At 72.5% G+C, this 114,990-nt stretch carries 94 protein-coding genes, 4 pseudogenes and 1 riboswitch (1 of these 99 cut by a window edge); of the genes and pseudogenes, 25 read left to right on the plus strand and 73 right to left on the minus strand.

Annotated features, from left to right (window positions below; all coding sequences use genetic code 11):
• A protein-coding gene (gene dxr / locus ACVV2G_RS19480; RefSeq protein ID WP_453844007.1) for a 1-deoxy-D-xylulose-5-phosphate reductoisomerase crosses the window boundary here: on the minus strand, positions 1-277 show its beginning. The gene continues 980 nt to the left of window position 1, outside the view; 277 of the gene's 1,257 nt are visible here — the first part of the coding sequence; the start codon lies at positions 275-277; its stop codon lies off the left edge, out of view.
• A 375-nt stretch (positions 278-652) separates the two neighbouring features.
• A complete protein-coding gene (locus ACVV2G_RS19485) occupies positions 653-2,599 on the minus strand; it encodes an acyl-CoA dehydrogenase family protein (RefSeq protein WP_453844132.1) in 1,947 nt (648 codons plus the stop codon).
• Between the two features lie 332 nt (positions 2,600-2,931).
• Between ACVV2G_RS19485 and ACVV2G_RS19490 the strand changes: the two genes are divergently transcribed.
• Positions 2,932-3,945, plus strand: a complete 1,014-nt coding sequence (locus tag ACVV2G_RS19490) for a LacI family DNA-binding transcriptional regulator (RefSeq protein WP_453844008.1) — start codon at positions 2,932-2,934, stop codon at positions 3,943-3,945.
• Positions 3,946-4,123: 178 nt separating this feature from the next.
• Positions 4,124-6,172, plus strand: a complete 2,049-nt coding sequence (locus ACVV2G_RS19495; RefSeq protein WP_453844009.1) for a glycoside hydrolase family 31 protein — start codon at positions 4,124-4,126, stop codon at positions 6,170-6,172.
• Positions 6,173-6,226: 54 nt separating this feature from the next.
• Here the strand turns inward: ACVV2G_RS19495 and ACVV2G_RS19500 are convergent, their stop codons facing one another.
• The 6 genes from ACVV2G_RS19500 to ACVV2G_RS19525 are packed head-to-tail and all read right to left on the minus strand — an operon-like array spanning position 6,227 to position 14,896.
• Positions 6,227-6,943: a glycoside hydrolase family 12 protein gene (locus tag ACVV2G_RS19500; RefSeq protein WP_453844010.1), complete on the minus strand. Its 717-nt coding sequence runs from the start codon at positions 6,941-6,943 to the stop codon at positions 6,227-6,229.
• A 34-nt stretch (positions 6,944-6,977) separates the two neighbouring features.
• The gene (locus ACVV2G_RS19505) at positions 6,978-9,206 is read right to left on the minus strand and encodes a glycosyl hydrolase family 95 catalytic domain-containing protein (RefSeq protein WP_453844011.1); all 2,229 of its coding nucleotides are present in this window, start codon (positions 9,204-9,206) and stop codon (positions 6,978-6,980) included.
• Entirely contained in the window at positions 9,203-11,179 is a 1,977-nt protein-coding gene (locus tag ACVV2G_RS19510; protein ID WP_453844012.1) for a beta-galactosidase, read from the minus strand. Before ACVV2G_RS19510 ends, ACVV2G_RS19505 begins: the two co-directional genes overlap by 4 nt.
• Positions 11,179-12,150, minus strand: a complete 972-nt coding sequence (locus ACVV2G_RS19515) for a carbohydrate ABC transporter permease (protein ID WP_453844013.1) — start codon at positions 12,148-12,150, stop codon at positions 11,179-11,181. Before ACVV2G_RS19515 ends, ACVV2G_RS19510 begins: the two co-directional genes overlap by 1 nt.
• Positions 12,147-13,184, minus strand: coding sequence for an ABC transporter permease (locus ACVV2G_RS19520; protein ID WP_453844014.1), 1,038 nt, complete (start codon positions 13,182-13,184; stop codon positions 12,147-12,149). Before ACVV2G_RS19520 ends, ACVV2G_RS19515 begins: the two co-directional genes overlap by 4 nt.
• A 26-nt stretch (positions 13,185-13,210) precedes the next feature.
• Positions 13,211-14,896, minus strand: coding sequence for an extracellular solute-binding protein (locus ACVV2G_RS19525; protein WP_453844015.1), 1,686 nt, complete (start codon positions 14,894-14,896; stop codon positions 13,211-13,213).
• A 390-nt stretch (positions 14,897-15,286) separates the two neighbouring features.
• On the opposite strand from ACVV2G_RS19525, the gene ACVV2G_RS19530 reads away from it, so the two are divergent.
• Complete coding sequence (locus tag ACVV2G_RS19530) at positions 15,287-18,151, plus strand: glycoside hydrolase family 3 C-terminal domain-containing protein (protein WP_453844017.1); 2,865 nt, start codon at positions 15,287-15,289, stop codon at positions 18,149-18,151.
• Positions 18,152-18,683: 532 nt separating this feature from the next.
• On the opposite strand, the gene ACVV2G_RS19535 is transcribed toward ACVV2G_RS19530, so the two are convergent.
• From ACVV2G_RS19535 to ACVV2G_RS19545, 3 genes are all read right to left on the minus strand, one after another.
• A complete protein-coding gene (locus tag ACVV2G_RS19535) occupies positions 18,684-20,129 on the minus strand; it encodes an aldehyde dehydrogenase family protein (RefSeq protein WP_453844018.1) in 1,446 nt (481 codons plus the stop codon).
• A gap of 536 nt (positions 20,130-20,665) precedes the next feature.
• Complete coding sequence (locus ACVV2G_RS19540) at positions 20,666-22,351, minus strand: PucR family transcriptional regulator (RefSeq protein WP_453844019.1); 1,686 nt, start codon at positions 22,349-22,351, stop codon at positions 20,666-20,668.
• A 139-nt stretch (positions 22,352-22,490) separates the two neighbouring features.
• Complete coding sequence (locus ACVV2G_RS19545) at positions 22,491-24,614, minus strand: ATP-binding protein (RefSeq protein WP_453844020.1); 2,124 nt, start codon at positions 24,612-24,614, stop codon at positions 22,491-22,493.
• Positions 24,615-24,870: 256 nt separating this feature from the next.
• On the opposite strand from ACVV2G_RS19545, the gene gabT reads away from it, so the two are divergent.
• Positions 24,871-26,205, plus strand: a complete 1,335-nt coding sequence (gabT, locus tag ACVV2G_RS19550) for a 4-aminobutyrate--2-oxoglutarate transaminase (protein ID WP_453844021.1) — start codon at positions 24,871-24,873, stop codon at positions 26,203-26,205.
• A gap of 558 nt (positions 26,206-26,763) precedes the next feature.
• Positions 26,764-27,432, plus strand: a complete 669-nt coding sequence (locus tag ACVV2G_RS19555; RefSeq protein ID WP_453844022.1) for a phosphatase PAP2 family protein — start codon at positions 26,764-26,766, stop codon at positions 27,430-27,432.
• Here the strand turns inward: ACVV2G_RS19555 and ACVV2G_RS19560 are convergent.
• The 7 genes from ACVV2G_RS19560 to ACVV2G_RS19590 form a co-directional block, all read right to left on the minus strand.
• Positions 27,401-27,859, minus strand: coding sequence for a hypothetical protein (locus ACVV2G_RS19560; protein ID WP_453844023.1), 459 nt, complete (start codon positions 27,857-27,859; stop codon positions 27,401-27,403). The two genes, ACVV2G_RS19555 and ACVV2G_RS19560, sit on opposite strands and share 32 nt — an antisense overlap.
• 140 nt (positions 27,860-27,999) lie before the next feature.
• A complete protein-coding gene (locus ACVV2G_RS19565) occupies positions 28,000-29,427 on the minus strand; it encodes an NAD(P)/FAD-dependent oxidoreductase (protein ID WP_453844024.1) in 1,428 nt (475 codons plus the stop codon).
• A gap of 35 nt (positions 29,428-29,462) precedes the next feature.
• Positions 29,463-30,263 (minus strand): ABC transporter permease, encoded by an 801-nt coding sequence (locus ACVV2G_RS19570; protein ID WP_453844025.1) that lies wholly within the window; start codon positions 30,261-30,263, stop codon positions 29,463-29,465.
• On the minus strand, positions 30,264-31,193 hold the full coding sequence (locus ACVV2G_RS19575) for an ABC transporter permease (RefSeq protein ID WP_453844026.1): 930 nt from the start codon (positions 31,191-31,193) through the stop codon (positions 30,264-30,266).
• Positions 31,193-32,362, minus strand: coding sequence for an ABC transporter ATP-binding protein (locus ACVV2G_RS19580; protein WP_453844133.1), 1,170 nt, complete (start codon positions 32,360-32,362; stop codon positions 31,193-31,195). Before ACVV2G_RS19580 ends, ACVV2G_RS19575 begins: the two co-directional genes overlap by 1 nt.
• A 5-nt stretch (positions 32,363-32,367) precedes the next feature.
• Complete coding sequence (locus ACVV2G_RS19585) at positions 32,368-33,615, minus strand: polyamine ABC transporter substrate-binding protein (protein WP_453844027.1); 1,248 nt, start codon at positions 33,613-33,615, stop codon at positions 32,368-32,370.
• Positions 33,616-33,670: 55 nt separating this feature from the next.
• Positions 33,671-35,209 (minus strand): gamma-aminobutyraldehyde dehydrogenase, encoded by a 1,539-nt coding sequence (locus tag ACVV2G_RS19590; RefSeq protein ID WP_453844028.1) that lies wholly within the window; start codon positions 35,207-35,209, stop codon positions 33,671-33,673.
• A gap of 203 nt (positions 35,210-35,412) precedes the next feature.
• On the opposite strand from ACVV2G_RS19590, the gene ybiA reads away from it, so the two are divergent.
• Entirely contained in the window at positions 35,413-36,009 is a 597-nt protein-coding gene (ybiA, locus tag ACVV2G_RS19595; RefSeq protein WP_453844029.1) for a riboflavin biosynthesis intermediates N-glycosidase, read from the plus strand.
• A gap of 284 nt (positions 36,010-36,293) precedes the next feature.
• Here the strand turns inward: ybiA and ACVV2G_RS19600 are convergent, their stop codons facing one another.
• Complete coding sequence (locus ACVV2G_RS19600) at positions 36,294-36,737, minus strand: DUF4190 domain-containing protein (RefSeq protein WP_453844030.1); 444 nt, start codon at positions 36,735-36,737, stop codon at positions 36,294-36,296.
• A 135-nt stretch (positions 36,738-36,872) separates the two neighbouring features.
• On the minus strand, positions 36,873-37,538 hold the full coding sequence (locus ACVV2G_RS19605) for a DUF4190 domain-containing protein (RefSeq protein ID WP_453844031.1): 666 nt from the start codon (positions 37,536-37,538) through the stop codon (positions 36,873-36,875).
• 157 nt (positions 37,539-37,695) lie between these two features.
• On the opposite strand from ACVV2G_RS19605, the gene ACVV2G_RS19610 reads away from it, so the two are divergent.
• Complete coding sequence (locus ACVV2G_RS19610) at positions 37,696-38,757, plus strand: adenosine deaminase (RefSeq protein WP_453844032.1); 1,062 nt, start codon at positions 37,696-37,698, stop codon at positions 38,755-38,757.
• A 14-nt stretch (positions 38,758-38,771) separates the two neighbouring features.
• The gene (locus tag ACVV2G_RS19615; protein WP_453844033.1) at positions 38,772-39,512 is read left to right on the plus strand and encodes a glycerophosphodiester phosphodiesterase; all 741 of its coding nucleotides are present in this window, start codon (positions 38,772-38,774) and stop codon (positions 39,510-39,512) included.
• A gap of 306 nt (positions 39,513-39,818) precedes the next feature.
• On the opposite strand, the gene ACVV2G_RS19620 is transcribed toward ACVV2G_RS19615, so the two are convergent.
• Positions 39,819-41,258, minus strand: a complete 1,440-nt coding sequence (locus ACVV2G_RS19620) for a gamma-aminobutyraldehyde dehydrogenase (protein WP_453844034.1) — start codon at positions 41,256-41,258, stop codon at positions 39,819-39,821.
• A 201-nt stretch (positions 41,259-41,459) separates the two neighbouring features.
• On the opposite strand from ACVV2G_RS19620, the gene ACVV2G_RS19625 reads away from it, so the two are divergent.
• The 7 genes from ACVV2G_RS19625 (at position 41,460) to ACVV2G_RS19655 (ending at position 48,367) form a co-directional block, all read left to right on the plus strand.
• Positions 41,460-41,975, plus strand: coding sequence for an Lrp/AsnC family transcriptional regulator (locus ACVV2G_RS19625; RefSeq protein WP_453844035.1), 516 nt, complete (start codon positions 41,460-41,462; stop codon positions 41,973-41,975).
• A gap of 2 nt (positions 41,976-41,977) precedes the next feature.
• The gene (locus ACVV2G_RS19630) at positions 41,978-43,345 is read left to right on the plus strand and encodes an aspartate aminotransferase family protein (protein WP_453844036.1); all 1,368 of its coding nucleotides are present in this window, start codon (positions 41,978-41,980) and stop codon (positions 43,343-43,345) included.
• A gap of 209 nt (positions 43,346-43,554) precedes the next feature.
• On the plus strand, positions 43,555-44,361 hold the full coding sequence (locus ACVV2G_RS19635; RefSeq protein WP_453844038.1) for an ABC transporter ATP-binding protein: 807 nt from the start codon (positions 43,555-43,557) through the stop codon (positions 44,359-44,361).
• Positions 44,343-45,767, plus strand: a complete 1,425-nt coding sequence (locus ACVV2G_RS19640; RefSeq protein ID WP_453844039.1) for a hypothetical protein — start codon at positions 44,343-44,345, stop codon at positions 45,765-45,767. Before ACVV2G_RS19635 ends, ACVV2G_RS19640 begins: the two co-directional genes overlap by 19 nt.
• A 126-nt stretch (positions 45,768-45,893) precedes the next feature.
• Positions 45,894-46,301, plus strand: a complete 408-nt coding sequence (locus ACVV2G_RS19645; RefSeq protein ID WP_453844040.1) for a VOC family protein — start codon at positions 45,894-45,896, stop codon at positions 46,299-46,301.
• A gap of 26 nt (positions 46,302-46,327) precedes the next feature.
• Entirely contained in the window at positions 46,328-47,485 is a 1,158-nt protein-coding gene (locus ACVV2G_RS19650) for an LOG family protein (RefSeq protein WP_453844041.1), read from the plus strand.
• 156 nt (positions 47,486-47,641) lie between these two features.
• Complete coding sequence (locus ACVV2G_RS19655; RefSeq protein WP_453844042.1) at positions 47,642-48,367, plus strand: LAETG motif-containing sortase-dependent surface protein; 726 nt, start codon at positions 47,642-47,644, stop codon at positions 48,365-48,367.
• A gap of 81 nt (positions 48,368-48,448) precedes the next feature.
• On the opposite strand, the pseudogene ACVV2G_RS19660 reads toward ACVV2G_RS19655, so the two are convergent.
• The 10 genes and pseudogenes from ACVV2G_RS19660 to rpsB all read right to left on the minus strand — a co-directional run.
• Positions 48,449-48,775, minus strand: a pseudogene (locus tag ACVV2G_RS19660) (hypothetical protein); the annotation flags it as partial.
• A gap of 5 nt (positions 48,776-48,780) precedes the next feature.
• Entirely contained in the window at positions 48,781-49,815 is a 1,035-nt protein-coding gene (locus tag ACVV2G_RS19665) for an ABC transporter ATP-binding protein (protein ID WP_453844043.1), read from the minus strand.
• A gap of 2 nt (positions 49,816-49,817) precedes the next feature.
• Entirely contained in the window at positions 49,818-51,419 is a 1,602-nt protein-coding gene (locus tag ACVV2G_RS19670; RefSeq protein WP_453844044.1) for an ABC transporter permease, read from the minus strand.
• A 56-nt stretch (positions 51,420-51,475) separates the two neighbouring features.
• On the minus strand, positions 51,476-52,561 hold the full coding sequence (locus ACVV2G_RS19675) for a thiamine ABC transporter substrate-binding protein (RefSeq protein WP_453844046.1): 1,086 nt from the start codon (positions 52,559-52,561) through the stop codon (positions 51,476-51,478).
• 79 nt (positions 52,562-52,640) lie between these two features.
• A riboswitch (TPP riboswitch) is annotated at positions 52,641-52,747 on the minus strand.
• A 54-nt stretch (positions 52,748-52,801) separates the two neighbouring features.
• Complete coding sequence (gene rlmN, locus ACVV2G_RS19680; RefSeq protein ID WP_453844047.1) at positions 52,802-53,908, minus strand: dual-specificity RNA methyltransferase RlmN; 1,107 nt, start codon at positions 53,906-53,908, stop codon at positions 52,802-52,804.
• A gap of 310 nt (positions 53,909-54,218) precedes the next feature.
• Entirely contained in the window at positions 54,219-55,391 is a 1,173-nt protein-coding gene (locus ACVV2G_RS19685; RefSeq protein WP_453844048.1) for a phosphatidate cytidylyltransferase, read from the minus strand.
• The gene (gene frr / locus ACVV2G_RS19690) at positions 55,391-55,948 is read right to left on the minus strand and encodes a ribosome recycling factor (RefSeq protein ID WP_055421729.1); all 558 of its coding nucleotides are present in this window, start codon (positions 55,946-55,948) and stop codon (positions 55,391-55,393) included. Before frr ends, ACVV2G_RS19685 begins: the two co-directional genes overlap by 1 nt.
• A gap of 181 nt (positions 55,949-56,129) precedes the next feature.
• Entirely contained in the window at positions 56,130-56,888 is a 759-nt protein-coding gene (gene pyrH / locus ACVV2G_RS19695; protein ID WP_453844049.1) for a UMP kinase, read from the minus strand.
• Between the two features lie 206 nt (positions 56,889-57,094).
• Positions 57,095-57,931, minus strand: coding sequence for a translation elongation factor Ts (gene tsf, locus ACVV2G_RS19700; RefSeq protein WP_453844050.1), 837 nt, complete (start codon positions 57,929-57,931; stop codon positions 57,095-57,097).
• A 98-nt stretch (positions 57,932-58,029) separates the two neighbouring features.
• The gene (rpsB, locus tag ACVV2G_RS19705) at positions 58,030-58,956 is read right to left on the minus strand and encodes a 30S ribosomal protein S2 (RefSeq protein ID WP_453844051.1); all 927 of its coding nucleotides are present in this window, start codon (positions 58,954-58,956) and stop codon (positions 58,030-58,032) included.
• Between the two features lie 273 nt (positions 58,957-59,229).
• On the opposite strand from rpsB, the pseudogene ACVV2G_RS19710 reads away from it, so the two are divergent.
• Positions 59,230-59,919, plus strand: a pseudogene (locus tag ACVV2G_RS19710) (peptidoglycan DD-metalloendopeptidase family protein); the annotation flags it as partial.
• A gap of 418 nt (positions 59,920-60,337) precedes the next feature.
• On the opposite strand, the gene ACVV2G_RS19715 reads toward ACVV2G_RS19710, so the two are convergent.
• The 17 genes and pseudogenes from ACVV2G_RS19715 to ACVV2G_RS19795 all read right to left on the minus strand — a co-directional run bounded on the left by ACVV2G_RS19715 (position 60,338) and on the right by ACVV2G_RS19795 (position 74,336).
• On the minus strand, positions 60,338-60,895 hold the full coding sequence (locus ACVV2G_RS19715; RefSeq protein ID WP_453844134.1) for a TetR/AcrR family transcriptional regulator: 558 nt from the start codon (positions 60,893-60,895) through the stop codon (positions 60,338-60,340).
• 127 nt (positions 60,896-61,022) lie between these two features.
• Positions 61,023-61,865, minus strand: coding sequence for an RNA polymerase sigma factor WhiG (gene whiG / locus ACVV2G_RS19720; RefSeq protein WP_453844052.1), 843 nt, complete (start codon positions 61,863-61,865; stop codon positions 61,023-61,025).
• Between the two features lie 287 nt (positions 61,866-62,152).
• Complete coding sequence (gene dprA, locus ACVV2G_RS19725; protein ID WP_453844135.1) at positions 62,153-63,283, minus strand: DNA-processing protein DprA; 1,131 nt, start codon at positions 63,281-63,283, stop codon at positions 62,153-62,155.
• A gap of 509 nt (positions 63,284-63,792) precedes the next feature.
• Entirely contained in the window at positions 63,793-65,412 is a 1,620-nt protein-coding gene (locus ACVV2G_RS19730; protein WP_453844053.1) for a YifB family Mg chelatase-like AAA ATPase, read from the minus strand.
• Positions 65,412-65,774 carry a YraN family protein gene (locus ACVV2G_RS19735; RefSeq protein WP_453844054.1) on the minus strand — a complete coding sequence of 121 codons (363 nt, stop codon included), beginning with the start codon at positions 65,772-65,774 and terminating at the stop codon, positions 65,412-65,414. The genes ACVV2G_RS19730 and ACVV2G_RS19735 overlap by 1 nt, the downstream gene beginning before the upstream one ends.
• A gap of 128 nt (positions 65,775-65,902) precedes the next feature.
• Positions 65,903-66,211 (minus strand): DUF2469 domain-containing protein, encoded by a 309-nt coding sequence (locus ACVV2G_RS19740; RefSeq protein WP_003993268.1) that lies wholly within the window; start codon positions 66,209-66,211, stop codon positions 65,903-65,905.
• A 56-nt stretch (positions 66,212-66,267) separates the two neighbouring features.
• Entirely contained in the window at positions 66,268-66,792 is a 525-nt protein-coding gene (locus ACVV2G_RS19745; protein WP_453844055.1) for an NUDIX hydrolase, read from the minus strand.
• Positions 66,782-67,558, minus strand: a complete 777-nt coding sequence (gene lepB, locus ACVV2G_RS19750) for a signal peptidase I (RefSeq protein WP_453844056.1) — start codon at positions 67,556-67,558, stop codon at positions 66,782-66,784. The genes ACVV2G_RS19745 and lepB (ACVV2G_RS19750) overlap by 11 nt, the downstream gene beginning before the upstream one ends.
• Positions 67,559-68,004: 446 nt before the next feature.
• Positions 68,005-68,994: a signal peptidase I gene (gene lepB / locus ACVV2G_RS19755; RefSeq protein WP_453844057.1), complete on the minus strand. Its 990-nt coding sequence runs from the start codon at positions 68,992-68,994 to the stop codon at positions 68,005-68,007.
• Positions 68,888-69,967: pseudogene (lepB, locus tag ACVV2G_RS19760) on the minus strand (signal peptidase I); the annotation flags it as partial. The pseudogene lepB (ACVV2G_RS19760) and the gene lepB (ACVV2G_RS19755), both read right to left, overlap by 107 nt.
• Positions 69,968-70,154: 187 nt before the next feature.
• Positions 70,155-70,856, minus strand: a pseudogene (gene lepB / locus ACVV2G_RS19765) (signal peptidase I); the annotation flags it as partial.
• Positions 70,857-70,901: 45 nt separating this feature from the next.
• Positions 70,902-71,252, minus strand: a complete 351-nt coding sequence (rplS, locus tag ACVV2G_RS19770) for a 50S ribosomal protein L19 (protein ID WP_351925473.1) — start codon at positions 71,250-71,252, stop codon at positions 70,902-70,904.
• A gap of 136 nt (positions 71,253-71,388) precedes the next feature.
• Complete coding sequence (gene trmD / locus ACVV2G_RS19775) at positions 71,389-72,222, minus strand: tRNA (guanosine(37)-N1)-methyltransferase TrmD (protein WP_453844058.1); 834 nt, start codon at positions 72,220-72,222, stop codon at positions 71,389-71,391.
• Complete coding sequence (gene rimM, locus ACVV2G_RS19780) at positions 72,222-72,785, minus strand: ribosome maturation factor RimM (protein ID WP_453844059.1); 564 nt, start codon at positions 72,783-72,785, stop codon at positions 72,222-72,224. Before rimM ends, trmD begins: the two co-directional genes overlap by 1 nt.
• 83 nt (positions 72,786-72,868) lie before the next feature.
• Positions 72,869-73,108, minus strand: a complete 240-nt coding sequence (locus ACVV2G_RS19785; RefSeq protein WP_003973401.1) for an RNA-binding protein — start codon at positions 73,106-73,108, stop codon at positions 72,869-72,871.
• Between the two features lie 2 nt (positions 73,109-73,110).
• Positions 73,111-73,530 (minus strand): 30S ribosomal protein S16, encoded by a 420-nt coding sequence (gene rpsP / locus ACVV2G_RS19790; RefSeq protein ID WP_453844060.1) that lies wholly within the window; start codon positions 73,528-73,530, stop codon positions 73,111-73,113.
• A gap of 209 nt (positions 73,531-73,739) precedes the next feature.
• Positions 73,740-74,336, minus strand: coding sequence for a hypothetical protein (locus tag ACVV2G_RS19795; protein ID WP_395574961.1), 597 nt, complete (start codon positions 74,334-74,336; stop codon positions 73,740-73,742).
• A 671-nt stretch (positions 74,337-75,007) separates the two neighbouring features.
• On the opposite strand from ACVV2G_RS19795, the gene ACVV2G_RS19800 reads away from it, so the two are divergent.
• Positions 75,008-75,877 (plus strand): SAM-dependent methyltransferase, encoded by an 870-nt coding sequence (locus tag ACVV2G_RS19800; protein ID WP_453844061.1) that lies wholly within the window; start codon positions 75,008-75,010, stop codon positions 75,875-75,877.
• A gap of 241 nt (positions 75,878-76,118) precedes the next feature.
• Here the strand turns inward: ACVV2G_RS19800 and ffh are convergent, their stop codons facing one another.
• From ffh to nsdA, 5 genes are all read right to left on the minus strand, one after another.
• Positions 76,119-77,669 (minus strand): signal recognition particle protein, encoded by a 1,551-nt coding sequence (ffh, locus tag ACVV2G_RS19805; protein ID WP_453844062.1) that lies wholly within the window; start codon positions 77,667-77,669, stop codon positions 76,119-76,121.
• A gap of 243 nt (positions 77,670-77,912) precedes the next feature.
• The gene (locus tag ACVV2G_RS19810; protein WP_453844063.1) at positions 77,913-80,363 is read right to left on the minus strand and encodes a [protein-PII] uridylyltransferase; all 2,451 of its coding nucleotides are present in this window, start codon (positions 80,361-80,363) and stop codon (positions 77,913-77,915) included.
• Between the two features lie 40 nt (positions 80,364-80,403).
• On the minus strand, positions 80,404-80,742 hold the full coding sequence (locus ACVV2G_RS19815; protein WP_019328769.1) for a P-II family nitrogen regulator: 339 nt from the start codon (positions 80,740-80,742) through the stop codon (positions 80,404-80,406).
• A complete protein-coding gene (locus ACVV2G_RS19820; protein ID WP_453844064.1) occupies positions 80,739-82,085 on the minus strand; it encodes an ammonium transporter in 1,347 nt (448 codons plus the stop codon). The genes ACVV2G_RS19815 and ACVV2G_RS19820 overlap by 4 nt, the downstream gene beginning before the upstream one ends.
• A 387-nt stretch (positions 82,086-82,472) precedes the next feature.
• Positions 82,473-83,966: a transcriptional repressor NsdA gene (gene nsdA / locus ACVV2G_RS19825; protein ID WP_453844065.1), complete on the minus strand. Its 1,494-nt coding sequence runs from the start codon at positions 83,964-83,966 to the stop codon at positions 82,473-82,475.
• Between the two features lie 445 nt (positions 83,967-84,411).
• On the opposite strand from nsdA, the gene ACVV2G_RS19830 reads away from it, so the two are divergent.
• Positions 84,412-85,083, plus strand: coding sequence for a bifunctional DNA primase/polymerase (locus tag ACVV2G_RS19830; RefSeq protein WP_453844066.1), 672 nt, complete (start codon positions 84,412-84,414; stop codon positions 85,081-85,083).
• 464 nt (positions 85,084-85,547) lie between these two features.
• Here ACVV2G_RS19830 and ftsY read toward each other — a convergent pair whose 3' ends face one another.
• Positions 85,548-86,756, minus strand: a complete 1,209-nt coding sequence (ftsY, locus tag ACVV2G_RS19835; protein ID WP_453844067.1) for a signal recognition particle-docking protein FtsY — start codon at positions 86,754-86,756, stop codon at positions 85,548-85,550.
• Between the two features lie 174 nt (positions 86,757-86,930).
• Here ftsY and ACVV2G_RS19840 point away from each other — a divergent pair, with 174 nt between their 5' ends.
• Positions 86,931-88,382, plus strand: coding sequence for a cytosine permease (locus tag ACVV2G_RS19840; protein ID WP_453844068.1), 1,452 nt, complete (start codon positions 86,931-86,933; stop codon positions 88,380-88,382).
• 772 nt (positions 88,383-89,154) lie between these two features.
• Here ACVV2G_RS19840 and ACVV2G_RS19845 read toward each other — a convergent pair.
• The 4 genes from ACVV2G_RS19845 to ACVV2G_RS19860 all read right to left on the minus strand — a co-directional run bounded on the left by ACVV2G_RS19845 (position 89,155) and on the right by ACVV2G_RS19860 (position 95,479).
• The gene (locus tag ACVV2G_RS19845) at positions 89,155-90,573 is read right to left on the minus strand and encodes a sugar porter family MFS transporter (protein WP_453844069.1); all 1,419 of its coding nucleotides are present in this window, start codon (positions 90,571-90,573) and stop codon (positions 89,155-89,157) included.
• Between the two features lie 193 nt (positions 90,574-90,766).
• Positions 90,767-94,321 carry a chromosome segregation protein SMC gene (gene smc, locus ACVV2G_RS19850; RefSeq protein WP_453844070.1) on the minus strand — a complete coding sequence of 1,185 codons (3,555 nt, stop codon included), beginning with the start codon at positions 94,319-94,321 and terminating at the stop codon, positions 90,767-90,769.
• A gap of 284 nt (positions 94,322-94,605) precedes the next feature.
• A complete protein-coding gene (locus tag ACVV2G_RS19855) occupies positions 94,606-94,818 on the minus strand; it encodes a hypothetical protein (RefSeq protein WP_003973418.1) in 213 nt (70 codons plus the stop codon).
• A gap of 379 nt (positions 94,819-95,197) precedes the next feature.
• Positions 95,198-95,479 carry an acylphosphatase gene (locus tag ACVV2G_RS19860; RefSeq protein ID WP_453844071.1) on the minus strand — a complete coding sequence of 94 codons (282 nt, stop codon included), beginning with the start codon at positions 95,477-95,479 and terminating at the stop codon, positions 95,198-95,200.
• Positions 95,480-95,718: 239 nt separating this feature from the next.
• Between ACVV2G_RS19860 and ACVV2G_RS19865 the strand changes: the two genes are divergently transcribed.
• Both ACVV2G_RS19865 and ACVV2G_RS19870 read left to right on the plus strand, forming a co-directional pair.
• Positions 95,719-96,900, plus strand: a complete 1,182-nt coding sequence (locus tag ACVV2G_RS19865; RefSeq protein ID WP_453844072.1) for a CAP domain-containing protein — start codon at positions 95,719-95,721, stop codon at positions 96,898-96,900.
• A gap of 74 nt (positions 96,901-96,974) precedes the next feature.
• Positions 96,975-97,379: a winged helix-turn-helix transcriptional regulator gene (locus ACVV2G_RS19870; RefSeq protein WP_453844073.1), complete on the plus strand. Its 405-nt coding sequence runs from the start codon at positions 96,975-96,977 to the stop codon at positions 97,377-97,379.
• Here ACVV2G_RS19870 and mutM read toward each other — a convergent pair.
• The 9 genes from mutM to ACVV2G_RS19915 all read right to left on the minus strand — a co-directional run bounded on the left by mutM (position 97,369) and on the right by ACVV2G_RS19915 (position 106,632).
• On the minus strand, positions 97,369-98,229 hold the full coding sequence (mutM, locus tag ACVV2G_RS19875; protein ID WP_453844074.1) for a bifunctional DNA-formamidopyrimidine glycosylase/DNA-(apurinic or apyrimidinic site) lyase: 861 nt from the start codon (positions 98,227-98,229) through the stop codon (positions 97,369-97,371). The genes ACVV2G_RS19870 and mutM overlap by 11 nt on opposite strands.
• Positions 98,230-98,326: 97 nt before the next feature.
• A complete protein-coding gene (gene rnc / locus ACVV2G_RS19880; protein WP_453844075.1) occupies positions 98,327-99,175 on the minus strand; it encodes a ribonuclease III in 849 nt (282 codons plus the stop codon).
• Between the two features lie 7 nt (positions 99,176-99,182).
• A complete protein-coding gene (rpmF, locus tag ACVV2G_RS19885) occupies positions 99,183-99,356 on the minus strand; it encodes a 50S ribosomal protein L32 (RefSeq protein ID WP_003951102.1) in 174 nt (57 codons plus the stop codon).
• Between the two features lie 2 nt (positions 99,357-99,358).
• Positions 99,359-100,003, minus strand: coding sequence for a YceD family protein (locus tag ACVV2G_RS19890; RefSeq protein ID WP_453844076.1), 645 nt, complete (start codon positions 100,001-100,003; stop codon positions 99,359-99,361).
• A 145-nt stretch (positions 100,004-100,148) separates the two neighbouring features.
• Positions 100,149-101,294: a F0F1 ATP synthase subunit B gene (locus ACVV2G_RS19895; protein ID WP_453844077.1), complete on the minus strand. Its 1,146-nt coding sequence runs from the start codon at positions 101,292-101,294 to the stop codon at positions 100,149-100,151.
• Between the two features lie 121 nt (positions 101,295-101,415).
• Positions 101,416-101,895, minus strand: coding sequence for a pantetheine-phosphate adenylyltransferase (gene coaD, locus ACVV2G_RS19900; RefSeq protein WP_384702966.1), 480 nt, complete (start codon positions 101,893-101,895; stop codon positions 101,416-101,418).
• A 26-nt stretch (positions 101,896-101,921) separates the two neighbouring features.
• Complete coding sequence (rsmD, locus tag ACVV2G_RS19905) at positions 101,922-102,509, minus strand: 16S rRNA (guanine(966)-N(2))-methyltransferase RsmD (protein ID WP_453844078.1); 588 nt, start codon at positions 102,507-102,509, stop codon at positions 101,922-101,924.
• 130 nt (positions 102,510-102,639) lie between these two features.
• Positions 102,640-104,853 carry an ATP-dependent DNA helicase RecG gene (gene recG, locus ACVV2G_RS19910; protein ID WP_453844079.1) on the minus strand — a complete coding sequence of 738 codons (2,214 nt, stop codon included), beginning with the start codon at positions 104,851-104,853 and terminating at the stop codon, positions 102,640-102,642.
• Between the two features lie 60 nt (positions 104,854-104,913).
• Positions 104,914-106,632, minus strand: coding sequence for a DAK2 domain-containing protein (locus tag ACVV2G_RS19915; protein ID WP_453844080.1), 1,719 nt, complete (start codon positions 106,630-106,632; stop codon positions 104,914-104,916).
• Positions 106,633-106,897: 265 nt separating this feature from the next.
• Here ACVV2G_RS19915 and rpmB point away from each other — a divergent pair, with 265 nt between their 5' ends.
• Positions 106,898-107,083 (plus strand): 50S ribosomal protein L28, encoded by a 186-nt coding sequence (gene rpmB / locus ACVV2G_RS19920; RefSeq protein WP_003993230.1) that lies wholly within the window; start codon positions 106,898-106,900, stop codon positions 107,081-107,083.
• A gap of 346 nt (positions 107,084-107,429) precedes the next feature.
• Here rpmB and thiD read toward each other — a convergent pair whose 3' ends face one another.
• Positions 107,430-108,227: a bifunctional hydroxymethylpyrimidine kinase/phosphomethylpyrimidine kinase gene (thiD, locus tag ACVV2G_RS19925; protein WP_453844081.1), complete on the minus strand. Its 798-nt coding sequence runs from the start codon at positions 108,225-108,227 to the stop codon at positions 107,430-107,432.
• A complete protein-coding gene (locus tag ACVV2G_RS19930; RefSeq protein WP_453844082.1) occupies positions 108,224-109,192 on the minus strand; it encodes a thiamine-phosphate kinase in 969 nt (322 codons plus the stop codon). The genes thiD and ACVV2G_RS19930 overlap by 4 nt, the downstream gene beginning before the upstream one ends.
• A gap of 227 nt (positions 109,193-109,419) precedes the next feature.
• Between ACVV2G_RS19930 and ACVV2G_RS19935 the strand changes: the two genes are divergently transcribed.
• Complete coding sequence (locus tag ACVV2G_RS19935) at positions 109,420-109,653, plus strand: Lrp/AsnC family transcriptional regulator (RefSeq protein WP_324788849.1); 234 nt, start codon at positions 109,420-109,422, stop codon at positions 109,651-109,653.
• A gap of 307 nt (positions 109,654-109,960) precedes the next feature.
• On the opposite strand, the gene ACVV2G_RS19940 is transcribed toward ACVV2G_RS19935, so the two are convergent.
• The 3 genes from ACVV2G_RS19940 to ACVV2G_RS19950 all read right to left on the minus strand — a co-directional run bounded on the left by ACVV2G_RS19940 (position 109,961) and on the right by ACVV2G_RS19950 (position 113,109).
• The gene (locus ACVV2G_RS19940; RefSeq protein WP_453844083.1) at positions 109,961-111,118 is read right to left on the minus strand and encodes a D-alanine--D-alanine ligase family protein; all 1,158 of its coding nucleotides are present in this window, start codon (positions 111,116-111,118) and stop codon (positions 109,961-109,963) included.
• Positions 111,119-111,277: 159 nt separating this feature from the next.
• Positions 111,278-112,288: an NAD(P)H-dependent glycerol-3-phosphate dehydrogenase gene (locus ACVV2G_RS19945; RefSeq protein ID WP_453844084.1), complete on the minus strand. Its 1,011-nt coding sequence runs from the start codon at positions 112,286-112,288 to the stop codon at positions 111,278-111,280.
• Entirely contained in the window at positions 112,285-113,109 is an 825-nt protein-coding gene (locus ACVV2G_RS19950; RefSeq protein WP_453844085.1) for a lysophospholipid acyltransferase family protein, read from the minus strand. Before ACVV2G_RS19950 ends, ACVV2G_RS19945 begins: the two co-directional genes overlap by 4 nt.
• A 143-nt stretch (positions 113,110-113,252) precedes the next feature.
• Here ACVV2G_RS19950 and cofC point away from each other — a divergent pair, with 143 nt between their 5' ends.
• Together cofC and ACVV2G_RS19960 are read left to right on the plus strand one after the other, a co-directional pair.
• Positions 113,253-113,891, plus strand: a complete 639-nt coding sequence (gene cofC / locus ACVV2G_RS19955; RefSeq protein ID WP_453844086.1) for a 2-phospho-L-lactate guanylyltransferase — start codon at positions 113,253-113,255, stop codon at positions 113,889-113,891.
• Between the two features lie 9 nt (positions 113,892-113,900).
• Positions 113,901-114,104 carry a hypothetical protein gene (locus tag ACVV2G_RS19960; protein WP_453844087.1) on the plus strand — a complete coding sequence of 68 codons (204 nt, stop codon included), beginning with the start codon at positions 113,901-113,903 and terminating at the stop codon, positions 114,102-114,104.
• Positions 114,105-114,256: 152 nt separating this feature from the next.
• Here ACVV2G_RS19960 and ACVV2G_RS19965 read toward each other — a convergent pair whose 3' ends face one another.
• The gene (locus ACVV2G_RS19965) at positions 114,257-114,910 is read right to left on the minus strand and encodes an HU family DNA-binding protein (RefSeq protein WP_453844089.1); all 654 of its coding nucleotides are present in this window, start codon (positions 114,908-114,910) and stop codon (positions 114,257-114,259) included.
• Positions 114,911-114,990 lie beyond the last annotated feature (80 nt).

Genomic DNA, 114,990 nt, shown 5'->3' on the forward strand with positions numbered 1-114,990 from the left:
TCAGCGCCTCCCGCAGCGCGGGGACGACGTCCTCGCGGGCGACGGCGACGGTCCGCACCCTCAGCCGGTACGCCTGCTCGGCCAGGAGGGCGACCCGGCCGCCGTTGGCGGACAGGCCGGTGACCCGGAAGCGGTCCGGGTTGCGCAGCACGAGGTCGATGGCCTGGGTTCCGATCGAGCCGGTGGACCCGAGGATCACCACGTCCTTCGGGCCGTCGCCCGCCACCGGGTCGTACACGAGGTGGGGGTCGGCGAGGGGGGCTGGACTGTCGGTCATCCCCCCATTGTTGCCGCAAGCGCCCTGCGGGGGGACAGCGCGTCCCTCGCACGGGTGGCGCGAGGTCCGGCGGAGGCGGCGTGCGGGACCGTCTCCCCTCGGACGACGGTCGTTCCCCGCCCGGGTGCGAGGCGTCCTCCACCGGGTCGTCCCGGCTGCGCCCGCGCGGGTGCGGGGGCGTCACCCGCCCGGACTCGGCGTTCCCGGCCGGGTGCCAAAGCGCCCCCGCCCGGACACACCAGCGACCCCGGCCGAGTGCCAAGGCGCCCCCGCCCGGACACACCTACGCCCCCGCCCCCCTGGGGCCGGTGTCCGGTCGGGAGGGGCGCCCACGGCCCCGGGCGGGACCTCGCCGTGCAGCCGGGGCCGGCGGGGTCACCTGATGGGGCGGTGCACGTTCTCCCGCCGGGAGGCGCCGGGCGACGCGTCCGCGATCCACGGACCGTCTCCGGACGGGTCGACGACGCCCTGTTCCAGCCACGCGTAGGTGCCGCCCAGCACGCCCTGGACGACCTTGCGGTCGAGGTCGTCGGTGTTGGTCCACAGGCGGCCGAAGAGTTCCTCGACGCGGATGCGGGCCTGGCGGCAGAAGGCGTCCGCGAGCTGGTAGGCCTCGCGGCCGTGGTCGTCCCCGGCCCGCAGGTGCTCGGCGCGGACGCAGGCGGCGCTCATCGCGAACAGTTCCGCGCCGATGTCGACGATCCGGCCCAGGAACCCCTGCTTGGTCTCCATCCGGCCCTGCCAGCGGGACATGGCGTAGAAGGTGGAGCGGGCGAGCTTGCGGGCGGTGCGTTCGACGTAGCGCAGGTGTCCGGACAGGTCCCGGTGGCCGGACGGGTGGAAGTCGGAGTACGCGTGCGGGAGCCGGCCCGGCCCGGCGACCAGCTTCGGCAGCCACTTGGCGTAGAAGACGCCCGCCTGCGCGCCCGCCCGGGCCTTGTCGGACAGGGTCTTGTCGGGGTCGATCAGGTCGCCCGCGACCGAGAGGTGGGCGTCGACGGCCTCGCGCGCGATCAGCAGGTGCATGATCTCGGTGGAACCCTCGAAGATCCGGTTGATGCGCAGGTCGCGCAGGATCTGCTCGGCCGGCACCGCGCGCTCGCCGCGGGCTTCCAGGGAGGCGGCGGTCTCGAAGCCGCGGCCGCCGCGGATCTGGACCAGGTGGTCGGCCATCAGGCAGGCCATCTCGGAGCCGTAGAGCTTGGCCAGGGCGGCCTCGATGCGGATGTCGTTGCGGTCCTCGTCGGCCATCTGGGAGGAGAGGTCGAGGACCGCTTCCAGGGCGAAGGTCGTCGCCGCGATGAAGGAGATCTTCGAGCCGACCGCCTCGTGCAGCGCGACCGGCCTGCCCCACTGCTCGCGCACCGCCGTCCACTCGCGGGCGATCTTCAGGCACCACTTGCCCGCGCCGACGCACATGGCGGGCAGCGAGAGGCGGCCGGTGTTGAGCGTGGTCAGGGCGATCTTCAGCCCCGCGCCCTCGGGGCCGATGCGGTGCGCGGCCGGGACCCGCACCCGGTGGAAGCGGGTGACGCCGTTCTCCAGGCCGCGCAGGCCCATGAAGGCGTTGCGGTTCTCGACCGTGATGCCCTCGGAGGCGGCCTCCACGACGAACGCGGTGATGCCGCCCGGGTGGCCCTCGGACTTCGGTACGCGGGCCATGACGACGAGCAGGTCGGCGACGACGCCGTTGGTCGTCCACAGCTTCACGCCGTCGAGGACGTAGTCGTCCCCGTCCGGCACGGCCGTGGTCGCCAGGCGCGCCGGGTCCGAGCCGACGTCCGGTTCGGTGAGCAGGAACGCCGAGATGTCGGTGCGGGCGCAGCGCGGCAGGAAGGTGTCCTTCTGCTCCCGCGTGCCGAACATCTTCAGCGGCTGCGGCACACCGATCGACTGGTGGGCGGAGAGCAGCGCGCCGATCGCGGGATTGGCGGATCCGACCAGGGCGAGGGCCTTGTTGTAGTAGACCTGGGTGAGGCCGAGGCCGCCGTACTCGGTGCCGATCTTCATGCCGAAGGCGCCCAGCTCCTTCAGTCCGGTGATCACCTCGTCCGGGATCCGCGCGTCGCGCTCGATCACGGAGCCGTCGACCTTCGTCTCGCAGAAGTCGCGCAGCCTGGCGAGGAACTCCTCGCCGCGCCGGACGTCCTCGTCGGCGGGGACGGGGTGGGGGTGGAGAAGGTCGAGGCGGAAGCGGCCGAGGAACAACTCCTTGGCGAAGCTGGGCTTGCGCCAGTCCTGTTCCCGGGCCGCCTCGGCGACCTGGCGGGCCTCACGTTCGGTGACGGTGGGTCGGGAGGAGGGGGTGGTGGGGGCGGACATGAGGCTCACCTCGCCGCGAATCGGCATCGGGGGACGGTACGTCCGAGAAGACCGCCGCGGTTCGTCCTGCGCGCAGTCGCGGACGTACGTTACTGATCGGTGCTACCCGATCGTATGTACCCGATCCCGGGTGGCCCCGCCACCCTTCGTGCGTCCGTTCGGCCGAGGCCCCGCCGTGAGTCCCGCAGGCGGAAGGGCGGGCGAGAAAGCCGTCGAAGCGCTTCGACGAACTATGGACACCCACCGTCGCTGAGGCTACTGTCGAACCACTTTCACCGACCCTCGTCCGCCCCGCGCGCTGTCGAAGCGCTTCACAATGCTTGGAGAGCTGGATGGTCACCCTCGCCGAGGTCGCCCAGCACGCCGGAGTCTCGGCAAGCACGGTGAGCTATGTCCTCAGCGGCAAGCGGTCCATCTCCCTCACCACCCGGCAGCGTGTCGAGGAGAGCATCCGGAAACTCGGCTACCACCCGAACGCCGGCGCCCGCGCCCTGGCCAGCAGCAGGTCGAACATCATCGCCCTGATGATCCCGCTGCGCACGGACATGTACGTGCCGGTGATGATGGAGATCGCCATCGCGGTCGCCACCAGCGCGCGCACCCACGGGTACGACATCCTGCTGCTCACCGGCGAGGAGGGCCCCGACGCGGTGCGCCGCGTCACCGGCAGCGGACTGGCCGACGCGATGATCCTGATGGACGTCGAACTCGACGACGAGCGGCTGCCCCTGCTGCGGGGCACGGACCAGCCGTCCGTGCTCATCGGGCTGCCCGCGGACACCGCCGGGCTCACCTGCGTCGACCTCGACTTCCGGGCCACCGGCGCGCTGTGCGTCGAGCACCTGGCGGGCCTCGGGCACCGCGACATCGCCGTCATCGGCGAGGCTCCCGCGGTCTACGAACGGCACACGGGCTTCGCCGAACGCACCCTCGACGGGCTGCGCACCCGCGCCCGGGAGCTGGACCTGCGGCTGCTGCACCGCCCCTGCGAGGGCGGCTACGACGCGATGGCCGCGACCCTCGCCCGTGTCTTCGACGAACGCCCCGGCACCACGGGGTTCGTCGTCCAGAACGAGTCGGCGGTCGAGCCGCTGCTCGCCCTGCTGCGCCAGCAGGGCCGGGCGGTGCCCGAGGACGTGTCGGTGGTGGCGGTCTGCCCGGAGCAGGTCGCCGCCCAGGCCTCGGTGCGGCTCACGTCGGTCGCCGTGCCCGCGCAGGAGATGGGGCGGCATGCGGTGGAGCAGCTGCTCGCCAAGCTCGCCGGGCGGGGAAGCGACGAGGTCGTGCTGCTCGCGCCCGAGCTGACGGTGCGCGCCAGCTCGGGTCCGGCGCCCGTCCGCCCGTAGGCCTGCCCGGTCCCGCCCTGTCCTGTTCTCCCGGCGTCCCGCCTCTCGACAGCCCCTCACTCCGCCACCCTCCGGCCCGGCCCTCCACCTCACCTCCTCGCCGCTGCCCACCAGACGTTCGGCCCCTGTCAGGGCACCGCCATGTCCGCGTTCTCCCGCACTCCCTGGAGCCTGCCTCGTGAACCAGCCTGCCGAGAAACAGCCCAAGGTCGGCCTCGCCCAGTCCTCCCCCACCGTCGGCACGTTCCGTGAGCGGGACGGCGCGCTGGAGTGGAGCGGACGTCAGGAAACTCTCCGGATCGAGGCGTGGGGGCCGGACGCGGTACGGGTCCGCGCCCGGCTCGGCGGGCCGGTGCTGGAGGGGCTGCCGGGCGCCCTGCTGCCCGAGGCCCCGGCGACCGGGAGCACCGTCAAGATCGAGGACGGGCACGGGTCGCTGACCGTGGGGGCGCTGACCGTGGAGGTCGGTCCCGAGGGACAGGTGCGTTTCGTGCGCACCGCCGACGGCGGTGAGCTGCTGGCCGAGGAGCGCGCCCACTTCTGGTGGCCCGGCCCCCGCCTGTACACGGCGGTCGGCAACGGCCACCACCGGCTGGAGCAGCGGTTCGCCGCCTACGACGACGAGAAGCTGTACGGCCTCGGCCAGCACCAGCACGGCCGCTTCGACCAGAAGGGCCTGGTCGTGGACCTGGTCCAGCGCAACGCCGAGGTGTCCATCCCCGTCCTCACCTCCAGCCGCGGCTACACGCTGCTGTGGAACAACCCGGCGATCGGCCGCGTGGAGCTGGCGCACAACGGCACCCGCTGGGTCGCCGACTCGGCCCGCCAGATCGACTACTGGATCACCGCCGGCACCCCGGCCGACACGCAGCGCCGCTACAGCGCGGTGACCGGCCGCACGCCGATGCTGCCCGCGTGGGCGGCGGGCTTCTGGCAGTGCAAGCTGCGCTACCGCACGCAGGACGAACTCCTCGCCGTGGCCCGGGAGTACAGGCGGCGCGGGCTGCCGATCGACGCGATCGTCTGCGACTTCTTCCACTGGACGCACCTGGGCGAGTGGAAGTTCGACCCGGCCGAGTGGCCGGACCCGGCGGCGATGGTCCGCGAGCTGGACGAGCTGGGCGTCAGACTGGTGGTCAGCGTCTGGCCGTCGGTGTCCCCGCTGAGCGAGAACCACCCGGTGATGGAGCAGCGCGGCCACTTCATCGGCACGCAGTACGGCCCACTGGCGCACGCGGACTGGCCGGACAAGGAGGTGGCGTCGACGGTCCAGGTGGCCTTCTACGACGCCACCAACCCCGAGGCCCGCGCCTTCGTGTGGTCGAAGGTCAAGGAGAACTACCTCGACCCGTACGGCATCACGGCCTTCTGGCTGGACGCCTGCGAGCCCGAGCTGAAGCCCGGCTTCCCGGAGAACCTGCGCTACTGGGCGGGCCCGGGCCTGGAGGTCGGCAACCTCTACCCGGCGGAGAACTCCCGCACCTTCGACGAAGGTCTGCGCGCCGCCGGCGTGGACGAGGTGATCACCCTCAACCGCTCGGCGTGGGCGGGCAGTCAGCGCCACGGCGCGGCCCTGTGGTCCGGCGACATCGGCACCGACTTCGCGACCCTGCGCCGCCAGATCGCGGCCGGCCTGAACACCGCGCTCTCCGGCATCCCCTGGTGGAACACGGACATCGGCGGCTTCCACGGCGGGGACCCGGACGATCCGGCGTACCGCGAGGTGATGGTCCGCTGGTTCCAGTTCGGCGCGCTGTCCCCGCTGATGCGCCTGCACGGCTTCCGCGACCCGGGCATGCCACTGGGCCCGGACATGACCGGCGGCCCGAACGAGGTGTGGTCGTACGGGGAGGAGGCGTACCCCGTCCTCGAGAAGTACCTGCGGCTGCGCGAGCGGCTGAAGCCGTACGTCCTCGGCGTCATGCGCGAGGCGCACGAGGAGGGGCTGCCGGTGATGCGGCCGCTGTTCCTGGAGTTCCCCGACGACCAGGCGGCCTGGCAGGTGGACGACGCGTACCTCTTCGGCCGGGACCTGCTGGTCGCACCGGTGCTGACGGCGGGCGCCACGGTCCGGACCGCGTACCTTCCGGCGGGCGCGCGGTGGACGGACGCGTGGACGGGTGAGACGTACGAGGGCGGGGCGGCCGTGACGGTCGACGCGCCCCTGGACCGCATCCCGCTGTTCCTGCGGGACGGGGCACGGCTGCCCATTGTCGCGGCGCGGTAGGCGAAGGGGCCGGTCCCGGGCGGGGCCGGCCCCCGGGCCGTGGCGCGCGCCGGATCAGCCGCCGCTGACCGTCAGGTCGTTGGTGCGGAAGTCCAGGCCGCCGGCGGACGAGGTGATCTCGTAGCCGAACTGCACGTCACCGATGGTCTCGTTGCCCATCCAGCCCTTGGTGTCCTTGATCCACTTCAGGACGGGCAGGATGTCGACGGTGCCGGAGTTCGAGTCCGAGGTGCGCTGGAACGAGAAGACCTCGTTGGCCCCGTTGCTGCCCTTGAAGACGTTCCAGGTGTGGCCGCCGAGGGTGGCCGTCCCCTGAGGGCTGCCGAGCGGGCCCACGGCGCCGTTGTGGTTGACCCAGAGCATGATCTCGTAGTCGTAGTCCGTGTCCCAGATGTCGTACGACGTGTTGTACGCGCCGGACGACGGGACCGTGACGTTGTAGGAGCTGGTGAGCGAGCCGATGGAGGTGATCGGCTTGTTGATCACCTTCTTGGCGTTCGGGTAGGACTTGATGCCGCCGGTGTTCGGGTGGTTGGCCCACACGCCCCAGCGGGTGCCGGAGTCGGCCCAGACGCACTGGCTGCCGGCGCCGGAGCCCCAGATGTTGTTGTAGAGGGTGTAGCCGTTCAGGCTCGTGTTGCCCCACTGGTCGCAGGAGTTCCAGACCGCGGCCTGGGCGGGGGCGGCGGCGAGGCCGACGGTGGCGCCGAGGGCGAGGGCCGGGGCGAGCAGAGCGGCCAGGGTGCGCGGGGTGCGGGTGCGTGGTGCCATGGGGTTCCTTCCATGGGTGGGGGGAGGTGCGGGGCTACCGCGCCGCGGCACCCGCTCGGGTGACGGTGACGACGCGGTCCTCTCCGGCGACCAGGTCGAGCGGTTCGGCGCCGGAGGGGGTCCGGAGTTCGACGCGGAGCGTGCGGCCGGGGCGCAGGACGGCCCTCGCCTCCCCGTCGGGAGTCCAGGTCAGGTCGAGTTCCGCCCCGAAGCGGGTGCGGACGCCGGTGAGTCCGCCCCGCGGGCAGGACGCGGGGAGGGCCGGCAGCAGGACCAGCCGGCCGGGTGTGGACTGCACGAGCATCTCGACGAGCACGGCCGGGAGCGCGTGCGCGGCGTCCGCGTTGTAGACGTCGCGGTGGGGGTAGTGCGCGCTCATCAGGGACGTGTGGAAGTAGTCGCCGTCGAGCACCCGGGCGAGGGCGTGGGCGACCCGTTCGGCGTCCCGGAGGCGGGCGGCGACCAGGGCGTGGTGGAGGTGTCCGTGGGCCGAGTCGTTCTCGGCGCCGCGCAGTTCGAGGGCCCGGTGGGCGGCTGCGGCGAGGCCGGGGGTGTCGTAGGGGTTGATCTCGTCGAGGGGCCAGACGCCGTAGAGGTGGCTCAGGTGGCGGTGGTCGTAGGTGTCCTCCAGGCCGGGCCACGCCCATTCGGCGAGGGCGCCGTCGGCGTTGGTCCGGTGCGGTGGGAGGCGGTCGGCCAGGGCTCGCCAGCGGTCGGCGTGCTCGGGGTGGCGGTCGGCGGCGGTCAGCAGGGCGTGCCGGGCGGCGGAGAGGTCCATGGCCGCGTTGACGCTGCCCCAGCCGGCGTTGGCGGGGCGGTTCTCGGGCGAGTAGGAGGGGACGACCACCACCCGGCCCGCCTGGTCGGTCCGGGTGAGGAAGTCCTCGTAGAAGAGGGCGACTTCGGCGAGGGCGGCGGTGGTGCGGGGGTCGTGGGCGCCGCGGGTCTCGTCGTGGTCCACGAGGGGCTTGAGCAGCCAGTCGGCGCCCGCCGTCCACAGGTGGAGCGGGTACTCGCGGCTGAAGTGGTACGTGTGGCCGGACTCGCCGTCGGTGTGCGAGGGCGCCACGACGCCCCGGGCGCCGAAGATGGCGCGGGCATTGTCCCGCCAGTGCGGCAACTGCCGGTGGACCAGGGCCGCGTGGGCCTCCGTGACCTCGGGCAGGGCGGCGGCAGTGGCGGACGCGGTCTGGAGGTTGAGGTTGGCGTTGGTGGTGAACGCCCCGGACCAGGCGGTGTTCCAGTCGCCGGTCCACAGGCCGGTCAGCCGGGGCGGGAGCAGGCCGCTGGAGGACAGCAGATGGTAGCGGCCGGCGGCGAAGAGCCGCTCCAGGAGGGCCGCGCCGCCGGGGCGGGTCAGCAGGGCCGAGCCCGGCAGGGCCCGTTCGGCGGGGTCGGCGGCGAGGTCGAGGGTGACGCGGTCGTAGGCGGTGCGGTGCAGGGCCAGGTGGCGGTCGAGGAGGCCGTCGTACGACGTGCCCTCCGTCAGGTCGCGCAGGGCGCGGCCCTCGGCGATGACGTCCGCCTCGCCGGTGTGCCGGCGCACCCGGGTGAGGAGCAGGGCCTCCGTGGCGCCCTCGACGCGTACGCCCGGGGGGACCAGTCTCGTGGTGCCGCCGGTGACGGCGAGCAGGGTGACGCCGGTGTAGGCCAGGTCGCTGCCGGGGTAGCGGGCCCGCAGGCTGAGCAGGGCGCCCTCGGGGGTGAGGACGGCGCCGTGGCCGACGGCGAGCCCGGTGGGGGCGCCGGCCAGGCGGGGGTCGAGGGACAGGTCGAGGGTGAGGTGCGGGGCGGTGACGCGCTGGACGATCACGTCGTCGGCGCGGGAGACGAAGACGCGGCTGGTCCACGTGCCGCGGGTGGCGGTCGTCTCGCCCGTGGTGAAGTCGACGGAGCGGCGGTAGGGGGCCCGGGCCTCGCCGGACGGTCTGTCCAGGCGCAGTTGGAAGGCCGGGTGGAAGGGGCGCACCCATTGCAGCGGGCGGCCGTCGGTGAACTCCTCGGCGGCCGTCGTGTCGCCTGCCGTCAGGCGGTCCTGGAGGGCGGGGAGCCCGGGGGCGAGCCGGGGCGGGCGGCGGTGCTCGTCGTCGCCGTCCGGACGGACGAGGGTGTGGTGGGTGACGACGACCCGGTCGGCGTTCGGGTCGCCGAACACGAGGGCGCCGTGGTGGCCGTTGCCGGTCAGGAAGGCGTCCTCCCAGCGGGCGGCGGGCTCGGGTTCCCAGGTGCCGTGCGCGGGGCCGCCCTCGGGCGTGCCGCTCACGGGGCCGGCTCCGCGAGGACCGCGACGCCGTAGCGGCCGAGGGTGACGCGGTCGGTGACGGTCGCGTCGGTCAGCAGGTCGCGGTGGGTGCCCGGGACGTCGACGGTGACCTCGTCGCGGCCGTGGTGGAGAAGGAACAGCAGCGCGCCGCGGCGTACGGCCTCCACGCCCGCGGGGAGTCCGTCGAGCACGGGCCGGGCCCCCGCGCCGGCGGCGGCGCGGGCGAGCAGGTCGCGCAGCGCCTCCGGTTCCGGCAGGGTCGACAGGTACCAGGCGCGGCCCTTGCGCAGGACGGCCGGCAGCCCGTCCAGTTCGCCGCCCCGGTAGGGGACGGTCTCGGTGGCGGTGCCGTCGGGTTCGATCTCCTCGGACCACAGGGTGCCGCGGAAGCCGTCGCAGGCGGCCGTCTCACCCGTCTCCAGCGGCCACCACTCGTGCAGGGTGCGGATGCCGAAGAGGTCGCGCAGCCGGGCGTCCATGCCGCCGGGCCTGATCCGGTCGTCCTGGTCCGCGACGCCGGTGAGGAAGCCGCAGACGAGGGTGCCGCCGCCTCGGGCGTAGGCGAGGAGGTTGTCGGTCGCCGCGTCCGTGAGGGCGTAGAGCTGGGGCACGACGACCGCCCGGTAGGGGGTCAGGTCGTGTTCGGGGTGGGCGAAGTCGGTGGTGAGGTGGGCCTCCCACAGGGCTCGGTGCCACGCGTGGAGGACGTCGGGGTAGTCGAAGCGGGAGGAGGGGCGGCCGTCCTGGGCGACGGCCCACCAGGCGTGCCAGTCGTGCAGGACGGCGACGTCGGCGGGGACGCGGGTGCCGGACACGTGCGGGCCGAGCTTCGCGAGGTCGGCGCCGAGCCGCTTGACCTCCTGGTACGTACGGCCCTCCTCCCCCGCGTGACCGACCATCCCGGAGTGGAACTTCTCCGCGCCCTGCCTCGACTGGCGCCACTGGAAGTAGCAGACGGCGTCCGCGCCGCGGGCCACGGCCTGCAGGGACCACAGGCGGTTGAGGCCGCGCGGCTTGGGGTGGTTCGCGCCGCGCCAGTTGACGGGCCCGGCGGCCTGCTCCATGAGCATCCACGGGCCGCGTGCCTGGGAGCGGGTCATGTCCTGGACCAGCGCGCCGTGCTGGGCGCCGAGGGGGTCGCGCGGGTCGGGGTAGAGGTCGACGGAGACGACGTCCTCCTCCTCGGCCCAGCGCCAGGCGTCCTGGCCGGACCACAGCGGCATGAAGTTGGTGGTGACCGGGAGGTGCGGGGTGTGGCGGCGGACGATGTCGCGTTCGGCGACGTAGCACTCCAGGAGCATGTCGGAGGTGAAGCGCCGGAAGTCGAGGAGCTGGGTGGGGTTCTTCAGGTAGTGGGCGCGGCGGGGCGGCAGGACCTCCGCCCAGTCGCCGTAGCCCTGGCTCCAGAAGGCGGTGCCCCAGGCGGTGTTGAGGGCGTCGAGCGTGCCGTACCGGTGCTGGAGCCAGCGCCGGAAGCGGGTGGCGGCCTCGTCGCCGTAGTCGTACGTGCAGTACTCGTTGTTGATGTGCCACATGGTGAGCGCGGGGTGGCCGGCGTAGCGGGCGGCCAGGGCCTCGGTGACGGCGGCCGCGTGGTGGCGGTAGGTGGTGCTGGAGTGCGAGAAGTGCTGCCGGCCGCCCCACCACTCCGTGCGGCCGTCCTCGTCGCGGGGCAGGGTGTCCGGGTGGAGGTGGCCCAGCCAGGGCGGGGGCGAGGAGGTGGGGGTGGCGAGGACGACGCCGATGCCGTGGGTGTGCATCAGGTCCATCAGGCGGTCCAGCCAGCCGAAGTCGAGGGCGCCGGGGCGCGGTTCGAGCTTCGACCAGGAGAAGACGCCGAGGGTGACGGAGTTGACGCCGGCGGCCCTCATCAGGCGGACGTCCTCGTGCCAGGTCTCCTCCGGCCACTGCTCGGGGTTGTAGTCGCCGCCGTAGAGGACGCGGTGGCGGGTGGTGTCCGACAGGTTCGGCATCAGCCCTTCACCGCCCCGGTGAGCATCCCCTTCTTGAAGTGGCGCTGGACGAAGGGGGACAGCACGGCCACCGGCAGCAGGGCCATGACCATCACGGCCATCTGCACGGCCAGGCCCGACAGCTCACCCGTCTTGATCGCCTGGCCGAGGCCGACCGGTGCCTCCTGCTTCTGCACCAGCTGGATCATGACGTTCTGCAGGGGCAGCATGTCCTGGTCGTTCAGGTACAGGGAGGCGTTGAACCAGGCGCTCCAGTAGCCGACGGCGTAGAACAGCGTGATCACCGCGACGACCGCGCGGGACAGCGGCAGCACGATCTGCCACAGGATGCGCAGGTCCCCGGCGCCGTCGATGCGGGCGCTGTCGATGAGTTCCTGCGAGATGCCCATGAAGAAGCCGCGCAGGACGAGGATGTTGAACACGCTGATCGCGCTGGGCAGGATCAGCGCGAGGTAGCTGTCGGTCAGGCCCAGGGACTGCACCAGCAGGTAGGTGGGGATGAGGCCCGCGCTGAAGAACATCGTGGCGAGCAGCAGCATGAGGATCCAGCGGTGGCCGAGGGAGCCGCTGCGGGACAGTCCGTAGGCGCACAGCACGGACACCGCCATCGAGAACAGGGTGCCCACCAGCGTGACGCCGATGCTGACGAGCGCGGCGCGGGTGACCTGGCCGCCGCTGAGCAGTTCCTGGTAGGCGACGAAGGTGATGTCCGTCGGGATCATCACCAGGCCGCCGGCCTCGTCGATGGCCTTGCGCGTGGAGATGCTGGTGACGACGACGATCCACAGCGGGAACAGGATCGCCAGGCAGGCCAGGAGCAGGACCAGGCCCTTGGCGGCGAGTCCGGCGCGGCTGGGCTTCTCCTCCCACACCGGCCGGGGCGGGGCCGCCCACCGGCCGGGCCCGCGCGGAGGTCGGTCGGTCACGGCGGCCGTCCGGTGCGCCGCGGTCGCCTCTTGCACGGCGGTCACTTCTTGTACACCCCCTGCTCGCCCATGAGGTGGGCCACCTTGTTCGCTATGAGGACCAGACCGAGACTGATGACGCCCTTGACGAGCCCCGCCGCGGCCGCGTAGCCGAAGTCCTGGTTGCGCACGCCGTTCCACCACACGAAGGTGTCGAGCACCTCCGCGGCTCCCGGCCCGACCGCGTCGCGTTGCAGCAGGATCTGTTCGAAGCCGACCGTCAGCGCGTCGCCGACGCGCAGCACCAAGAGCAGGGCGATGACCGGGCGCAGCGCGGGCAGCGTGACGTGCCACATGCGGCGCCAGCGGTTGGCGCCGTCCATCGCGGCGGCCTCGTACAGGTCGGGGCTGACCGAGGCGAGCGCGGCGAGGAAGACGATGATCCCCCAGCCGGCGTCCTTCCACACGCTCTGCGCGGTGACCAGGAACTTGAAGGTGTCCGGGTCGGTCATGAGACTGAGCCCGTCGTACCCGTGGTCGCGCAGCAGCTGGGACAGCAGTCCCGCCCCGCCGAACAGCTGCTGGAAGACGGCGATGACCAGCACCCACGAGAAGAAGTGCGGCAGGTAGAGGATGGCCTGCGAGAGCGCCCGCACCCGGGGCCGGACCACGCTGTTGATGAGCAGCGCGAGCAGGATGGGCACCGGGAAGTACAGGACGAGCTGGAGCAGGAACAGCACGAGCGTGTTGCGCACGGAGTTCCAGAACGCGGAGTCCTCGAAGATCCGCTGGAAGTTCTCCAGCCCCACCCAGGGGCTGTGCAGGATGGAGACGATCCCGTTGTCGCTGACGTAGGGGTCGTACTCCTGGAAGGCGACGACGTTGCCGAGGATCGGTACGTAGTTGAAGAGCAGCACCAGCAGCACGGCCGGCAGCGTCATCAGCAGCAGTACGCGGTCCCGCCGCAGCCTCAGCCGGAAGCTCGCCCTTTCCGTGTGCGGCTTCCCCTCGGGGGAGCCGGTGGCGTCGGCGGGCGCCACCGGGGTCTTCTTCGTCGCATCGGCCTCGGCACCGGTCCGGGGCACCGTGCTGTGGGACACGGCCGTTCTCCTTGCCTCGGTACCGGTCAGCCCGTCGCCGTGCCGTTCTCGTCGAGCAGCTTCTTGTACCAGTCGCGCAGCTCGTCGCCGCCCTTGCTCCGCCAGTCGGAGACGGCCTGCTGCATGTCGCCGATCTTCTTGCGGCCGCGGACGATGTCGTCCTCCAGCTGCTCGAAGTCGTTGGAGAGGTTGGTGTAGCGGGCGGGTTCGGTGACCTGCATGCCGTAGAAGGTGGGCTTCCTGGTGAAGGCGCCCATGCGCTGCTGCCACTCGACCTGTCCCTTGGCGACCTCGGGGAAGTCGGGGTGGGCGATGGTCGCGGCGGGGCTCGCCACCATCACGTAGGCGTTCATCACGTCGATGTTGCCCTGGTCGGTCTTGGTGGGGACGCCGTCCTTGACGGTGTAGTGGGTGCCTTCGACGCCGTAGTTGGTGGCCATGTACTCCTTGGTGCCGTACGGCGCCGCGGTGACGTTGGCGACGGCCAGCACGTCCCGGATGACGGCCTCGGACGCCTTCTTGTTGACGAAGGCGAAGATGCCGGCCGGGTTCTGCGCCCACAGCGTGGGGTCGCCGCCGTCGTGGCCGAAGATGTCCATGCCCCAGATCCGGAACTCAGGGTTCTGGGTTGCCTGTTCGGCGGTGCGGCTCCACCACTGCGAGGAGTCCTGGTTGTAGATGAGGAACTCGCCGGCGGCGAACTTGGGGCCGGGGTCGGTGGCGTTGCTCTTGCCCAGCTCGGCGTCGGGGTGCACGACCCCGGCGGCGAACAGCTTGCGGGTCCACTCCAGCGCTTCGAGGTACTCGTCGGTCTCGATGCGGTAGACCAGCTTGCCGTCGGTCTCGTTCCAGCCGAGGGACTTCTCGTTCCCGGAGAGCACCCCGAAGGCGTTGAAGGCGGTCCACTTCATGTCCAGGCAGGCCCAGCGCTTGGCCCGGGCACTGGTGGCGTCCTTGGCCAGCGCCATGAACTCGTCGCACGAGCGGGGGACCTCGTACCCCTCCTTCTCGAAGACGTCCCGCCGGTAGAGCGGCACGATGCCGGTCACGTACGAGGACGGCATCGGCAGGCCGCGCAGCTTGCCGCCGAAGATGGACCGCTGCCAGGCGTCGGTGGGGATCGCCGCGAGGTTCGGGTAGTCCTTGACCGCGTCGCCGGACAGGTACGGGCCGAGGTCGGCGAACTTGCCGATGATGGCGCTGGGGATCTTGCCCGTCATGTTCCAGCCGGGCACGACCACCACGTCGGGCACCTCGCTGGAGGCGAGGACCGCACCGAGCTTCTGGTCGTAGGTGTTGCCGTCCTGGTTCTGCCAGGCCACGTCGACGCCGATGAGGTCGTTCATCGCCCGGTAGTAGGCGTTGCCGTCCTTGGGCGGGGACCCCCAGAACGGCGACATGACGGTGACCTTGCCGCCCTTGCCGAGCTTCTCGGGCACCGAGGTCTTCAGGTCCGCGAGGTCGAGCTTGCTGGTGAAGCCGACCGCGGAACCGTTCTTGCTGGGGATGTCGGGGGTGACCACGTTGCTGGCCACGTACGCCGGCAGCAGCTTCTTGGCGTCCTTGCCCGACGTGGTGCCGTCGCGCGAGCCGCCGTCGGACCCGCCGCAGGCGGAGAGCAGCGGCATCCCTCCGGCCACCGCTGCGGTGGCGACCGCCGTGGAGGCGAGGAACTTTCTCCGGCTGGGGCCGGAGGCGGCGTTCGGCGTCATTGCGTCAACCCTTCGTGGCGCACCAGGACACCCGGCGGTGGCCGTCGGCTGCGGTGTCTCGAGTGGAACTGGCTGAGCCGAAGCGGTCGTCGGAGGAATGCCCGGTTTCCGTCGCACCTCAAGGGGCGTCCACGAGTGCGGGCCTCGGCGTCGAAGCGCTTCGATGTTGCTGCGAGGTTAGGTGAACGCCTGGGGGTGCACAAGAGTCGATGCCGGAATTCCTCCGAGGTGTGGGAGGGACAGGTCCGGTCGAACCAGCTCATGTGGCATCTGAGGTGCGGGGAGAAGTCGGAGGCGGTGCACGGAAGCGTCTTGACACCCGCCCCTGCCGCGACTGAGCATCGAAGCGCTTCGAAAGGCCTGGCCGCTCCATTGCAAGGGGATCTCCACGTGACCGCATCCACGCCGCCCACGCCGCCTTTCCGCGACCCGCGCCTGCCGTTCGCCCAGCGCGTCGACGACCTGTTGTCGCGGCTCACGCTCGACGAGAGGACCGCGTTCCTGCACCAGTTCGCGCCGGCCGTCGAACGGCTCGGCGTCGCCGCGTTCCGCACCGGCCAGGAGGCGCTGCACGGCGTGGCCTGGATGGGCCCGGCGACCGTGTTCCCGCAGGCCGTGGGCCTCGGGGCGACCTGGAACGAGGACCTGGTGCGCCGGGTCGGCGAGGCCGTGTCCAGGGAGGTCCGGGCGATGCGCGCCCGCGACGAACGGGTCGGCCTCAACGTGTGGTCCCCGACGGTGAACCTGCTGCGCCACCCCCTGTGGGGCCGGAACGAGGAGGGCTACTCCGAGGACCCGAAGCTCACCTCCGCCATCGCCACCGCCTACACTCGTGGCCTGCGCGGCGGACATCCGACGTACTGGCGCACCGCCCCCGTCCTCAAGCACTGGCTCGCGCACAACAACGAGACCGACCGGGACACGTCCTCGGCCTCCGTCCGCCCGCGCGTCCTGAACGAGTACGACCTGCGCGCCTTCCGCGAGACGGTCGAGGCGGGCGCGGTGGCCGGGGTGATGCCGGCGTACAACCTGGTCAACGGCCGCCCGAACCACGTCAGTCCCCATCTGCGCGAGCACCTGCGCACCTGGACCGAGGACGACCTCCTGGTCTGCTCGGACGCGGGCGCCCCCTCCAACCTGGTCGACTCCGAGCACTACTTCGCCACCCACGAGGAGGCGACCGCCGCCGCGCTGCGGGCCGGGGTGGACAGCTTCACCGACCACGGCACGGACTCCTCGAAGATCGTCGCGCGCGTCCGGGACGCCCTGGAGCAGGGACTGCTGACCGAGGCCGACGTGGACGCGGCCGTGCGCCGGCAGCTGTCGGTCCGGTTCCGGCTCGGCGAGTTCGATCCGGAGCAGGACCCGCACGCCGTCAACGCCGACACCGCCGGCGGCTTCGACACGCCGGAGCACCGGGCCCTCGCGCGGGAGGCGGCCGAGCAGGCGGTCGTCCTGCTGAAGAACGACGGCGTGCTGCCGCTGGCCCCCGACGCCCGCGTCGCCGTCGTCGGCCTGCTCGCCGACGAGTGCAAGCTCGACTGGTACAGCGGCACGCTCCTGCACCGCTCCACTCCGCTGGAGGGCCTGTACGAGCGGTTCGGCACCGAGCGCGTGAGCTTCGCGGAGGGCGTGGACCGGGTGCGGCTGAGGACCTCCGCCGGTGCCTTCCTGCACGTCGTCCCGGGGCAGGACGCCCCCGACCGGGCGCCCGGCGCCGAGGGCGCGCTCGATCCTGCCCTGCTGGCCGGCCGCACCGACCTGCCGCCGCTGACCACCGACGCCACCGGCACCGAACTCGCCCTGGTGGACTGGGGCGAGGGCGTCCTCACCCTGCGCGCGCCCGACGGCCGGTACCTGTCCGTCGCCGAGGACGGGTTCGTCCGCGCCTCCGCCGACCAGCCCGGCGGCTGGGTCGTGCAGGAGACGTTCCGCCTGGAACCGCACGGGGGCGGGCACCTCCTCCGGCACACGGGAACGGGTCGTCCCGTCCGTGTCGCCGCCGACGGCGTGAAGGTTGCCGCGGACGACACGGACGACGCGGACTGCGAGGTCTTCGAGCTGGTCGTCGCCGAGCGCGGTGAGGACGCGGTGACGCGGGTGGCCGCCGGGGCGGACGTGGTCGTGGTGGTGGCGGGCAACGACCCGCACATCAACGGCCGGGAGACCGAGGACCGTGCGACGCTGCGGCTGCCCGCCCACCAGGAACGGCTGCTGCGCGCGGCCCGCGCCGCCAACCCGGCCACGGTGCTGACGCTGACGTCCGCCTATCCGTACGCCGTCGATGCGCAGGCGCTCCCGGCGGTGCTGTGGACCGCGCACGGCGGCCAGGCGGCCGGCACCGCGCTCGCCCGGGTCCTCGCCGGCGACGTGTCCCCGGCCGGGCGCCTTCCGCAGACCTGGTACGCCGACGACGCCGACCTGCCCGGCCTCCTCGACTACGACGTGATCGGCGGCCGGCAGACCTACCTGTACTTCGAGGGGACGCCCCTGTTCCCCTTCGGACACGGCCTGTCGTACGCCTCCTTCTCCTACGCGGACCTCTCGGCGCGGGTGGGGGACGGGAAGGTGTCCGTGTCCTTCACCGTCACCAACACGGGGGACGTCACCGCCGACGAGGTGGCCCAGTTCTACGTCCGGGCCGAGGCACCGTCGGTCCCGCGTCCGCGCCGCGAGCTGCTGGCCCACCGCCGGCTCACCCTCGCCCCGGGCGCCACGGCGCACGTGTCCTTCGACGTCCCGCTGTCCGCGCTCGCGTTCTGGGACGTGGCGCACGACCGTTGGCGGGTGGAGCCGGGGCCGTACGCCCTGCTGGTGGGCGCGTCCAGCGAGGACGTCCGTCTGACGGCGACCGTGACCCTGGAGGGCGAGCCCGCCGCACCGCGTCCGGTGCGCGCACGCGGGCTGGAGGCGGCCGGCTTCGACGAGCAGAGCGGCACGGAGATCGTCGACCGGACGAGGACCGCGGGCGACGCGGTGACGCCGGTGGCCGGGCGCACGGGTGAACTGCTCTACCGGGACTGCGACTTCGGCGCCGGGGTCACCGAAGTCACCGTGACCGTGGCGGGCGAGGGCACCGCGGAGGTCGTCCTCGACGGCGGGGCGGCGCCGGTGGTGCTGTCACCCCCGGCGCCCACCCCGGGGCCGTACGACTACGTGGAGCTCCGTGGCGCGCTGACCGCCGAGGGCGTGCGCGATCTCCGCATCAGGCTGCGCGGCTCCCTGCGGCTCGCGCACGCCGGCTTCTCCGGTTGAGGGGCCGGAGAAGCCGGCACGCAGGGGCCGGGCGCCGGTGGCCGCCGGCGCCCGGCCCCGGGCCGGCGTCCCGGGCCGGCGTCCCGGGCCGGCGGAGCGGCGTCGGGTCCTCGGTACCCCACCTGCCCGGGACGGCGCTCTTCGGCCCCCTGCCCGGGACACCCGCTGGTGGCCGGGCGGCGCGTTCGTCGCGGCTCGCGTGTCGCGGGGCTGCGGCGCGGGCCCGGCTGCGCGCCTGCACCCTGACCGCGCTGCCCCTCGCGGTGCCGAGGCGCCCGCACGGCGGGTGCCTCCCCGTGCCCGTGCCCGCGCCCGTGCCCCGATCGTCATCGACGGCTTCCCGCCGCGCCAGGGCGGCGGGCCGCCGCGGGCGCGTGCCGAACGGAGCGGGGAGCACGCCCGCGTGAGGCCGAGGGGCCTGCTCGGGGGAGGCAGCGGGTCCCGCTCCCCGCAGGGCCGGCCTTCGGCGGCCGGAACACCGGCGGCCCGAGCCCCCGCACAGTGGGCTCGGGCCGCCGGTCTCGACGGTGCGTCAGAGGGCGAGGCCCGTCAGGACCAGCACCCGCTCGTAGGTGTAGTCCTCCATCGCGAACCTGACGCCCTCGCGGCCCACGCCGGACTGCTTGGCGCCGCCGTAGGGCATCTGGTCGGCGCGGTAGGAGGGCACGTCGCCGACGACGACACCGCCGACCTCCAGGGCCCGGTGGGCACGGAAGGCGGCCTGGAGGTCGTGGGTGAAGACACCCGCCTGGAGGCCGTACTTGGAGTCGTTGACGGCCGCGAAGGCCTCGGCCTCGCCGTCCGCCTTCTGGACACTGAGGACGGGGCCGAAGACCTCCTCACGGGCGAGGGTGGTGCCGGCCGGGAGGTCGGTGAGCACGGTCGGCGCGTACGTGGCGCCGTCGCGCCGGCCGCCGGTCCGCAGCGTGGCGCCGGCCTCCACGGCCTCCCGCACCCACGCCTCGACGCGCTTGGCCGCGTCCTCGCTGACCAGCGGACCGACGTCGGTCCTGTCGTCGCCCGGGTCGCCCGTCACCTGGGCCTCGACGGCGGCGACGACACGCGGCAGCAGACGGTCGTACACGGCGGCGTCGGCGATCACGCGCTGCACGGAGATGCAGGACTGGCCGCCCTGGTAGTTGGAGAAGGTCGCGATGCGGTTCGCGGCCCGGTCCAGGTCCTCGTCGCTCGCCCAGTCGCCGAGGACGACGGCCGCGCCGTTGCCGCCCAGTTCCAGGGTGCAGTGCTTGCGCGGCACCGAGTCCATGATCGCGTAGCCGACCGTCTCGGACCCGGTGAAGGAGATGACCGGCAGCCGCTCGTCCTGGACGAGCGCGGGCATCCTGTCGTTGGGCACCGGGAGGATGCTCCAGGAACCGGCGGGCAGCTCGCTCTCCGCGAGCAGCTCGCCGAGGACCAGGCCGGAGAGCGGGGTGGCGGGCGCGGGCTTCAGGATGATCGGCGCGCCGGCGGCGATCGCGGGGGCGATTTTGTGGGCGCACAGGTTCAGCGGGAAGTTGAACGGCGCGATGCCGAGCACGACGCCCTTGGGGAAGCGGCGGGTGAGCGCGAGCCGTCCCTGGCCGCCCGGGTCGGTGTCCAGGCGCTGCGCCTCGCCGCCGTTGAAGCGGCGGGCCTCCTCGGCCGCGAAGCGGAAGACGGACACCGCTCGGCCGACCTCGCCGCGGGCCCACTTGATCGGCTTGCCGTTCTCGGCCGAGATCAGCCGCGCGATCTCCTCGGTGCGCTCGGCCAGGCACCGGCTGACGTGGTCCAGGGCGGCGGCGCGGACGTGGGCGGGGGTGGCGGCGAACTCCTCCCGTACGGCGTACGCGGCGGCCACGGCCTCCTCGACCTGGGCGTCGGTCGGCAGGCTCACCGTGCCTACCTTGCTGCCGTCCCAGGGGGACGTGACGTCGAAGCCGGCCTCGCCGGTGGCCTGGCGGCCGGCGAGCCAGAAGGCGTGGGTGGAAGTCATGTCGAGTCCCGGCCCTTCCGCGTTGGGGTGTGTACGGGGGTGCGGGGTCCACGGTAGGGCGGGGGGCGGTGAGGGGCGCTTGTCCGGGGCGTAGTGGTGGGAGCGGGTTGTTCGACGCGGTGGCCAGGTGGGCGGGGGGTGAGGGGCGTTTGTCCCGGGGCTGAGTGGTGCGGGCGGGTTGTTCGACGCGGTGGGGCGGGTGGCTCGGTGCCGGTGACCAGGTGGGCGGGGGCCAGGTGGACGGGGGGCGGCTGGCTCGGTGCCGGTGGCCGGTGGTGCTCGCGCTCCCGCCGCGCCTCCCTTTCGCGGCACTGGGCACCGCGCCCGCGCCCCGGGCGCTGCTCTCCCGCCCGGGGCGCCGCGCGTCCTCCCCGGGCGCCGCGTTCCCGCCCGGGGGTGCCGTGCCCCCGCCCGGGGCGCCGTACCCCCGCTCGGGGGCGCCGTACCCCGCCGGGGGGCCGTGTCCCTGCCCCGGAGCGCCGCGCTCCTCGGCCCCGCGGCTGCCGGCCGTGCCGGCAGGGCGCTCGGGGAGACGCCTACTCGGACGAGGTCGCCTTCAGGGCCAGCCACAGCTCCATCCGGACGTCCGGGTCGTCCAGGGAGCGGCCGAGGATCTCCTCCACGCGGCGCATGCGGTAGCGCAGGGTGTGGCGGTGGACGCCGAGGTCGGCGGCGGCCGCGTCCCACTGGCCGTGGCGGGAGAGCCAGGCGCGCAGGGAGGCCACCAGGTCGCCCCGGCCGGTCGCGTCGTGGTCGCGCAGCGCCCGCAGCAGGCCGTCGGCGAACGCGCGCACCGCGTCGTCGGCGAGCAGCGGCAGCACGGAGCCGGCCGCGAGGTGTTCGTGCTCCACGCAGACCCGTCCGCGCCGGCGGGCCACCGACAGGGCCTGTTCGGCCTGCTTGTAGGCGGTGGACGCGGCGATCGGCCCGGACGGCGCCGACAGGCCGACGACCAGGCCCTCCTCGTCGCCGCCCGCCCTCGGCCCGGTCGCCGGACGGCCGGTCTCCAGCACCGCGGCGTACTCGGCGCAGGCGGCGACGGCCGCGCCCCCGTCCGTGGCCAGCACCACCAGCCGCTCGCCCTCGGGGACGACCAGCACCGCCTCGCCGGACCGGGCCGCGGCCGACTCCACGACCTCTGCGAGCGCACCGAGCGGGTCGCCGTCGGTGTCGGCGGCGGCCGGCGCGGCGGCGGAGGGCTTGGTCCGGGCGGCGGGCACCTGCGCGTGCGGCCCGGCGTGCGCCCGCGCGGCGGACGCCGGCGTCGACTCGGCGACGATGATCCGGAAGGGCGCGTCCAGCAGACCGCCGTACAGGTCCCCGGCGACCGTGCGCGCGTGGTCGGGTTCGCCGGCCAGCAGCATGCGCAGTACGGCCTTGTCGATGCGCTGTGCGGCCTCGTGCAGGGAGCGCGAGCGCTCCGTGGTGAGGGTCAGCAGGGCGATGGCGGAGTGGACGGCGTACCGCTCGGCGGTGCCGGGCGCGGCGGCGGTGCCGACGGCGAGGGCGGAGCGGGGCCTGCGGGAGGTGCCGAGGGAGTGGAGTTCGACCCGGTCGGCGTTCCCGGGCTGTTCCGCGTTCTCGGCGCCGCCGACGACGGACGAGGCCGGCGCGGGGCGCTCACGCAGCCGCTGGACGTCGCCGGTGAGCCTGGCGGCCCTGCGGCCGGCCCACTCGGGTGCCGCGGCGACGACGGCGCCCGAGGCGTCGTACAGCGCCGCCCAGCCGTCGACCTGTGCGGCGAGCGCGGCCAGCAGCCCCTCGGGACCGCCGGTCAGGGCCTGCCTGGTCAGCTCGCGCTGGGCCGCGAAGCCCGCGGTGACCGCCCGGTACTGGTCGGCGGCGATCGCGGCGGACACGGCCTTGCTGATGGCGAGGAAGGGGGTGCGGCGGGGCACCTCCAGCAGCGGCAGCCCCTCCTGCCGGGCCGCTTCGACCAGCGGCTCGGGGATGTCGTCGTAGTTGACCCCGACGGCGAAACCGAGCCCCACCACACCGGCGCCCGCCAGGCGCTTCACGTACCGGTGCATCGCGGCCGGGTCCTCGGCGTCCAGTTTCAGGGCGGTGACCAGCAGCAGTTCCCCGCCCTCCATGTAGGGCACGGGGTCGGCGAGTTCGCTGACGTGCGCCCAGCGCACCGGCACGTCGAGGCGGTCCTCCCCCGCGCGCACGGTCAGCTTGAGCGCGGAGTGGTGGACGAGCGAGGCGAGCGTGGGGGGCATGGGGCCTGGGCCTTCGGTTCCGCGTGGGGTGAGCGAGTGTCCGCGGCGCGCGACATCGGTGATCTTTTGGCCGCCGCGTATGAACGACCTGGTTCGATTCTGCCTCACCGTACGGTCCCGGGCGTCCGCTCCTCGCGGATCACCCGCGCAGGTCCACCAGCAGCGGCGGCGCGTGCTCCCCCTTCGCGCTGGTCAGCGACAGCACCGCGTGGCCCGCGGGCACGGCGTGCGCCAGCTCGGACGCGGACCAGCGCTCCCGTTCCACCTGCCGCACGGTGACCGCCCGTGCGGTGGGCGCCTTCCCGGTGATCACCCGGCGCAGCATGTGCACGGCCTTGCCCGCCGGGGTCTCGGCGATGATCTGCCGGTCGGTGACGTCCCGGGCCTCGGTCCACTCCTTGCCCCACACCTCGGCGAAGTCCTGCCCGTCCCAGGGGGTGAGCCCGGCCAGCGCCATCCGGCACCCGATGGACCCGAGCAGCGGCCCGCGCAACGGGCGCGGTACGTCGTCCAGGGTGCGCAGGGTCAGGACGACCCCGGCGCCCGCGGAGCGCAGCCGCTGGACCCCCCGTACCGCCTCCGGCGTCACCACGCCGCTCGCGTCGTCCAGCACCAGGCAGGCGAACAGCGACCGGTCCTCGCGGGTCGGGACGCTCGCCGTGAACTGGGCGAGGACCAGGCGCGCCAGCATGCGGGAGGCGTCGGCGTGCCCGCGCTCGGGCAGGTCGATACGGACCCGCACCGGGTGGTCGAGGGCCTTGAGGGAGAACGGCCGGGTCTGTCCCGAGGTGTCGAAGAAGGAGGCGAAGGCGGGCCGGTCCAGCAGGGCCACCCGGTCGGCCAGCACGCCGCCCACGTCCCCGGGGTGCGCCATCTGCCGCTCCCGCGCGTCCAGCTCGCGCAGCAGGGACTCCTGCCCGGACGCCCGCAGCCCCTCGCGCAGCTCGGCCAGCGGCCCGGGCGTCCCGTCGAGCAGCTGCCGCAGCTCCGGTACGCCGGGGAAACGTCCGTGGACGGCGCGGAAGGGGCCGAGGAGCTGGGCGAGGACGGTGGTGGAGCGACGGGTGTCGCCGCCCGCGTGCTGTTCGGCGAGGTCCCCGACCAGGGCCTCGGCGAGCACGACCGCGGCCTCGTCGGGGTCGGTGGTGCCGCCGTACAGGTCGAGGTCGTACACCGAGTCCGGGTTGCCGATCCGTACGACGACGTCGTAGGCGTCGGCCGGGCCGAGGTTCGCGCCCGCGGCGCCGACCACGACGACCGCGGCCCGTCCGGCCAGCGCGTGCAGGCACAGCGACTCGGTGAGCGGTCGCACGACGCTGCCGGTCTTGCCGGAGCCCGCGGGCCCGACGGCGAGCAGGGAGGTGGCGAGCAGGGAGGGGTCGAGGGCGAGGCCGGTGCCGCGGTAGGCGTAGGGGTTGCGGGCGTCGTCGGCGGCCGTGCCGAGCCGTACCTGCCCGGTGACCAGGTCGTGCCGGGCCTGCCGGACGGGCAGGTCGCGGGCGCCGGAGGGGTGCGGGCAGGCGCCGGCACCGTGGCTGAGCACCGCGCCGGTCAAGGTGGCGAGGCTGTGCCGGCCGCCCAGTACGCCCTGCCACGCGCGGGTGATGCGGGCGTGGTCGACGTCCCGCATGAGCCCCTGGCGCGCTTCGGCGGCGAGCCGCTCGGCGGCGTCGTGGGCACCGGCTGCGCGCAGTGCGGGCCAGGCGGCGGGGTCCTCGTCGGCGGCTGCCTGCGGCTGCTGCGGCTGGGGGCGCCGCAGCCGGGGCCGCACGAAACGGCGCCAGACCTCGTCCCAGCGGCCCAGCCGCCCGACCCCGATCATGATCGCGAGCACGACGAGCAGGGTGTAGCCGTCCCAGACGACGAGGTTGACGATCTGGCTGTCGCTGGTGCGCCAGGAGTCCGGGGTGAACAGTTCCAGGGGGAGGATCCACCAGCCGCCCAGATAGCCGTTGGCCAGGAGCGACCAGACGAGCCACCCGACGAGGAACGCGATCAGCGCGCCGCTGAGCAGCTGCCTGGCGGGGATCTGTTCCGGCTCCTGTGCCGAGCGCGGCCGGTGACCGAACCGCCACACGCCGGGCAGCGCCTCGGGCCGGGGGGTCCGCAGCCACGCCACGAAGGCGGAGCCGTCCGGCAGGGGCGGGGCCACCGGGGGCGCCGGGGGGCGCGGCGGCACCGACGGCGCCTCGGGAGGCCCCGCCGGACGCGGCACAGGACTCGCATGCGTACCCCGTGCGTCCCGCATCCCGTCGCTGTCCATCGCCCTTGCCCCCTGACCAGCCGATCCGTCCACCGTCAGCGAGCCAATCTAACGCCCTCCCGGAGGGAGTTCACCGCTTACACGGCCGGGCCCGCGCCGACTGTCCGGATGCCGTCCCGCGGATCACCTGTCCACCGCGGACAACCGGCCCCCCGGACAACGCCCACATGGAGCATGCCCGCTCCCCCGCCCCGGTCCTAGCCTGCGAGAAAAGAAGGCAAGCATCCGTAAGATCCGCAAGACCCCAGGAGCCCCCATGACCGCCCTTCCGCAGGAGCGCCGCGTCGTCACCGCCATCCCCGGCCCGAAGTCGCGGGAGCTGCAGGCCCGCCGCACGGCCGTGGTCGCGCAGGGTGTGGGCTCCGTCCTGCCCGTCTTCACCGCGCGCGCGGGGGGCGGCATCATCGAGGACGTCGACGGCAACCGCCTGATCGACTTCGGCTCCGGCATCGCGGTGACCTCCGTCGGCGCCTCCGCCGAGGCCGTCGTGCGCAAGGCGTCCGCCCAGCTCGCCGACTTCACCCACACCTGCTTCATGGTGACGCCCTACGAGAGCTACGTCGCCGTCGCCGAGGCACTGGCCGAGCTGACCCCGGGCGACCACGCCAAGAAGTCGGCCCTGTTCAACAGCGGCGCCGAGGCCGTCGAGAACGCCGTGAAGATCGCCCGTGCGCACACCGGGCGGCAGGCGGTCGTCGTCTTCGACCACGGCTACCACGGCCGGACCAACCTGACGATGGCGCTGACCGCGAAGAACATGCCGTACAAGCACGGCTTCGGTCCCTTCGCGCCCGAGGTGTACCGCGTCCCGGTCGCCTACGGCTACCGCTGGCCCACCGGCCCGGAGAACGCGGGTCCGGAGGCCGCCGCCCAGGCCATCGACCAGATCACCAAGCAGGTCGGCGCGGAGAACGTGGCCGCGATCATCATCGAGCCGCTGCTCGGCGAGGGGGGCTTCATCGAGCCCGCCCAGGGCTTCCTGCCCGCGATCAGCCGCTTCGCCGCGGACCACGGCATCGTCTTCGTCGCCGACGAGATCCAGTCCGGCTTCTGCCGCACGGGCCAGTGGTTCGCCTGCGAGGACGAGGGCATCGTCCCGGACCTGATCACCACGGCCAAGGGCATCGCGGGCGGTCTGCCGCTGGCCGCCGTCACCGGCCGTGCCGAGATCATGGACGCCGCGCACTCCGGCGGCCTCGGCGGCACCTACGGCGGCAACCCGGTGGCGTGCGCGGGTGCGCTCGGTGCCATCGAGACGATGAAGGAGCTGGACCTCAACGCCCGGGCGAAGAGGATCGAGGCGGTCATGAAGTCCCGCCTCACCGCCATGGCCGAGAAGTTCGAGGTCATCGGCGACGTCCGGGGCCGCGGCGCGATGATCGCCGTCGAGCTGGTCAAGGACCGCGCCACCAAGGAGCCGGCCCCGGAGGCGACCGCCGCGCTCGCCAAGGCCTGCCACGCCGAGGGCCTGCTGGTCCTGACCTGCGGAACCTACGGCAACGTGCTGCGTTTCCTGCCGCCGCTGGTGATCGGCGAGGACCTGCTGAACGAGGGCCTCGACATCATCGAGCAGGGCTTCGCCCGCATCTGAGCGAGCCCGCGGGGGCAGGGGTGAGCGGACACCCGCGCGAGCGCCCGAACGCCCGTCCGAGCTGCGTTTCGTACGCCTGGCGGAGCGACCCGCAGAGCGTGTGAAGAAGGTGTGCGGGGTGGATGGCAGGACACCGATGCCCCTGTCCTGAGCCCCTCCCCTGTCGTAGGTTCTAGGCAGATGAGAGATACACCCGCCCACAGGGGACTGTGGGCGGGATCTCAGGCCGAGGCCTCCCCAGCTTCGACCTGGTCGTGCCTCGCGCACACAGCCGGAACCCACGGGTTCCGGGTCTCCTCACCGATCGGACGGCCGCCCGCCCCACACCCCCCGGGGCGCGCGGCGTTCCGGTCAGGACGGCCGCCCCGGCACCGGGGACGGTGGTTCACCGAAGGGCCGGCACACTCCCCCCCTTGCGCCGGCCCTTCGGTGCGTCCGGTCGCCGCAGCCCGAGCGGAGAGCCGGGCGGGGGTCTTCCGCGCCCGCCTTCCCGCGCCGTTCGGGTGCTCTGCACGGGCGGCGAGACCATCCTCCGGCGGGCCTGCGAAGCTGGGCGTCATGCCGGTCCTCCCCCCTCGCGCGCTGCCCCCGCTGCTCGTACTGCCCGTCCTCCTCTTCGCCCTGATCACCTGGCAGGTCCTCGCCGACGGCCCGCTGATCGGCGTGGACGAGCGGCTGAGCAGGGCCCTCGTCCACCCCGACCGGCTCTCCGAACTGCTGGCCGACCTGGGCAACGTGCAGGTGGCCGTGCCCGTCCTCGTCCTCGCGCTGGCGTACGTCGCGTGGCACGGGCGTGCCGGTGGCGCGGACCGCTGGTGGCGGCCGCCCCTGGCGGGGGCCCTGGCGATGGTCCTGGTGCCGGCGCTGGTCGCCCCGCTGAAGGAGTGGACCGACCGGCCCGGCACCCCGGCCGTTCCTCCGGCCGTCGGCTACTACCCCTCCGGCCACACCGCCACCGCGGTCGTCGCGTACGGCGCGGCGACGCTGCTGCTCCTCGGGCCGCTGCGCTCGCCGGCCCTGCGCCGTGTCCTCGTCGCGCTCTGCGCGGTCCTCGTCCTCGCCGCCTCCTACGGGCTGGTGCGGCGGGGCTACCACTGGCCGCTGGACGTGGTGGCCGGCTGGTGCCTGGGGGCGGTGCTGCTGGCCGGGGTCGCGCTGACGGCCGGCCTGAGCCGGCGCCCGCCGCGGCTCGGGCTCAGCCCCCGCTCTCCTCGTCCGCGAGAGTAGCCGCCGCCTCGTGCATCGCCAGTTCGAGGAGCGCGGGATCGGTGAGGGTGCCGGCCCCGTCGGGCGGGACGAGCCAGCGGATTCCCCCGGACGACGGGCCTCCCGGGTGCGGCACCACGATCCAGGTGCCGGGCCCGGCCGTCCGGACGCCGGTGCCCACCCAGCGGGCCGCCGTGCCGGCCGGCACGAAGAAGCCCGTGCGCGCGTCGCCGAAGTCGGCGAGCACCGGGCCGGGCCGGCCCAGGAAGCGGGAGAGCACGTCGAGGGTCGGGCGGCCGAGCCTGCTCGGCAGGATGAGCACGTCCCAGGCCTTGCCTGCGGGCAGCAGCGCCACCCCCAGGGGGTTGCGCCGCCACTCGCTCAGACAGGACTCGGGATCCGGTGCGGCGGATGCCAGCCACGCGACCGCCGTCTTCGCCCCAGGCATGTGGGGACCTCCCTCTCACTCGTGGACGCGGATGCGTCACGAGGGAGAGGGAGGACCCCGGCGGGCATTACGCGGGTCCGGGCGACTCGTTGGGGTGAACCGGGCCATACGGGCGGTGGCACCGCCGCGCCGGCTGCGCGCTAGCTGTCGAAGCCGAGCCCCAGCCTGTCCATCGTCCGCAGCCACGCGTTGCGCCGGCCGCCGTGCGCGTCCGCGCGGGCCAGCGACCACTTGGTGAGCGCGATGCCGGTCCAGGCGAAGGGCTCGGGCGGGAACGGCAGCGGCTTGCTGCGGACCATCTCCAGTACGGTGCGCTCGGTACGCTCCCCCGACAGCAGGTCGAGCATCACCTCGGCGCCGAACCGGGTGGCCCCGACGCCGAGGCCGGTGTACCCGGCCGCGTAGGCCACCCTGCCCCGGTGGGCGGTGCCGAAGAACGCCGAGAAGCGCGAGCAGGTGTCGATCGCACCGCCCCAGGCGTGCGTGAAGCGGACGCCCGCCAGCTGCGGGAAGCAGGTGAAGAAGTGCCCGGCGAGCTTGGCGTAGGTCTCGGGGCGGTCGTCGTACTCGGCGCGCACCCGGCCGCCGTACGGGTAGACCGCGTCGTAGCCGCCCCACAGGACGCGGTTGTCGGCGGACAGCCGGAAGTAGTGGAACTGGTTGGCGCTGTCGCCGAGGCCCTGCCGGTTCCTCCAGCCGACCGAGGCCAGTTGCTCCGGGGTGAGCGGCTCGGTCATCAGGGCGTAGTCGTAGACCGGGACGGTGTACGGGCGCACCCGCTTGACCAGGCTGGGGAAGACGTTGGTGCCGAGCGCGACCGTGCGGGCCCGGACCCCTCCGTACGGGGTGCGCACGGCCATGCCGGCGCCGTGGGGCCGCAGGGTGAGCGCCGGGGTGTGCTCGAAGACGCGGACGCCGAGTTTCAGGCAGGCGCGCTTGAGGCCCCAGGCGAGCTTGGCGGGGTTGACCATGGCCACGCCCCGGCGGTCGTGCAGTCCCGCCCGGAAGGTGGGTGAGTCGACCTGCTCCCGGACGGCCTCGGCGTCCAGGTACTCGACGCCGTCGGCGAGGCCCCGGGCGCGGATCTCCTCGTACCAGTCCTTCAGCTCCCGGGCCTGGTAGTCCTCGGTCGCGACGTCGATCTCGCCGGTGCGCTCGAAGTCGCAGTCGAGGCGGTGCCGGGCGACCGCCGCCTCGATCTCGTCGAGGTTGCGGGCGCCCAGTTCCGCCAGCCGGTGGATCTCGTCCGGCCAGCGGGTGAGGCCGTTGGACAGGCCGTGGGTGAGGGAGGCGGCGCAGAAACCGCCGTTGCGGCCGGAGGCGGCCCAGCCCACCTCGCGGCCCTCCAGCAGCACCACGTCCCGGCCCGGGTCGCGCTCCTTGGCGATCAGCGCGGTCCACAGTCCGCTGTAACCGCCGCCGACGACCAGCAGGTCGCAGGTCTCGGGGCCGGTGAGGGCGGGCTCGGGACGGGGGCGGCCGGGGTCGTCCAGCCAGTACGCGACGGGCTGGGCGTCGCAGAGGGATCTCGTCCAGTCGTTGCTACGGCTCATGGCGCTCGCGGCCATGATTTCAACTCCCTACGGATGCCTTGCTCAGTGCGTCACGCCTTGCGGCGGTTGCGGCGGTTGCCGACGGCCATGGAGGCCAGGACGAACAGCACGGCGATGACGAACATGGCCGTACCGACGACGTTGATCTGCACGGGCGTGCCGCGCTGGGCCGACCCCCAGACGAACATGGGGAAGGTGACGGTGGAACCCGCGTTGAAGTTGGTGATGATGAAGTCGTCGAAGGAGAGCGCGAAGGCGAGCAGCGCGCCGGCGGCGATCCCGGGGGCGGCGATGGGGAGGGTGACCCGGACGAAGGTCTGGACGGGACCGGCGTACAGGTCCTGTGCCGCCTGTTCCAGCCTCGGGTCCATCGACATCACGCGCGCCTTGACGGCCGTGACGACGAAGCTGAGGCAGAACATGATGTGGGCGATCAGGACCGTCCAGAAGCCCAGCCGGGCGCCCATGTTGAGGAACAGGGTGAGCAGCGAGGCGGCCATCACGACCTCGGGCATCGCCATCGGCAGGAAGATCAGCGAGCTGACGGCGCCGCGGGCGCGGAAGCGGTAGCGGACCAGCGCGAAGGCGATCGCCGTGCCCAGCGCGGTGGCGCCGAGCGTCGCCCAGAAGGCGATCTGGAGGCTCAGCGACAGGGAGCCGCACAGCCCGGCGACGCCGCACGGGTCCTCCCAGGCGTCGGTGGAGAACTGCTGCCATGCGTAGTTGAAGCGCCCGTTCGGTCTGTTGAACGAGAACACCGTGACGACGATGTTGGGCAGCAGGAGGTAGGCGAGTGTCAGCAGTCCGGCGATCACGACCAGATTGCGCTTGAACCAGTTGACGAAGGTCATTCAGACCAGATCCTCCGTGCCGGACTTGCGGATGTAGACGGTGACCATGGCGAGGATCGCGGCCATCAGGACGAAGGAGAGCGCCGCCGCCGTCGGGTAGTCCAGCACCCGCAGGAACTGGGACTGGATCACGTTGCCGATCATTCCGGTGTCGGCCGAGCCGAGCAGGGAGGCGTTGACGTAGTCGCCGGTCGCCGGGATGAAGGTGAGCAGCGTCCCGGAGACGACGCCGGGCATCGACAGCGGGAAGGTGACCTTGCGGAAGACCGTGGACGGTGTGGCGTACAGGTCGCCCGCCGCCTCGTGCAGTCGTCCGTCGATGCGCTCCAGCGACGTGTACAGCGGCAGGATCATGAAGGGCAGGAAGTTGTAGGTCAGACCGCAGACCACGGCGAGCGGCGTGGCCAGCACGCGGTCGCCGGCCGTCCAGCCGAGCCAGCCGGTGACGTCCAGGACGTGCAGCGTGTTCAGGGCGCCGACGACCGGGCCGCCGTCCGCGAGGATCGTCTTCCAGGCCAGGGTGCGGATCAGGAAGCTGGTGAAGAACGGCGCGATCACCAGGATCATGATCAGGTTCCGCCAGCGGCCCGCCCGGAAGGCGATCAGGTAGGCGAGCGGGTAACCGAGCAGCAGGCACAGCACGGTCGCGGCGGCGGCGTAGGCGACCGAGCGCAGGAACTGCGGCCAGTACTCGGCCACCGCTTCCCAGTAGGTCATGAAGTGCCAGGTGACCTTGTAGCCCTCCTCCAGCGAGCCCGTCTGCACGGACGTGGAGGCCTGGTAGACCATCGGCGCCGCGAAGAAGACGAGCAGCCACAGCAGGCCGGGCAGCAGCAGCCAGTACGGCGTCCAGCGGCCCCTCCTGCGCGGGGGCTTCTTCCCGGGTGCGGGCGGGGAGAGCGGTGGCGGCGCCTCGGTGAGGGTGGACATCAGGCGGCCTCTCCCTCGGCCACGCCCGCGTCGATGGCCTGGGCCGCGTCCAGACCGAAGGTGTGCGCCGGGTTCCAGTGCAGGACGACGTCGGCGCCGGGGGCGAGTCGGGCGTCGCGGTCGATGTTCTGGGCGTACACCTCGAACCCGGGGCAGGCCGCGCAGTCGACCACGTACTGGGTGGAGACGCCGATGAAACTGGTGCTGCGGATCGTGCCGGTGACGCGGTTGCGGCCTTCGGGGACGGAGCCGGCGTCGTCCGCGTGGGCGATGCCGATCTTCTCCGGGCGCACGCCGACCAGGACCCTGCCGCCGGGCCGGGCCGGGGCGGAGCAGCGGGCGCCGGGCAGGACCAGCCTGTCGCCGGCCGCCTTCACCACGACGTCGTCACCGCTGCGGGTGTCGACCTCGGCCCCGATCAGGTTGGAGGTGCCCAGGAAGTTGGCGACGAAGGTGGTCCGCGGGTTCTCGTACAGGTCGGCGGGGTCGCCGAGCTGCTCGACGCGGCCCCCGTTCATCACGGCGACCTGGTCGGCCATCGTCATGGCCTCCTCCTGGTCGTGCGTGACGTGCACGAAGGTGATGCCGACCTCGGTCTGGATGCGCTTGAGCTCCAGCTGCATCTGGCGGCGCAGCTTGAGGTCGAGGGCGCCGAGCGGTTCGTCGAGGAGCAGCACCTTGGGGTGGTTGATCAGAGCGCGGGCGACCGCGACGCGCTGCTGCTGGCCGCCGGAGAGCTGGTGCGGTTTCCTGCGGGCCTGCTCACCGAGCTGGACGAGGTCGAGCATCTCCCCGACCTGCTTCTTCACGCCCTTGATGCCGCGCCGGCGCAGACCGAAGGCGACGTTCTCGAAGATGTCGAGGTGCGGGAAGAGGGCGTAGGACTGGAAGACCGTGTTGACCGGCCGCCTGTACGGCGGGAGCGCGGTCACGTCCTGGTCGCCGAGGTGCACGGTGCCGGCGCTGGGCTCCTCCAGTCCGGCGATCATGCGCAGGGTGGTGGTCTTGCCGCAGCCGGAGGCGCCGAGCAGGGCGAAGAAGGAGCCCTGCGGCACGGTCAGGTCGAGCGGGTGCACGGCGGTGAAGGAGCCGTAGGTCTTGCTGATGCCGGACAGGCGGACGTCGCCGCCGCGCTCCGTCGCGTCCGGCCGGGCCTTGGTCGTATGCATCGTCGTCACGCCCCAGTGAGCTTCGCGAACTTCTCTTCGTAGGCCGTCTCTTCCTTCGGGCTCAGTGAGCGGAAGGCGTGGGACTTGGCCTGCATGGCCTGGTCGGGAATGATCAGCGGGTTGTTCGCCGCGTCCTCGTCGATCTTCGCGAGTTCGTCCCGCACGCCGTCCACGGGACAGACGTAGTTGATGTAGGCGGCGAGCTGCGCGGCCGGACCCGGCTCGTAGTAGTGGTCCATGAGCCGCTCGGCGTTGGTCTTGTGCCGGGCCCTGTTGGGGACCAGCATGTTGTCGCTGGACGTGAGGTATCCGCTGTCCGGGATGAGGAAGTCGACGTCCGGGTTGTCCGCCTTGAGCTGGACGACGTCCCCGGCCCAGGCGAGGCAGGCCGCGAAGTCGCCCTTGCTGATGTCGGAGGTGTAGTCGTTGCCGGTGAAGCGGCGGATCTGGCCGCGGTCGACGCCCTTCTGGAGGCGGGCGATCGCGGCGTCGTAGTCGTCGTCGGTGAAGCGCTCCGGGCTCTTGCCCATGTCGAGCAGCACCGTCCCGACGGTGTCGCGCATTTCGGTCAGGAAGCCGACACGGCCCTTGAGCTTCGGGTTGTCGAGCAGGTCGGAGACGGTCCGCACCTCGACGCCGTCCAGCGCCTTCCTGTTGTAGGCGATGACGGTCGAGATGCCCTGCCACGGGTACGAGTAGGCGCGGCCCGGGTCCCAGTCCGGGTTGCGGAACTGCGGGGACAGGTTGGCGAAGGCGTGCGGCAGGTGGGACGGGTCCAGCTTCTGGACCCAGCCGAGGCGGATCAGGCGGGCGGCCAGCCAGTCGGTCAGGACGATGATGTCGCGGCCGGTCTCCTGGCCCGCGGTCAGCTGCGGCTGGATCTTGCCGAAGAACTCGTTGTTGTCGTTGATGTCCTCGGTGTACGTGACCTTGATGCCGGTCCGCCGGGTGAACGCGTCCAGCGTCGGGTGCCGCTTGCCGCTGTCGTCGATGTCCATGTACTCGGTCCAGTTGGAGAAGGAGACCTCCTTCTCCCTCTCGGACCGGTCCTCGGAGGAGACCCCGCCTCCGCTCTTGCCGGCCGGGGGGATGCCGCAGGCGCTCAGCGTTCCGAGGCCGCCGGCCGCGAGCGCGCCGCCTGTGGAGGCGCGCAGCAGTGAGCGGCGGGTGAGGGCGGCCCTGCCGCTGGTGAAACTGCGCCGCATGGCGGCCGCTCGGGCCGGTGACAGGCGGTCGGGCTCGTACTGCTCCATGCGCGTGGTTGCCCTTTCGGGTGGGTCGGCCGTGGTCGGCGGCCTTCTGTGATGACTACCGGTCCCCGAAGACGGTGCGGTGCCAGTCCTTGGCCGCCACCGCGGTGTTGTCGAACATGACGTGTTTGACCTGCGTGTACTCCTCGAAGGAGTAGGCGGACAGGTCCTTGCCGAAGCCGGACGCCTGGTATCCGCCGTGCGGCATCTCGCTGATGATCGGGATGTGGTCGTTGATCCACACGCAGCCCGCCTTGATCTCGCGGGTGGCGCGGTGGGCGCGGTACACGTCCCGGCTCCAGGCGGAGGCGGCGAGCCCGTACGGCGTGTCGTTGGCGAGCCGGATGCCCTCGTCGTCGCTGTCGAAGGGCAGCACGACCAGGACCGGCCCGAAGATCTCGGACTGGACGACCTCGCTGTCCTGCGGGGCGTCGGCGATGAGGGTGGGCCGGTAGTAGGCGCCGCTCTCGAACTGCCGGCCCCGGGGTGCCTCACCGCCGGTCACCACGCGCGCGTAGGAGCGCGCCCGGTCGACGAAGCCGGCGACCCGGTCGCGCTGGACGTGGCTGACCAGGGGGCCGAGGTCGGTGCCCGGGGCGAAGGGGTCGCCGACCCGGACGGTGTCCATGAGGGCGGCGGTCCTCTCGACGAACGCCTCGTACAGGGGCCGCTGTACGTAGGCGCGCGTGGCGGCCGTGCAGTCCTGGCCGGTGTTGATGAGCGCGCCCGCGACCGCGCCGTTGACGGCGGCGTCCAGGTCGGCGTCGTCGAAGACGAGGAAGGGCGCCTTGCCGCCGAGTTCCAGGTGCAGGCGCTTGACGGTGGCCGTGGCGACCTCGGCGACGCGCTTGCCGACGGCGGTGGAGCCGGTGAAGGAGGTCATCGCCACGTCCGGGTGCCCGACCAGGTGCTCGCCGGCCTCCCGTCCGGTGCCGGTGACGATGTTGATCACGCCGTCCGGGATGCCGGCGCCGGTCGCCGCCCGGGCGAACATCAGGGAGGTCAGGGGGGTGGTCTCGGCGGGCTTCAGCACGATGGTGTTGCCCGCGGCGATCGCCGGGAGGATCTTCCAGGCGGCCATCTGGAGGGGGTAGTTCCAGGGCGCGACGGACCCGACGACGCCGATCGGCTCGCGGCGGACGTACGAGGTGTGGTCGCCCGAGTACTCCCCCGCCGACTGGCCCTGGAGATGCCGGGCGGCACCGGCGAAGAAGGCCGCGTTGTCGACGGTGCCCGGCACGTCGAACTCGCGGGTCAGCTTCAGCGGCTTCCCGCACTGCAGGGACTCCGCGCGGGCGAAGTCCTCGGCGCGGTCGGCGAGCACCTCGGCGAAGCGGTGCAGCGCGTCGGAGCGCTCGCCCGGCGTGGCGCCGGACCAGCCGGGGAACGCCTGGCGTGCGGCGGCGACGGCCGCATCGACGTCGTCGGGACCGGCCAGGTCGTACGTCAGGACGTCCTCGCCGGTCGCCGGGTCGACGACGGTGTGGGTGCGCCCGGACGTGCCCTTCGTCAGACGGCCCGCGATGTACTGGGCCCCGTCCGCGAAGCGGTCCCGCGCCGGGAATCGGTCCGGGGTGGCGTTGCCCGGGTGATGCATGTCGGCTCTCCTCGGTCTCCCCTGTGACGGGGGCCGGCGTGGCTCAGGCTCGATGTGAGTGCCGATCCTGACAGAGCACTAGGCCTCCAACAAGTGATTCCGTTGTTGCCATTTGGTTACGCAACGGAATCTGTCGACCAGGTGTCGAGTCTCCACGGAAAAGGACGGACGGAGTGTCCGTGGCGCGTGCCAGACTCGCGTGTATGGAGAGGCTCACGGGGGCGGGGGAGCGCGGAGCGGTGGAGGTCGTCGGTGACAGGGAAGCGCTGCTCGGGCGGGTCCGGGCGGGCGCGCGGACGAAGTATCTCTGCTTCTGGGGGCACCGGCCGCTCCCGGACGGCCGGATCGGGCCGAGCTGTCTGAGCCAGTGGTGGCCGTCCCCGTTCACCGTGGCCGGGGTGGAGTACGCGACGGCCGAGCACTGGATGATGGCCGGCAAGGCCCGGCTCTTCGGGGACCCGGAGGCCGAGCGCCGGGCGCTGGCCGCGGCACATCCCGCCGAGGCCAAGAAGGCCGGGCGGCTGGTGCGCGGCTTCGACGAGGCGGTCTGGCAGCGGGAGCGGTTCCGGATCGTCGTCGAGGGCAGCGTCCACAAGTTCGCCTCGGACCCGGCGCTGCGCGCCTTCCTGCTGGGCACCGGTGAACGGGTGCTGGTGGAGGCCAGCCCCGTGGACCGGGTCTGGGGCATCGGCCTCACCGCGGACGACGCGGCGGCGACGGACCCGGAGCGGTGGCGGGGGGCGAATCTGCTGGGCTTCGCGCTGATGGCGGCGCGGGAGCGGTTGAGACGGAGCCGTTGAGACAAAGCGGTTGAGACGGAGTGGTTGAGACGCAGCCGTCAAAACGGGGGCCGTCGAGACCAAGCGGCCGAGACGGAACCGTCAATACCAAGCCGTACCAAGCCGTCGATACCGAGCGGTCGGGACGGAGGGGTTGGGACGGGGAGGTCGAGACCGGGCGGCCGAGACGGAGCGGTCGAGGGGCGCAGCGCTCGAAGGGGCGGCCCGGAGGCGGCCCCTTCGACGACTGCCGGCCGCGTCGCTCCGCGGGCGCCGGCTGCCGGGCGGCTACGCCATGGCCGCGCTCAGGCGAGGCTCATCAGGCTCGCGAAGGCAAGGAAGCCGAGCAGCGGCAGGATCACGGTGGCCGTGATGCCGAGGACCAGGCCGGCGGTCGCGGCCCCCTTGTTGGTCGCCTCGCCCCGGACCGCCCTTCCCCGGCCGACCGCGCCGAAGATGATCGCCAGGATGCCCAGGACCACACCGAAGAACCAGAGGAAGAAGGTCAGGCTGCACACCGTGCCGATGATGCCCAGCACCAGCCCCGTGGTTCCCATGCCGTTGCGCGGCTGCATCGGCATGCCGTACCCGGGAGCCTGGGGGTAGCCGGCCGGCGGGGCGGCCGGGTACGCCGGGCCCTGGTGCGGGAAGCCGTACCCCGGCGCGGACTGCTGCGGATACGCGTATCCCCCGGCGGGCGGCTGCGCCGGCGGCCCGAAACCACCGGGGCCGGGATTCGTGTGCGACATGAACTGCTCTCCCCTCGTTGGAGCTTGACATCGTAGAGGAGGGCCCGAGGGGCGGACGTCCGGCGCGGGCAGCCCCCGCGCAGGCGGCCCTCAAGGAGGCGGGCCCCAGGGAGGCAGTCCCCCGCGGACGTCGTTTCAGCTCTGCGCCGGCACGGAGACCGGCACCGGGCGCGAGATGCCGTAGTAGGGGTCCTCGTAGTCCGAGTCGCTGTTGATCGCGGCGACGATGCCGACGGCGAGCAGCACGATCACCGCGATGCCGAGAACGATGCCGACGATGCCCATGACGAACCCGGCCTGCGCCTGCCCGTGGTTGCTCGCCAGGCCCTCCTCGGCCCTGCGGCGCCCCTTGATCCCGAAGACCACGGCGAGGACGCCGAGCACCAGGGAGACCACGCCGTACAGGCAGAAGAGGCAGCAGGCGAGGATGCCCAGCACCATCGCCGCGGTGCCCATGCCGTTCTGCGGAGCCGCCGGAACGCCGGGCCAGCCGTAGCCCTGCGGGTACCCGGGGTAGCCGTACCCGCCGGGGGCTCCGGGGCCGCCGGGCGCGACCGGCGGAGGCGGCACCGCGTTCTCGGCCGCCCCGAAGACGGGCGACGGCATCGAGGCGATCGTGGCCTGGTCGTGCACGGACGGGGGCGGGGCGGACGGCGGCGGCTGCCAGGGCGGTACCGCGCCGGCGGGTCGTGCCGGCGACGCGGCGTCATGGCCCTTGTCCAGCGACGGCCTGCTCCCCGGGGGCGCCCACGGGTCGTGGGCACCGTTGGCGTCCCCGCCCGGCTGTGTCGCGTCCGTCATGTCGTGTCCCCCTGGGTCGTTCGTGCCCGCCATGGTACGGTCCCGGGCCGTCCGGCGTGAGACCGGCCTACGATGATCCCCGAACCACCGATCAGCCGATCACCCGCGTCCCGCCACCGCCCCGCGCGGCCCGGGACGCCGTTCCGGGGAGGAACCCTTGACCGAGCACCTCGTCGACCCCGCCGTCCCGCGCGACCTGCGCGCCTTCATCTCCGGACTGCCCAAGGCCGAACTGCACGTCCACCACGTCGGTTCCGCCTCCCCGCGCATCGTCTCCGAACTCGCCGCGCGCCACCCCGGCTCCAGGGTCCCCGCCGATCCCGCTGCGCTGGTCGACTACTTCCAGTTCACGGACTTCGCGCACTTCATCGAGGTGTACCTGTCCGTCGTCGACCTGATTCGCACCCCGGAGGACGTGCGGCTGCTGACGTACGAGGTGGCCCGGGACATGGCCCGCCAGCAGGTGCGGTACGCCGAGCTGACCATCACCCCGTTCTCCTCCACCCGGCGCGGCATCGACGCGCACGCCTTCATGGACGCGATCGAGGACGCCCGCAAGGCGGCAGAGTCCGAGTTCGGGACCGTGCTGCGCTGGTGCTTCGACATTCCGGGCGAGGCCGGCCTGGAGGCCGCCGAGGAGACGACGCGGCTCGCCACCGACGACCGGCTGCGCCCCGACGGCCTGGTCTCCTTCGGACTCGGCGGGCCCGAGATCGGTGTCGGACGGCCGCAGTTCAAGCCGTACTTCGACCGGGCGATCGCCGCCGGGCTGCACTCGGTGCCGCACGCCGGCGAGACCACCGGCCCCCGGACGGTGTGGGACGCCCTCACCGACCTGCGCGCCGAGCGCATCGGACACGGCACCAGCTCCGCCCGGGACCCGGAACTGCTGGCGCACCTCGCCGAGCACCGCATCCCGCTGGAGGTGTGCCCGACCTCGAACATCGCCACCCGCGCGGTGCGCACCCTGGACGAGCACCCGATCAGGGAGTTCACGCGCGCCGGGGTCCTGGTGACCGTCAACTCCGACGACCCGCCGATGTTCGGCACCGACCTCAACAACGAGTACGCCGTCGCCGCCCGCCTCCTCGGCCTCGACGAACGAGGGATCGCCGACCTGGCGAAGAACGCGGTCGAGGCGTCGTTCCTCGACGCGCCGGGCAAGGCACGGATCAGGGACGAGATCGACACGTACACCGCCGCCCGGCTCGCCTCCTGAGAGCGGCCACCACCATGAACCCCCTGCGCGACGTGACCGCCGTGGCCCACCGCGGCGACCCTTACCGGTACCGCGAGAACACGATCGGCTCACTGCGCTCCGCGCTCGCCCGCGGCGCGGACGCGGTCGAGACCGACGTACGCCTCACCCGGGACGGCGTGCCCGTGCTGCTGCACGACGCGACGCTCAAGCGGCTGTGGCGGCACGACCGGCCGCTGCGCTCCCTGTCGGCCGACGAGGTGCGCGCTCTGACGGCGGGCGGGGTGCCGACGCTCGCGGAGGCGCTCGCCGCGACCGGCGGCAGCCGGCTGATGCTCGACCTGCCGGGCGGCCCGGACGAGCGGGCGGTCCGGCGCGTCGTGGACGTCGTCCGCGAGTGCGGGGCCGAGGACCGCGTGTACTACACCGCGGGGGCCTCGGCCATGCTCGCCGTACGTGCCGCCGACCCCGCCGCCGAGATCGCCCTGACCTGGACGACGGCGGCGCCGCCCCGGCCCGCGCTGCTCGCGGCGGTGCGGCCGCGGTGGCTCAACTACCGGTTCGGGCTGGTGGACCGGGCGCTGGCCGAACGCGTCCACGGCGACGGCTGCCTGCTGTCCGTGTGGACGCCCGACACCCGGCGCTCCATGCGCCGGCTGATCGCGCTGGGCGCCGACTCGGTCACGACCAACCGCGTCGACGTGCTGTGTGCCCTGCGGGAGCTCGGTGGCCCCCCTTCCGCGGGGGCGGTCCCGCGCGACTCCCGTCGCCGATAGGCGACCTGCCCAGGCCAGGACGGGACGGGCCGTGCGGGGCCGCGGCTCCGGCCCCGGCCCCGGTTCCGTGCGCGGAGCGGGTCCCGGAGGGAGAGCGAGGGCGCCCTCGGGAGCGGGCAGGGCGGAGCATCCCGCGCCCGCACCCGCACCCGCACCCACACCCACACCCGCACCCACCGGGACGATCGACGCCGCGTCGAGCGCGCCCGTACGGACCTGACTCCCCGTCGGCCGGGGCGGGGTCCCCGCGCACGCGCCGCGGCCCCGGACGGGGGTTCCCGTCCGGGGCCGCGCGCACGGGGTTCGTCAGGCGTCCAGCGACGTCATGACGTGCTTGATCCGCGTGTAGTCGTCGAAGCCGTACGACGACAGGTCCTTGCCGTAGCCGGACTTCTTGAAGCCGCCGTGCGGCATCTCGGCGACCAGCGGAATGTGGGTGTTGATCCACACACAGCCGAAGTCCAGCTTCTTGGACATCCGCATCGCGCGGCCGTGATCCTTGGTCCACACCGAGGAGGCCAGCGCGTACTCGACGCCGTTGGCCCACTCGACCGCCTGGTCCTCGTCCCGGAAGGCCTGGACGGTGATGACGGGACCGAAGACCTCGTTCTGGACGATCTCGTCGTCCTGCTTGAGGCCCGAGACCACGGTGGGGGCGTAGAAGTAGCCCTGGTCGCCGACCCGGTGGCCGCCCGCCTCGACCTTGGCGTGGGCGGGCAGGCGCTCGATGAACCCGGCGACCTGCTTGAGCTGGTTCGGGTTGTTGAGCGGGCCGTACAGGACGTCCTCGTCGTCCGGCCGGCCGGTCCTGGTCTCGGCCGCGGCCTTGGCGAGGGCGCTCACGAACTCGTCGTGGATCGCCTCGTGGACCAGCACGCGGGCGGCCGCGGTGCAGTCCTGGCCCGCGTTGAAGAAGCCCGCCGTCGAGATCTCCTCGACGGCCTTGGGGACGTCGGTGTCCTCGAAGACCACGACCGGCGCCTTGCCGCCCAGCTCCAGGTGGACCCGCTTGAGGTCCCTGGAGGCGGACTCGGCGACCGACATGCCGGCCCGCACCGAGCCGGTGATGGACGCCATCGCCGGGGTCGGGTGCTCGACCATCAGGCGGCCGGTGTCGCGGTCGCCGCAGACGACGTTGAAGACGCCCTTGGGCAGGATCGAGCCGATGATGTCGGCCATCAGGACCGTGGAGGCGGGGGTGGTGTCCGAGGGCTTGAGGACGACCGTGTTGCCCGCGGCGAGCGCCGGGGCGAACTTCCACACGGCCATCATCATCGGGTAGTTCCACGGCGCGACCTGCGCGCAGACGCCGATCGGCTCGCGGCGGACCATGGAGGTCAGGCCCTCCATGTACTCGCCGGCCGAGCGGCCCTCCAGCATCCGCGCCGCACCCGCGAAGAAGCGGATCTGGTCGACCATCGGCGGGATCTCCTCGGAGCGGGTCAGCCCGATGGGCTTGCCCGTGTTCTCCACCTCGGCCGCGATCAGCTCCTCGGCCCGCTCCTCGAACGCGTCGGCGATCTTCAGCAGGGCCTTCTGCCGCTCGGCCGGGGTGGTGTCGCGCCAGGCCGGGAAGGCGGCCGCGGCGGCGGCCATGGCGGCGTCCACGTCCGCCCGGCCTGACAGGGGGGCGGTCGCGTAGGCCTCGCCCGTGGCGGGGTTGACCACCTCCGTGGTCCGTCCGTCGGCGGCGTCCCGGAACTCACCGTCGATGTGATTGCGCAGACGACGCAGCTCGGTGCTCACTGCCGGCCCTCCAAGTTCGGTGTCTACTTCGGGTCTCTCGCGTCCGGACCCCGCTGGTGTCCAAACACTGAGACACCCACCCTAGACGCAGACCCGACGTTTTCAACACCCCCGGTCGCCCCTGGGTTGCGAAATCCGCAGACTGCGACCTCGTAGACAACGGATTTCATCGATCCGGCCTTGCGAAACTGTCGAGACGTCGTGCACAGTGAGGCCGTGGCCAGTCGAAGCGCAGACCAGAAGGACTCCCGCGAGTCCAGGAACGGCGGTCCCCAGCTGGACGCCGTCTCCCTCGCCATCATCGAGCAGCTCCAGGAGGACGGCCGCCGGCCGTACGCCGCCATCGGCAAGGCCGTGGGCCTGTCCGAGGCGGCCGTGCGCCAGCGCGTCCAGAAGCTGCTCGACCAGGGCGTGATGCAGATCGTCGCCGTGACGGACCCGCTCACCGTGGGCTTCCGCCGCCAGGCGATGGTCGGCGTCAACGTCGAGGGCGACGTGGAGTCGGTCGCCGACGCCCTGACGGCCATGCCGGAGTGCGAGTACGTGGTGATGACCGCGGGCTCCTTCGACCTCATGGTGGAGGTCGTCTGCGAGGACGACGACCACCTCCTGGAGGTCATCAACCGCCGCATCCGGGCCGTCCCCGGAGTGCGCTCCACCGAGAGCTTCGTCTACCTCAAGCTCAAGAAGCAGACCTATATGTGGGGAACCCGATAATCGTGAGCACCGACAAGGACCTCAGCCGGACCGCGTACGACCACCTGTGGATGCACTTCACCCGCATGTCGTCGTACGAGAACGCCCCCGTCCCCACCATCGTCCGCGGTGAGGGCACCCACATCTACGACGACAAGGGCAAGCGCTACCTCGACGGTCTCGCCGGCCTGTTCGTGGTCCAGGCCGGACACGGCCGTACGGAGCTGGCCGAGACCGCGTCCAAGCAGGCGCAGGAGCTCGCCTTCTTCCCGGTGTGGTCCTACGCCCACCCCAAGGCCGTCGAGCTGGCGGAGCGTCTCGCGCACGAGGCCCCCGGCGACCTCAACAAGGTCTTCTTCACGACCGGTGGCGGCGAGGCGGTCGAGACCGCCTGGAAGCTCGCCAAGCAGTACTTCAAGCTGACCGGCAAGCCGACCAAGTACAAGGTCATCTCCCGCGCGGTCGCCTACCACGGCACCCCGCAGGGCGCCCTGTCGATCACCGGTCTGCCCGCCCTGAAGGCCCCCTTCGAGCCGCTCGTGCCGGGCGCGCACAAGGTGCCGAACACCAACATCTACCGCGCCCCGCTGTTCGGCGACGACCCCGAGGCCTTCGGCCGCTGGGCCGCCGACCAGATCGAGCAGCAGATCCTGTTCGAGGGCCCGGAGACGGTCGCGGCCGTCTTCCTGGAACCCGTGCAGAACGCCGGCGGCTGCTTCCCGCCCCCGCCCGGCTACTTCCAGCGGGTGCGCGAGATCTGCGACCAGTACGACGTGCTGCTCGTCTCCGACGAGGTCATCTGCGCCTTCGGCCGCCTGGGCACGACGTTCGCCTGCGACAAGTTCGGCTACGTGCCGGACATGATCACCTGCGCCAAGGGCATGACCTCGGGCTACTCCCCGATCGGCGCCTGCGTCATCTCCGACCGCCTGGCCGAGCCGTTCTACCGGGGCGACAACACCTTCCTGCACGGCTACACCTTCGGCGGCCACCCGGTCTCCGCGGCGGTGGGCATCGCCAACCTCGACCTGTTCGAGCGCGAGGGCCTCAACCAGCACGTGCTCGACAACGAGGGCAGCTTCCGCGCCACCCTGGAGAAGCTCCTCGACCTGCCGATCGTCGGCGACGTCCGCGGCAACGGCTTCTTCTACGGCATCGAGCTGGTGAAGGACAAGGCCACCAAGGAGTCCTTCGACGACGAGGAGACCGAGCGGATCCTGTACGGCTTCCTGTCGAAGGCGCTCTTCGACAACGGCCTGTACTGCCGTGCCGACGACCGCGGCGACCCGGTCATCCAGCTCGCCCCGCCGCTGATCTCCAACCAGGACACCTTCGACGAGATCGAGCAGATCCTGCGCGCCACGCTGACGGAGGCGTGGACCAAGCTCTGAGCCCGCCCTTGGATGATCATCCTTTCGGATGACCGCTCCGGCCCCGGCGCCGCCCGTTCGAGTGAGAAACGGCGGCCCGGGGCCGCGTGCTGTCCGGCCTCCTCCCGCCGACTGCCTACGGTGCCCAGTGACCGATCGGCCCCGCCTTTCGTTCGCCCGGACGGGGGACACGAGCGGGGGAACACGGATCAGAACCGAGGTGTACGCCCATGGAGGCCCCGCCGGACAACGACGTGCTGTGGGCCCGCGCCCTGCACTTCAGGCACCACGACGGCTCCCCCGCGCTGCAAGGCGTGTCGCTCGGCGTCCGCGAGGGCGAGATCCTCGCCGTGAGCGGCCCGCACGGCAGCGGCAAGACGACGCTGCTGCGGTGCCTGTCCGGACTGGTCCGGCCGCAGGACGGCGAGGTGTGGTTCAACAGCGCGCCGGTGCACACCATGGGCCCGCTCAAGCGCGAGCGACTGCGCCGCGACCGCTTCGGCTGGATCGACCCCGCCCCCGTGCTCGTCCCGGAACTCAACGCCTGGGAGAACGCCGCCCTCCCCCTCATGCTGCGCGGCACCGGCCGGCGCCGGGCCCGGACCGCCGCCCTGGAGTGGCTGGAACGCCTCGACGTCGGCGCGAAGGCCCGCCGTCGCCCGCACGAACTCCAGCAGGCCGAACGGCAGCGCGTCTGCATCGCCCGCGCGCTCGCCGTCGCCCCGGCGGTCCTCTTCGCCGACGAACCGACGGCCCCCCTGCACCGCGCCGACCGCGCCCACGTCCTGCGGACACTCACCACGGCGGCCCGCTCGCACGGCATCACGGTCCTGCTCGCCACGCACGACGCGCAGACCGCCGCCCTCGCGGACCGCACGGTCTCACTGCTGGACGGACGGCGGGTGCGGACCGTGCACCTGCCGCCGGTCGCCGAGGCGACCGGGGCAAACGGGGCAACGGGTGCACGGGAAGCCCCCGGGGCCTCCGGGGCCTCCTCCGGAACGGAAGGCCGGGCGGCGTGCTCACTCTCCGCATGACCCGCGCCGCCCACCTCGCCGTCCACCTGCGCCGCCTGCTGGTCGCGGTGGCCTCGGCGGGCACCGGCTTCCTGCTGCTGTGCGCCCTCGGCCACGCGCTGACCCATCCCGGCACCCCCGGCTCCGCCGCCCTCCGCCTGGCCTGGTGCGCGGCGCCGCTGGCCGCCACGGTGCACTTCGCCGCCGCCGTGGCCCGCACCGACCCCGGCACCCGGCCCCGCCCCGGGCTCTCGGCGATCGGCCTGGGCCCCGGCCGCCTGATGGCCGTCTCGGCGGCGACCACGGCCCTGTCGGCGGCGCTCGGCTCGGTGGCGGCCCTGCTCTGTTTCCTCCAGCTGCGCGGCGACCTGACCGGCAGCCCGGTCGGCGGCGACCTGACCGGCGCCCTGGCCGTCGGCCAGCCCCTCCCCGTACCGGCGGCGCTGACCCTGCTGACCCTGGTACCGGCCACGGCGTCGGCCGCGGTCGCCTTGACGCTGCGCCCCCGCGACCCCCGCACCGCGCCGGCCGCCGGCGCACGCCGCTACGGCCGCTTCGGTGCGTACGGGTGGGGCGCGGCCCGCGAGACCTTCGGCGCCTACGGCCGCTTCGGTGCCCGCTGGGCCCCGGCGCCGGCCCCCGCGGGAGGCGGCGCGCCGCACCCCACCCCACCCACGGGCGGCCCCGGCTCCGGGACGGTACGGGCGGACGCCCAGGGCCCCGCCTTGGGCGGGAGCACCCCGCAGGCGCAGGTCGCCGTCGCCGGCCTCCCGGCCGCAGCGGGCGCCCCACCGCCGGACGCCGTTCCCGCGGACACCCCCCGGCCCCGGGGCACCGCCGCCCTCCCCCGGGACACCGCCGCCCTCCCCTGGGGCGTCGCCGTACTCACCGCGGGCCTCGCCGTCGAGACCTACGCCGGCATCACGGCCGCCGGCACCACCCCCTCCGCCGGCGTCCTCGCCGGCTGGGCCCTCACCGCCCTGGGCCTCGCCCTGGCCGGCCCCGGCCTCACCCACCTGTGCGGCCGGCTGCTCCAGGCCGTCCGCCCCGGCGCCCTGCGGCTGCTGGCCGGCCGCGTACTGATGGAGGAGTCGCACCGCATCGGCCGCCCCCTCGGTGTCGTCTGCGCCGTGGCCTCCGCGGCCTACGCGGCGGCCACGCTGTCCGACGCGGGCGGACCGGGCTTCGGCACCCTGCGCACCCTCGGCGGCCTGCTCGTGGCCGGCTGCACGGTGGCCACCCTCCTCACCGCGGCCGTCGAGGCCCGACACGCCCGCGCCGACACCACCGACGCCCTGCTGCGGCTGGGCGCACCCCCGGCGACCCTGCGCGCCGCCGCCGTCGTACGCGCCGGTGCCCTGCTCGCCCTGTTCGGCCCGCTGACCCTGATCGTCGCGCAGCTGGCCTCGCTGCCCCTGGCCCACTGACTCCGCGGAGAAGTTCTCGAAAGAACTCGAAGAAAAGGGCGAACCGGCGATGAGTTCCGGGCGCCTCCCGCGTCTACCCCTTCGAACGGCACGACAAGAGCAGGACACCGACGGGAGTGGCCCCCCATGTACCAGCAGATGATCTTCGTGAACCTGGTGACCAACGACCTCGACGCCTCGAAGAGGTTCTTCACCGGGCTCGGCTACGAGATCAACGCTCAGTTCAGCGACGACAGCACGGCGTCCATCCCGCTCAGCGAGACCATCGTCGTGATGGTGCACACCCCGGAGAAGTACCGCCAGTTCACGAAGAAGGACATCGTGGACTCGACGAAGAGCAGCGAGGTGCTGCTCGCGCTGAGCGCCGAGAGCCGCGAGAAGGTCGACGAGCTGGTGGAGAAGGCGGTCGCGGCCGGCGGCTCGGTCTCCGGCGAGACCCAGGACCACGGGTTCATGTACGGCCGTGCCTTCGACGACGTCGACGGCCACACCTTCGAGGTCGTCTGGATGGACCCGGCGGCCGTCGAGGGCTGAGCGGACCGCACGCCTAGCATGGGCGGGTGGATCCGACGACACCCGCCCAGCCCCAGCCCCAGCCCCAGTCCCAGCCCCAGTCCCACCACGCGTCGCACGACCGGGAGATCGAGAGCCTCGCCGAGTTCGACCGGGTCGTCTCGGCGCACGGCACGCTCGCCCACTACCGCGTCCAGGCCGTCGACCTGACGGCCCGTACGGACGCCCTGATGTCCGCGGATCCCACGGGCGCCGTCTTCCTCGGCTGCCCGATGGACCCCGGGGCGGCCGCCCGGGTGCGCGCCGCGGGCGCCCTGGTCTTCCCGCCCATACCGGGCCTGCCCTTCAACCCGTACCGAGGCAGCGTCTACTCCCCCGACGAGCTGTACGCCCGTCTCGGCGAGGGGTACGAGGCGACCCCGGACGCGCTCGCCCACGACTGGTTCCGGCGGACCAGGACGGACGGCGACGTCTTCGCCTCCATGCTGCGCGCGATCCACGACGACGCGGTCTCCGACGCGGTCGACGAACTCCTCGCCGGCGACCCGGTGGTGGGCGTCATGGGCGGTCACGCCATGGCACGCGGCACCAAGGAGTACGCGGGCGCCGCGCGCCTGGGCCGCGAGCTGGCCCGCGCCGGGTTCACCGTGGCCACCGGCGGCGGGCCGGGTGCGATGGAGGCGGCGAACCTCGGCGCCTACGCGGCCCCGTTCGACGACGGGATGCTGGACGACGCCCTGCTGCTCCTCGCCGAGGTCGCGTCGTTCACGCCGTCGGTCACCGACTGGGCGCGGTCCGCGTTCGAGGTGCGTGACCGCTGGCCCGGAGGCGGCACCTCGGTCGGCGTCCCGACCTGGTTCTACGGCCACGAGCCGCCCAACGCCTTCGCGTCCCGCATCGCCAAGTACTTCGCCAACGCCACCCGCGAGGACGGCCTGCTGGCCCGCTCGAACGCGGGCGTGGTCTTCCTGCCGGGCGCCGCCGGCACCGTACAGGAGATCTTCGACAACGCGACGCCGAACTACTACGAGTCGCGGGGCGCGCCCACGCCGATGGTGCTGGTGGACCGGGCGCACTGGACGGAGCGGCTGCCTGCGTGGCAGCTGCTCACCTCGCTCGCCGGGGGCCGGACGATGGAGTCCCGGATCGCGCTGGTCGACCGGATCGAGGAGGCTCCCGGGGCGCTGAAACGTCTCGGCGGTTAATAAGACGGCAAAGCCAACGCCCTTGAAGGGCATATGCGTTGACACTGCTTATGCATCACTTATAAACCAGTGAAGCTCATGGGTGTGCTGATGCCGCTCCGGCGAGTGTCGGCACCCTCTTCACCCCCCGCATCTGCGCTCCCGTAAAGGACAAACGTGGCAGTCCTGTCCATACTCAGCCGCACCGCGTCACGCCGCGGCGTGCGCGCCCTCGGCGTCGCCTCCGCCTCGGTGGCCCTGGCAGTCGGCGCCGCCGGCAACGCCCTCGCCTGCGACATCAGCGAGTTCTCCGCCGCCGCCAAGTGCGAGGGCGGCAAGGGCGTCATCACCGTCACCGACGTGGACCCCGCCGGCATCCCCGCCACCATCACCGTCCACCTGCAGAACAACGGCGCCGACCTGGAGAAGGTCGGCGAGCAGGTGGTCAAGGGCTCGCGCGAGGGCACCACCGTCACCTTCGCCGCGGACTGGAAGCCGAACGCCGAGTACCGCATCCACGTCAAGGCCGACAAGTACGTCGACGAGGACATCAAGCCCAACCTCGTGACCCCGTCGACCCCCTGCGCGACGGAGGACACTCCGGCCCCGACGCCGTCGGAGAGCTCCTCCACCCCGGCCGAGGAGACGCAGACGCCCGCCCCGGCGCCGTCCACGTCCGCCCCGGCCGCCCCGGCCCCGGCTCCCGAGGAGAGCGAGAGCACCGCTCCGGCGTCCGCGCCGAGCAACGCACCGTCCCCGGCGGCCGGTGACTCCAACCTCGCCGAGACCGGTGCCAACTCCAACACCGGCATGATCGCCGGCATCGCGGCGGCCCTGGTCGCCCTCGGTGGCGGCGCGGTCTTCTTCGGCCTGCGCCGTCGCGGAGCGAACAGCAACCGCTGACGTCCCGCACCGCCGTACGCGGGTACGCGCACAGGCACCAACGGTGGCCCGTCCCCGGCAGGGGGCGGGCCACCGTCGTGCTCAGCCGAAGGTCGTCTTCGCCGGCCGGAGTTCCAGCAGCTCCCGGTCGCCGAGCACCTGGAGCCCCGGGGACTCCGGCGGCAGCCGGCGGTAGAAGGCCAGCAGCACCTCCGTGAGCGGCCCCCGCAGCGCCACGGTCGCCTTCTCGTGACCGCGGCGCCAGGTGACGCCCTCGTCGGGGAGTTCGACGAGCCATTCGGCTTTCAGCCCGGCGGGGGCGCCGGTGGCGTGCAGGTGGATGCTCCGGCCCGGGGCCCGCAGCTCCTTCGCCGGCCCGTCCGGGAGGACCCGCTGCACGAACCGCACGATCTCCAGCCACTCGTCGAGTCACCCTACGATCGGGGCGCTCCCCCGAGCACGACGGTTTCCGCCGCGTCGAACTCCACGCCCACCCGATCGCCCACCTCGGGTGCCGCCCGCAGCGCGCACGCCGCCTCCAGACGCGGCGCGTCCTCGGGCTGGAGGTGGACGCTGACGTGGGTGCCCCGGAAGGTGCGGGCCGTGACCGTGCAGCGCAGGCCCTCGCCGGCGGGCACCAGAAGGACCCCGGCGGGCCGGACGAGCAGGTCCCGCGTCCCCTGCGGGGCGTCCTCGGCGACCGGCACCTTGCCCCACGGCGTGTGCGCCGCCTGCCCGGTGACGGTGGCGCCGACCACGTTGTCGAAGCCGAGGAAACGGGCCACGAACGCGTCCGCCGGCCGCTGCCACACCTCGAGCGGCGTCCCCGACTGGGCGATCCGCCCGTCCCGCATCACCACGACCCGGTCGGCGAGCGCGAAGGCCTCGCCCTGGTCGTGCGTCACGGCGAGCACGGTGGTGCCCAACCGGCCGAACAGCTCCCGCAGTTCCACCACCAGGCGCTCCCGCAACGAGCGGTCGAGCTGGCCGAGCGGCTCGTCCAGCATCAGCAGCCGGGGGCTCGGCGCGAGCGCGCGGGCCAGCGCCACCCGCTGCTGCTCGCCTCCGGACAGCGCGGCGACGGACCGGCGGGCGGCACCCGGCAGCCCGACCAGCTCCAGCAACTCGCCCACCCGTTCCCGCTGTTCGGCCCGGGAGGCGCCGCGCATCCGGGGTCCGAAGGCGATGTTCCCGGCCACGTCCCGCTGCGGGAACAACTGGTGGTCCTGGAACATCAGCCCGACCTCGCGCCGGTGCGCGGGCACCCCGGACTGGTCCCGCCCGTCCAGCATCACCCTCCCGGCGTCGAGCGGCTGGAGCCCGGCGACCACCCGCAGCAGCGTCGACTTGCCGCTCCCACTGGGGCCGAGCACGCACACCACCTCGTGCTCGGACACCTCCAGGTCCACGGCGTCGAGCACGGCCCGTCCGCCGAAGGAGACGGTCGCGCCCGCAAGGCTCAGCAGCATCCCTAGAACTCCCCGCTCCGGTCGGTCCGCAGCCGCTCCAGCACCACCAGGGCCACGGCGCACACCAGCATCAGAATCGTCGAAAGGGCCATGGCCTGGCCGTAGTTCAGGTCCCCGGGCCGTCCCAACAGCCGGGCCACGGCGACCGGCAGCGTCGGGTGGTCGGGCCGCGCGATGAACACGGTCGCGCCGAACTCCCCGAGCGACACCGCGAAGGCGAACCCGGCCGCGACCAGCAGGGCCCGGCGCACCATCGGCAGGTCCACCTCCCGCCACACCCGCCAGGGCGAGGCCCCGAGCACCGCCGCGGCCTCCCGCAGCCGTACGTCCACCGCCCGCAGCACCGGCAGCATCGTGCGTACGACGAAGGGGACGCCGACCAGCGCCTGCGCGAGCGGCACCAGGATCCAGGACGACCTGAGGTCCAGCGGGGGTTCGTCCAGCGCGATCAGGAAGCCGAAGCCGACCGTCACGGCGGACACCCCGAGCGGCAGCATCAGCAGCGCGTCGAAACCGCGCACGAAACGGCCCGCGTCGCGCCGGGTGAGCGCGGCCGCGGCCAGCGCGCCGATCACCACGGCGACGGCGGTGGCGGCGACGGCGTACTGCAGGGAGTTGCCGACCGCCTCGATGGGCGGGACGAGGAAGGTACCGCCGTCCTCGCGGGTCAGTGCCCGGTAGTAGCCGAAGCCGGGCGCGCCCAGCGAGCGCCGCACCAGTACGGCGAGCGGCAGCAGGACGAGCCCGGCGACGGTGACCAGCACCCCGGCCAGCAGCGCCCACTGCCCGGCCCCGCGCGGCCTGCGCGCGGTCGCGGCGGCGTCCACCAGCCGCAGGGCCGTCTCCCGCCGCCGTACCGTCCAGGCGTGCACGGCGAGGACGGCGGCGACCGCCGCGAACTGGATGATCGTCAGTACGGCGGCCGTGGACAGGTCGAAGAGCTGCGAGGTCTGCCGGTAGATCTCCACCTCCAGGGTGGAGAAGGTGGGCCCGCCGAGGATCTGGACGACGCCGAAGGAGGTGAAGGTGAACAGGAACACCATCAGCGCGGCGGCGGCCACGGCGGGCGCGAGCGCCGGCAGCGCGACCGTCCGCCAGGCGGTGAGGCGGGACGCGCCGAGCATCCGTGCCGCCTCCTCCTGCCGCGGGTCGAGCTGCGACCACAGACCGCCGACGGTGCGTACGACGACCGCGTAGTTGAAGAAGACGTGCGCGAGCAGGATCGCCCACACGGTGGTGTCCAGCCGCAGGCCCCACAGCTCGTCGAGCAGCCCGCCCCGGCCGACCAGCGCCAGGAACGCCGTGCCGACGACGACCGTCGGCAGCACGAAGGGCACGGTCACCACGGCCCGCAGGAACTGCTTGCCGGGGAAGTCGAGGCGGGCGAAGACGTACGCGCCGGGCAGGGCGATCAGCAGGGTGAGCGCGGTGGAGGCCAGTGCCTGCCAGGTGGTGAACCACAGCACGTGCCGCACGTCGGGCTGCGCGAGCACGTCCACGAGCCGCCCGAACCGCCAGGACCCGTCGATCTCCAGCCCGCGCGCGACGATCGCGGCGACGGGGTAGGCGAAGAAGAGCGCGAAGAACGCGACGGGCACGGTCATCAGGGCGAGTCGCGCCGCGCCCCCGCGCGACGCCCTCGCCCTGCCGGCCGCCTCGCTCACTTCAGTACGAGCGAGGTCCACGACTTGACCCACTGGTCGCGGTGGGCGGCGATCTTCGCCGCGTCCATGGTCTCGGGGTCCTCGGCCTGCGGACCGAACTTCCGGAACGCCTCGGGGATCCGCGCGCCCTCGCGCACCGGGTAGACGAACATGTTCAGCGGCATGTCGTCCTGGAACCGCTTGCTGATGAGGAAGTCCAGGAGCGCCTTGCCGCCCTCCGGGTTCCCGGCGTTGCTCAGCAGACCGGCGTACTCGACCTGGCGGAAGCAGGTGCCCCGGGCCACGCCCGTCGGCGCGGTGGCCGGCTGCGGGTCGGCGTAGATCACCTCGGCGGGCGGGGACGAGGCGTAGGAGACGACGAGCGGACGGTCGCCCTTGGCCTTCCTGCCGCCGGACGAGCCGGAGAACTCCTCGTTGTACGCCTGCTCCCAGCTGTCGACGACCTTGACGCCGTTCGCCTCCAGCTTCTTCCAGTAGTCCTGCCAGCCGTCGTCGCCGTACCTCGCGGCGGTGCCGAGCAGGAAGCCGAGGCCGGGCGAAGAACTGCCCGCGTTCTCGGTGACGAGGAGGTTCCTGTACGCGGGCTCGGTCAGGTCGTCGAAGGAGTCCGGCGGGGTCAGCCCGCGCTCGCTGAAGTACGCCTTGTCGTAGTTCACGCAGACGTCACCGGTGTCGACGGGGGTGACCCGGTGCTCGTCCTGGTCGGCCCGGTACTCGGGGAGGACCAGGTCGGAGCCCTTCGCCTCGTAGGGCTGGAAGATCCCGTTGTCGAGCGCGCGGGAGAGCAGGGTGTTGTCGACACCGAAGAGGACGTCGCCCTGGGGGTTGTCCTTGGTGAGCACGGCCTTGTTGACGGCCTGCCCGGCGTCGCCGTCCTTCAGCACCCTGACCTGGTAGCCGGAACTCTTCTCGAAGGCGGCGACGACCTCCTCGGACGCGGCCCACGAGTCGTGGCTGACGAGGGTGACGGTTCTGGAGTCGCCGGAACCCCCTGCGTCGCCGTCGGACGATCCGCACGCGGTCAGGCCGCCGGCCAGGCCGAGTCCGAGGGCCAGGGCGGTGGCCTTCCTGGTGATGCTCATTGCATTCCTCCTGGGTGACCAGGAGAAGACGCGGCCCCGCCCGGAACCCCTGGCGAGGGTCCCGGGCAGGGCGCAACAGCTCGAGTGGTGACCGATCTCCCTACCCAGAATGACCTGGGCCAGGTTCGGAGGGTCTGCGGCCCGGTGCCGCACTCTCAGCGCTGTGGCGCTCCCCTGTCGGAATATGAAGATGTACTTCCGTGTGAAGTCGCCGTACGACGGTGTACGACGCCGGTCAGGTTACCGCTCGCCGGCGGCGAGCTGACCACACGCCCCGTCGATCTCCTGGCCACGGGTGTCCCGGATCGTCACCGGCACACCGTGCGCCGCGATCGCCTCCACGAACGCCTTCTCGTCCTCGGGCCGCGAGGCGGTCCACTTCGAGCCGGGCGTGGGGTTGAGCGGGATGAGGTTGACGTGCACGGGCCTGCCCTTGAGCAGCCGCCCGAGCCGGTCACCGCGCCAGGCCTGGTCGTTGATGTCCCGGATCAGCGCGTACTCGATCGACAGCCGGCGCCCCGACCGCTCCGCGTACGCGAACCCGGCGTCCAGCACCTCGCGCACCTTCCACCGCGTGTTGACCGGGACGAGGGTGTCGCGCAGCTCGTCGTCCGGCGCGTGCAGGGAGACGGCGAGACGGCACTTGAAGCCCTCGTCGGCGAAACGGTGGATCGCCGGGACGAGGCCGACCGTGGAGACGGTGATGCCGCGCTGGGACAGGCCCAGTCCGTCGGGCTCGGGATCGGTGAGCCGGCGGATGGAGCCGACGACGCGGTTGTAGTTGGCGAGGGGCTCGCCCATGCCCATGAACACGATGTTGCTGAGCCGGGCCGGTCCCCCGGGGACCTCCCCGTCCCTGAGCGCCCGCATCCCGTCCACGATCTGGTGCACGATCTCGGCGGTGGACAGGTTCCGGTCCAGGCCCGCCTGCCCCGTGGCGCAGAACGGGCAGTTCATGCCGCAGCCCGCCTGGGAGCTGATGCACATGGTCACCCGGTCCGGGTAGCGCATGAGGACCGACTCGACGAGCGTCCCGTCGAACAGCTTCCACAGCGTCTTGCGCGTGGTGCCCTGGTCGGTCGACAGATGCCGGACGACCGACATCAGCTCGGGCAGCAGCGCCTCCTGGAGCCCGCGGCGCGAACCGGCCGGGATGTCCGTCCACTGCTCGGGGGCGTGCGCGTACCGCGCGAAGTAGTGCTGCGAGAGCTGCTTGGCACGGAACGGCTTCTCGCCGATCGCGGCGACGGCCTCCTTCCGCTCGGCGGGCGTGAGGTCGGCGAGGTGCCGCGGCGGCTTCTTGACTCCGCGCGGGGCGACGAATGTGAGTTCTCCGGGCTTAGGCATGACTCAACCAGTGTCGCAGATCGTCTCCGGGGCGTTTCACGCCGACGGGAGCGGGACGCGTCTCACGGCGTGATGCCGTCCAGGAGGTTCAGGACGGCCCGGACGAGCCGGCTCCTGCGGCGGTGTGCGGGGGCGCAGTACTGGCGTCTTCTCCAGCGCCGCGGCCGGGTCACCGGCGCTCCGCACCAGTCGCACGTGCGCGTCCTGTTCCGCCGTACCCCGAACATGGTTCCCCCTGCCCCCGGAGACGGCCGGTGCCCGCCGTCCCGGGGGACGGCGGGCACCGGCCGCCGGAAAGACGAGCGGTCCGTCAGCCGGACCCGACGAAGATCACCAGCAGCAGCCACACCACCGGCGCCGTCGGCAGCAGCGAGTCCAGGCGGTCCATGATGCCGCCGTGGCCCGGAAGCAGCGTGCCCATGTCCTTGATGCCGAGGTCCCGCTTGATCATGGACTCGCCGAGGTCGCCCAGCGTGGCGCTGACGGCGACCGCGAGGCCGAGCAGCAGGCCCTGCCACCAGGCGCCGCCGTCGATCAGGAACTGCATGCACAGCGCGCCCGCCACCATCGCGAACGCCACCGCCCCCAGCAGGCCCTCGCGGGTCTTGCCGGGGCTGATGCGCGGGGCGAGCTTGGTCCGGCCGAACCGCCAGCCGACCGCGTAGGCGCCGGTGTCGCTGACGACCGTCAGCAGCAGGAAGACCAGGACACGCCACGCGCCGTCGTCCGCCATCAGCATCATCGCGACGAAGGTGGCCAGGAACGGCACGTAGAACGCCGCGAACAGGCCCGCCGTGACGTCCCTGAGATATCCCTCCGGCGGCTCGGTCATCCGCCACATCAGCACCGCGAGCGCCGTGAGAGCCATGGCGACCCACGCACCCTCGGAACCCCGTACATACCCGGCGACCACCATCGCCGCGCCGCCGATCGCCAGCGGCACGAGGGGCGCCTTGATGCCCTTGCGCTCCTCCAGCCGCTTGGTCAGCTCCCACAGGCCCACCACGACGGCGACCGCGACCACGCCGACGAAGACGGCCTTGACGACGAACAGCGACGCGATGATGACCACGCCGAGCCCGACACCAACCCCTATGGCGGCACCCAGGTCACGCCCCGCGGTCTTCTTCTGCGGCTGAGGCTGCGCCGGCTGGGGGGCGTCGGGCATGGGCTCCGGATTCTGCGGCACCGCCCCGTACGGCTGCGCCGACGGGTTCTCGTCGCGGTGGGTGCTGCCGCGATACGGCTCGTCGCGGAACGGCTCGTCCCGGAACAGGGGACCGCTCAGCCGAGCGGCCCCCCGGTCGTCATCCTGGTCTCCGCCGTGTTCGGGTACGTCGGGCACGATGGGCATGGGGCGAGTCTGCTGCGCGTGGTGCGCATCGTACGCGGGACCCGCCGGGGCAGCGCCCTGGACAGGTCCCTGGTCGGACGGCCCCCAGTACCCGGCTTGTGGCGGCGCTCCCCAGGAAGAGTCGTTCATCAGACCTCGAGCAGCTCCGCTTCCTTGTGCTTCAGGAGCTCGTCCACCTGGGCGACGTACTTGGCGGTGGTGTCGTCGAGCTCCTTCTCGGCACGACGGCCCTCGTCCTCGCCGACCTCGCCGTCCTTGACCATCTTGTCGATGGCGTCCTTGGCCTTGCGGCGCACGGAGCGGATCGAGACCTTGGCGTCCTCGCCCTTGCTCTTGGCGACCTTGATGTAGTCGCGGCGGCGCTCCTCGGTGAGCTCGGGGAACACCACCCGGATGATGTTGCCGTCGTTGCTGGGGTTGACGCCCAGGTCGGAGTCGCGGATCGCCTGTTCGATGTTGCGCAGGGCGCTCTTGTCGAAGGGGGTCACCACGGCCATGCGCGGCTCGGGCACGGAGAACGAGGCCAGCTGGTTGATCGGCGTCAGCGCGCCGTAGTAGTCGGCCACGATCTTGTTGAACATCGCCGGGTGCGCACGGCCGGTGCGGATCGCGGCGAAGTCCTCCTTGGCGACCACGACGGCCTTCTCCATCTTCTCCTCGGCCTCGAGGAGGGTCTCTTCGATCACCACTTGCTCCTGCGTGTCTTGAGTAGGCCCGGCTGCGGTTCCCTGTCGGGGCGGCGGCCGGCTGCGTCGCGTTCTTCCTGCACGGTTCCCGACCGGCGGGACATTGTCCATCCCCCGGCCCGGTCCCGTCCCGTCCGTCCCCCGGACAGGTGGCGTCCGCGGACAGGGGGTGCTTCTCCGGTCAGTCCCGGTTGCCTTGGTCACCCACAAGCGTGCCGATCTTCTCACCCTTGACGGCGCGGGCGATATTGCCCTCCTTCAGCAGCTCGAAGACCACGATCGGGAGGCTGTTGTCGCGGCAGAGCGTGACGGCCGTCGCGTCGGCGACCTTCAGGTCACGGGTGATGACCTCGCCGTACCCGAGCGCGTCGAACTTCACGGCGTCCGGGTTGGTCTTCGGGTCGGAGTCGTAGACCCCGTCCACGCCGTTCTTGCCCATGAGCAGTGCCTCGGCGTCGATCTCGAGGGCGCGCTGGGCGGCCGTGGTGTCGGTCGAGAAGTAGGGCATGCCCATGCCAGCGCCGAAGATGACCACGCGGCCCTTCTCCAGGTGGCGCACGGCGCGCAGCGGGATGTAGGGCTCGGCGACCTGGCCCATGGTGATGGCGGTCTGCACGCGGCAGTCGACGCCCTCCTTCTCCAGGAAGTCCTGGAGGGCCAGGCAGTTCATCACGGTGCCGAGCATGCCCATGTAGTCGGAACGGGCGCGGTCCATGCCACGCACCTGCAGCTCGGCGCCGCGGAAGAAGTTGCCGCCGCCGATGACGATCGCGATCTGCGCGCCGTCCCGGACGACGGCCGCGATCTCACGGGCGATGGCGTGCACCACGTCGGGGTCGACGCCCAGGCCACCACCGCCGGAGAACGCCTCTCCGGACAGCTTCAGCATGAAGCGGCCGCGTACTTTGCCGTCGTCGCTCTTCTCGGCCTTGGTGGTCATGGAGATCTCGCCTCTTTTACGTGGGTCACACACACGAAGAAGGCCACTGCCGGTGGGGGCGTGATTCGCATCCCGTACGCGGCAATGGCCTCCTCGTCAGATCTGCTGTCGTCCGCCGCCACGCGCGCGTGCGCCAGGGCATGCGCGAACGGCGCCGACGGCTGCTGCCGACCCTACCGGGGTCGAGCGTCCGTCGCGGTACGGACTCAGATGCCGACCTTGATGCGCGAGAAGCGCTTCAGGGCGACACCGGCCTCGTCCAGCACCTTCTGGACGGACTTCTTGTTGTCCAGGGCGTAGGGCTGGCCGAGCAGGGTGGCGTCCTTGAAGAAGCCGTTGAGGCGACCCTCGACGATCTTCGGCAGGGCGGCCTCGGGCTTGCCCTCGGCGCGGGTGGTCTCCTCGGCGACGCGGCGCTCGGACTCGACGACCTCGGCCGGCACGTCCTCCTTGGAGAGGTACTTCGGCGCGAAGGCGGCGATGTGCTGGGCGACGCCCTTGGCGAGCTCGGCGTTCGGCTTGTCCAGCTCGACGAGGACACCGATCTGCGGGGGCAGGTCGGGCATCGTGCGGTGCATGTACGCGGTCACGAAGCCGCCGGAGAACTGCGCGAAGCGGTCCAGGACGATCTTCTCGCCGAGGTTGGCGTTGGCCTCGTCCACGAAGGCCTGCACAGTCTTGCCGGGCTCGATCTCGGAGGCGAGCAGCGCCTCGATGTCGGCCGGGGAGGCCTTGGCGACGTGCTCGGCGATGGCCGTGGCGACGTTCTGGAACTTGTCGCCCTTGGCGACGAAGTCCGTCTCGCACTTCAGCTCGACGAGGACACCCGAGGTGTTGTCGTCGGCGATGATCGAGACGACGGCACCGTTCTCGGCAGAGCGGCCCTCGCGCTTGGCGACGCCCTTCTGGCCCTTGATGCGGAGCGCCTCGACGGCCTTCTCGACGTTGCCCTCGGCCTCGTCCAGCGCCTTCTTGCAGTCCATCATGCCGGCGCCCGTGAGCTCACGGAGCTTCTTGACGTCGGCGGCGGTGTAGTTCGCCATGATTTCTGGAATCTCTCTCGAAGTCTGAAGATCTACGGGCGCCGGACGGCGGGGGCTTCGTGGGCCCCCGCCGTCCAGAACCCGAAGGTGGTGAGGGGTCAGGCCTGCTCGGCGTCCGCGGCAGGGGCCTCGGCGGCGGGAGCCTCGGCGGCGGGAACCTCGGCAGCCGCGGTCTCCTCGGCCGGAGCCTCGGCGGCAGGAGCCTCTTCGGCCGGCTTCTCGGCCTCGGCGGCGGGCGCCTCCTCGGCCTTCTTCTCGCCCTCGAGCAGGTCGCGCTCCCACTCGGCGAGCGGCTCGCCCGCGGCCTTGTCGCCCTCGGCGGCCTTGCCGGCACCGGAACGGGCGATGAGGCCCTCGGCGACGGCGTCGGCGATCACGCGGGTGAGCAGGGTGACGGAGCGGATCGCGTCGTCGTTGCCCGGGATCTTGTAGTCGACCTCGTCGGGGTCGCAGTTGGTGTCGAGGATGGCGACGACCGGGATGTTGAGCTTCCGGGCCTCGCCGACCGCGATGTGCTCCTTCTTGGTGTCCACGATCCAGACGGCGCTGGGCACCTTGGACATCTCGCGGATACCGCCGAGGGTCTTCTCCAGCTTGGCCTTCTCGCGGGAGAGGACCAGCAGCTCCTTCTTGGTGAGGCCGGAGGCGGCCACGTCCTCGAAGTCGATCTGCTCGAGCTCCTTCAGGCGCTGCAGGCGCTTGTAGACGGTCGAGAAGTTGGTGAGCATGCCGCCCAGCCAGCGCTGGTTGACGTAGGGCATGCCGACGCGGGTGGCCTGCTCGGCGATGGCCTCCTGCGCCTGCTTCTTCGTGCCGACGAACATGACCGTGCCGCCGTGGGCAACGGTCTCCTTGACGAACTCGTAGGCGCGGTCGATGTACGACAGCGACTGGAGCAGGTCGATGATGTAGATGCCGTTGCGCTCCGTGAAGATGAAGCGCTTCATCTTCGGGTTCCAACGACGGGTCTGGTGACCGAAGTGGACGCCGCTCTCCAGCAGCTCCCGCATCGTGACGACGGCCATGGCCGTATCTCCTTGTGTTTCTCGGTTGTGCCGCGCGAGCCGGACGGCTCCCGCGCCTGACGCCCGTGATGCGCCTGCCGCAAGGGACCGAGGGGCGCTGACACGAGCCTTGACGGGCCTCGTGTCGGGGCGTGCGAAGTCGACCCGGTGACCCGGATCGCCATCAGAAGTGTACGGGACCCGCGGGGTACCGGGTGACGCGGCTGTCCACAACCCGGTGCGTGGTCCACAGGGCCGAGCGGGGGCGGATCCCGGTGCGGGACGGTTCACCGCATGCGAGCGAGGCGACGGGTGAATGCGTGCGGGTGGGCGGGGCTGTCGGCGGCGGTGTCGCTGTTGTCGGTCGTGATGCTCCCGGGGCCGTCACGCCCCGTGCCGTCGGTGGCGTCAGCGGCGGGAGTGCCGACCGCGGCGACCATGACGGTGACGGGAGCGACGGCGGGGGGAGTGACGGCAGCGGGAGTGGCGGTGGCGGCCGGGGGTGCCGGAGGGCTTCCTGATCCGGCGGTGCCCACCGTGGCCGCCTTCTGGCCGGTCGGCGGCCGGCCCCCGGTCCTGCGGGGATGGGAGGCCCCGACGACCCCGTACGGCCCCGGCCACCGCGGCGTCGACCTCGCCGCGGCGGCCGGGGCCGCGGTACGGACGGTGGCGGCGGGGAGGGTGTCCTTCGCGGGGCGGGTGGCGGGCAGGGGCGTCGTCTCGGTGGAACTGACGGGGACGGGTGATCCACCCCTGCGGACGACGTACGAGCCGGTCGAGGCGTCGGTGAAGAAGGGCGACGAGGTCGCGGCGGGCGACGCGCTCGGCGCGGTCGAGCCGTCGGGGTCCCACTGCGCGAACTGCCTGCACTGGGGCCTGCTGCGAGGCGACGTCTACCTGAACCCGCTGTCCCTGCTGCCCCCGTGGCTGCTCGGCGGGGGCCCGTCGAGACTCCTGCCGGTCCTGGGGGTCCCTCTGCCGTCCGCTGTCGGCACGGATGCCGCCGGGGCGGCTCGGACGGACGCGGACGAACTCGGACGAACTCGGACGGACTCGGACGGCACTCCACACGGCGAGACGTCCCGGACGGGCAACCGAGGGCGCGGGCGGGGGACGAACGCTGAGGGCGCGGGGCGGAGAGGGGCGATGAGGGCCCGGACCGGGGGCGGGCGCTGAAGGCGCGGGGCGGGGCCGGGGCGGCCGGGGCGGGCGCTGAAAGACGCGGGGCTGGTCGTGGTACGCGGCGGGCCTCGACGGCAGCGCCTCGCTCCGGGAGGAGCGGGGCACCGGTGCGCATCAGTCCATCGCGCCGGGTGGCGCACCCGCACCGGAGTCAACGCGTCGGACGCGCCGGGACACCGGGCACACCGGGCACGCCGGGGCGCCCGATCGCCGCGGGCGGTCAGCCCCGCACGCCCCGCAGTGCCATGGAGACCGCCGCCTCCGTGATCTCCGTCGGGTCCTCCGCCGCGCCCAGCTCGATCCGCCGCACGGCCGCGTCCACGACCCCCTGCAGCAGCATCGCCGCGAGCCGCGGCTGCCCGTGCCCCAGTTCGCCCAGCGCCTCGACGATCATCGCGATCAGCCCGCCGTGTGCCGCCCGGATCTTCTCCCTCGCGCCGGCGTCCAGCTCGCTCGCCGAGATGGCCACGACGGCCCGGTGCCGCCGGTCCCCGACCAGTTCGAGCTGCTTGCGCACGTACGCCTCGACCTTGGCCCCGGCGGACGGCTCGCGCTCCATCGCCGCCTCGACCTCCGCGGCCCAGACCGGGAAGTCGACGGCGCACAGCTCCTCGACGACCGCGGCCCGCGACCGGAAGTACTCGTAGACGGACGAACGGGCGAGACCCGTCCGTTCGGCGAGGGCGGGGAAGGTCAGCGCCTCCGTTCCGCCGTCGGACAGCAGGGAGCGTGCCGCGTCCAGCAGGGCGGCACGCTGCATCGACCGGTGCTCGGCCACGGAGGCCGCTCGAATCCTTGGCACGTCCCCACTTTACGGACGCACCCCGCCGTACGGGAGTCACTCACCCGGTCGCGTACCCGCCGCCGGGTCGCCGGCAGTACCGACGGCAGGTCGGAGACCCTGGTCAGCGGCCGAATCCCGCCAGCTTGCCCCGCAGCTGCAACACGGACTTGGTGTGGATCTGGCTGACTCGGCTCTCCGTCACACCGAGCACGTTCCCGATCTCGGCGAGCGTGAGCCCCTCGTAGTAGTACAGGGTGACGACGGTCTTCTCCCGCTCGGGCAACGTGTTGATCGCCCGCGCCAGGAGCCGCCGCAGCTCCCGGTCCTCGGCGACCTCCACCGGGTTGTCGGCGGCGGTGTCCTCCAGGGTGTCCATGAGGCTCAGCCGGCCCCCGCCCTCACCGCCCGCGTGCAGCAGTTCCTCCAGCGCCACCACGTTGGCCAGCGACAGCTGGCTGAAGACGGCGTGGAGGTCCTCCACCGCGATCCCCATCTCGACGGCGACCTCGCTCTCCGACGGGGTGCGGCGCAGCCGGGCCTCCAGCGTCGCGTACGCGCGTTCCACGTTCCGCGCCTTCTGCCGGACCGACCGCGGGATCCAGTCCAGGGCCCGCAGTTCGTCGATCATCGCGCCGCGAATCCGGGTGATCGCGTACGTCTCGAACTTGATCTCCCGGTCGATGTCGAACTTCTCGATCGCGTCGATCAGCCCGAACACCCCCGAGGAGACGAAGTCCGCCTGCTCGACGTTGGGCGGCAGCCCCACGCTCACCCGGCCCGCCACGTATTTCACGAGGGGCGAGTAGTGCAGGATCAGCTGTTCCCGCAGCCGCTCGTCCCCCGTCGCCTTGTACGACCGCCACAGCTCGTCGAGCGTCGAGGGGGCGGGCGGTCGCACGCTGCCACCGTCCCGGGCGGCTGGGGGGATCGCCGCCCGGTCGGACCCGGAGGTGTGCTGGGGCATTCGTCGCCTTGTGCCGTTCTGCCGTGATGCGGTGTACCTGGGGGAGGAGGCCGCCGGTCTGCTGTCTGTTGTCGCCTGCTGTCGGACGTCTGCGAGGGGGCCCTCGTGAGCGTAGCGTGACTGGGCTGTCGCGGTGAGCGAAGGGCGGGGTGGCGACCGTACGCAGATACGTTCCGCTGAACGCTCTACAGGGGGGATGATGATCGCTCCGCGTGATCACTCGAACATCTCAACTGCCGGAAATCCCAAGGGCGTCGGGGTTCCCCCGGACGGCCGAACACGCTGTGTCAGGACGGGCCCCGGCCGCCGCGGACCGAGATCATCGCCTGGCGTGTCAACTTCCAGCCGTCGCCGTGTCGTTCGACGTAACCCAGTGCTCGAAGCTCGTACAGTCTCGCGATCGCGTCGTCCTCCGTGGTCTGGGCCCGGCGCGCCACCGCGGCCGCGGCCGCGGTTCCCCGCCCGGGGAGCCCGGCCAGCACCTGTCGGGTCCGCGGTTCCAGCAGGTCGGTGGGGAGCACCGGCCCGCGCCGGTCCGGGGGCAGTTCCCCCATGTCGCCGACCAGTTCGACGACCTCGGCGGCATCACCGACGAGCACCGCGTCACCGCGCAGCAGTTCGTGCACCCCCGCGGACAGCGCGCTGGTGGCCGGTCCGGGCACGCCCATCGTGTGCCGGCCCAGGCGCTGGGCGGCCCGTGCCGTGACCAGCGAGCCGCTTCGGTAGGCGGCTTCCACGACCACGGTGCCCCGGGTGAGTGCGGCGATCACCCGGTTGCGCAGGATGAATCTGCTCGGTGTCGGGTGGTCGCCCGGAGGCAGTTCCCCGATGACCAGTCCCTGTTCCGCGATCCTGTTGATCAGCGCGGTGTGGCCGGGCGGGTAGGGGCGGTCGACGCCGCAGGCGAGGACGGCGGCGGTGGCGCCACCCGCGCCGAGGGCGCCCCGGTGGGCGGCGCCGTCGACCCCGTAGGCGCCGCCCGACACCACGACCCAGCCGCGCTCGGCGAGGCCGGCGGCGAGGGTGGCCGCCATGTGGGCGCCGTACTCGGTGCAGGCACGGGCACCGACGACGGCCACCGACCTCAGCGCCCACATGCGCAGACTGGGCCGGCCGCGCACCCAGAGCCCGACGGGCCGGGCGTCTCCCAGGTCGTCGAGCTGTCCGGGCCACTCGGCGGTCCCCGGGGCGACGAACCGCGCCCCGGCCGCCTCGGCGACGGCGAGGTCTCTGCGGGGGTCGGCCCGGCCCGCCCGGGCACACAGTCCGGCCCAGCGTTTCTCGCTCGCTCCAGGCAGCGCACGTCCGCCTTCGCACAGACTCCGCACCACCTCGGCGACACCGCGCTCCCGCACCCAGCGTCCGCCGGTCTCGTCGCCGGGCTCCAGGACCCGCGTGAGGAAGATTCTGCCGAGCAGTTCGCTGTCCGCCCCTCTGCCCCATGCCGGGGCCCGGCCCCCGGCCGAGTCCTCACACCGGGCCCCGCCCTCGCTCCTGCTCCTGTTCTCGCTCCGACTCCCGGTGTCGCGCCGGGCCGGGGCTTCGTCCCGGGTCGGGGCTTCATCCCGGGTCGGGGCTTCGTCCCGGGCGGCGAGGCCGTCCCCGGCCACGGCATCAGCTTGTGTCACAGCGTCCTCCCCCGGCACAGCGTCCTCCCCCGTCGCAGCCTCGCCCCTCGCGTCAGCCTGGTCCTCGCCCCGGGCGCCTCGTCCGGTCGTGGCATCGCCCCCCATCCGGTCACCACCGCCGGCCAGGACGCCGCCCCGGACGGCGGTGTCGTCTCCGGGTGCACCACCGCCTCGGGGAGCCTGAGAAGCCTCACCCCCGGGCCAGTCGGCGCACATCGCCGCCACGTCACCCCCGGCCGGATCGGCAGCCTCGGCGGTGGCTTCGCCCGCCGGACCCTTGGGCCTGGCTTCACCGGTGGTCATGTCAGCGCTCCCAAAGCCATGGGCACGCCCCGCGGCACGCCGGTGCGCAGTTGCAGTGCCAGGGCGACGTCCCTCGCGTCGGGTCGGTCTCGGCCGACGAGATCCGCGACGGTCCAGGCGACGCGCAGGACGCGGTCGAGGCCTCGGGCGGTGAGCACACCTCGTTCCAGGCTGTGCTCCGCCTCCTCCAGCGCACCCGGCGCGGCGTGCCAGCGGCTGCGCAGCTCTCGTCCGGGTACCTCACTGTTGGACCGCCACGGTGTGCCCGACAGGCGGGCCACCGCCCGCTCCCTGGCTGCTCGCACCCGGTCGGCGACCGTCGCGGTGGTGTCGCCCCGGGTGCCGTCGCCGGTCAGCTGGCCGCGCGTGATCCGGTCCACCTCGACCCGGAGGTCGACCCGGTCGAGCAGCGGGCCGGACAGTCTGGCCTGATAGCGGCGGATCGCCGAGGGCGGGCACTCGCACAGGCCGTCCCTCTGCGAGAACCGTCCGCACGGGCACGGATTGGCGGCGAGCACCATCAGGAACCGCGCCGGGAAGCGCACGACGCCCGCGCTGCGCGCGATGACGACGTGCCCGGCCTCCAGCGGCTGGCGCAGGGCGTCGAGCGCATGGCTGCTGAACTCCGGTGTCTCGTCCAGGAAAAGGACGCCTCGGTGGGCGAGCGAGACGGCGCCCGGCCGTGCCGTGCCGGGGCCGCCCCCGACGAGGGACTGCATCGTCGCGGAGTGATGCGGTGCGCAGTAGGGGGCCACGTCGATCAGGGGTTTTCCCGGCGGCAGCAGTCCCGCCACCGAGTGCACCGCGGTGACCTCCAGCGACTCCGAGCGGCAGAGCCGGGGCAGGATGGCGGGCAGCCGCTCGGCAAGCATGGTCTTCCCGGCGCCGGGCGGGCCCTCCAGGAAGAGGTGGTGGCCGCCGGCCGCGGCGACCTCGACAGCCGTGCGCGCCGACTCCTGGCCCACGACGTCGGCGAGGTCGTGGTCGTGGTGTGCCGCTCCCATGCCGTGCACGCCGGTCGCCGCACCCGTGCCGGGCATGCGCAGACCGGCGAGCAGCGGGTCGGGCCGGCCCTGCCGGTCCTGTTCCTCGTCCGGTACGGGCTCGTCGGCGAGGACGGCGATCAGCTGACGCAGGCTGCGGACGCCGAGCACCGACACACCGGGCACCAGCGTCGCCTCGGCGGCGGCGCACTCCGGGACGACCACCTGTTCGTAGCCGGCCTCGGCGGCGGCCAGTACCGCCGGAAGGATGCCGCGCACCGGCCGCACCCGTCCGTCCAGCCCCAGCTCCCCGATCATCACGATGTCGGCGAGCACGCGCGGATCGATCCGCTCGGCGGCGCCCAGGACGGCTGCGGCGACCGCCATGTCGAACCCGCTGCCGCTCTTGGGCACCGACGCCGGACTGAGCCCCACCGTCAGCTTCTTCTGCGGCCACTCGGCGCCCGAGTTCACCACCGCGGCCCGCACTCGGTCACGGCTCTCGGTGAGGCTCTTGTCCGGCAGCCCCACCAGTGTGAAGGCCGCGACGCCCGGTTCGAGGTCGGCCTGGACCTCGACCACCACGCCCTCGACGCCGACGAGCGCCACGGAGCAGGTGCGCGCGAAGCCCATCACGCCACCCCCCGCGCGTGCTCGACCACGGGGCCGCCGCGCTGCGGGAGGAGCACGCCGACCAGGTCGATGCGGACGCCGCCGGGCGGGGCCCCTCCGTGGGTCTGGATCCAGCGCTCGGCGAGCCGTCGCAGCCGCTCCGCCTTCTCGGGGGTCACCGCGGCCATCGGATGCTCGAAGGAGCCGCCCCTGCGTGTCTTGACCTCGCAGACGACCAGGACGTCCCCGTCCCGGGCCACGATGTCGATCTCGCCGGTCCTGCCACAGCGCCAGTTGCGCTCCAGGACGGTCAGACCGGCCCCGGTCAGCCGCCGGGCGGCGAGCGTCTCGCCGTACCGGCCCATCGCACCTCGTGCGTTCATGTCGGCACCACCTCCGGCGCCAACGATGAGGGCAGCTCAGCCAGATTTTGGATCTTGGTGGACGGTCAGGCGACTGTGGACAACCTCGTCACCCGCGCGAGTGGGGAGCGGTGACCGCCTGCCGGGGATCAGCCGCTGGGAAGCTCCAGGTCGCTCTTGTTCAGCTCCTCGATGTTCACGTCCTTGAACGTCAACACGCGCACCTGCTTCACGAACCGGGCCGGCCGATACATGTCCCAGACCCAGGCATCCGCCATGGAGACTTCGAAGAAGACCTCACCCTGTACCGAGTGCACCTGCATCTCGTAGTCGTTGGTGAGGTAGAAACGCCGCTCGGTCTCGATCACGTATTTGAACAGACCGACGACGTCGCGGTACTCCCGGTAGAGCTTGAGCTCCATCTCGGTCTCGTACTTCTCGAGGTCCTCGGCGCTCATGGCATGTTCCCCTTCAGCCGTGCGGTCCCACCATTGTGCGCCAGTGCCGTGCGCCCCTAGACGATTTCGGTGTCCAGGGTCACCGGCCCGGCGGGGGGACCTTCGTCGAGCAGCGTGCGCAGCAACCCGGCGAGTCTGGTCGGATACACCGTCTCACGTGCCCGGGCCAGTTCCTGACACGTCCACCAGCGCGCTCCGGCGACGCTGCGCCGCTCCAGCTCCGTCAGCCCGACGGCCTCGGTCGTGGTCTGGGCGGTGCGGGCCAGGTAGTACCACTCGTCCTGGTCCCAGCGGCGGCCCGCGAAGGGGAAGGAGCACCTGCGCCGCCACAGCACCGGGCCCAGCTCGACGTCGGTGATGCCGGTCTCCTCCACGAGCTCCCTCCGCGCGGCCTGCTCACGGGACTCGTCTCCCTCCACACCGCCGCCGGGGGTGAACCACCAGTCGTCGGCCGGATCGTCCGGTTCGTGCCCGTGCAGGAGCAGGATGCGGTCCTCGGGGTCGAGCAGCACCACCCGGGCGACCCTGCGCAAGCCGCCCTCGTACGAGTCGTGCCCGGCCCGCGCGGGCTCAGCGCCCACCGGTGGGCCCCGTCCCCGTCCGGGCCCGGGAGGACGCGACCCGCTTGGCGAAGGGACCGTACGCGGCGCCACCGAGGATCAGCACCGCTCCGCCGATCACCAGGGCGACGACGGTCCGCAGCGGGCCGGGCGAGGAGAGGGCGCCCAGTGCCTCGAAGCCGGTCGGACGCTCCAACATGCCGTCCATGGGCCAGACCACGGCGTCGACGCGGGCGTCCACGGCACCGCGCGCCACGGTGCCGCCGGCGGCGTCGGTGAGGTGCGCGGTGGAGTCCACGGAGCTGTCGCGCTCGTCACCGAGCAGGAACAGGCGGCCCTGCGGAACGGTCACGGTCGGGAAGTCACTGATCTCGGCCGGCGTCCCGGTGGGCAGGTACGGCTCGTCGATCACCTTGCCGTCTACCTTGAGCCTGCCCTCCTGGCAGCAGGAGACGGTGTCCCCGCCGACGGCGACGACCCGTTTGACCATCGGGGCGTCGGCCCAGGTCGCGTCCTTGAAGACGACGACGTCGCCGCGGTGGACTTCGGCGCCGTCGACGCGCTGCGCCAGCACCCGGTCCCCGGCGTCGATCGTGGGCGTCATCGAGCCGGTCGGCACGGCGTAGGGCCGGTAGACGACCGCGCCCCAGGCGAAGCCGCCGAGGAACAGCACCAGACCCAGCGCCACGGCGAGACCGGAAAGCCGCTGCCCGGTCCGGCCGCCCACCGGGCCCTTGTCCGCGCCGCCGCCGGGCGGGGCCGTACGTGTCGTGCTCTCGCCACCCATGGATCGGCACCTTACCCGGCGGTACCGGAAGGGGTCAGCCCCTCCCGGAGCCCGGGAGGGGCCGGAAAGGCTGCCCGGCGGTGGGGGGCCGGGGCCCTACCGGTGGCCGGAGACCTCAGCGGGCCCGGCAGCGTGGGGGCGGCCCGGTGCCCTACCTAAGATCAGAAATCCCGGCGGGCTCGGCAGCACGGGGGACGGCCCGGGCCCTGTCGGAGGTCGGAAACCCCAGCGGTCGGGCCCGGCAGCCCAGTGACGGCGCCCGGGCCGCTCCGCTGGCCCAGGGCCGTCCTCGCGGCGCACGGACGGCCCGGAGCCCTGCCGGTGGTCCCGTGCCAGCCCGGAGCCGTGCCGGAGGCCCGGTACCGGCGCGAAGCCCTGCCGGTGGCCCGGTGCCGACCCGGCCACGGAGGCGTAGCAGTGGCCGAGCCCTTCAGCGGCCCGGCGCCTCAGTGGGTCTCGGCGGGCGCGACGCGCCTGCGGCGCCACCAGACGACGGGGACGACGCCGGCGAGGGCCAGGCCCTGGGGTGCGACCGACAGTGCCGCGGCGGCCGACGACCTGGCCTGGAGACCGTCCTGGTCGAAGGTGTCGGGGACCGGCAGGGTGTCCCAGCGGTTCATCGGCCAGGCGATCACGATGGCGCGACCGACGACCTCCTTCACCGGCACCATGCCGCCGTGCCTGTCCGACTGGTTGTAGCGGGAGTCCCGGGAGTTCTGCCGGTGGTCGCCCATGACCCAGATGGAGCCCTCGGGGACCTCCACCTTGAACTGGCCGCCCTGGTCGTCGACGCTGCACGGCGTGTTGCCCGGGTAGACGTACGGCTCGTTCAGCACCTTGCCGTTGACCTTGAGCGGTCCGGTCTTGGCGCACTCGACGGTGTCACCGCCGACTCCGATGACCCGCTTGATCAGGTCCTTCTCGTCCGCGGACGGCATCAGACCGATCCAGCTGAGGACCGTCTGCAGCGCGTTCGGGTCGGGCGTCGGCTCGCCGGCCAGCCAGTCGTCCGGGTCGTGGAAGACGACGATCTCGCCGCGCTCGGGTTCCGAACCGAACCAGGGCGTGAGCTTGTCGACCAGGACGCGGTCATTGATCGTGAGCGTGTTCTGCATCGAGGCGGACGGGATCGAGAACGCCTGGACCAGGAAGGTCTTGATCAACAGCGCGAGCACCAGCGCGATGCCGATCAGGATCGGCAGTTCCTTCCAGAAGGAGCGCTGCTTCTTGGCCTCGGCCGGCGCCGCGGGAGGCCTCCCGCCCACTCCCTCGTCCTGGGGCCCGCTGTGTTCGTCCGTCACCTTGCCGTCCTCGGTCCCGGAGTGGTGCCCGGAGGCCGGGGCGCCGTCCGCGGCCGGACCGGCTGTCTCCACGGGGTGTCCGCGGTTCTCCTCGCCGTCGTGTCCGGACCGTGCGCCAACCGCCACATCCCCCACGCCAACTCCTTACTCTCTGCCACCGCCTGCCCCGTACACGGTGCAGGCCCACCACTCCCATAACGAGCGGGAGTTCCGCAGGGGTCGGGAGTTGAATCATCGCGTTCGGATCGTCGGGGGCAACCCTATGCGACAGCCGGGGAGCGGCGGTCGAACCGGAGGCCGAGTCGGACACGGACGCGTACGTTTTCGGCTCGTCCAAGGTGGTCCAGTGACCGAACGGCCAGGCGATCACCATGGCCCGTCCCACCACCTCGCCCTCGGAGACGGTGCCGAAGTCGGTCTCCTGGTGGGCGCGCGAGTCGGCGGAGTTGGACCGGTGATCACCCATCACCCACAGGCGTCCGTCGGGGACCGTGACGTCGAAGGGCACCGTGGACGGGCGGTCGCCGGGATACAGGTAGTCCTCGGTCAGCGGGACGTCGTTGACCGTGATCCGCCCCTGGGTGTCGCAGCACGTGACCCGGTCCCCGCCCACGCCGACGACACGCTTGATGAGGTCCTTCTCGTCGTCGGACGGCAGCAGGCCGATGAAGGCGAGGCCTTCCTTGACCTGCTTGACGACGACGGGGTCGTCCTTCTTGGCGGTCTGCTCGCCCTGGAGCCACCCGCCGGGGTCCCGGAAGACGACGACGTCCCCGCGCTGCGGCTTGGAACCGAGCCAGGGCGTGAACTTGTCCACCAGGACCCGGTCACCGATCCGGATCGTCTGCTCCATGGAGCCCGACGGGATCACGAACGCCTGGACGAGAAAGGTCTTCAGCACCAGCGCTATGAGGACGGCGACGCCCACGAGAAGGGGGATCTCCTTGACGGCGCCGCGCCTGCGACGCCGTTTCACCTTGCGCTGGAGCTTGCGCCGCTCGGCACGCGACCGGCCGCCGGACGGCGCCTTCGCGCGCCGGGAGCCGGTGGGCAGCAGGTTCTCCGCGGGACTGCTGGGCGCCCCGCGCGGTTTACCCCGGCTACCCATCGGCACCCTTGGCATACTCGGACCGGCGGGCACCGGAGGCCGGCTCACCCACCGCCGAAGCGGGCTCCGCCCCTGCCGGAGCAGCCTCCTTTACTGCCGGAGCGGGATCCGCCCCCGCCGGTGCAGCAGCCTCCGCCCCGGACCCCGACCCCGACCCCGGCCCCCTCCCCGCGTCCGCCGCCGGCTCGTCCGCGTCCGGCACGCGCGCGTAGGCGTCGGGACGGTCGAGGCGCGTGGCGTGGGAATAGGGCCAGACGATCCAGTCGGCACGGCCGACCACCCTGTCGACCGGGACCATGCCGCCCCCCGGCGAGCCCAGGTGGTCCCGGGAGTCGCTGGAGTCGGCGCGGTGGTCGCCGAGAACGAACAGGGCGTCGTCGGGGACCACGACGTCGAAGGGCACCGTGGACGGGCGGTCGCCGGGGTACAGGAACGCCGACTCGTCGACCGACTGGCCGTTCACCTGAACCCTCCCCTCCCGGTCGCAGCACACCACATGGTCCCCGCCCACACCGACAACGCGTTTGATGTAGTCGCCGTGCCCGAAGAGCCCGGTGCCGTCGAAGACGACGACGTCGCCCCGCTGCGGCTCGCCGTCGAAACGGTACGCCACCTTGTTTACGAGAACCCGGTCACCGATCCTCAATCCGCGCTCCATCGACCCGCTGGGGATCTGGAACGGCTGGAGGACGAAGGTGCTGAGGAGCAGCAGGAAGAGCAGCATCGTCAGCAGGGTCACGGTGATCCGGCCGCCCGGCACCCAGTCCGTGAGCCGCCCCGCGAACGCGGAACGCGACCGTTCCTCCGGTCCGTCCGGATCCGAGGGCTGCTCGGAGTCGGAAGGGCGGGAGGAGCGGTCGCGCTCCGTGGGCTGTGCTTCGGTGTCCATCGGGGCCAGATGCTATCCGGCCCCGATGTGGACCTCGCAGGGCGCTCAGTTCTCGCGCTTCTCCTTGATCTTCGCGGCCTTGCCGCGCAGCTCACGCAGGTAGTACAGCTTCGCGCGGCGGACGTCACCGCGGGTGACGAGCTCGATCTTCTCCACGATCGGGGTGTGCACCGGGAAGGTGCGCTCGACGCCGACGGAGAAGGAGACCTTGCGGACCGTGAAGGTCTCGCGCACACCGGCGCCCTGGCGGCGGATGACCACGCCCTTGAACTGCTGCACACGGGAGCGGTTGCCCTCGATGACGCGGACGTGGACGTTGACGGTGTCGCCGGGACGGAAGGCGGGGACGTCGCTGCGCAGCGACGAGGCGTCGACGGAGTCGAGCAGGTGAGACATTTCGTCTGCTTTCTTCGCTGATGCCACAGGTCATCAACGGAAACTAGGTGTTTCGGAATCAGGGTCGTGCGGGTCGGGACGGGCGTCGTGTCCCCCTGTGGCAGGGGCGCGCTCCGGACGGACGCACAACAGCCGCCTATTCTTCCACGCCGGGGGTCCTGCGCCAAAATCGGCCGTACGGCTCCCCGTCCGGGTCGGGTTCCCAGCCCAGGATGGAGAGCATCTCGCGGTCCTTCTTGTCGAAGGCCTCGGGAGCGCTCCGTTCGACGAGGTCGGGCCGGTTGGCCGTGGTGCGCCGCAGGGCCTCGTCGCGGCGCCAGCGGGCGATCTTCCCGTGGTGGCCGCTGAGCAGCACGTCCGGGATGCCGCGTCCGCGCCATCGCGGCGGCTTGGTGTGGACGGGGCCCTCCAGCAGGCCGGCCATGGCGCCGGGGGCGAAGGAGTCGTCCCGGTGGGACTCGGCGTTGCCCAGGACGCCGGGCAGCAGCCGCGCCACGGCCTCGGTGACGACGAGCACGGCCGCCTCCCCGCCGGCGAGGACGTAGTCGCCGATGGACACCTCGTACACCGGCATCCGGGTCGCGTACTCGTCGACGACACGGCGGTCGATGCCCTCGTAGCGGGCGGGGGTGAAGATCAGCCAGGGCCGCTCGGAGAGGTGGACGGCGAGTTCCTGGGTGAAGGGCCGGCCGCTGGGCGTGGGCACGATCAGGGCGGGCTCGCCGGAACCGGTCTCGTAGCCGTCGGCGAGGACGGAGTCGAGCGCGTCGCCCCACGGCTCGGTCTTCATGACCATTCCGGGGCCGCCGCCGTACGGGGTGTCGTCGACCGTGTTGTGGCGGTCGTACGTCCAGTCGCGCAGGTCGTGGACATGGACGTTCAGCTGACCACGCGCGCGTGCCTTGCCGACGAGGGAGACGTTCAGCGGTTCCAGGTACTCGGGGAAGATGGTGACGACGTCGAGCCGCATCACGTCCCGTCCTCCTCGTTGCCGGCCGCGTCCGGCGCGGAGGCGATCTCGGCCCGGTCGTCGATCAGGCCGGGCGGCGGATCGATGACCGCGCGCTGCTCGTCCAGGTCGATCTCGACGACGATCTCCGACACGAACGGCACGTAGACCTCGGTGCCGTCGGGGCGCTCCACCACGAACAGGTCCTGCGTGGGCAGGTGGGAGATCTCGGTGATGCGGCCGACCTCCTCGCCCTCCCCGGTCACCACGTCGAGGTCGATGAGCTGGTGGTCGTAGTACTCGTCCTCGTCCTCGGGCCGCTCTTCCGGGTCGACGTCGGCGATCAGGAGGGTGTTGCGCAGCGCCTCGGCGCCGGTGCGGTCACGGACGCCCTCGAAACGCAGCAGGAGGCGGCCGCTGTGCACCCGGCCGGTCTCGATGGTGAGCGGCCCGACGGAGGCGGGATCGGTGGCGAGTACGGCACCGGGGCCGAGCCGCAGCTCCGGCTCGTCGGTCCGGACCTCGACGGTGACCTCGCCCTTGATCCCGTGGGCGCGGCCGATGCGCGCGACTACCAGCTGCACTGTGCTTGATCTCCTGTCATACGACTGCGGGCCGGGGACGGCCCAGTGGCCTTCCCCGGCCCGAGCCGGTGCTGCGTTCGGCGTCAGCGAACGTGGTCGACGTCGACGAGGTCGACGCGGACACCACGGCCGCCGATGGCGCCCACGACGGTACGCAGAGCGCGTGCGGTGCGGCCGTTGCGGCCGATCACCTTGCCGAGGTCGTCGGGGTGGACCCGGACCTCGAGCACCCGCCCGCGACGCAGGTTGCGCGAGGCGACCTGCACATCGTCAGGGTTGTCGACGATGCCCTTCACGAGGTGCTCGAGAGCCTCCTCGAGCATGCTCAGGCCTCGGTCGACTCGGACTCGGCTGCCGCCTCGTCCTTCTTCTCGGCCTTCTTCTTCTGGGTGATCGCCTCACCCTTGCCCTCGTCGTCGCCACCGAGCGCCTCGAAGGACGGACGGGCCGACTTCTCGGCCGGCTGCAGCAGCGGCGCCGGGGCGGGCTCGCCCTTGTACTTCTGCCAGTCGCCGGTCTTCTTCAGGATGGCGAGCACGGGCTCGGTCGGCTGGGCGCCGACACCGAGCCAGTACGCGACACGCTCGGCGTCGACCTCCATCACCGACGGGTTGTACGTCGGGTGGTACTTGCCGATCTCCTCGATGGCCCGGCCGTCACGGCGGGTACGGGAGTCGGCGACGACGATGCGGTAGTGAGGCGAACGGATCTTGCCCAGACGCTTCAGCTTGATCTTGACTGCCACGGGAGTGGGTTCTCCTGGTTTTGACGTGGGTGGGCACGGCGAGAGAGCCGCGTGGGGTTGCGGTACCCGAGTGCCCGATGGACGCGTCAGCCGGAGGAGAGAGGGGTCCTGTGCGACTGTCGAGTACAGCTTGCCATTGTGCCACACGCGGGCAGACCCCTCGGACCGAGGGGCCGCGCCGGATCCGGCTGCCACGAGCAGCCGGACCGTCAGCCCGCCGCCGCGCCGACCACCTCCGGAATCCGGAACGGCTTGCCGCAGCCGCCGCACATGATCGGGGCCTGGGCCAGGACCGACGGGACGACCCGCACGTTGCGCCCGCAGTCGCAGACCGCCTTCACCCGCACTCCTCCCCCGGAGGAGCCGTGGCGGGCGGCCGGACCGCGGAAGCTGCGGGCCGAGTCGGTCGCGGTCGCGACGGTGTGGGCCTTCAGCGCGCGCTGGAGGCGTTCGATCGTCGGGCGGTAGCGGCGCTTCGCCTCGGGGGTGAGCGTGACCAGTGAGAAGCCGCTGCTGGGATGCGGCTCCTCGGGGTGGTCGAGGCCCAGTTCCTCGGCGATCGCAAGGAAACGACGGTTGTGATAGCGCCCCGCGCGGGAGGTGTCGCGTACTCCGCGCGCGGCGGCGATGCCGTGGACTGCCTCATGGAGCAGTCGCTCGAAGGAGAGTTCGTGGCCGCAGGCGGACGACGACTCTCCGATCAGGGACTCGGGCGCGGCAAGATCGGGCAGCTCGGTGTGGTGCCGCTGAATGTCGGCCCACGCCTGCGCCAGCTCTGCGGCGAGAACAGGTGGTGTCGTGCTCACGTAATGACAACGAGCCGGAGTGCCGCTGTGTTCCTATTCCGGGGCATCCCAAATAATTTGCACGTACCCGTCAGTTGCCGCTGATGCGTCCCGACGAGGGCGGGTGCGCTGATCTGCGGAGAAGCCTCACAGCTCGTACCAAGCTGGTGCGTAGTCCGTCGTACGCGCCGGCGCGTAGAGCCTGTCCGCGCGCCGGGGGCGCGGGGGCGCTCGGATGCGCAAGGGGCGTTTCGGCCGCTGTGGCGTCGGAAGGGTGCCACCTGATCGGGCGCATCGACGGGGGTGAGGTTACCGGGTGTGCCACCGGCGTGCGGTACCGCCCCACCCCCTGATGGTTTGCGTCACCTCGAGGATGCCGCCGAGCCCGGCGACCTTGGCCGGAATCACACCTTCCGCGTCACCGCCACCCGCTGTCACAGCCGGGTGCCACGATCAGGCCATCCCCCGAAGCCGTCGGAAAGGTGCTACCGCGCGTACCACGCGGCCAGGCGCACATTGCCGGGAAGTGAAATCTCGCCACTGCGGCGGGGACCGGGCAAACCGGAGCTCTTTACCACTGGACGCCACGGCGAGCCCGGAGTTTCCTGGCATACGGGGGGCGTGCGAGCGCACTGCACGGGGGCCACGGAATCGGGCACAGCGGCAACACTCGGCGATTGGGGCGCTTTCCTATGACACCTACGCTCGTGCGGCAGCACTCATCTCACGCGGGGGCGACGCCTCGCGTGGACCTGCGGGCACGCGCGCGTGACTGGTCCGAGATACAGGAGCGGATGCTCGTACCGCTTTACGAGGCCGTCTACGAGCGACTGAACGTGGGCGGCTCCACCCGGATGCTGGGGCTGGGCTGCGGTTCCGGGCTGGCCCTGCTGATGGCCGCCTCACGCGGCGCCGCGGTGACCGGTGTCGACTCCCGCTCCCCGGAACACCTGGCCCTGGCGCGGCAGCGCCTCGTTCCCGACGCGCCCGGGGGCCGGCGTCCACGCGCGCGCGTGGACGCCGCTCGGGTCGTCGAGGGCGCGCCCCGGGACCTGGCGGACCCGTCGGCTCCGGCGTACACCCTGGTGACCGCCTTCGAGCCCCTCGGGTGCCTGGCGGGTGACTCGGAGGGGCTGGGTGACCTGCTCGCCCAGGCCACGCCGCTGGCCGGGCGCGGGGCGGCCGTGGTGCTGGCCGGCTGGGGCCCGCCGGAGCGGTGCGCCACGACGTCGGTGCTGCGGGTGGCCACCAAGCTCGCGGACCCCCTGCGCAGCGCGGGCAACTGGCGCCCCGCCCTGCGCGACGACCTGGAGGAGGTCGCCCAGCGGGCCGGGCTCAGGCCGGACGGCTCGGGACGGGTGGCGTGCCCCTTCGGCTACGGCGGCATCGACAGCGCGGTGCGCGGGCTGCTGTCGACCGGCCTGTTCGACGCGGCGATCGCGGCGACCGACCGGGAACAGGTCGACAAGGAGCTGTCGGAGGCCCTGCATCCGTACCAGCGGCCGGACGGGACCGTGTGGATGCCGAACGTCTTCCGGTACCTCATCGCCCGGATTCCCTGACAACCGGTTCCGACCGGGTGTGTGCGGCGTCCGAGGGGCGTCCTTCGCCGGCCGCGTGACCCCGGCGGTCCGGTGGGCACCCGCCTCCTCCAGCGTCTCCTCCGTACGGCGGCTTACGACAGCGGGGGCGTACGACAGCGGGGGCGTACGACAGCGGGGGCGTACGACAGCGGGGGCGCCCCGCGCTTGTGCGCGCGGGCGCCCCCCGGGGCCGTACGGACGGAACAAGCCGGACGGGCCGTCAGCCCATGAACTTCTTGAACTCGTCCGGCAGCTCGAAGTCCTGGCCGCCCTGCTGGGGCAGTCCGAAGGCGCCGCCGTTCTGCGCGGCCGCGGCGCGCCGGGCGGCCTCCTCCTGCTCCTGCTGCTTGCGCTTCATGGGGTTGCCGGAGCGCTGCTTGCCCTTGGCCTTCTTCTGCTGCTTCTTCTGCCGGCCCGGGCCACCCCCCATGCCGGGAATCCCCGGCATACCGGGCATGCCGCCGCCCTGGGCCATGCGGGACATCATCTTGCGGGCCTCGAAGAACCGCTCGACCAGGTTCTTCACCGCGCTGACGTCGACGCCGGAGCCCTTGGCGATGCGGGCGCGGCGCGAGCCGTTGATGATCGTCGGCTCCTGGCGCTCGGCCGGGGTCATCGACTTGATGATGGCGGCCGTGCGGTCGACGTCGCGCTCGTCGAGGTTGTTGATCTGGTCCTTCATCTGGCCCATGCCCGGGAGCATGCCGAGCAGCTTGGAGATGGAGCCCATCTTCCGGACCTGCTCCATCTGGGCCAGGAAGTCGTCCAGGGTGAAGTCCTGGCCCTTCTTGGACGCCAGCTTGGAGGCCATCTTCTCGGCCTCTTCCTGACTGAACGTCTTCTCCGCCTGCTCGATCAGGGTGAGCAGGTCACCCATGTCGAGGATGCGGGAGGCCATCCGGTCGGGGTGGAAGGCGTCGAAGTCCTCGAGCTTCTCGCCGTTGGAGGCGAACATGATCGGCTTGCCGGTCACCGAGGCGATCGACAGGGCCGCACCACCGCGGGCGTCACCGTCGAGCTTGGACAGCACCACACCGTCGAAGCCGACGCCGTCACGGAAGGACTCGGCGGTGTTGACGGCGTCCTGGCCGATCATCGCGTCGACGACGAAGAGGATCTCGTCCGGCGAGACGGCGTCGCGGATGTCCGCGGCCTGCCGCATCAGCTCCTGGTCGATGCCGAGGCGGCCGGCGGTGTCCACGATGACGAGGTCGTGCACCTTGGACTTGGCGAACTCGATGGAGTCCTTGGCGACCTTGACCGGGTCGCCGACGCCGTTGCCCGGCTCGGGCGCGTAGACCGCGACGCCGGCGCGCTCGGCGACGACGCTGAGCTGGTTGACGGCGTTGGGGCGCTGGAGGTCGCAGGCGACCAGGAGGGGCGAGTGGCCCTGCTCCTTGAGCCACCGGCCCAGCTTGCCCGCGAGGGTGGTCTTACCGGCGCCCTGGAGACCGGCCAGCATGATCACGGTCGGGAGCTGCTTGGCGAAGCGCAGGCGGCGGGTCTCGCCGCCGAGGATGGCGACCAGCTCCTCGTTGACGATCTTGAGGACCTGCTGGGCGGGGTTCAGCGCCTTGGAGACCTCGGCGCCCAGGGAGCGTTCCTTGACGCGCTTGATGAACGCGCGCACCACGGGCAGGGCGACGTCGGCTTCGAGGAGCGCGATGCGGATCTCGCGGGCCGTGGCGTCGATGTCCGCCTCGGACAACCTGCCCTTGCCGCGGAGATTTTTGAAAGTCGCGCTAAGGCGGTCGGAGAGGGTATCGAACACGGTGGCGTCGGTCCTCGGAGTCGGGGGCGGTCTGAGCGTCTTCCAGGGTATCTGCCTCGGCAGGACATTCGTTCCCGCCCGCCGTATTCGGCGCTTCCGACCGCCGCATCCGGTGTCCCGCCCGCTGCACTCGGCCCCCCGCGCGCAGCACCCGGCGCTTCCGACCGCCGCGCTCGGCGCTCCCGCCGGCCGCGGCCGGCGAGCGAGCGGGCGGGCTGACGCGGCCGGCGGTGGCCGGCCGCGTCAGCCCCGCAGCGCCTCCTCCACCGCCCGCGCCACGTCCCCAGCCTCCTCCCCCGGCAGCCGGGAGCCGTCCGGGCCGGTGACGTAGAAGGCGTCCACGGCGTTGGAACCCAGGGTCGAGGCGTGCGCGCTGCGCACCCGCACCCCCGCCGCCTCCAGTGCCCGTCCGAGCCGGAAGAGCAGGCCCGGCGCGTCCTGGGCGCGGACCTCGATCACGGTGGCCAGCCGGGAGGCGGCCGGCGCGACGGTCACGCGGGGCGGGGGCGGCTCCACGCCCCGGCGCCGGGGATAGGCGGCGTCCCGTTCGGCGAGCCGGCCGGCGACGTCCAGGGTGCCGTCCAGGGCGCGGACCAGGTCCGCGCGCAGGCGGACGGCCTGGGGCAGGGAGCCGTACTCGGCGGCGACCCGCCAGTCCAGCAGCAGGACGGAGCCCTCGACGCCGTCCGGCAGCGGGAGGGACCGCAGCTCGGCGGTGCGGACGGTCAGCCGGTGCATGGCCAGGACCCCGGCCACCGCGGGGAGCACGCCGGGCTGGTCGGGCACGGCGATCAGCAGTTCCACGCCGAGCGGCTCCGGGTCGGCGTCCGGCTCCGGGTGCGCGGGCGGCTCGGCCTGGGCGCGCAGGGCGAGGACCGGTCCGCCCGTGCGGGAGGCCTCGACGGCGAGCCGCTCGTGCTCGGCGGTGGGCGCGGCGGCCTCGGGCTCCTCCAACGGGTCCCCCGCCAGCACCGCCGAGACGCGTTTCACCAGGTCGGCGACGAGTGAGCCGCGCCAGGACGACCAGGCGGCCGGTCCGGTGGCCAGCGCGTCCGCCTCGGTCAGGGCGTGCAGCAGTTCCAGGGTGTGCTCCGTGCCGACCGCTCCGGCGACCGCGCGCACGGTGGCCGGGTCGTCCAGGTCGCGCCGCGTGGCGGTCTCGACGAGCAGCAGATGGTGGCGCACGAGGGTGGCGAGGACGGTCACGTCCGCGCGGTCGAAGCCGATGCGGGCGGCCACGTCCCGCGCGATGGTCTCACCGGCCACGGAGTGGTCGCCGGGCCAGCCCTTGCCGATGTCGTGCAGCAGCGCGGCGACCAGCAGCAGGTCGGGCCGGTGGACACGGCGGGTGAGACCGGAGGCGCGCACCGCGGTCTCGATCAGGTGCCGGTCGACGGTCCACAGGTGCACGGCGTTGCGCTGCGGGCGGCAGCGCACCCGCTCCCAGTCGGGCAGGAGCCGGCTGATCAGTCCCTCGGCCTCCAGCGCCTCCCAGACCTGCACCGTGGGCCGGCCCGAGCCCAGCAGGGTCACCAGCTGCTCCCGTGCCTCGGCGGGCCAGGGCGAGGGCAGCGGGCGCGCGGTGGCCGAGAGACGCCGTACGGCGTGCAGGGAGAGCGGGAGTCCGGCCTGCGCGGCGGCGGCCGCGGCGCGCAGCGGGAGCACGGGATCGCGCTCGGGGCGCGCGGTGCGGGCGAGTACCACCTCGCCGTCCTGCTCGACGACGCCCTCGGCGAGCGGGGAGCGCTCGGGGGCGGGTTTCGCACCGCCGCCCAGCATGGCGCGCAACCTCGGCCGTACGGAGCGCGAGCGCAGGACACGGCCCACCTCGCGCCAGGTGACGTCACCGGCGTAGGAGATGAGGCGTGCGGCCTCGTACACCTGCCGCAGCAGCGCGTCGGCGTCCAGCAGGCCCAGCTCGGCCGCCACCTGGTCCTGTTCCTGGAGGGCCAGCCGGTCGGTCGCGCGGCCCGTCATCAGGTGGAGCGCGTCGCGTACGTCGAGCAGCCGGCGCCGGGCGTCGGCGAGGCCCTCGCGCGGGGCGTCGGCCAGCCAGGACGCGGCGACCGCGCGCAGGGCGGTGGCGTCGCGCAGGCCGCCCCGGGCCTCCTTGAGATCGGGTTCGAGCAGGTACTGCAGCTCGCCCTGGCGTTCGGCGCGCTCCGCGCACAGGTCCCGGAGTTCGGGCAGGCGCCGGGGGGCCTGGTTGCGCCAGTCGGCGAGGACGGCCGTCCGCAGCCCGGCGGTCAGTCCGGGGTCTCCGGCGAGGTGGCGGGCGTCGAGGAGACCGAGCTGGACCTTCAGGTCCTCGCCCGCGGTCTTCCGCGCCTGGGCCGGCGTACGCACGGAGTGGTCGAGGGCCAGGCCGAGGTCCCAGACCGGATACCAGAGGCGGTCGGCGACGGCGGCGACCGCCTTGTCGTCGCCGCCGTCGTGCAGCAGGAGCAGGTCCAGGTCGCTGCGCGGGGACAGCTCGCCGCGGCCGTAGCCGCCGACGGCGACCAGGGAGACACCCCGCGGCGGGCCTGCCGCGGCGGCGAAGAGGCCGGACAGCCAGTCGTCCGTCAGTCCGGCGAGGGCGGAACGGCGCGGCGGCCCGGTCCGCGCCCCCTCGGTGAGGAGGCGCAGCCGGGCCGCCGCGTAGCCGCCGGGTCCCGAGTCCTCTGCTTCTTTCGTCACGTCCGTACCCGTCACCCGGCGACTCCCGCTTCCGTTCTCGTGTTTCCGAGCTGCCTCAGAGCGCGTCGGGACCGCGCTCACCGGTCCGGACCCGTACGGCCGTGTCGACCGGGACCGACCAGACCTTGCCGTCGCCGATCTTCCCGGTGCGGGCCGCCTTGACCACGACCTCGATCAACTGCTCGGCGTCGTCGTCCTCGACCAGGACCTCGATACGGATCTTGGGCACCAGGTCGACGGTGTACTCGGCACCGCGGTAGACCTCGGTGTGTCCGCGCTGGCGGCCGTAGCCGCTGGCCTCGGTGACGGTCAGGCCGTGGACCCCGAAGGCCTGGAGGGCCTCCTTGATCTCGTCGAGCCGGTGCGGCTTGACCACGGCGGTGATGAGCTTCATGCGTCCACCTTCTTGCTCGGGGCCGGCGCGGCCGCGGAGGCGGCCGGTGCGGCGGTCGTCCGGGCGGCACCGCCCCCGGCGCCGCTGAAGTCGTATGCGGTCTCGGCGTGCTCGGCCTGGTCGATGCCGGCCACCTCGTCGTCCTCCGGTACCCGCATGCCGATCGTCCTGTGCAGGATGAGGGCGAGGACGGCGGAGACGACCAGCGAGTAGGCGAGCACCCCGAAGACACCGGCGCACTGCTTCCAGAACTGGTCCAGGCCGCCGCCGTAGAAGAGGCCCTCGACGTCGGACTGGCCCTTGCCGGTGGCGAAGAGGCCGACGAGGAGGGAGCCGAGGATGCCTCCGACGAGGTGGACGCCGACGACGTCGAGGGAGTCGTCGTAGCCGAACTTGTACTTCAGGCCGACGGCCATGGCGCACAGCACGCCGGCGATGACGCCGATGGCGATCGCGCCGAGCGGGGAGACCGCGCCGCCGGCCGGGGTGATGGCGACCAGGCCGGAGACGGCACCGGAGGCGGCGCCCAGCGTGGTGAAGGCGCCGTGGCGGATCTTCTCGTAGGCGAGCCAGCCGAGGACGGCCGCGCCCGTGGCGACCTGCGTGTTGACGAACATCAGCGCGCCGACACCGTCGTCGTTGCCCAGCCACGAGCCGGCGTTGAAGCCGAACCAGCCGAACCACAGCAGGCCCGCGCCGAGCATGACCAGCGGGAGGCTGTGCGGGCGCATCGGGTCCTTCTTGAAACCGACCCGCTTGCCGATGACGAGGATCACGCCGAGCGCGGCGGCACCGGCGTTGATGTGCACGGCCGTACCGCCGGCGAAGTCGATGACGCCGAGTTCGAAGGCCCAGCCGCCGGCGCCCCAGACCCAGTGGGCGACCGGGAAGTAGACGATCGTGGCCCACAGGGTGATGAAGAGCGCCCAGGCCGTGAACTTCACGCGGTCGGCGAGGGCGCCGCTGATCAGGGCGGGTGTGAGCACCGCGAACATCAGCTGGAAGACCAGGAAGACGAAGACCGGGATGGTGTAGCCGTCCCACAGCTCGCTCGGGCCGATGCCGCTGAGGCCGAGCCAGTCGGAGTTCCAGCCGACGATGCCGCCGGTGTCGGTGCCGAACGCCATGGAGAAGCCGTACAGCACCCACAGGACGGTGACGATGCCGAGGCTGATGAAGCTCATCATCAGCATGTTCAGGGTGCTCTTGACGCGGACCATGCCTCCGTAGAAGAAGGCCAGGGCCGGCGTCATCAGCATCACCAGGGCGGAGCAGATGAGCATGAAGCCTGTGTTGGCGGCAGAGAGCTCCGTCTCTGCGGCAAGCGTGATGGCTGGAGCCATCGGCGTCTCCTCGTCGTTGGTACGGCCCCGTGCGGGCGAAGCCTGAGCGGAATGAGGGGTGGGCCGGTTATGCGCCATGAGATTGACGCAGCGCGGTTTCGGTGGGCGCCCCTCGTTGTTTCGCCGCCGTGACGAAGACGCCGTGCGTGTTACGCGTCGGTGAACCGCCGGATCGCGGACCGGCCCGCCGGTTGGGTGACGCAGCCGCCCCGGCGACCGCCGCAACCGTCGGTCGAGCAGCCCCCGCGGCGGGCGACCGGGTCCGCGGGAGCGGCGCCGGCTCGGGCGCGCGACGGAGAACCGGCCGCGGTGGCCTCCGAATGACCTGGCAGGGGGAGCCGAGTCGGGCAGTCCGGGAGGGCCGGCCGCGGCCGGGGCTGGTGGGTTTCAGACCGCCTCAACGGTCTCCGGCAACTCGACGGCGAGCCGTTCCGTGAGGCTGATGACCTCGCCCAGGTCGCCGAAATCGCGTACAGCCGTGTCGACGGTCTTGCGGATGCGGGTGTTGACGCGTTCGGAGCGGACCTTCTTGGCGATGCCCATGGCTTCGATGACCAGGCCGGTGCTCGCCTCGGGCTCGCGGTGCAGCAGGTGCACGGTGGCCATGCCGACGAGGTTCAGCGCGTACGACCGCTGGTGCTCCTCGTCCTCGGCGAACAGCTCCACGGCCCGGCGCATCAGCGGCTCGGCCAGGGAGGCGTAGGCGGGGCTGCGGCCGGCGACGTAGGCGAGGTCGCGGAAGGAGTGGCTGTTCTCCCCGTACAGCTCGGCCTCGGAGAAGAAGCGGATCCAGTCGGGGTCCGGCTCGTCCCAGTCGTCGGCCTCGGCGAAGGTGTCCTCGGCCATCCGCACCGCCCGCTTGCAGCGGCCGGGCTGCCCCATGTTGGCGTAGGCGCGGGCCTCCATCGCGTAGAGCATCGACTGGGTGCGGGGACTCGCGCAGTCCCGGCTGCCGTACTGCGCGAGGTGGATGAGTTCCAGGGCGTCGTCGGGCCGGCCGAGGTGGATCATCTGGCGGCTCATGCTGGAGAGGACGTACGAGCCGAGCGGCCGGTCCCCGGCCTCCTTGGCGGCGTGCAGGGCGAGCACGAAGTACTTCTGCGCGGTGGGCTGGAGCCCCACGTCGTACGACATCCAGCCGGCCAGCTCGGCGAGTTCGGCGGCGACCTTGAACAGCTTGGACCGGGCGGCCTCCGGCTGGGGTTCCTGGAGCAGGTCGGTCACTTCGTGGAGCTGGCCGACCACCGCCTTGCGGCGCAGGCCGCCGCCGCACTGCGCGTCCCAGCGGCGGAACATCACGGCGGTCGACTCCAGCAGGTCCAGCTCCGGCCGGGACAGGCGCCCTCGTGTGCCGGAGGCCGAGGCGGACTCGGGCCCGGGGGAGGCGGCCGGGGGCGAGGGGACGAGCCAGCGCTGCATGGGTTCGATGAGGGACGGGCCCGCGGAGAGGGCCAGTGAGCTCCCGAGGAAGCCGCGCCGCGCCAGCATGAGGTCGCTGCGCGAGAACTCGCTGAGCAGGGCCACGGTTTGCGGGCCCGTCCAGGGCAGGTCGACGCCGGTCACGGAGGGCGCGGGGCGGGTGGAGCGCAGGCCCAGGTCCTCGACGGAGACGACGACACCGAAGCGTTCGGAGAACAGCTCGGACAGGATGCGCGGGATCGGCTCGCGCGGGTTCTCGCCGTCGAGCCAGCGGCGCACGCGCGAGGTGTCCGTGGAGATGTGGTTGGCGCCCAACTGGCGTGCCCGGCGGTTGACCTGGCGGGCCAGCTCGCCCTTGGACCAGCCGCTGCGGGCGAACCACGAAGTGAGCAGCTCGTTGGGGCGCTTGTCAGCGTGCGAAGCGCTTCCCGCGCCCGTACCGCTTCCGCCGTTGCCGCTCACTGGAACGCCCCCATCCCTGAGACCACCTGTCGCCGAGTGCGCCAAGCCCTATCAGAATGCCGGTGGTTGGGGCCCTCCGTCCGCCGGTTGTCACCCTTCGAACGGAAAGCCGTGTTGCCTCCGGCATACCCACGCGCGCAGGCACCTCACGGCTTCATGCACACAAAGTAATCCTACGATCACGCGCCGACCCTGGCGATTACGGAATCGCCACCATTCGCCACCCCTTCGAATGAACTCCCGGTGGCCTGGACGCGATTCACTCGACATGAACCAACTCGGAGTCGGCGCAGCGGTGCACACCGGGGCGCGCACGGTCGGGCACACCACCCGGAGTGCTTCCGCACGCTGCCTGAACCGCGCCACAGTGGGGAGTTGGAATACAGAGAGTCACGCTTCACGTCCGCTGCGTAACCGCCGCTGCGTCGGACCCGTTGGAGGGGGCATGGGCTTCACGATCGGCATCGGCAGCAGCCGGGGCATGCGCGACTTCCGGTCCGGTGCGCGACGCCGCGGCCGCGCGTCGGAGTGCACCGTCGTCGCCGAGTTCACCGGGCTGTGGGGCTGGGACGTGGTGCCCGGGGCCCGGGCCGCCGCGGGCGCCTGTTCGTGCGGCCGCGGCGACTGCCCCGCCCCGGGCGCGCATCCCCTGGACTTCGCGCCTCAGGTGCCCGCCGGCGCGACGCTGGACGAGGCGAGCGAGGCCTGGGCGCGGTTCCCGGGGGCCTCGGTGATGCTGCCGGTGGGGCGGACGTTCGACGTGATCGAAGTGGCCGAGCCCGCCGGGCTGAGGGCGCTGGCCCGGCTGGAGCGCATGGGCCTCCCGCTCGGACCGGTCGCGGCGACCCCGCAGGGCCGGGCCCACTTCTTCGTCGCCCCGGGCGCCGCCGCCGAACTGCCCCGTCTGCTCTACCGCATGGGCTGGGACGACCCGTCCGCCCTGGACCTGCGCGGCCTCGGCCGTGGTACGTACGTCACCGCTCCGCCCTCCGACCGCGCGGGCCTCGGCCCGGTGCGCTGGCTGCGCCCACCGGCCCTCGACTCGGCGACCAGGCCGCCGGTGGCCCGGCTGCTGCTGGGGACCCTGGCGTACGTGGCCCATCGCTCGCGCGGGTAGCCGTCGGGTCCGGGCCCGCCGCGGGGCCGCGGGGCGGCACGTCAGCTCCACAGCACCGGCCCCGGACCGCCACAGGACCGCAGGACCGCAGGACCGCAAGACCGCAGGACGACAGCACGACGGCGTCGGCCCGGGCCAGGAGGGGCAGGCTCCTCCCCCTCGCATGCGCGCCCCTGCCCCACGCCGGCCACCGGGCCAACGGCCGGTGCACGCGTCCCCCTGAGCCTCCGAGACGGCTGCGATCCGCCCCGGGGCGTCGAGGCCCAACACCTCCGCCGCCGCGGGGCACGCACAGCCCACCCCGCTACCGCACCGGGACCCGTCGGCCCCGCGCCCGGGCCCGCCCGGCGCGCGGCCCTCGGACGCCCACGGCAGAGCGCCCGCCCCCGGGATGACGGGGGCGGGCGCTTCCACGTACGCGCGTGTGTGTGAGCCGGCGCGGGGCCGGGTGCCGACGGGTGGCGTCACTCGCCGATGAGGGCATCCACGAACGCCGCGGGCTCGAAGGGTGCCAGGTCGTCCGCGCCCTCACCGAGCCCGATGAGCTTGACCGGCACGCCCAGCTCGCGCTGCACGGCGACCACGATGCCGCCCTTGGCCGTGCCGTCCAGCTTGGTGAGGACGATCCCCGTGATGTCGACGACCTCGGCGAAGACCCGGGCCTGGATCAGGCCGTTCTGCCCGGTGGTGGCGTCGAGCACGAGCAGCACCTCGTCCAGCGGCGCGTGCTTCTCCACGACCCGCTTGACCTTGCCCAGCTCGTCCATGAGGCCGGTCTTGGTGTGCAGGCGGCCGGCGGTGTCGATGAGCACGACGTCCGAACCGATCTCCTTGCCCTCTTTGACGGCGTCGAAGGCGACGGAGGCCGGGTCACCGCCCTCCGGGCCGCGCACGGTGTGGGCGCCGACCCGCTCGCCCCAGGTCTGGAGCTGGTCGGCGGCGGCGGCCCGGAAGGTGTCGGCGGCGCCGAGGACGACGCTGCGGCCGTCGGCGACCAGGACGCGGGCGAGCTTGCCGGTGGTGGTGGTCTTGCCGGTGCCGTTGACCCCGACGACCATCACGATGCCGGGCTTGCCGCCAGGCGGCTCGGTCTTGACCTCGCGGTCCATGTCGGGGTCGATGAGGGTGATCAGTTCCTCGCGCAGCAGGTCGCGCAGCTCGGCGGGCGTGCGGGTGCCGAGCACCTTCACACGCTCGCGCAGCCGCTCGACCAGCTCCTGGGTGGGCAGCACACCGACGTCGGCGGTGAGCAGCGTGTCCTCGATCTCCTCCCAGGTGTCCTCGTCGAGGTGTTCCCGGGAGAGCAGGGTGAGCAGGCCCTTGCCGAGGGCGTTCTGCGAGCGGGAGAGGCGGGCACGGAGCCGGACCAGACGGCCGGCGGTGGGCTCGGGAACCTCGATCTGCGGGATCTCGAGCTCTTCGACGACGGGCGGCTCCTCGACGGTGGCGGTGCCGCCGTCCGGGAGGTCGACCTCCTCTATCGTCCGGCGCGGTTCGTCGCGCGGCGTCTCGGCCTCTTCGCCGACGTGCGGCTCGGCCGGAGGGGCGGTGATGTCGGGCGCGGCGGGAGGCGGCGGAGGCAGCTGCTTCTTACGGCGACTGCCCACGATCAGCCCGCCGAGCGCGCCGATCACGACCACGGCGATGACTACAGCAAGGATGACGATTTCCATAACCCGTCCAGTATCGGCCATGGACCCCCGGGGCCTCTCCTTGTGTCTTCCTCCGAGGGACAAAGGCCCCTGGAGGGAAGGAGTCGGAGCAAAGTACGATGGAAGAGACGCATCAACGCGCGTAGAGTCCCGACCGCCCCCTCTTCTCCCACGATCGAGGCACGGACCCCCCACATGAGCAAGACCGCCGAGACCGAAGGCGCCCTGGAAACCCGTGGCATCGAGCAGGTGCCCGACGGCGAGCGCACCGCCCGGACCCGCGAACTCTTCCCGACCTGGGTCGGCGCCAACATCAGCGTGCTGCTGCTCACGATGGGCGCGAGCCTCGTCGTGGCGTACCGGCTCAACTTCTGGCAGGCCCTCGTCGTCGCGGGCGCCGCGCCGGTCCTGTCGTACGGCCTGGTCGGGTTGATCGGCATCGCCGGCAAGCGCGGTGGGGCACCCGGTATGGCGCTGTCCCGGGCCGTGTTCGGCCAGCGGGGCAATCTGCTGCCGGGTTCGCTGATCTGGGTCGCCCGCTGGGGCTGGGAGACGATCAACGCGGTGACCGGCGCCTACGCCCTGCTCACCGTGCTGGACATCGTGTTCGGCATACGGGCCGACAGCGTGCTGGACATGGCGACGCTGCTCGCCTTCGTCGTGGCGACCTTCGCGATCTCCGGGCTGGGCATCAACGCCGTGCAGAAGTGCAACAAGTACGCGGCGTACCTCTTCGGCGCCTTCTCGGTGCTGGTGCTCGGCCACCTGGTCGTCGACACCGACTGGTCCGCGGTCTTCGACCGCTCCGCCGGCTCGGTGGCCGCGATGATCACGGGCATCGGCCTGATCGCCGCGGGTGGCGTCAGCTGGATCCCGTCCGCCCCGGACTTCACCCGCTACCTGCCGCGCACGGCCTCCTCCAAGGGAATCGTGGGCGTGACGGTCGGCGGTGCCGGCATCGTCGTCCTGCCCATGGTCCTGATGGGGGTGGTCATGGCCGTCTCCACGCCCGACCTGGCCTCGGCCGCCGACCCGGTCTCCTTCCTCGGCGAGATCCTGCCGACCTGGATCGCGGTGCCCTACCTGCTGATCGCGCTGATCGGCATGCTGCTGATCAACTCGATGTCGATGTACTCGGCCGGCTTCACCGCGCAGACCCTGGGCTTCCGGATCCCGCGGCACTGGGCGGTCTCGGTCAACGCCGTGATCTCGCTGTTCTTCGGTGGCGTACTGATGCTGGTGGCGACCAGCTTCATGGGCTCCTTCATCGCCTTCCTGTCACTGCTCGCGGTCGCCTTCTCGGCGTGGGTCGGCGTCTTCGGCGCGGACATGCTGCGCCGCGAGGAGTACGACGGCGAGGCCCTGGCCGACACGGGGCGCACCAGCGCCTACTGGTACCGCGGCGGCTTCTCCCCCGCCGCCGTCGTCGCCTGGGCGGTCGGCCTGGTGGCGGGCCTGATGTTCACGACGTCCGACTGGTTCACCGGCCCCCTCGCGTCCAACAACGTCATCGGCGAGTACGGACTCGGCTGGGTCGCCACGGTGGTGATCTCCGGCCTGCTGTACGTCGTGCTGCCGAAGCCGGCGGTCGTCGTCCCGGCGGCGCCCGCGGCGCCGGCCGAGCAGCCGGAGCCCGTGACCGTCTGACGCCGCGACGCGCTGACGCCCTCCGACGGCCGGCGCCTCCTTCGCCCGACCTGGCGAGGGGGCGTCGACCGTCGGGGCACGGCCGGCTGGTGGCGGCTTGCGGGCCGTGACGTGTCCGCGTACCCGTGGTTCCGTCCGCGTGGCCGTTGCCCTGTCCGCCTGGCCGTGGGCCCGCCCACGGCGCCGTGACCCGTCCGAGTCGCCGTGGGCCCGCCCGCATCGCCGTGGACCTGTTCCGAGCGGGCCCTGTCCCGTACCCGTGGGCGAAACAGGCCCGAATCCTCGTCCCCGCACACCCCTCGTACGCCCGCCGCGAGACCGGCCCCCTGCCCGGCGGCGCCGTTCCCCGGCCGTCCCCGGGACGACGTCGTCCCGCACCACCCGCCGGACGGCCACCGGGTGGCCCGCGTGCCCCGACCCCCGGCGCTGCCGGGCGGCCGGGTGCTCGGGCGGCCGGGTGCTCGGGCGACCGGACAACCGGGCAACCGGGCAGCTGAGCGACCGGGCGACCGGTCGGCGGAGCCACCCAGACACGCGGGCACCGGGGCCGTTGGTCCATCGGCCTCATAGATCCATCCGGTCCCTCCGGCCAGTGCCCCGGTCGCCGCCCGGCGGAGCACGGCCGTCGCCCGCCCCGACGCACCCCCACGACGCACACCGCCGCCCCCGTCCGGAGGGTGACCGGACGGGGGCGGCGGCACGATGCGGGGAGAGGGGCGGCGGGGACTTGGCTCCTCTCCCCGGGCTCGGGTACCTCCCGGGGACGGGCGGGTCAGCCCATCTCCTCCAGGGCCTTGCCCTTCGTCTCCTTCACGAACTTCAGGACGAAGGGGATGGAGAGCGCGGCGAAGATCGTGTAGATCACGTACGTGCCGGACAGGTTCCACTCGGCCAGCGACGGGAAGCTCGCGGTGATGGCCCAGTTGGCGATCCACTGCGCCGCGGCGGCCACGCCCAGGGCGGCGGCGCGGAGCCGGTTCGGGAACATCTCGCCGAGGAAGACCCAGACGACCACACCCCAGGACAGGGCGAAGAAGAGCACGAACACGTGGGCGGCGATCAGGGCGACCCAGCCCTGCGTGGCCGGGAGCTTGCCGTCGACCAGGTCGAAGGAGAAGGCCCAGGCCTCCAGCGCCAGGCCGATGACCATGCCCACCGAGCCGATGAGGGCGAGCGGCTTGCGGCCCACGCGGTCGACGAAGATCATCGCGATCACGGTGCCGACGATGTTGATGATCGACGTCGTGAACGAGTAGAAGAACGACTGCGTCGGGTCGACACCGACCGACTGCCACAGCGTCGCGGAGTAGTAGAAGGCGACGTTGATGCCGACGAACTGCTGGAAGACCGACAGGCCGATACCGACCCAGACGATCGGCTTGAAGAAGAAGGTGCCGCCGAGCAGGTCCTTGAAGGACGACTTCTCCTCGCGGTGCATGGCGTGCTCGATCTCGGCGACGCGGGCGTCGAAGTCCACGTCCTTGCCCTCGACCTCTTCGAGGATCTCCTTGGCGCGCTCGTGCTTGCCGACGGAGACCAGGAAGCGCGGGGACTCCGGGATGGCGAAGGAGAGCAGGCCGTAGAGGATGGCCGGGATGACCATGACGCCCAGCATGACCTGCCAGGCCTCCAGGCCCATCAGCTCACCGCGCTGGTCGCCGCCGGCGGCGTTCAGCAGGCCCCAGTTGACCAGCTGCGACACGGCGATGCCGATGACGATCGCCGCCTGCTGGAAGGAGCCGAGCCGGCCGCGGTAGGCGGGCGGGGAGACCTCGGCGATGTAGGCGGGGCCGATCACCGAGGCCATGCCGATGGCGAAGCCGCCGATCACACGCCACATGGCGAGGTCCCACAGCGCGAAGGGCAGGGCGGAACCGATGGCGCTGACGGTGAAGAGGACCGCCGCGATCTGCATGCAGCGGATGCGGCCGATGCGGTCGGCGATGCGGCCCGCGGTCGCCGCGCCGATGGCACAGCCGATCAGCGCGATCGCGATGACCTGGGCCAGCACCGCGGAGCCGACGTCGTAGCGGTCCCGGATGGCCTCGACGGCGCCGTTGATCACGGAACTGTCGTAACCGAACAGGAAACCGCCCATCGCGGCCGCCGCCGCGATGAAGATGACGTGCCCGAGATGATCGGGGTGAGCCGTCCTGGCTCCTGATGGGGATGCCTGCGATGTGCTGGCCACGTGTACTCCTCGGGCTACCGGCAACGCTGCCGGGGTGGTTCGCCTTCGAGGTGCCACAAAAAGGGACCTGAAGGTAAAAGCAACGTTGCAGAGACTATGCCTTCAAGTTTCGAAGTCAATAGGGCGACAGGTGTGAGTTTGGAGATGCGGAACCGAGTTCCGCGTTCAAGAGTTGAATCGATCCCGCTCAGAGCTACCGCAGCCGCTGACTGATGACCTTCGACACACCATCGCCTTGCATGGACACGCCATACAGGGCGTCGGCAACCTCCATCGTGCGCTTCTGGTGCGTGATCACGATCAGCTGCGAGGCTTCCTGAAGCTCCTGCATGATCCGGATCAGCCGTTGCAGGTTGGTGTCGTCGAGCGCCGCCTCGACCTCGTCCATGACGTAGAACGGGCTGGGCCGCGCCTTGAAGATCGACACGAGCATCGCCACGGCGGTCAGCGAGCGCTCCCCGCCCGAGAGCAGCGAGAGCCGCTTGACCTTCTTGCCCGGCGGCCGGGCCTCGACGTCCACGCCCGTGGTGAGCATGTGGTCGGGGTCGGTCAGGATCAGCCGCCCCTCACCGCCCGGGAACAGCCGGCCGAAGACGCCCTCGAACTCCCGGGCCGTGTCCCGGAAGGCCTCGGCGAAGACCTGCTCGACGCGCTCGTCGACCTCCTTGACGACCTGGAGCAGGTCGGCGCGGGTCTTCTTCAGGTCCTCCAGCTGCTCACCGAGGAACTGGTGCCGTTCCTCCAGCGCGGCGAACTCCTCCAGGGCCAGCGGATTGACCTTGCCGAGCTGCTGGTAGGCACGCTCGGCGGCCTTCAGCCGCTTCTCCTGCTCGGAGCGCACGAAGGGCCGTGGGCGGTTGCGCGGGTGCTCCGGGTCGTCCGGCAGCTCCTCGCCCTCGGCGGGGGGCGAGGGCGGCACCTCCTGATGGGGGCCGTACTCGGCCGCGAGCCCCGCCGGTTCCACACCGAGTTCCTCCAGCGCCTTGGTCTCCAGCTGCTCGATCCGCAGCCGTTTCTCGGCGCCGAGTACCTCGCCCCGGTGCACTGAATCCGTCAACTTGTCGAGTTCCGCCTTGAGATCGCGTCCGGCGGTGCGCGCGGCGGTCAGTTCCTGCTCGCGCCGGGCCTTGGCGGCCTCGGCGGCGGCGCGCTCCCGGTCGGCCCGGGCCAGGGAGACCTCGACGTGGGCGAGCAGCTGCCGGGCGCCGGCGGCGACCGCCTCCGCGACGGCCGCCTCGTGCCGCAGCCTGGCCCGCCGCTGTTCGGCACGCGCGCGTGCCTCGCGTTCCGCGCGGGCGGCCCGGTCCAGGGAGTCGGCGCGCCCGGCGAGGCCCTTGACCCGCTCCTCGTGGGTGCGGGCCTGGAGGCGGGCCTCCATCTCGGTCTGGCGGGCGTTGGCACCGTCGGCGGCGAGCCGGTCGCGCACGGAGGTGTCGGGCTCCTCCTCGACGGGCATCTCCTCGGCAACGGCGAGACGCTCGGCCAGTTCTTCGACCTCCGTCAGCGCCTCGTCCAGCGCCTCCTGCGCCCGGGCCGCCGCGGCAGCGGACCGCTCGGCCTCCCCGGCGGCGCCCCGCGCCTGTCCCGCCAGCCGGCCGAGCTGCTGGGCGACGGCCGACTTCTCCCGGTCTGCGGCCCGGCGCCCCTCCCCCAGCTCCTCGACGAGTGCCGCGCACGCCCGGCGCCGCTCGACGGCCACGTCCTGTGCCTCGGCCAGTTCCCCGCACCGCACGCCCAGCTCCTCCAGTTCGGCGGCAGCCTGGTCCACGGACGCCTGGACCTCCAGCAGGCTGGGCGCTCCGGCGGACCCGCCCTGGGCGAAGTGCGCGCCCAGCAGGTCGCCCTCGGCGGTGACGGCGGTCAGCTCGGGCCGGGCGCGAACGAGGTCCTCGGCGTCCTCCAGGGTGTCGACGACGACGACCCCGCGCAGCAGCCGTTGGACGGCGGGCATCAGATCGGACGGGCCCCGGACCAGGTCGGCGGCGTACGACGCCCCGTCGCTCCGCGGTTCCTCCGGTACGCCGTCGGGGTCGCCGGCGAGAAGCAGGGCGGCCCGGCCGGCGTCCTGTTTGCGCAGCAGGCGGATGGCGTCGGCGGCGGCCGTCGGGGAGGTGACGGCGAGGGCGTCGGCGGCGGCGCCGAAGGCGGTGGCCAGGGCGGCCTCGTGACCGGACGCCACGGTGAGGAGCCCGGCGGCCGGACCGAGCAGACCGGAAAGCTCGTCCTTGGCGGCGAGCAGCGCCCCGGTGCCGTCCTTGCGGCGCAGTCCGAGCGCGAGCGCCTCGTGGCGGGCCTGTGTCGCCGCGCGCTCCCGTTCCGCCGCGGTGGCCGCCTCCCGGGCGGCGCCCAGCACTGCTTCCGCCTCCGCCAGTTCCCGCTTGGCGGCGTCGTGCCGCTCGGCGAGTTCCCGATCGCCGGCGTCGAGGCCGTCGACCTCGGCCCGGAGCGCCTCGTACTCCTCCTGGGCGGCGGCGGCACGTTCCCGGGACTCGTCCCGTGCCTCGGCCAGCCGCTCGATCTCGGCCTGGGCCGAGGCGGCGCGCGAACGGGCCGCGCCGACCCGGCCGCTGAGCCGGGCCAGCCCCTCACGGCGGTCGGCGATGGCGCGCGCGGCGTCCTTGAGGCGGCGCTCCTCCAGGGCCAGTTCGCGTTCGAGGTCGGCGCGGTGGGCGACCGTGTCCTCCAGGGCGCGCTCGGCGGCCTCCAGGGCCGCCTCGAGTTCGGCCTCCTGCTCGCGCACGCGGGCGGCCTCGCGCTCCAGCTCCTCCGGGTCGCGGCCGCGGCGTTCCTCAGGGGGCGCGGACGTGGCGCTCTTCACCCGGGCGTCGGCCAGCGAGATCGTCCCGCGGACCCGCTCGGCGAGCTGGGAGAGTTCGTACCAGGTCTGCTGGGCACGCTGGAGGCGCGGGGTGAGCCGGCGCACCGCGTCCTCCAGGTCCGCCTCGCGGCGCAGCGCCCTGCCCAGTTCCCGCTCGGCGGCTTCCTTGCGTTCCATCAGCGCGGCCTCGTCGGCGATCTCGGCCTGCAGCGCCTCGCGCAGCCGTACGAGGTCGTCGGCGAGGAGCCTGAGCCGCGCGTCCCTCAGGTCGGCCTGGATGACGGCCGCCCGACGTGCCACCGCCGCCTGCCGGCCCAGGGGCTTGAGCTGGCGGCGCAGCTCGTCGGTGAGGTCCTGCACGCGTGCGAGGTTGGCCTGCATCGCGTCCAGTTTCCGCAGCGCCTTCTCCTTGCGCTTGCGGTGCTTGAGGACACCGGCGGCCTCCTCGATGAACGCCCGCCGGCCCATGGGGTCGGCGTGCAGGACGGAGTCGAGCTGGCCCTGGCCGACGATGACGTGCATCTCGCGGCCGATGCCGGAGTCGGAGAGCAGTTCCTGGATGTCGAGGAGCCGGCAGGTGTCGCCGTTGATCTGGTACTCGCTGCCGCCGTTGCGGAACATGATCCGCGTGAGGGTGACCTCGGCGTACTCGATGGGCAGCGCCCCGTCGGAGTTGTCGATGGTCAGGGACACCTCGGCGCGGCCCAGCGGCGGGCGGCCGGTGGTGCCGGCGAAGATGACGTCCTCCATCTTGCCGCCGCGCAGCGACTTGGCGCCCTGTTCACCCATGACCCAGCTGAGCGCGTCCACCACGTTGGACTTGCCCGAGCCGTTCGGACCGACGACGCAGGTGATGCCCGGTTCGAACCGGAGCGTGGTCGCCGAGGCGAACGACTTGAATCCGCGGAGCGTCAGGGCCTTCAGGTGCACGCCGCCGGACTCTACCTTTCGCGGGTGTCTCACTCCATGAACCGGTGAACCGCCGCGGTTTCACACGTGAACGCGCAGGGCACATCAGACGTTGAAGAGGGTGAAAGGATGCGCGGGGGAGGAAAGGGCGGGCCGGACGGGCAGGGACCGGACGGCGCGGACCCGGACGGTGGGACGGGGGCAAGAAAGAAGGGACGCCGAAGCGTCCCTTGCAGACTCTGACACCTGAGCGGTTGTACGGACGGGCTCAACCCCTGCAGTGCCGTGGTGGAGCGATGCAGTGATCAGGTGAGCGCAGGCTCCGCCTGGTGTGCGTCAACGCTCTCCATGCTCTCCATGATCCTGTCGTGAGAAGCGGCAGCCGCCAGAGCGTCGTTCTCCGCCTGGATCCGTCCGAGCTCGGATTCCAGGTCCTGGACACGCTGCTGGAGCCGTCGCATCTCGGCGAGGAGTCGCGGGTCGGAGCCGCCGACGTAACCGAGAAGCGCCTTTGCCATGATGGATGGTCCTCCACAATGAGTGACCGACCGAAGCGGTGTGGGTCGTGAGGGAATCGCACCCGCGGTGCTTGGCACTTTGGAGTTTTTCCTGCCGTTCAACCATGCCAAACAGCTAAGGTGCGCGGGGCTTTCAGCGTCTCACCAAAAAGTTTGACGGTCAACACGATCACGCCCCGCATTGACGGGCGCCCGGGGGCACGCGGCCTGGGAACGGCGACGTGGCGACTCCTGCGGGCCCCTGGGGGCGTGGCGATCAATCTTGGGTCCGGAGCCTGCCATGTGACGCCGTTCTTGGCAACCACCTGCTCCTTTTCGCCTCGGACACCTCGCGGGAGCGATCTCACGGGACGCCGTGAGGTCTCCGAGCGGCGCGGTGTCAGCGGATGGCGAAGCCCTCGTAGCCGCCGCGGGGTGTGTCCCAGATCTCGGTGACGCCGTCCACACGTCCGGGCGTGTCGTCACCGCGCAGCCAGTCGAGCAGTCTCTCGCAGCGCTCGCGCGGGCCCTCCGCGACCACTTGGACGCGCCCGTCGGCCAGATTGAGAGCAAAGCCACTCATCCCGCCGAGTTCCAGCGCCGTGGCCCGCGTGAACCAGCGGAATCCCACGCCCTGGACCTGCCCGCGCACCCACGCGACCAGCCTTGCTTCCTCGCTCATGGGTGCAGGCTAACCAGTCAATGTCTCGCCGGACACTTCACCCCCTTGCGCCATGCGGTACCGTCCCCACCCAATGAATCGCATCTGAAACTCACTCGAACGTGTGGGTTGCGTGTTGATCTTGGGGATGCGTCGACCGCGGAGCGACCGCGCGGACGCCTTCGGCGCGAGGGCCGCGAAGACCATGCGGACGCGCGGACCACGCGGACCGCGAAGACGAGGACGAGGAAGGCCAGAACATGGGACGCCACCGACGCTCCGCCGCCGGCCGCGCCGCGGAGGGCCACCGGGCGGACGGCGCCGCGGGGCGGGGCCGTGACCCGCAGGTCCCGGGCGACCGCTCCGAGATGGGGATCGCGCCCTACCTGAACCCGGAGGCGTACGCCGAGGTCCGCGCGAAGAGCGACGCCTATCTGTACGCGCCCGACGACCCGGACGGCGGCACAGGCGACGGCCGGCCGCGGGCCGGCCGCACGGTCCCCTTCCCGAGCGAGGGGTTCGCCCCCGACGAGGGTCCGCGCGCGGGAGCGCATCGCCGCCGCAAGAGGAAGGGCGTCCCCCCGGTCCGCACCGGTCTGCTCGGCGTGTCCGCAGCGGTGGCCATCGGCACGGTGGTGGTGGCCACGGGCGCGGTGCCCGGCCTCGACAACTACCGGATCGGCGGCGGCACCAGCAGCGATGCGGGCGGGCGGGCGCAGGCCCAGGACGCGCCGACCAGCACCCCGTCCGAGCAGGGCGGCACCTCCGGCAGCGCCGACGCCGGCCGCGGCGCCGACGCCGCGAGCCGCGGCACCGACCGGTCCTCCGCCCCTTCCGGGTCCTCCTCGTCCGCGTCGTCCCCGTCTGCGCCCTCTTCGTCCGCGTCGCCGTCCTCGCCGTCCTCGCCCTCGGCATCGATGTCGAAGAAGCCCGCCGCCCCGGCCGAGACGCCGTCGAGGGCGACGAAGCCGGAGACGACTCCCAGCACGCAGCCGAAGCCCACTCCGTCGCGTCCGGCCGACAAGGAGCCCGAGCAGCCCGCCGCACCCCCCACCGCGTCGGACCGGGCCGTCGCCGAGGCCCAGGTGCTCAAGCTCGTCAACGACGAGCGGGCCAAGGTGGGCTGCAGCCCGGTGGCCGCGAACAGCGCGCTGCGCGAACTGGCCGAGGACTTCAGCGAAGCCATGGCCGCACAGGGCTTCTTCGACCACACCGACCCCAGCGGAGCGACCCCCTGGGACCGGGCCGAGGCAGCCGGGATAAGCAACCTCGGCGGCGAGAACATAGCCCGCGGGCAGGCCGACGCCCAGGCCGTGATGGACGCCTGGATGGACAGCCCGGGCCACAGGGCCAACATCCTGAACTGCGACTTCCAGACCCTGGGGGTCGGAGTCCACTTCGGCTCCGGCGGCCCCTGGTGGACCCAGAACTTCGGCTACTGACCCCGCCCCGGCGAGCACTTCCCCGCACTCCGCGCGACCTGCGGCGCCGCGCTGCGCTCACGTAGGCTTGGTTCATGGCGACCACGCGGGAGCGCACGCAGGAGCAGGAGCTGCCGTTCGACGTGTTCTCCAGGGGGTGTCCCTCGCGCGGCACCCTGGAGCACGTCACGGGGCGGTGGGGCGCGCTGACGCTCGGCGCGCTGTCCGAGGGATCCCTGCGTTTCAACGAGCTGCGGCGCCGCGTCGACGGCGTCAGCGAGAAGATGCTGGCCCAGACCCTGCACGCGCTGGAGCGCGACGGTCTGGTGCTCCGTGAGGCCCAGCCCACCAACCCGCCCCGCGTGGACTACGAGCTCACGTCGCTGGGACGTGAGGTGGCCGGGCGGCTGATGGCGCTGATCCAGTGCCTGGAGGGGCGGATGGACGAGGTGCTGGCGTCGCGTGAGCGGTACGACTCCGGTCGGACGCCTACGGGGTGATCCTCGGCGTCCGCTGGCACTGCGGGCAGAAGTAGCTGGAACGGTTCATCCACGGCCGGCGGCGCATCGGCGTCGCGCAGCGGCGGCAGGGCAGCCCTTCGCGGCCGTATGCGTCGAGTGACCGGTCGAAGTAGCCGGACTCGCCGTTCACGTTGACGTAGAGGCTGTCGAAGCTGGTGCCGCCGACGGCGAGGGCCGCGTTCATCACGTCTCGGACGTGGCCGAGGAGTTCGGCGGTGCGGGGGCGGGTGAAGGTGGCGGTCGGGCGCTCGTAGTGCAGACGGGAGCGCCACAGGGCCTCGTCCGCGTAGATGTTGCCGACACCGCTGATCAGTGACTGGTCGAGCAGGGCCCGTTTGACCGTGGTCCGCTTGCGGCGCAGCGCGAGGTGGAAGGCCTCGTCGTCGAAGAGCGGGTCGAGGGGGTCGCGGGCGATGTGCCCGATGACGTCGGGCAGGCCGTCGGGGGTGGTGTCGTGCAGGGACAGGCCGCCGAAGGTGCGCTGGTCGACGAAGCGCAGTTCGGTGGACCGGTCGTCGGCGAAGCGGACGCGGACGCGCAGGTGCTTCTCGTCCGGTGCCTCGTGCGGCTGGACGAGCAGCTGGCCGCTCATACCGAGGTGCGCCAGGATCGCCTGACCGGTGTCCGCCAGCGGCAGCCACAGGTATTTGCCGCGGCGGCTGGGGGTGCCGATCCGGTGGCCCTCCAGACGGTGGGCGAAGTCGGCGGGGCCGGCGACGTGCCGGCGTACCGCGCGCGGGTGGAGTACCTGGGCGTCGGCGACGGTGCGGTGGGCGACCCAGCGCTCCAGACCGCGCCGTACGACCTCGACCTCGGGCAACTCGGGCATGGCATCCCCTCGGATGGGACGGTGGACGAGCCGAACGCCCGCCCCGGGGCTGGGGCGGGCGTTCGGGACGTGCGGTGGATCAGGTGGAACCGGCGGATCAGGCGGAGGCCGACGGGGCGTCGGCGCTCGGCAGCTCGGCTGCTGCGGCGGCCGGCCGGGCGGCCGTCGCCTTGGCGCGCTCGTCCGCCGCGGCCCGGATGGCCCGCCATGCGGATTCCGCGGCCTGCTGCTCCGCCTCCTTCTTGCTGCGGCCGGTGCCGGTGCCGTACGAGACGCCTCCGACGCGGGCGGCAGCAGTGAAGGTCTTCTCGTGGTCCGGGCCGGTCTCCGTGACCAGGTACTCGGGGACACCGAGCCCTTCGGTCGCGGTGAGTTCCTGGAGACTGGTCTTCCAGTCCAGGCCGGCGCCGAGGTTCGAGGACTTCTCGATCAGCGGATCGAACAGGCGGTGCACCAGTTCGGAGGCCGCGTCGAGGCCCTGGTCGAGATAGACCGCGCCGATCACCGCTTCCAGGGTGTCGGCGAGGATGGACGCCTTGTCCCGGCCGCCCGTGCCCTCTTCACCGCGGCCGAGCCGGATGAAGGAACCGAGGTCGAGCCCGCGGCCCACCTCCGCCAGCGCACGCGAGTTGACCACCGCGGCCCGCAGCTTGGCCAGCTGGCCTTCGGGCAGGTCGGGGTGGGTGCGGTACAGCGTGTCCGTGACGACGAGGCCGAGGACGGAGTCACCGAGGAACTCCAGCCGCTCGTTCGTCGGCAGACCGCCGTTCTCGTACGCGTAGGAACGGTGGGTCAGCGCACGCACCAGAAGGGCGGACTCGAGCTGGTAGCCGAGCCGCCCTTCCAGAAGCGTGTGGGACGAGGCCTGGGTGTCCGCCTTCTTCTTGGCGGGTGGGTCCGCCTTGGCGTCTTCCGCCTTCTTGGGGACTGACACAGTGCCTCTCACCAGCCGCTCAGACCTCGAGGACCTGGCGCTTGTTGTAAGTGCCGCAAGACGGGCACGCGATGTGCTGCTGCTTGGGCTCGTGGCAGCGCTCGCACGCAACCAGGGTGGGGACCGCAGCCTTCCACTGCGACCGGCGGTGGCGCGTGTTGCTGCGCGACATCTTCCGCTTCGGAACAGCCACGGCTACTTCTCCTGCTTCTCGTCGACGCCCGGTTCGGCGCCGCTCATCTCGTCCTTCTCGCCGTCTTCGAGTGAACCGGCGAGTCCCTGCAAAGCCGCCCAACGGATGTCGACGGCGTCATGGTGGTGGTCCGGGTCGTCCGACAGGCGTACCCCGCACTCGGAGCACAGACCCTGGCAGTCTTCCTGGCACACCGGCTGCATCGGCAGTGCGAGCACCACCGCGTCGCGCAGCACGGGTTCGAGGCCGATCAGCCCGTCCTCGATGAAGAGCCTGTCCTCGTCGTCCTCGGCGTCGTCGCCCGGTTCCGCCGCTGGGCGGCCCCGGTCGTCGGCGTCAGGGTACGAGAACAGCTCCTGGAAGTCCGCTTCGAGCTGCTGCTCGAGCGGCTCCAGACACCTTACGCACTCCCCCTCGGCCTTGGCACGGGCGGTGCCTGTGACGAGCACCCCTTCCATGACCGACTCCAGCCGGAGTTCGAGTTCCACCGGGGCGCCTTCCGGCACTCCGATGACTCCCTGGAGACCGAAGTCCTTGGGAGCGTCGACCGTGCGGGTCAGGCGCTGCAGTGCACCGGGCCGCCGTCCCAGCTCGTGTGTGTCGAACACGAGGGGGTTGCGGTGGTCGAGGCGCGCGTTCAGAACCATTCCTGCTTTCGGTCTTCGTGACTCGGGGCTACCGCCCTGTGGTGTTCCCGGGCAGCGTCGATCGCGGACGTACGCGCGACCGAAGAGCCAGGATACTGGACCATTCGCCGTCGGCCCAATCCGGACCCGGGCGGGGACGACGGGCCTAGAGGCCGCGCCCCTGTTCGTAGGCCCTCAGCTGCTCGGCGCTGATCATGCCGGTGTCGAAGAGGCTGGTCTCGTCGAGGGCCTGCGGCTGGGCCTGCGGGGGTTGCTGCGGCTGCTGGGACTGGGCGTAGCCCTGCTGTCCGTCGTACGGCTGCTGCCGGGTGTCATAGCCCTGGAAGGGGTCCCCTCCCGCCGGAGCGTAGCCGGAGGCGGTGGCGTAGGGGTCGGCGTTCTGCTGGTAGCCGTACGGGTCCTGCGCGCCGTCGTAGGTCTGCTGGTAGCCCGCGTACGGGTCGGACTGCTGGTGCGCGTAGCCGTAGGCCGGCTGCTGCGACGGCATCTCCGGTACGGCTTGGGCCGGCACCTGGGCGGCCGTCGGCTGCTGCTCGCCGTACTCGCGCGGCCGGGGCTGCTCGACGGGGGCGTCCGAGAGGGCCGCGAGGCCGGCGAGGTAGTCGGCGTCGCTGGAGTGCTGGACGGTGGTGGCGTCGTCGGCGAGGGCGCCGAGGTCGTCGGTGGCGATCCGGCCGTGCAGCTTCTGGCGGCCCCGGCCGACGGCGTCCAGGGTCTTGGCCAGTACCGCCTCGAAGGCGCCGAGCTTGGTGTCGACGTAGGTGTCGGCGTCGCGGCGCAGGGTCTCCGGGTCGTGGCTGCGCTCGGGGGCGTCCTCGTCCTCGTAGCCGTTCTCGTCGAGGCCGGGTCCGGTGCCGAGCAGCTTCTCGCGGCCGCGGCCGACGGAGCCGAGGGTCTTGGTGAGGACGACCTCGAAGTTGGCGAGCTTGGAGTCGACGTAGTCGTCGGCCTCGGCGCGCACCTCCTCGGCCTCCTGGCGGGCCTCGGCCAGGATGCGGTCGGCCTCGGCCTGGGAGCGGCGGGCGACCTCGGTGTCGGAGATGAGCGAGCCTCGCTCGGCGTGCGCGCTCTCGATGATCCGGTCGGCCTCCTGGCGGGCCTGGGCGACCATCTGCTCGCGGTCGCCGATCAGCTCCTGGGCCTGGGCGAGGGAGCCGGGCAGTTCGGCGCGCAGCTCTTCCAGCAGCGAGAGCAGTTCGGCGCGGTTGATCACGCACGAGGCCGACATGGGCATGGCGCGGGCGCCGGAGACCATCGCGGTGATCTCGTCGAGCTTCTTCTGCACGTCCACCGTGTGCTCGCCACTCTCTACAGCTGTGTTGGAGACGGACGGGACGACTGTACGACCCTGGGGTGTCCGGGGGACACCGGGTGACGTGTTGTCGGTCTCCGGGGGCTGCGCGGGGCCGGGCTCAGTCCTTCTTCAGGCGCTCGGCGAGGACGTCGAGGACCAGCGGAGGCACCAGGTGGGAGACGTCGCCGCCCCAGGTGGCGACCTCCTTGACCAGGGAGGACGACAGGAAGCTGTAGGTGGGGTTGGTGGGTATGAAGAGGGTTTCCACGCCCGAGAGGCCGTTGTTCATCTGGGCCATCTGCAGCTCGTAGTCGAAGTCGCTGACCGCGCGCAGGCCCTTGACGATGGCCGGGATCTCGCGCTGCTTGCAGAAGTCGACGAGGAGGCCGTGGAAGGACTCCACGCGCACGTTCCCGTACTCGGCGGTGACCTGGCGGATGAGGTCGATCCGCTCCTCGATCTCGAACAGGCCCTTCTTGGCCTGGTTGATCATCACCGCGACGTAGACCTCGTCGTAGAGGCTGGAGGCACGGGCGATGATGTCGAGATGTCCGTTGGTGATCGGGTCGAACGACCCGGGACAGACGGCGCGGCGCACTTGAGTTCCCTCGCTCTCCGGTCCGGTCATCGTGCGTCTTCGCACGTAGAGGCGGCGCGACCGTACCAAAACGTTCCCTCGCCGTAGCGACGGGCCCGGATCGCTTCGAAGCCGTGCGGCCAGCCGAACGCGCCGCCCCTGGTGCTGCGCTCCACGGTGACGAGCGCTTCCCCGCTGAGCCACCCTTCCGTGCGGAGTGTGAGGAGGATCTCCCGAAGATCGTCGTCGGAGACGGCGTACGGCGGGTCCAGGAAGACGATGTCGTACGGCTCGGCGGGGGCCGGGGTGCGGATGATCTGCTCCGCCTTGCCCGCCCTGACCTCGGCGCCGGGCAGGCCGAGGGCCCTGACGTTCTCCCGGACGGTGCGGGCGGCACGGGCGTCGGCCTCGACGAGCAGGACGTGCCCCGCGCCCCGGGAGAGCGCCTCCAGGCCGACGGCGCCGGAACCGGCGTACAGGTCGATGACCCGCTCGCCGTCCAGGGGGCCGCCGAGCAGGGACTGCCAGGTGGAGAAGAGGCCTTCGCGCGCGCGGTCTGAGGTGGGGCGGGTGCCGGTCCCCGGCGGGACGGCCAGGCGGCGTCCGCCGGCTTTGCCGGCGATCACGCGGGTCATCTTGGGTCCTTGGTCATCGGGTGCGGTTCCGTCCAGTCTGGCAGGCGGAGGCCGGGGCGGCGCGTGCTGTGCGGCGCGTGCTGTGCGGCGCGGCCGGCCGCGCGGTCTCCGAACCCCTGGGGCGGGCTCTTCACCCCTTCTCCAGGTACTGCTCCCGCTCTTCGTCCAGCAGGGCGTCCAGGGCCGTCCGGAGGGCGGGCAGGCCGCTCAGCTCCGGGTCGGCGGCCACCACCGCCGCCGCCTCCTCCCTCGCCTCGGCGATGATCTCCTCGTCCTCGATGACGGCGAGGACCCGCAGGGAGGTGCGGGCACCGGACTGGGCCTGGCCGAGGACGTCGCCCTCACGGCGCTGTTCGAGGTCGATGCGGGAGAGTTCGAAGCCGTCGAGGGTGCCGGCGACGGCGGCCAGGCGCTGCCGGGCCGGGCTCGCCTCGGGCATCTCGGTGACCAGCAGACACAGGCCGGGGGCCGAGCCTCGGCCGACCCGGCCGCGCAGCTGGTGGAGCTGGGAGACGCCGAAGCGGTCGGCGTCCATGATCACCACGGCGGTGGCGTTGGGGACGTTGACGCCGACCTCGATCACGGTGGTCGCGACCAGGACGTCGGTCTCCCCGGCGGCGAAGCGGCGCATGACCGCGTCCTTGTCGTCGGGCGGCATCCGGCCGTGCAGGACCTCGACCCCGAGGCCCTGGAGCGGGCCCTTCGCCAGGTGCTCGGCGACCTCCAGGACGGCCAGCGGGGGCCGCTTCTCCGCGTCCCCCTCGGCGGGCTGCCCGGAGCCCTTCTTCGGGGCGTCGTCCTCGTCGCCGATGCGCGGGCAGACGACGTACGCCTGGTGGCCGTTGGTCACCTCCTCGCGGACTCGCTCCCACGCGCGCGCCAGGAAGTGGGGTTTGTCGGCCGCCGGGACGACATGACTGGCGATCGGCGAGCGTCCGGCCGGGAGCTGGTCCAGGACGGAGGTCTCCAGGTCGCCGAAGACCGTCATGGCGACGGTGCGCGGGATCGGCGTGGCGGTCATGACGAGGAGGTGCGGCGGCTGCTTGCCCTTGCCCCGCAGGGCGTCGCGCTGCTCGACGCCGAAGCGGTGCTGTTCATCGACGACGACGAGGCCCAGGTCGTGGAACTGCACCTTGTCCTCGATCAGCGCGTGCGTGCCGATGACGATGCCGGCCTCGCCGGTGGCCAGGTCGAGCAGGGCGTGGCGGCGGGCGGCGGCTCCCATGGAACCGGTGAGCAGCACCACCTTGGTGGCGTGCTCGGTGCCGCCGAGCATCCCGCCCTCGGCCAGCTCCCCCATCATCTCGACGACCGACCGGTGGTGCTGCTGGGCGAGCACCTCGGTGGGCGCCAGCATCACGGCCTGCCCGCCGGCGTCCACGACGGCGAGCATGGCGCGCAGGGCGACCATGGTCTTGCCCGAGCCCACCTCCCCCTGGAGCAGCCGGTGCATCGGGTGGTCGGTGGCGAGGTCGTCGAAGATCTCCCGGGAGACCTTCCGCTGGCCGTCGGTCAGGGTGAACGGGAGTCGGTCGTCGAAGGCCGCGAGCAGGCCGTCCGGGCTCGGCTTCCTGGGGACGGCGGGGAGCTGGGTCTCGGCGTGGCGGCGGCGGGCGAGGGCGACCTGGAGGACGAAGGCCTCGTCCCACTTCAGACGGGCGCGGGCGTCCTCGACGTCCGCCCTGGTGTGCGGACGGTGGATCTTCAGGAGGGCCTCGGGGAGGGGGACCAGGGACCGCCCCGCGCGCAGGGAGTCGGGGAGCGGGTCGAGGGCCTCCTGCGCGCTGGGCAGCACCGTCTGGATCGCCTTGCCGATCTTCCAGGACTCCAGCTTGGCGGTGGCCGGGTAGAGGGGGATGAGGGCGCCCGCCCAGGACTCGACGCTCTCGGTCCCGTCGTCGTCACCGCCGCGCAGCAGCTCGTAGGCGGGGTGGGCCAGTTGCAGTCGGCGGTTGAAGACGGAGACCTTGCCCGCGAACATCGCCCGGGTGCCCGGCAGGAGCTCCTTGTGGGGTTTGTGCACGCCGTTGCCGAAGAAGACCAGCTGGAGGCGGCCGCTGCCGTCCGTGATGGTCACTTCGAGCCGCTGGCCCTTGCCGCGCGGCGCCTTCGACGAGGCGAAGGTGTGCAGGCGGGCGTCGGCGACCTGGGCGACCACCGTGACGTGCTCGTCCATCGGCAGGTCGGCGAGGTGGGTGAGCTGGCCGCGCTCCTCGTATCTGCGGGGGTAGTGGTGGAGGAGGTCGCCGACGGTGTGCAGGCCGAGATGCTCGGCCATCACCTTCGCGGTGGCGGGGCCGAGCACCTTCTTCAGGGGTTCTCGCAGTGCGGGCACGAGATCCATTGCACACCACGCCACTGACAACGTCCCCGCGCCTCCCCGGAAACGCCGGGGCCGGCCGCGCTACTCCACGCCGATCAGCAGCAGCGCGCCCTGCCGGCCGCCCCGGTGGACCACCGTGTCGACGGCGAGGTACGCCTCACGGACGCGGGCCTCCAGGTGGGCGGTGACGGTGCCCGGCGCCTCGTCGCCGAGGACGAGGGTGACCAGCTCGCCGCCGGCCGAGAGCATGCGGTCCAGGACGGTCGCGGCGACCGCGGTGACGTCCGCGCCGATCACGGCCACGTCGCCGTCGACAAGGCCGAGCACGTCACCGGCCTGGCAGATGCCGGCCGTGGTCCAGGACCGGTGTTCGGCGACGGTGACCTCGGCGTAGCGGGTCGCGCCGGCCGCCGAGGTCATCGCCACCACGTCCTCGTCGAAGCGCCGCCCGGGCTCGTGCACGGCGAGGGCGGCGATGCCCTGGACGGCGGAGCGGGTCGGGATCAGGGCGACCCGGACGCCTTCGGCGCGGGCCTGCTCGGCCGCCGCGGCGGCTGTGTGGCGCAGTTCGACGTCGTTGGGCAGCAGCACGACCTCGCGGGCGTGCGCCCGCCGTACGGCCTCGACCAGTTCCCCGCTCGCGGGCGGCTCCCCGGGGCGCGCGAGCACGGTGGTCGCGCCGGCCTCGCCGTACAGTCCGGCCAGGCCCTCCCCCGGCACGACGGCCACCACGGCGCGCTGGGTCCGCTCCCGGGGCGGGCGCCCGGCCCCGGTGGTGTGCACGTCGCCGTGCCCGAAGTGGGTGATCCGGATCCGGTACGGCCGCCCTGCCTCGACGCCCGCCTCCACGGCGCCGCCCGCGTCGTCTACGTGAACGTGGACGTTCCACAGGCCGTCGCCCCCGACCACGACGAGGGAGTTTCCGAGGGCGTCGAGCCGCCGCCGCAGCCGTGCCACGGCCGCGTCCTCGGCCTCCAGGAGGTAGATCACCTCGAAGGCGGGACCGTTCCCGTCGTCCTCGTCCGCGGCGCACTCGCCCGCGGCCTCCTCCTCGGCCCGCCGGCCCACGGGGTCCTCGGCGCCGTGCGCCACGCGCGCGTGCGGCACGACGGCCGCTCCGGGCCCGGGCGCCCGGCCCGTGAACGTCTCCACCAGGGCCGCGAGAAGGGTCACGAGGCCGTGTCCGCCGGCGTCGACGACCCCGGCGCGCCGCAGGACGGGGAGCTGGCCCGGGGTCGCGGCCAGCGCCTCGCGGGCTCCCTCGTAGGCCGCGCGGGCCACCTCCGCGCAGTCGCCCTCCGTTTCGCCGGCCGCGTCGGCCGCGGCCGAGGCGACGGTCAGGACGGTGCCCTCGACCGGGTGGGCCACGGCCTGCCGGGCGGATTCGGCGGCGTGCCGAAGGGCTTGCCGCAGGCCCCGGCCGTCGGCGTGAGCGGGTTCACCCCGGGCGGTGAACACCTGGGCCATGCCGCGCAGCAGCTGCGCGAGGATCGTGCCCGAGTTGCCCCGCGCGCCGATCAACGCGCCGTGCGCCATGGCACCCACGGCCTCGGCCAGCGAGGGTCCGCCGCGCGCGTCCGGCTTCCCGGCGTCCACCGCGTGCGCGGCGTAGACCGCCTCCACCGCGGCGACGGCCGACTCGACGGTCAGATAGAGGTTCGTGCCGGTGTCCCCGTCCGCGACCGGGTAGACGTTGATCGCGTCGATCTCCTCGCGCGCCCGTCCCAGCGCGCGCAGCGACAGACCGCACCAGGTGCGCACCGCCAGAGCGTCGAAGAACCTCCGTGGCACCTGCGCCACCTGCGCCTCCCTGAGCTGCGGACGTGGCAGGCAGCGTAGACCTTGGGCGGGTGCCCGCCGGAAGAGGGCCGGGGGCGGGCCGCTGAGCTGCCGTGGTAGTTTCGTTGTACGGGAGCAGCCGTTGTATGCTGCTCCGGTTGCCCGATCCGATCGGGCTCTCCCCCTGGCACCGCCACTCAGTTCCCGGACCGTTCACCGTTCCGAGGTCTTGTTCCCGGCATGCCGGGATCAACCGTAAGTGCATCTGAAGTCTTTGGAGTGACCCGTGGCTGCCAACTGCGACGTCTGCGGCAAGGGGCCGGGCTTCGGCAACAACATCTCGCACTCGCACCGCCGTACGTCCCGTCGCTGGAACCCGAACATCCAGCGTGTGCGTACCGTGGTCGGCGGGACGCCGAAGCGCGTGAACGCTTGCACCTCGTGCATCAAGGCCGGCAAGGTCTCGCGCTGACGCGTCAGCTGAGCGCGCGGCCACTGCCTGGTCCGCTGCACAAAGCCGGTCCACCTCGTGTGGGCCGGCTTTTTGCCGTGCCCGCGGTCCTCCGTGGCCCGTGCTCACCCGGGGGACGAGCGGCCTGAGCCGCGGGCGCGCGCCGGCGGACGGCTGCTCCGGTCTCCGGCCGGAGCACTGAGGAACCGGACCGCACACACCGGCCGCTCCCCCGCCCCTCCGCCTTTCACGGCCGCTCACCCTCCCCGCCACCTCCCCCGGCTGCCGGCCGGGGTTCTCGGTCTTCCCCGGCTGCCGGCCGGGTGCCCCGATCGGCTCGGGGCGATGGCGGCGGCCGGCGCCGGTTTCAGGGGATGTCCCGCCCGAGTGCCCACCCGTGGTCCACCGGCCCGATGCCACCGCCGAGCGCGAAGCCCGCCCCGATGGCCCCGGTGACGTACGCCTTGGCGGCCGTGACCGCCTCCGGGACCGACTGTCCCTTCGCCAGCCCGCAGGCGACGGCCGACGCGAGGGTGCAGCCGGTGCCGTGCGTGTGCCGGTTGTCGAGGCGCGGGGCGCGCAGCCAGTGCTCCTCGCGGCCGTCGGTGAGCAGGTCCACGGCGTCGCCGCGCAGGTGCCCGCCCTTGATCAGCACCCAGCGCGGCCCGTACTCCAGCACGGCCGCCGCGGCCCGCCGCAGATCGTCGTCCGACCCGACCCGTACGCCGGTGAGTTGGGCGACCTCGTCGAGGTTCGGCGTGGCGACGGTCGCGACCGGCAGCAGCTCGGCGCGTACGGAGTCCAGGGCGGAGGCGGCCAGCAGCGCGTCCCCGTGCTTGGAGACGCCGACCGGGTCGACGACCGCCGGGGCGTCGGTGCCGCCGATCAACTCGGCGACCGCCTCGACCAGTTCCGCGGAGGAGAGCATGCCGGTCTTGACCGCCTGGACGCCGATGTCGTCCACGACACTGCGGTACTGGGCCCGCACGGCGTCCACGGGCAGCTCCCAGGCACCCTGCACGCCGAGGGAGTTCTGCGCGGTCACCGCGGTCAGCACGCTCATGCCGTGCGTGCCGAGGGCGAGCATCGTCTTGAGGTCGGCCTGGATGCCGGCGCCGCCGCCGGAGTCGGAGCCGGCCACGGTGAGGACCAGGGGCGGCGTCACGACTCCACGTCCTCGCCGAAGTGGTCCCAGCCCCCCTTGCTGGTCCAGGGCGCCCCGTCGACGGTCACCTGGGGCAGCGCCGAGGGGTTGAGGACCTCGCCGATGACCTTCCAGCGGGCGGGCAGCTTCACGTCCGGCGGGAAGGTGGCCACGATCGCGTGGTCCTCTCCCCCGGTGAGCACCCACTGCATGGGGTCGACGCCGACGGCCTGGCCGATGTCGTTCATCTGGGAGGGGATGTCGATCTGGCCGGAGCGGATGTCGATCCTGACCTTGCTGGCCTCCGCGATGTGACCCAGGTCGGCGATGAGTCCGTCGCTCACGTCGCACATCGCGGTGGCACCGAGCCCGGCGGCGGCCGGGCCCGCGTGGTACGGCGGCTCGGGCCGCCGGTGGGCCTCGACGAAGGCGCGCGGCGAGCGGAAGCCGCGGGACAGCACGGCGAACCCGGCCGCGGACCAGCCGAGCCAGCCGGTCACCGCGACGAGGTCGCCGGGCTGGGCTCCGCCCCGGGTGACGGGTTCCTGGTTGCGCAGGTCGCCGAGCGCGGTGATGCAGACGGTGATCGTGTCGCCGCGCACCACGTCGCCGCCGACCACGGAGGCGCCCGCGACCTGGCACTCGTCGCGCAGTCCGTCCATCAGCTCGGTCGGCCAGGTCACCGGCAGTTCGGCGGGCACCACCAGGCCGAGCAGCAGCGCGGTCGGCACGGCGCCCATCGCGGCGATGTCGGCCAGGTTCTGCGCCGCCGCCTTGCGGCCCACGTCGTACGCGGTGGACCAGTCACGGCGGAAGTGCCGTCCCTCGACGAGGATGTCGGTGCTGGCCACCACCCTGCGGTCGGGCGCGGCCACCACCGCGGCGTCGTCGCCGGGGCCCACCCGGACCGCCGGGGTGGTGGTGAGACGGGAGGTGAGCTCCCTGATGAGCCCGAACTCCCCGAGCTCACCAACAGTGCCCTTCATCGCCTTGGCTCCCCTTCTGTCCCTGTGCGTGCCCGGTCGCACGTCATCTCTGTCCTCGTCACGGTCGACATGACCGTCACCGCGGTCGGCGTGGTCGTCAACCCGTGCCGTTCCGGCACCACGGCGCGCGAGGCCGCCACCCCGCGGGTCTCCCCGCGGGGAGCGGTGACGCGATACCGTGGCGTTCCTTTTCCCCACATGATCCTCGTGGCCGCTCTGGAGGTTCCGTGGTACAGGCGTACATCCTGATCCAGACGGAGGTCGGCAAGGCGTCGACCGTCGCCGAGACGATCAGCAAGCTCCCTGGAGTGATCCAGGCCGAGGACGTGACAGGACCCTACGACGTCATCGTGCGCGCGCAGTCCGACACCGTCGACGACCTGGGTCGCATGGTGGTCGCCAAGGTCCAGCAAGTGGACGGCATCACCCGCACTCTGACCTGCCCGGTCGTTCATCTCTAGCCCCCTTCCGCCCGCTCGCTCTCACCCCTCCGGTCGCCGCCGCCGGCTGCTCTGCAGCAGACGACGACGAGCCGGCGGCGGTTCCCGGCCCGGACGCGTTGGCCACCGGGCTGTTCCCGGACCCGGACGAGGCGCTGCCGCCGACGGACGGCGGGCGGGGGAAACCCGCTGATCATACTGCGCCGCGGGGTGCCGCGAACCGTCGCGGACGGTCCGGTGCTCAGCCTTCCCCGCGGAGGACGGGAGGAGAAGACGAGAAGGCGATCCCCTCGGGGATCGCCTTCCGGGCCGTACGCGGGCGGGACGTTCAGCGCAGTCCCGTGGACCGCCGCAGCGCCGCCTGGACCAGCCGGTCCACCAGTTCCGGGTAGCTCACCCCGCTGGCCTGCCACATCTGCGGGTACATGGAGATCGGCGTGAAGCCGGGCATGGTGTTGATCTCGTTGATCACGAACTCGTCGTCCTCGGTGAGGAAGAAGTCCGCGCGCACCAGACCCTCGCAGGAGGCCGCGTCGAAGGCCGCCACGGCGAGCCGCCGGACCTCGGCGGTCTCCTCCGGCGTGAGCGGGGCGGGCACGACGCCGGGCGTGGAGTCGATGTACTTGGCCTCGAAGTCGTAGTACGCGTGCTCCGAGGGCGGCGGGATCTCCGCGGGGGCGGACGCCCGGGGGCCCTCGTCGAACTCCAGCACCCCGCACTCGATCTCCCGGCCGCGCAGCGCCGCCTCGACGAGGATCTTCGGATCGTGGCGCCGGGCCTCCTCGATCGCCTCGTCGAGTCCGGAGAGGTCGTCGACCTTGGTGATGCCGATCGAGGAACCCGCGCGCGCGGGCTTCACGAACAGCGGCCAGCCGTGCTCGCCGGCGAAGTCCACGATCCTCGCGCGGGCGCCGGAACGGTCCTGCTCCCACTCGCGCGGCCGGACCACCACGTACGGGCCGACCTTCAGCCCGTAGGAGGCGAACACCGCCTTCATGTACTCCTTGTCCTGGCCGACGGCCGAGGCGAGCACGCCCGAGCCGACGTAGGGCACGCCGGACAGCTCCAGCAGACCCTGGAGGGTGCCGTCCTCGCCGTACGGTCCGTGCAGGACGGGGAAGACGACGTCGACCTCGCCCAGCGCCTTGGGAACCGAGCCGGGTTCGCTGTAGACGACCTCGCGGTTGGCCGGGTCCACGGGCAGCAGCACGCCGCCCTCGGTCGACTCGGCCAGTTCCTCGACGTCGGGCGTACGGCGTTCGGTGATCGCCATGCGTTCCGGTTCGTCGGCGGTCAGGGCCCACCGGCCGTCCCGGGTGATGCCGATCGGCAGGACGTCGTACTTCGTCCGGTCGAGGGCCGCGAGGACGGCGCCGGCGGTGACCACGGAGATCCCGTGTTCGGAGCTGCGCCCGCCGAACACGACGGCCACACGCGGCTTGCGAGGCGGCTGCTCGGGGCTCTGGGGGAGGTTCTCGGTGCTCATATCGCGTTGAGCGTACCCGCCCGTAGGGCCGCGAGACAGCGTCGGCGGGGCCGCGTGGCGCGGGCGCCGCCCGGGTGCCGCCCCGGCGTCGCTCAGCGTCGCTCCGGCATCGCTCAGCGTCGTTCCGGTTCGGCGCTCAGCGGCGTTCCGGTTTGGCGCTCAGCGGCGTTCCGGTTTGGCGCTGCGCGACATCAGCTCCTTGAGCGCGACCACCGGGGGCTTGCCCTCGTGCACGATGCCGACCACCGTCTCGGTGAGCGGCATGTCGACACCGTGCCTGCGGGCCAGATCCAGCACCGACTCGCAGGACTTGACGCCCTCGGCGGTCTGCCGGGTGACCGCGATCGTCTCCTGGAGGGTCATGCCCTTGCCGAGGTTGGTGCCGAAGGTGTGGTTGCGGGACAGCGGGGAGGAGCAGGTCGCCACCAGGTCGCCGAGACCGGCCAGTCCGGAGAAGGTCAGCGGGTCGGCACCGAGGGCGGCACCGAGGCGCGTGGTCTCGGCGAGGCCGCGCGTGATCAGGGAGCCCTTGGCGTTGTCGCCGAGGCCCATGCCGTCCGCGATGCCGACGGCCAGCCCGATCACGTTCTTCACGGCGCCGCCCAGCTCGCAGCCGACGACGTCGGTGTTGGTGTAGGGGCGGAAGTAGGGCGTGTGGCAGGCGGTCTGGAGGCGCCGGGCGACGGACTCGTCGGGGCAGGCGACCACGGCGGCGGCCGGCATGCGGGCGGCGATCTCCCGGGCCAGGTTGGGTCCGGTGACCACGGCGATGCGTTCGGCGCCGACCTTGGCGACGTCGTCGATCACCTCGCTCATCCGCATCGCGGAGCCGAGCTCGACGCCCTTCATCAGCGAGACCAGGACCGTGCCGGGCGCCAGCAGCGGCGTCCAGTCGGCGAGGTTGGCGCGCAGCGTCTGGGACGGGACCGCGAGGACGGTGAAGTCCGCGCCGTGCGCGGCCTCGGCGGCGTCGGTGGTGGCCCGCAGGCCCGCGGGGAGTTCCACCCCGGGCAGGTAGTCCGGGTTGGTGCGGGTGGAGTTGACGGCGTCGGCGAGTTCGGCGCGGCGCCCCCACAGGGTGACGTCGCACCCCGCGTCGGCGAGGACCATGCCGAAGGCCGTGCCCCACGACCCGGTGCCGAAGACGGCCGCCTTGACGGGGTTGCTCACGTGTTCTGCCCTTCTGCCCGCTGCCCCTGCGTGGGTGCCTGAGCCACCTGTGCCTGTGTCGTCTGCGTCCGCGCCGCCGCCCGGGTCTGGGCCTGCGTGCGGCGCCGCTGCTCGATCCGTTCCCGGCGCGGGTCGTACGGGGTGCCGGGGGCCTTCTCGCCGCGGATCTCCTCCAGCTGGCGGGTGACGGCGGCCATGATGACCTCGGTGGCCTCCTTCAGCACGTCCGCGGTCATCTCCTTGCCGTAGAAACGCGACAGGTCGACCGGCGGTCCCGCCAGTACGCGGTGGGTCTTGCGCGGAAGGAGGTGCGGCTTCCTGGTGTACGGCGGCAGCAGTTCGTTGCAGCCCCACTGGGCGACCGGGATCACCGGGCACCTGGTCTGCAGGGCGACGCGCGCGGCACCGGTCTTGCCGGTCATCGGCCAGCCCTCCGGGTCGCGGGTGAGGGTGCCCTCGGGGTAGAAGGCGACGCACTCGCCGCGCTCCACGGCGTCGATCGCGGCCCGGAAGGCGCTGAGCGCGTCCGTGCTCTCTCGGTAGACGGGGATCTGTCCGGTGCCCCGCATCGCGGCGCCGACGAATCCCTTGCGGAAAAGCCCGCTCTTCGCCAGGAATCGCGGGACGCGCCCGGTGTTGTACTGGTAGTGCGCGTACGCGAAGGGGTCGACGTGCGAATTGTGGTTGACGGCGGTGATGAATCCGCCGTCGGCCGGAATGTTCTCCATTCCCCGCCAGTCCCGCTTGATCAGAACCACCAGCGGAGGTTTGCAGATCACCGCGGCGAAGCGGTACCAGAAGCCGATTCTGCGGCGGGGCACGCTGACACCTTTCCTCCAGGGCCTGGGGCCGGACAAGTGTCGCCCCGGGCCGCCCGTCTGTCGAGAACACCGTACGCCCCGGCGAGTGAACCGCCGGGTCCCCCAGGTGACAATGGCGGCGACGAGAGAAGGACGGAACGCTCGTGCAGTGGACCTTGGTCGTACCCGTGAAGCCCCTCGCCCGGGCCAAGAGCAGGCTGGCGGACACCGCGGACGACGGGGTCCGGCCGGGCCTCGCGCTCGCGTTCGCGCAGGACACGGTGGCGGCTGCGCTGGCCTGCCCGGCGGTGGCGGATGTGGCAGTAGTCACGGACGACGCGCGGGCGGGACGCGAGCTGGCGAAGCTGGGCGCCGGGATCGTCGCGGACGAGCCGGGCGGTGGCCTGAACGCCGCCCTGGCACACGGGGCGGCGTCCGTGCGGGCGGCCCGGCCCAGAAGTCCGGTGGCCGCCCTCAACGCCGATCTCCCCGCACTTCGGCCGGCGGAATTGACGCGGGTACTGGCGGCGGCCACGCAATTCCCGCGCGCTTTTCTCCCGGACGCGGCCGGAATCGGCACGACTCTGCTGGCAGCGGCACCGGGCCGCGCATTGGCCCCCGCTTTCGGCACGGATTCCCGGGCCCGCCACCGCGCGTCCGGCGCGAGGGAACTGCGCCTCGACGCGGTGGATTCCGTACGGCAGGACGTCGACACCGGCGACGACCTGCGTACCGCGCTGGCCCTGGGGGTGGGGCCCCGTACGGCCGCGGTGGCGGCGCGGTTGCTGATCGCCGGGCAGTAGGCTGCGGGCATGCAGGCGACCGCGTACACGTACGACCCCGAGAGCCGCAGCGGGCAGGTGCTGCTGGACGACGGCACGCCCGTGCCCTTCGACGCGGCGGCGTTCGACGCGGGGGGCCTGCGGTTGCTGCGGCCCGGTCAGCGGGTGCGCGTGGAGACCGAGGGCGCGGGCTCCGACCGCCGGATCACGCTGGTGACGCTCCAGACGTTCTGATCGGCCGGTGTCCGCCGGCTCGCCGCCGGGCCCCCGCAGGCTTCACGGTTCGCCCCGGACACGCCGCGGGCCGGACTCCGAGAGGGAGTCCGGCCCGGCGCGTGAGTGCCCGTGTGCCTGTTCGCCTGCCGTCGGCCGCGTGTCGCCGGCTGCTACTTCTTGCGGGCGGTGGCCTTCTTGGCGGTGGTCTTGCGGGCGGTCGACTTCTTGGCGGGGGCCTTCTTGGCCGTCGCCTTCTTCGCGGGGGCGCTCTTGGCCGTGGTCTTCTTCGCCGCCGCCGCGGTGGTCTTGGCGGTGGACTTCTTGGCGGGGGCCTTCTTCGCCGTCGCCGCCGTCCCCGCGGTCTTCGCCGCGGTCGACTTCTTCGCCGCGGCGGTCGTCTTCTTGGCCGCCCCCGTGGCCTTCTTCGCGGCGCCCGTGGCCTTCTTCGCGGCGGCCTTCTTGCCCGCGGCCTTGGAGATGGTGGGCGGCGGGCCGGACAGGCTGCCCTTGGGGGCCTTCTTGACCGCGATGTCGTTCTTCGGGAGCTTCTTGGAGCCGCTCACCAGGTCCTTGAAGCCCTGGCCCGCGCGGAAGCGGGGTACGGAGGTCTTCTTGACCCGAACCCGCTCGCCCGTCTGGGGGTTGCGGGCGTAACGGGCCGGACGGTCGACCTTCTCGAAGGAACCGAAGCCGGTGACCGAGACCCGGTCGCCCGCGACCACTGCACGGACGAGGGCGTCCAGGACCGCGTCGACAGCGTCGGCGGCCTGCTGCCGGCCGCCCAGCTTGTCGGCAATCGCTTCTACGAGCTGCGCCTTGTTCACGTCTTCCCCTTCGGAGACATCGCCAGAACGAATCTGTTCAAGCTTTTTCGCACGTTAGGCAGATATATACCGCAAATCAA

It is taken from the genome of Streptomyces sp. JK94, from assembly GCF_053613315.1.

What these genes read in the sequence shown, in the direction of transcription:
- ACVV2G_RS19485 (WP_453844132.1), bottom strand. Translation starts at nt 2,599, where the DNA reads ATGTCCGCCCCCACCACCCCCTCCTCCCGACCCACCGTCACCGAACGT.
- ACVV2G_RS19490 (WP_453844008.1), top strand. Translation starts at nt 2,932, where the DNA reads ATGGTCACCCTCGCCGAGGTCGCCCAGCACGCCGGAGTCTCGGCAAGC.
- ACVV2G_RS19500 (WP_453844010.1), bottom strand. Translation starts at nt 6,943, where the DNA reads ATGGCACCACGCACCCGCACCCCGCGCACCCTGGCCGCTCTGCTCGCC.
- ACVV2G_RS19510 (WP_453844012.1), bottom strand. Translation starts at nt 11,179, where the DNA reads ATGCCGAACCTGTCGGACACCACCCGCCACCGCGTCCTCTACGGCGGC.
- ACVV2G_RS19525 (WP_453844015.1), bottom strand. Translation starts at nt 14,896, where the DNA reads ATGACGCCGAACGCCGCCTCCGGCCCCAGCCGGAGAAAGTTCCTCGCC.
- ACVV2G_RS19535 (WP_453844018.1), bottom strand. Translation starts at nt 20,129, where the DNA reads ATGACTTCCACCCACGCCTTCTGGCTCGCCGGCCGCCAGGCCACCGGC.
- ACVV2G_RS19540 (WP_453844019.1), bottom strand. Translation starts at nt 22,351, where the DNA reads ATGCCCCCCACGCTCGCCTCGCTCGTCCACCACTCCGCGCTCAAGCTG.
- ACVV2G_RS19545 (WP_453844020.1), bottom strand. Translation starts at nt 24,614, where the DNA reads ATGGACAGCGACGGGATGCGGGACGCACGGGGTACGCATGCGAGTCCT.
- gabT (WP_453844021.1), top strand. Translation starts at nt 24,871, where the DNA reads ATGACCGCCCTTCCGCAGGAGCGCCGCGTCGTCACCGCCATCCCCGGC.
- ACVV2G_RS19555 (WP_453844022.1), top strand. Translation starts at nt 26,764, where the DNA reads ATGCCGGTCCTCCCCCCTCGCGCGCTGCCCCCGCTGCTCGTACTGCCC.
- ACVV2G_RS19560 (WP_453844023.1), bottom strand. Translation starts at nt 27,859, where the DNA reads ATGCCTGGGGCGAAGACGGCGGTCGCGTGGCTGGCATCCGCCGCACCG.
- ACVV2G_RS19565 (WP_453844024.1), bottom strand. Translation starts at nt 29,427, where the DNA reads ATGGCCGCGAGCGCCATGAGCCGTAGCAACGACTGGACGAGATCCCTC.
- ACVV2G_RS19570 (WP_453844025.1), bottom strand. Translation starts at nt 30,263, where the DNA reads ATGACCTTCGTCAACTGGTTCAAGCGCAATCTGGTCGTGATCGCCGGA.
- ACVV2G_RS19575 (WP_453844026.1), bottom strand. Translation starts at nt 31,193, where the DNA reads ATGTCCACCCTCACCGAGGCGCCGCCACCGCTCTCCCCGCCCGCACCC.
- ACVV2G_RS19580 (WP_453844133.1), bottom strand. Translation starts at nt 32,362, where the DNA reads ATGCATACGACCAAGGCCCGGCCGGACGCGACGGAGCGCGGCGGCGAC.
- ACVV2G_RS19585 (WP_453844027.1), bottom strand. Translation starts at nt 33,615, where the DNA reads ATGGAGCAGTACGAGCCCGACCGCCTGTCACCGGCCCGAGCGGCCGCC.
- ACVV2G_RS19590 (WP_453844028.1), bottom strand. Translation starts at nt 35,209, where the DNA reads ATGCATCACCCGGGCAACGCCACCCCGGACCGATTCCCGGCGCGGGAC.
- ybiA (WP_453844029.1), top strand. Translation starts at nt 35,413, where the DNA reads ATGGAGAGGCTCACGGGGGCGGGGGAGCGCGGAGCGGTGGAGGTCGTC.
- ACVV2G_RS19600 (WP_453844030.1), bottom strand. Translation starts at nt 36,737, where the DNA reads ATGTCGCACACGAATCCCGGCCCCGGTGGTTTCGGGCCGCCGGCGCAG.
- ACVV2G_RS19605 (WP_453844031.1), bottom strand. Translation starts at nt 37,538, where the DNA reads ATGACGGACGCGACACAGCCGGGCGGGGACGCCAACGGTGCCCACGAC.
- ACVV2G_RS19615 (WP_453844033.1), top strand. Translation starts at nt 38,772, where the DNA reads ATGAACCCCCTGCGCGACGTGACCGCCGTGGCCCACCGCGGCGACCCT.
- ACVV2G_RS19635 (WP_453844038.1), top strand. Translation starts at nt 43,555, where the DNA reads ATGGAGGCCCCGCCGGACAACGACGTGCTGTGGGCCCGCGCCCTGCAC.
- ACVV2G_RS19645 (WP_453844040.1), top strand. Translation starts at nt 45,894, where the DNA reads ATGTACCAGCAGATGATCTTCGTGAACCTGGTGACCAACGACCTCGAC.
- ACVV2G_RS19665 (WP_453844043.1), bottom strand. Translation starts at nt 49,815, where the DNA reads ATGCTGCTGAGCCTTGCGGGCGCGACCGTCTCCTTCGGCGGACGGGCC.
- ACVV2G_RS19670 (WP_453844044.1), bottom strand. Translation starts at nt 51,419, where the DNA reads ATGACCGTGCCCGTCGCGTTCTTCGCGCTCTTCTTCGCCTACCCCGTC.
- ACVV2G_RS19675 (WP_453844046.1), bottom strand. Translation starts at nt 52,561, where the DNA reads ATGAGCATCACCAGGAAGGCCACCGCCCTGGCCCTCGGACTCGGCCTG.
- rlmN (WP_453844047.1), bottom strand. Translation starts at nt 53,908, where the DNA reads ATGCCTAAGCCCGGAGAACTCACATTCGTCGCCCCGCGCGGAGTCAAG.
- ACVV2G_RS19685 (WP_453844048.1), bottom strand. Translation starts at nt 55,391, where the DNA reads ATGAACGACTCTTCCTGGGGAGCGCCGCCACAAGCCGGGTACTGGGGG.
- pyrH (WP_453844049.1), bottom strand. Translation starts at nt 56,888, where the DNA reads ATGACCACCAAGGCCGAGAAGAGCGACGACGGCAAAGTACGCGGCCGC.
- tsf (WP_453844050.1), bottom strand. Translation starts at nt 57,931, where the DNA reads ATGGCGAACTACACCGCCGCCGACGTCAAGAAGCTCCGTGAGCTCACG.
- rpsB (WP_453844051.1), bottom strand. Translation starts at nt 58,956, where the DNA reads ATGGCCGTCGTCACGATGCGGGAGCTGCTGGAGAGCGGCGTCCACTTC.
- whiG (WP_453844052.1), bottom strand. Translation starts at nt 61,865, where the DNA reads ATGCCCCAGCACACCTCCGGGTCCGACCGGGCGGCGATCCCCCCAGCC.
- ACVV2G_RS19730 (WP_453844053.1), bottom strand. Translation starts at nt 65,412, where the DNA reads ATGGGCTTCGCGCGCACCTGCTCCGTGGCGCTCGTCGGCGTCGAGGGC.
- ACVV2G_RS19735 (WP_453844054.1), bottom strand. Translation starts at nt 65,774, where the DNA reads ATGAACGCACGAGGTGCGATGGGCCGGTACGGCGAGACGCTCGCCGCC.
- ACVV2G_RS19740 (WP_003993268.1), bottom strand. Translation starts at nt 66,211, where the DNA reads ATGAGCGCCGAGGACCTCGAGAAGTACGAGACCGAGATGGAGCTCAAG.
- lepB (WP_453844056.1), bottom strand. Translation starts at nt 67,558, where the DNA reads ATGGGTGGCGAGAGCACGACACGTACGGCCCCGCCCGGCGGCGGCGCG.
- rplS (WP_351925473.1), bottom strand. Translation starts at nt 71,252, where the DNA reads ATGTCTCACCTGCTCGACTCCGTCGACGCCTCGTCGCTGCGCAGCGAC.
- trmD (WP_453844058.1), bottom strand. Translation starts at nt 72,222, where the DNA reads ATGCGGCTCGACGTCGTCACCATCTTCCCCGAGTACCTGGAACCGCTG.
- ACVV2G_RS19785 (WP_003973401.1), bottom strand. Translation starts at nt 73,108, where the DNA reads ATGCTCGAGGAGGCTCTCGAGCACCTCGTGAAGGGCATCGTCGACAAC.
- ACVV2G_RS19800 (WP_453844061.1), top strand. Translation starts at nt 75,008, where the DNA reads ATGACACCTACGCTCGTGCGGCAGCACTCATCTCACGCGGGGGCGACG.
- ACVV2G_RS19815 (WP_019328769.1), bottom strand. Translation starts at nt 80,742, where the DNA reads ATGAAGCTCATCACCGCCGTGGTCAAGCCGCACCGGCTCGACGAGATC.
- ACVV2G_RS19820 (WP_453844064.1), bottom strand. Translation starts at nt 82,085, where the DNA reads ATGGCTCCAGCCATCACGCTTGCCGCAGAGACGGAGCTCTCTGCCGCC.
- ACVV2G_RS19830 (WP_453844066.1), top strand. Translation starts at nt 84,412, where the DNA reads ATGGGCTTCACGATCGGCATCGGCAGCAGCCGGGGCATGCGCGACTTC.
- ftsY (WP_453844067.1), bottom strand. Translation starts at nt 86,756, where the DNA reads ATGGAAATCGTCATCCTTGCTGTAGTCATCGCCGTGGTCGTGATCGGC.
- ACVV2G_RS19840 (WP_453844068.1), top strand. Translation starts at nt 86,931, where the DNA reads ATGAGCAAGACCGCCGAGACCGAAGGCGCCCTGGAAACCCGTGGCATC.
- ACVV2G_RS19855 (WP_003973418.1), bottom strand. Translation starts at nt 94,818, where the DNA reads ATGGCAAAGGCGCTTCTCGGTTACGTCGGCGGCTCCGACCCGCGACTC.
- ACVV2G_RS19860 (WP_453844071.1), bottom strand. Translation starts at nt 95,479, where the DNA reads ATGAGCGAGGAAGCAAGGCTGGTCGCGTGGGTGCGCGGGCAGGTCCAG.
- ACVV2G_RS19865 (WP_453844072.1), top strand. Translation starts at nt 95,719, where the DNA reads ATGGGACGCCACCGACGCTCCGCCGCCGGCCGCGCCGCGGAGGGCCAC.
- ACVV2G_RS19870 (WP_453844073.1), top strand. Translation starts at nt 96,975, where the DNA reads ATGGCGACCACGCGGGAGCGCACGCAGGAGCAGGAGCTGCCGTTCGAC.
- mutM (WP_453844074.1), bottom strand. Translation starts at nt 98,229, where the DNA reads ATGCCCGAGTTGCCCGAGGTCGAGGTCGTACGGCGCGGTCTGGAGCGC.
- ACVV2G_RS19890 (WP_453844076.1), bottom strand. Translation starts at nt 100,003, where the DNA reads ATGGTTCTGAACGCGCGCCTCGACCACCGCAACCCCCTCGTGTTCGAC.
- rsmD (WP_453844078.1), bottom strand. Translation starts at nt 102,509, where the DNA reads ATGACCCGCGTGATCGCCGGCAAAGCCGGCGGACGCCGCCTGGCCGTC.
- recG (WP_453844079.1), bottom strand. Translation starts at nt 104,853, where the DNA reads ATGGATCTCGTGCCCGCACTGCGAGAACCCCTGAAGAAGGTGCTCGGC.
- ACVV2G_RS19930 (WP_453844082.1), bottom strand. Translation starts at nt 109,192, where the DNA reads ATGAAGGGCACTGTTGGTGAGCTCGGGGAGTTCGGGCTCATCAGGGAG.
- ACVV2G_RS19940 (WP_453844083.1), bottom strand. Translation starts at nt 111,118, where the DNA reads ATGAGCACCGAGAACCTCCCCCAGAGCCCCGAGCAGCCGCCTCGCAAG.
- ACVV2G_RS19960 (WP_453844087.1), top strand. Translation starts at nt 113,901, where the DNA reads ATGCAGGCGACCGCGTACACGTACGACCCCGAGAGCCGCAGCGGGCAG.